General features: G+C 36.8%; 129 protein-coding genes and 2 riboswitches. Of the genes, 14 read left to right on the forward strand and 115 right to left on the reverse strand.

All coding sequences use genetic code 11. The annotated features are described in order from the left end of the window. Positions 1–32: 32 nt before the first annotated feature. The 3 genes from AC6CHV_RS11145 to AC6CHV_RS11155 form a co-directional block, all read right to left on the reverse strand. Positions 33–434 (reverse strand): YppG family protein, encoded by a 402-nt coding sequence (locus AC6CHV_RS11145; protein ID WP_121448944.1) that lies wholly within the window; start codon positions 432–434, stop codon positions 33–35. A gap of 105 nt (positions 435–539) precedes the next feature. After that, entirely contained in the window at positions 540–908 is a 369-nt protein-coding gene (locus AC6CHV_RS11150) for a YppE family protein (protein WP_341331073.1), read from the reverse strand. 29 nt (positions 909–937) lie between these two features. Beyond that, positions 938–1,198, reverse strand: a complete 261-nt coding sequence (locus tag AC6CHV_RS11155) for a hypothetical protein (RefSeq protein WP_341331072.1) — start codon at positions 1,196–1,198, stop codon at positions 938–940. Positions 1,199–1,401: 203 nt separating this feature from the next. Between AC6CHV_RS11155 and AC6CHV_RS11160 the strand changes: the two genes are divergently transcribed. Further along, complete coding sequence (locus AC6CHV_RS11160; RefSeq protein WP_494776435.1) at positions 1,402–1,506, forward strand: hypothetical protein; 105 nt, start codon at positions 1,402–1,404, stop codon at positions 1,504–1,506. A gap of 21 nt (positions 1,507–1,527) precedes the next feature. Here the strand turns inward: AC6CHV_RS11160 and AC6CHV_RS11165 are convergent, their stop codons facing one another. Continuing rightward, positions 1,528–2,559, reverse strand: a complete 1,032-nt coding sequence (locus AC6CHV_RS11165) for a DUF2515 family protein (protein WP_498078921.1) — start codon at positions 2,557–2,559, stop codon at positions 1,528–1,530. Between the two features lie 189 nt (positions 2,560–2,748). Between AC6CHV_RS11165 and recU the strand changes: the two genes are divergently transcribed. After that, positions 2,749–3,351, forward strand: coding sequence for a Holliday junction resolvase RecU (recU, locus tag AC6CHV_RS11170; protein WP_341331071.1), 603 nt, complete (start codon positions 2,749–2,751; stop codon positions 3,349–3,351). 77 nt (positions 3,352–3,428) lie between these two features. Then, entirely contained in the window at positions 3,429–5,960 is a 2,532-nt protein-coding gene (locus AC6CHV_RS11175) for a PBP1A family penicillin-binding protein (RefSeq protein ID WP_498078922.1), read from the forward strand. Between the two features lie 29 nt (positions 5,961–5,989). Here AC6CHV_RS11175 and AC6CHV_RS11180 read toward each other — a convergent pair whose 3' ends face one another. The 18 genes from AC6CHV_RS11180 to AC6CHV_RS11265 form a co-directional block, all read right to left on the reverse strand. Continuing rightward, positions 5,990–6,343, reverse strand: a complete 354-nt coding sequence (locus AC6CHV_RS11180; RefSeq protein ID WP_498078923.1) for a YpoC family protein — start codon at positions 6,341–6,343, stop codon at positions 5,990–5,992. Continuing rightward, the gene (gene nth / locus AC6CHV_RS11185) at positions 6,336–6,995 is read right to left on the reverse strand and encodes an endonuclease III (protein ID WP_099362757.1); all 660 of its coding nucleotides are present in this window, start codon (positions 6,993–6,995) and stop codon (positions 6,336–6,338) included. Before nth ends, AC6CHV_RS11180 begins: the two co-directional genes overlap by 8 nt. 23 nt (positions 6,996–7,018) lie before the next feature. Beyond that, on the reverse strand, positions 7,019–7,729 hold the full coding sequence (locus AC6CHV_RS11190) for a DnaD domain protein (protein WP_440274300.1): 711 nt from the start codon (positions 7,727–7,729) through the stop codon (positions 7,019–7,021). A 132-nt stretch (positions 7,730–7,861) separates the two neighbouring features. Further along, on the reverse strand, positions 7,862–9,154 hold the full coding sequence (gene asnS, locus AC6CHV_RS11195) for an asparagine--tRNA ligase (RefSeq protein WP_341331066.1): 1,293 nt from the start codon (positions 9,152–9,154) through the stop codon (positions 7,862–7,864). 165 nt (positions 9,155–9,319) lie between these two features. Then, positions 9,320–10,504 (reverse strand): pyridoxal phosphate-dependent aminotransferase, encoded by a 1,185-nt coding sequence (locus AC6CHV_RS11200; RefSeq protein WP_341331065.1) that lies wholly within the window; start codon positions 10,502–10,504, stop codon positions 9,320–9,322. Between the two features lie 17 nt (positions 10,505–10,521). Beyond that, the gene (locus AC6CHV_RS11205) at positions 10,522–10,995 is read right to left on the reverse strand and encodes a cell wall elongation regulator TseB-like domain-containing protein (RefSeq protein ID WP_341331064.1); all 474 of its coding nucleotides are present in this window, start codon (positions 10,993–10,995) and stop codon (positions 10,522–10,524) included. A 14-nt stretch (positions 10,996–11,009) separates the two neighbouring features. Next, complete coding sequence (locus AC6CHV_RS11210) at positions 11,010–11,180, reverse strand: DUF4264 family protein (RefSeq protein ID WP_121448954.1); 171 nt, start codon at positions 11,178–11,180, stop codon at positions 11,010–11,012. Positions 11,181–11,393: 213 nt separating this feature from the next. Beyond that, positions 11,394–12,248 (reverse strand): ComEC/Rec2 family competence protein, encoded by an 855-nt coding sequence (locus AC6CHV_RS11215; protein WP_498078924.1) that lies wholly within the window; start codon positions 12,246–12,248, stop codon positions 11,394–11,396. Between the two features lie 25 nt (positions 12,249–12,273). Continuing rightward, a complete protein-coding gene (gene dinG / locus AC6CHV_RS11220; RefSeq protein ID WP_498078925.1) occupies positions 12,274–15,042 on the reverse strand; it encodes an ATP-dependent DNA helicase DinG in 2,769 nt (922 codons plus the stop codon). 61 nt (positions 15,043–15,103) lie between these two features. Next, positions 15,104–15,487 (reverse strand): aspartate 1-decarboxylase, encoded by a 384-nt coding sequence (gene panD / locus AC6CHV_RS11225; RefSeq protein WP_498078926.1) that lies wholly within the window; start codon positions 15,485–15,487, stop codon positions 15,104–15,106. Between the two features lie 312 nt (positions 15,488–15,799). Then, entirely contained in the window at positions 15,800–16,645 is an 846-nt protein-coding gene (panC, locus tag AC6CHV_RS11230; RefSeq protein WP_440274305.1) for a pantoate--beta-alanine ligase, read from the reverse strand. Positions 16,646–16,647: 2 nt separating this feature from the next. Continuing rightward, on the reverse strand, positions 16,648–17,481 hold the full coding sequence (panB, locus tag AC6CHV_RS11235; protein ID WP_341331060.1) for a 3-methyl-2-oxobutanoate hydroxymethyltransferase: 834 nt from the start codon (positions 17,479–17,481) through the stop codon (positions 16,648–16,650). A gap of 435 nt (positions 17,482–17,916) precedes the next feature. Next, complete coding sequence (locus tag AC6CHV_RS11240) at positions 17,917–18,915, reverse strand: biotin--[acetyl-CoA-carboxylase] ligase (RefSeq protein WP_121448960.1); 999 nt, start codon at positions 18,913–18,915, stop codon at positions 17,917–17,919. After that, the gene (locus tag AC6CHV_RS11245; RefSeq protein ID WP_498078927.1) at positions 18,888–20,072 is read right to left on the reverse strand and encodes a CCA tRNA nucleotidyltransferase; all 1,185 of its coding nucleotides are present in this window, start codon (positions 20,070–20,072) and stop codon (positions 18,888–18,890) included. The genes AC6CHV_RS11240 and AC6CHV_RS11245 overlap by 28 nt, the downstream gene beginning before the upstream one ends. 15 nt (positions 20,073–20,087) lie before the next feature. After that, the gene (gene bshA, locus AC6CHV_RS11250) at positions 20,088–21,221 is read right to left on the reverse strand and encodes an N-acetyl-alpha-D-glucosaminyl L-malate synthase BshA (protein WP_440274307.1); all 1,134 of its coding nucleotides are present in this window, start codon (positions 21,219–21,221) and stop codon (positions 20,088–20,090) included. Positions 21,222–21,271: 50 nt separating this feature from the next. After that, positions 21,272–21,691 carry a methylglyoxal synthase gene (mgsA, locus tag AC6CHV_RS11255; RefSeq protein ID WP_099362743.1) on the reverse strand — a complete coding sequence of 140 codons (420 nt, stop codon included), beginning with the start codon at positions 21,689–21,691 and terminating at the stop codon, positions 21,272–21,274. A gap of 14 nt (positions 21,692–21,705) precedes the next feature. Next, positions 21,706–22,506, reverse strand: a complete 801-nt coding sequence (gene dapB, locus AC6CHV_RS11260; RefSeq protein WP_121448963.1) for a 4-hydroxy-tetrahydrodipicolinate reductase — start codon at positions 22,504–22,506, stop codon at positions 21,706–21,708. Between the two features lie 13 nt (positions 22,507–22,519). Then, positions 22,520–22,855, reverse strand: coding sequence for a MazG nucleotide pyrophosphohydrolase domain-containing protein (locus AC6CHV_RS11265; protein WP_121448964.1), 336 nt, complete (start codon positions 22,853–22,855; stop codon positions 22,520–22,522). A 149-nt stretch (positions 22,856–23,004) separates the two neighbouring features. Here AC6CHV_RS11265 and AC6CHV_RS11270 point away from each other — a divergent pair, with 149 nt between their 5' ends. Next, positions 23,005–23,871, forward strand: a complete 867-nt coding sequence (locus tag AC6CHV_RS11270) for a YitT family protein (protein ID WP_440272508.1) — start codon at positions 23,005–23,007, stop codon at positions 23,869–23,871. 40 nt (positions 23,872–23,911) lie between these two features. Here the strand turns inward: AC6CHV_RS11270 and AC6CHV_RS11275 are convergent, their stop codons facing one another. The 38 genes from AC6CHV_RS11275 to AC6CHV_RS11460 form a co-directional block, all read right to left on the reverse strand. Continuing rightward, positions 23,912–24,589 (reverse strand): zinc metallopeptidase, encoded by a 678-nt coding sequence (locus tag AC6CHV_RS11275; protein ID WP_121448966.1) that lies wholly within the window; start codon positions 24,587–24,589, stop codon positions 23,912–23,914. 118 nt (positions 24,590–24,707) lie between these two features. Continuing rightward, complete coding sequence (gene ypjB, locus AC6CHV_RS11280; protein WP_440272509.1) at positions 24,708–25,508, reverse strand: sporulation protein YpjB; 801 nt, start codon at positions 25,506–25,508, stop codon at positions 24,708–24,710. 144 nt (positions 25,509–25,652) lie between these two features. Next, entirely contained in the window at positions 25,653–26,243 is a 591-nt protein-coding gene (gene lhaT / locus AC6CHV_RS11285) for a lipoprotein heptaprenylglyceryl N-acetyltransferase LhaT (protein WP_341331056.1), read from the reverse strand. 120 nt (positions 26,244–26,363) lie between these two features. Next, positions 26,364–27,131 carry a c-type cytochrome gene (locus AC6CHV_RS11290; RefSeq protein WP_440272510.1) on the reverse strand — a complete coding sequence of 256 codons (768 nt, stop codon included), beginning with the start codon at positions 27,129–27,131 and terminating at the stop codon, positions 26,364–26,366. A 157-nt stretch (positions 27,132–27,288) separates the two neighbouring features. Beyond that, a complete protein-coding gene (gene qcrB / locus AC6CHV_RS11295; protein ID WP_099351676.1) occupies positions 27,289–27,963 on the reverse strand; it encodes a menaquinol-cytochrome c reductase cytochrome b subunit in 675 nt (224 codons plus the stop codon). A gap of 3 nt (positions 27,964–27,966) precedes the next feature. Further along, complete coding sequence (locus tag AC6CHV_RS11300; protein WP_121448970.1) at positions 27,967–28,482, reverse strand: Rieske 2Fe-2S domain-containing protein; 516 nt, start codon at positions 28,480–28,482, stop codon at positions 27,967–27,969. Between the two features lie 190 nt (positions 28,483–28,672). Then, positions 28,673–29,131 carry a YpiF family protein gene (locus AC6CHV_RS11305; protein ID WP_440272511.1) on the reverse strand — a complete coding sequence of 153 codons (459 nt, stop codon included), beginning with the start codon at positions 29,129–29,131 and terminating at the stop codon, positions 28,673–28,675. Positions 29,132–29,253: 122 nt separating this feature from the next. After that, positions 29,254–29,790 carry a ReoY family proteolytic degradation factor gene (locus AC6CHV_RS11310; protein WP_121448972.1) on the reverse strand — a complete coding sequence of 179 codons (537 nt, stop codon included), beginning with the start codon at positions 29,788–29,790 and terminating at the stop codon, positions 29,254–29,256. 106 nt (positions 29,791–29,896) lie between these two features. Next, the gene (locus AC6CHV_RS11315) at positions 29,897–31,150 is read right to left on the reverse strand and encodes a tetratricopeptide repeat protein (protein WP_440272512.1); all 1,254 of its coding nucleotides are present in this window, start codon (positions 31,148–31,150) and stop codon (positions 29,897–29,899) included. Positions 31,151–31,171: 21 nt separating this feature from the next. Continuing rightward, positions 31,172–32,110: a hypothetical protein gene (locus tag AC6CHV_RS11320; protein WP_440272513.1), complete on the reverse strand. Its 939-nt coding sequence runs from the start codon at positions 32,108–32,110 to the stop codon at positions 31,172–31,174. 127 nt (positions 32,111–32,237) lie between these two features. Next, positions 32,238–33,536 (reverse strand): 3-phosphoshikimate 1-carboxyvinyltransferase, encoded by a 1,299-nt coding sequence (gene aroA / locus AC6CHV_RS11325; RefSeq protein ID WP_440272514.1) that lies wholly within the window; start codon positions 33,534–33,536, stop codon positions 32,238–32,240. Positions 33,537–33,578: 42 nt separating this feature from the next. After that, positions 33,579–34,691 carry a prephenate dehydrogenase gene (locus AC6CHV_RS11330; protein ID WP_341331050.1) on the reverse strand — a complete coding sequence of 371 codons (1,113 nt, stop codon included), beginning with the start codon at positions 34,689–34,691 and terminating at the stop codon, positions 33,579–33,581. Between the two features lie 56 nt (positions 34,692–34,747). Further along, positions 34,748–35,845, reverse strand: coding sequence for a histidinol-phosphate transaminase (hisC, locus tag AC6CHV_RS11335; RefSeq protein ID WP_440272515.1), 1,098 nt, complete (start codon positions 35,843–35,845; stop codon positions 34,748–34,750). A 178-nt stretch (positions 35,846–36,023) separates the two neighbouring features. Beyond that, a complete protein-coding gene (gene trpA, locus AC6CHV_RS11340) occupies positions 36,024–36,851 on the reverse strand; it encodes a tryptophan synthase subunit alpha (RefSeq protein WP_440272516.1) in 828 nt (275 codons plus the stop codon). Beyond that, positions 36,814–38,046, reverse strand: coding sequence for a tryptophan synthase subunit beta (trpB, locus tag AC6CHV_RS11345; protein WP_440272517.1), 1,233 nt, complete (start codon positions 38,044–38,046; stop codon positions 36,814–36,816). The genes trpA and trpB overlap by 38 nt, the downstream gene beginning before the upstream one ends. Further along, positions 38,027–38,683 (reverse strand): phosphoribosylanthranilate isomerase, encoded by a 657-nt coding sequence (locus AC6CHV_RS11350; protein ID WP_341331046.1) that lies wholly within the window; start codon positions 38,681–38,683, stop codon positions 38,027–38,029. The genes trpB and AC6CHV_RS11350 overlap by 20 nt, the downstream gene beginning before the upstream one ends. Then, positions 38,664–39,443: an indole-3-glycerol phosphate synthase TrpC gene (gene trpC, locus AC6CHV_RS11355; protein WP_440272518.1), complete on the reverse strand. Its 780-nt coding sequence runs from the start codon at positions 39,441–39,443 to the stop codon at positions 38,664–38,666. Before trpC ends, AC6CHV_RS11350 begins: the two co-directional genes overlap by 20 nt. Beyond that, the gene (trpD, locus tag AC6CHV_RS11360) at positions 39,424–40,458 is read right to left on the reverse strand and encodes an anthranilate phosphoribosyltransferase (protein WP_341331044.1); all 1,035 of its coding nucleotides are present in this window, start codon (positions 40,456–40,458) and stop codon (positions 39,424–39,426) included. The genes trpC and trpD overlap by 20 nt, the downstream gene beginning before the upstream one ends. Then, entirely contained in the window at positions 40,451–41,968 is a 1,518-nt protein-coding gene (gene trpE, locus AC6CHV_RS11365; protein ID WP_440272519.1) for an anthranilate synthase component I, read from the reverse strand. Before trpE ends, trpD begins: the two co-directional genes overlap by 8 nt. A 286-nt stretch (positions 41,969–42,254) precedes the next feature. After that, the gene (gene aroH / locus AC6CHV_RS11370) at positions 42,255–42,629 is read right to left on the reverse strand and encodes a chorismate mutase (protein ID WP_440272520.1); all 375 of its coding nucleotides are present in this window, start codon (positions 42,627–42,629) and stop codon (positions 42,255–42,257) included. A gap of 34 nt (positions 42,630–42,663) precedes the next feature. Further along, on the reverse strand, positions 42,664–43,743 hold the full coding sequence (gene aroB, locus AC6CHV_RS11375) for a 3-dehydroquinate synthase (protein ID WP_440272521.1): 1,080 nt from the start codon (positions 43,741–43,743) through the stop codon (positions 42,664–42,666). Then, positions 43,743–44,915, reverse strand: a complete 1,173-nt coding sequence (gene aroC, locus AC6CHV_RS11380) for a chorismate synthase (protein WP_341331041.1) — start codon at positions 44,913–44,915, stop codon at positions 43,743–43,745. Before aroC ends, aroB begins: the two co-directional genes overlap by 1 nt. 234 nt (positions 44,916–45,149) lie before the next feature. Beyond that, entirely contained in the window at positions 45,150–45,923 is a 774-nt protein-coding gene (locus tag AC6CHV_RS11385) for a CheR family methyltransferase (RefSeq protein ID WP_341331040.1), read from the reverse strand. Positions 45,924–46,015: 92 nt separating this feature from the next. Beyond that, a complete protein-coding gene (ndk, locus tag AC6CHV_RS11390) occupies positions 46,016–46,462 on the reverse strand; it encodes a nucleoside-diphosphate kinase (protein ID WP_099351695.1) in 447 nt (148 codons plus the stop codon). A gap of 171 nt (positions 46,463–46,633) precedes the next feature. Next, positions 46,634–47,596, reverse strand: coding sequence for a heptaprenyl diphosphate synthase component II (hepT, locus tag AC6CHV_RS11395; protein WP_341331039.1), 963 nt, complete (start codon positions 47,594–47,596; stop codon positions 46,634–46,636). Between the two features lie 39 nt (positions 47,597–47,635). Continuing rightward, entirely contained in the window at positions 47,636–48,340 is a 705-nt protein-coding gene (locus tag AC6CHV_RS11400; protein WP_341331038.1) for a demethylmenaquinone methyltransferase, read from the reverse strand. A gap of 2 nt (positions 48,341–48,342) precedes the next feature. Then, positions 48,343–49,158 (reverse strand): heptaprenyl diphosphate synthase component 1, encoded by an 816-nt coding sequence (locus AC6CHV_RS11405; protein WP_341331037.1) that lies wholly within the window; start codon positions 49,156–49,158, stop codon positions 48,343–48,345. A 146-nt stretch (positions 49,159–49,304) separates the two neighbouring features. Next, positions 49,305–49,535 carry a trp RNA-binding attenuation protein MtrB gene (gene mtrB, locus AC6CHV_RS11410; protein WP_121448990.1) on the reverse strand — a complete coding sequence of 77 codons (231 nt, stop codon included), beginning with the start codon at positions 49,533–49,535 and terminating at the stop codon, positions 49,305–49,307. Positions 49,536–49,650: 115 nt separating this feature from the next. Beyond that, complete coding sequence (gene folE / locus AC6CHV_RS11415; RefSeq protein WP_341331036.1) at positions 49,651–50,217, reverse strand: GTP cyclohydrolase I FolE; 567 nt, start codon at positions 50,215–50,217, stop codon at positions 49,651–49,653. 151 nt (positions 50,218–50,368) lie between these two features. Further along, positions 50,369–50,641 (reverse strand): non-specific DNA-binding protein Hbs, encoded by a 273-nt coding sequence (hbs, locus tag AC6CHV_RS11420; RefSeq protein WP_077618610.1) that lies wholly within the window; start codon positions 50,639–50,641, stop codon positions 50,369–50,371. A gap of 289 nt (positions 50,642–50,930) precedes the next feature. Next, positions 50,931–52,409 (reverse strand): stage IV sporulation protein A, encoded by a 1,479-nt coding sequence (gene spoIVA, locus AC6CHV_RS11425; protein ID WP_121448992.1) that lies wholly within the window; start codon positions 52,407–52,409, stop codon positions 50,931–50,933. 267 nt (positions 52,410–52,676) lie between these two features. After that, positions 52,677–53,396 (reverse strand): YphF family lipoprotein, encoded by a 720-nt coding sequence (locus tag AC6CHV_RS11430; RefSeq protein WP_341331035.1) that lies wholly within the window; start codon positions 53,394–53,396, stop codon positions 52,677–52,679. Positions 53,397–53,423: 27 nt separating this feature from the next. Next, entirely contained in the window at positions 53,424–53,624 is a 201-nt protein-coding gene (locus AC6CHV_RS11435; protein ID WP_099351703.1) for a DUF2768 domain-containing protein, read from the reverse strand. Positions 53,625–54,245: 621 nt separating this feature from the next. Then, positions 54,246–55,280, reverse strand: coding sequence for an NAD(P)H-dependent glycerol-3-phosphate dehydrogenase (locus AC6CHV_RS11440; protein WP_440272522.1), 1,035 nt, complete (start codon positions 55,278–55,280; stop codon positions 54,246–54,248). A 15-nt stretch (positions 55,281–55,295) separates the two neighbouring features. Further along, complete coding sequence (der, locus tag AC6CHV_RS11445) at positions 55,296–56,606, reverse strand: ribosome biogenesis GTPase Der (protein WP_341331033.1); 1,311 nt, start codon at positions 56,604–56,606, stop codon at positions 55,296–55,298. 150 nt (positions 56,607–56,756) lie between these two features. Continuing rightward, positions 56,757–56,948, reverse strand: coding sequence for a capping complex subunit for YIEGIA (locus AC6CHV_RS11450; protein ID WP_099362708.1), 192 nt, complete (start codon positions 56,946–56,948; stop codon positions 56,757–56,759). Continuing rightward, a complete protein-coding gene (locus tag AC6CHV_RS11455) occupies positions 56,945–57,841 on the reverse strand; it encodes a YIEGIA family protein (RefSeq protein ID WP_440272523.1) in 897 nt (298 codons plus the stop codon). Before AC6CHV_RS11455 ends, AC6CHV_RS11450 begins: the two co-directional genes overlap by 4 nt. A gap of 1 nt (position 57,842) precedes the next feature. Continuing rightward, positions 57,843–58,442: a YphA family membrane protein gene (locus AC6CHV_RS11460; protein ID WP_341331031.1), complete on the reverse strand. Its 600-nt coding sequence runs from the start codon at positions 58,440–58,442 to the stop codon at positions 57,843–57,845. Positions 58,443–58,613: 171 nt separating this feature from the next. On the opposite strand from AC6CHV_RS11460, the gene AC6CHV_RS11465 reads away from it, so the two are divergent. Next, positions 58,614–58,757 carry a YpzI family protein gene (locus AC6CHV_RS11465; protein WP_341331030.1) on the forward strand — a complete coding sequence of 48 codons (144 nt, stop codon included), beginning with the start codon at positions 58,614–58,616 and terminating at the stop codon, positions 58,755–58,757. A gap of 42 nt (positions 58,758–58,799) precedes the next feature. On the opposite strand, the gene rpsA is transcribed toward AC6CHV_RS11465, so the two are convergent. From rpsA to prsW, 8 genes are all read right to left on the reverse strand, one after another. Then, on the reverse strand, positions 58,800–59,936 hold the full coding sequence (rpsA, locus tag AC6CHV_RS11470) for a 30S ribosomal protein S1 (RefSeq protein WP_341331029.1): 1,137 nt from the start codon (positions 59,934–59,936) through the stop codon (positions 58,800–58,802). Positions 59,937–60,184: 248 nt separating this feature from the next. Continuing rightward, positions 60,185–60,766 (reverse strand): lysophospholipid acyltransferase family protein, encoded by a 582-nt coding sequence (locus AC6CHV_RS11475; protein WP_341331028.1) that lies wholly within the window; start codon positions 60,764–60,766, stop codon positions 60,185–60,187. A 5-nt stretch (positions 60,767–60,771) separates the two neighbouring features. Next, positions 60,772–61,443, reverse strand: coding sequence for a (d)CMP kinase (cmk, locus tag AC6CHV_RS11480; protein ID WP_341331027.1), 672 nt, complete (start codon positions 61,441–61,443; stop codon positions 60,772–60,774). 148 nt (positions 61,444–61,591) lie between these two features. Then, positions 61,592–61,774, reverse strand: a complete 183-nt coding sequence (locus AC6CHV_RS11485; protein ID WP_099362699.1) for a YpfB family protein — start codon at positions 61,772–61,774, stop codon at positions 61,592–61,594. A 72-nt stretch (positions 61,775–61,846) separates the two neighbouring features. Next, positions 61,847–62,524: a flagellar brake protein gene (locus AC6CHV_RS11490; protein WP_341331026.1), complete on the reverse strand. Its 678-nt coding sequence runs from the start codon at positions 62,522–62,524 to the stop codon at positions 61,847–61,849. A 218-nt stretch (positions 62,525–62,742) separates the two neighbouring features. Then, positions 62,743–64,098 carry a germination protein YpeB gene (gene ypeB, locus AC6CHV_RS11495; RefSeq protein WP_341331025.1) on the reverse strand — a complete coding sequence of 452 codons (1,356 nt, stop codon included), beginning with the start codon at positions 64,096–64,098 and terminating at the stop codon, positions 62,743–62,745. 17 nt (positions 64,099–64,115) lie between these two features. Further along, positions 64,116–65,150, reverse strand: coding sequence for a spore cortex-lytic enzyme (gene sleB / locus AC6CHV_RS11500; protein ID WP_341333525.1), 1,035 nt, complete (start codon positions 65,148–65,150; stop codon positions 64,116–64,118). Between the two features lie 302 nt (positions 65,151–65,452). Further along, positions 65,453–66,088 carry a glutamic-type intramembrane protease PrsW gene (gene prsW / locus AC6CHV_RS11505; RefSeq protein WP_341331024.1) on the reverse strand — a complete coding sequence of 212 codons (636 nt, stop codon included), beginning with the start codon at positions 66,086–66,088 and terminating at the stop codon, positions 65,453–65,455. Positions 66,089–66,224: 136 nt separating this feature from the next. On the opposite strand from prsW, the gene AC6CHV_RS11510 reads away from it, so the two are divergent. Further along, entirely contained in the window at positions 66,225–67,196 is a 972-nt protein-coding gene (locus AC6CHV_RS11510; RefSeq protein WP_498078928.1) for an asparaginase domain-containing protein, read from the forward strand. A gap of 1,636 nt (positions 67,197–68,832) precedes the next feature. Here the strand turns inward: AC6CHV_RS11510 and AC6CHV_RS11515 are convergent. The 5 genes from AC6CHV_RS11515 to AC6CHV_RS11535 all read right to left on the reverse strand — a co-directional run bounded on the left by AC6CHV_RS11515 (position 68,833) and on the right by AC6CHV_RS11535 (position 73,372). Continuing rightward, positions 68,833–69,798, reverse strand: a complete 966-nt coding sequence (locus AC6CHV_RS11515) for a YpdA family putative bacillithiol disulfide reductase (protein ID WP_440272525.1) — start codon at positions 69,796–69,798, stop codon at positions 68,833–68,835. 133 nt (positions 69,799–69,931) lie between these two features. Continuing rightward, entirely contained in the window at positions 69,932–71,215 is a 1,284-nt protein-coding gene (locus AC6CHV_RS11520; RefSeq protein ID WP_341331021.1) for a Glu/Leu/Phe/Val family dehydrogenase, read from the reverse strand. A gap of 244 nt (positions 71,216–71,459) precedes the next feature. Beyond that, the gene (locus tag AC6CHV_RS11525) at positions 71,460–72,050 is read right to left on the reverse strand and encodes a genetic competence negative regulator (RefSeq protein WP_341331020.1); all 591 of its coding nucleotides are present in this window, start codon (positions 72,048–72,050) and stop codon (positions 71,460–71,462) included. Positions 72,051–72,158: 108 nt separating this feature from the next. Continuing rightward, positions 72,159–72,935 (reverse strand): metallophosphoesterase, encoded by a 777-nt coding sequence (locus tag AC6CHV_RS11530; RefSeq protein ID WP_498078966.1) that lies wholly within the window; start codon positions 72,933–72,935, stop codon positions 72,159–72,161. Positions 72,936–72,979: 44 nt separating this feature from the next. Then, positions 72,980–73,372: a hypothetical protein gene (locus tag AC6CHV_RS11535; protein WP_341331019.1), complete on the reverse strand. Its 393-nt coding sequence runs from the start codon at positions 73,370–73,372 to the stop codon at positions 72,980–72,982. A 158-nt stretch (positions 73,373–73,530) separates the two neighbouring features. On the opposite strand from AC6CHV_RS11535, the gene AC6CHV_RS11540 reads away from it, so the two are divergent. Genes AC6CHV_RS11540 through AC6CHV_RS11550 form a run of 3 tightly spaced genes read left to right on the forward strand, consistent with a single transcriptional unit; the run spans position 73,531 to position 74,635 of the window. Further along, entirely contained in the window at positions 73,531–73,761 is a 231-nt protein-coding gene (locus AC6CHV_RS11540; protein WP_498078929.1) for a spore coat associated protein CotJA, read from the forward strand. Further along, entirely contained in the window at positions 73,758–74,027 is a 270-nt protein-coding gene (locus tag AC6CHV_RS11545; RefSeq protein WP_341331017.1) for a spore coat protein CotJB, read from the forward strand. The genes AC6CHV_RS11540 and AC6CHV_RS11545 overlap by 4 nt, the downstream gene beginning before the upstream one ends. Before the next feature lie 38 nt (positions 74,028–74,065). Beyond that, positions 74,066–74,635 (forward strand): manganese catalase family protein, encoded by a 570-nt coding sequence (locus tag AC6CHV_RS11550; protein ID WP_498078930.1) that lies wholly within the window; start codon positions 74,066–74,068, stop codon positions 74,633–74,635. Positions 74,636–74,664: 29 nt separating this feature from the next. Here the strand turns inward: AC6CHV_RS11550 and AC6CHV_RS11555 are convergent, their stop codons facing one another. The 5 genes from AC6CHV_RS11555 to AC6CHV_RS11575 all read right to left on the reverse strand — a co-directional run bounded on the left by AC6CHV_RS11555 (position 74,665) and on the right by AC6CHV_RS11575 (position 79,082). Next, a complete protein-coding gene (locus AC6CHV_RS11555; RefSeq protein WP_341331015.1) occupies positions 74,665–75,129 on the reverse strand; it encodes a YpbF family protein in 465 nt (154 codons plus the stop codon). Between the two features lie 102 nt (positions 75,130–75,231). Continuing rightward, positions 75,232–75,900 carry a LysM peptidoglycan-binding domain-containing protein gene (locus AC6CHV_RS11560; RefSeq protein WP_498078931.1) on the reverse strand — a complete coding sequence of 223 codons (669 nt, stop codon included), beginning with the start codon at positions 75,898–75,900 and terminating at the stop codon, positions 75,232–75,234. Continuing rightward, complete coding sequence (locus tag AC6CHV_RS11565) at positions 75,897–76,499, reverse strand: CPBP family glutamic-type intramembrane protease (RefSeq protein ID WP_498078932.1); 603 nt, start codon at positions 76,497–76,499, stop codon at positions 75,897–75,899. The genes AC6CHV_RS11560 and AC6CHV_RS11565 overlap by 4 nt, the downstream gene beginning before the upstream one ends. 5 nt (positions 76,500–76,504) lie before the next feature. Next, a complete protein-coding gene (locus tag AC6CHV_RS11570) occupies positions 76,505–78,016 on the reverse strand; it encodes a RecQ family ATP-dependent DNA helicase (protein ID WP_498078933.1) in 1,512 nt (503 codons plus the stop codon). Beyond that, the gene (locus AC6CHV_RS11575) at positions 78,006–79,082 is read right to left on the reverse strand and encodes a helix-turn-helix domain-containing protein (protein WP_498078934.1); all 1,077 of its coding nucleotides are present in this window, start codon (positions 79,080–79,082) and stop codon (positions 78,006–78,008) included. Before AC6CHV_RS11575 ends, AC6CHV_RS11570 begins: the two co-directional genes overlap by 11 nt. Positions 79,083–79,384: 302 nt before the next feature. Between AC6CHV_RS11575 and AC6CHV_RS11580 the strand changes: the two genes are divergently transcribed. Further along, positions 79,385–79,633, forward strand: coding sequence for a 4Fe-4S domain-containing protein (locus AC6CHV_RS11580; protein ID WP_077618638.1), 249 nt, complete (start codon positions 79,385–79,387; stop codon positions 79,631–79,633). A gap of 88 nt (positions 79,634–79,721) precedes the next feature. On the opposite strand, the gene AC6CHV_RS11585 is transcribed toward AC6CHV_RS11580, so the two are convergent. From AC6CHV_RS11585 to AC6CHV_RS11660, 16 genes are all read right to left on the reverse strand, one after another. Beyond that, on the reverse strand, positions 79,722–80,534 hold the full coding sequence (locus tag AC6CHV_RS11585; protein WP_498078935.1) for a histidinol-phosphatase HisJ family protein: 813 nt from the start codon (positions 80,532–80,534) through the stop codon (positions 79,722–79,724). 74 nt (positions 80,535–80,608) lie between these two features. Then, on the reverse strand, positions 80,609–81,310 hold the full coding sequence (locus AC6CHV_RS11590; RefSeq protein WP_341331009.1) for a peptidoglycan DD-metalloendopeptidase family protein: 702 nt from the start codon (positions 81,308–81,310) through the stop codon (positions 80,609–80,611). Positions 81,311–81,565: 255 nt separating this feature from the next. Further along, positions 81,566–82,801, reverse strand: a complete 1,236-nt coding sequence (locus AC6CHV_RS11595) for an RsiX family anti-sigma factor (RefSeq protein WP_341331008.1) — start codon at positions 82,799–82,801, stop codon at positions 81,566–81,568. Continuing rightward, complete coding sequence (sigX, locus tag AC6CHV_RS11600; protein WP_341331007.1) at positions 82,776–83,324, reverse strand: RNA polymerase sigma factor SigX; 549 nt, start codon at positions 83,322–83,324, stop codon at positions 82,776–82,778. Before sigX ends, AC6CHV_RS11595 begins: the two co-directional genes overlap by 26 nt. A gap of 110 nt (positions 83,325–83,434) precedes the next feature. Next, positions 83,435–83,938 carry an ECF transporter S component gene (locus AC6CHV_RS11605; RefSeq protein ID WP_498078936.1) on the reverse strand — a complete coding sequence of 168 codons (504 nt, stop codon included), beginning with the start codon at positions 83,936–83,938 and terminating at the stop codon, positions 83,435–83,437. Next, positions 83,938–84,354, reverse strand: coding sequence for a DUF4430 domain-containing protein (locus AC6CHV_RS11610; RefSeq protein WP_498078937.1), 417 nt, complete (start codon positions 84,352–84,354; stop codon positions 83,938–83,940). The genes AC6CHV_RS11605 and AC6CHV_RS11610 overlap by 1 nt, the downstream gene beginning before the upstream one ends. Before the next feature lie 351 nt (positions 84,355–84,705). Continuing rightward, positions 84,706–84,930: riboswitch (cobalamin riboswitch) on the reverse strand. A gap of 101 nt (positions 84,931–85,031) precedes the next feature. Further along, a complete protein-coding gene (locus tag AC6CHV_RS11615; protein WP_341331004.1) occupies positions 85,032–86,819 on the reverse strand; it encodes an ATP-binding protein in 1,788 nt (595 codons plus the stop codon). After that, positions 86,816–87,532, reverse strand: coding sequence for a response regulator transcription factor (locus tag AC6CHV_RS11620; RefSeq protein WP_341331003.1), 717 nt, complete (start codon positions 87,530–87,532; stop codon positions 86,816–86,818). The genes AC6CHV_RS11615 and AC6CHV_RS11620 overlap by 4 nt, the downstream gene beginning before the upstream one ends. A gap of 180 nt (positions 87,533–87,712) precedes the next feature. Continuing rightward, positions 87,713–88,885: a c-type cytochrome biogenesis protein CcsB gene (gene ccsB, locus AC6CHV_RS11625; protein ID WP_341331002.1), complete on the reverse strand. Its 1,173-nt coding sequence runs from the start codon at positions 88,883–88,885 to the stop codon at positions 87,713–87,715. A gap of 2 nt (positions 88,886–88,887) precedes the next feature. Beyond that, positions 88,888–90,549, reverse strand: coding sequence for a cytochrome c biogenesis ResB family protein (locus tag AC6CHV_RS11630; RefSeq protein ID WP_341331001.1), 1,662 nt, complete (start codon positions 90,547–90,549; stop codon positions 88,888–88,890). Positions 90,550–90,561: 12 nt separating this feature from the next. Then, a complete protein-coding gene (gene resA / locus AC6CHV_RS11635) occupies positions 90,562–91,092 on the reverse strand; it encodes a thiol-disulfide oxidoreductase ResA (RefSeq protein WP_341331000.1) in 531 nt (176 codons plus the stop codon). Between the two features lie 249 nt (positions 91,093–91,341). Then, positions 91,342–92,076: a 23S rRNA pseudouridine(2605) synthase RluB gene (gene rluB, locus AC6CHV_RS11640; protein ID WP_341330999.1), complete on the reverse strand. Its 735-nt coding sequence runs from the start codon at positions 92,074–92,076 to the stop codon at positions 91,342–91,344. A gap of 124 nt (positions 92,077–92,200) precedes the next feature. Beyond that, a complete protein-coding gene (locus AC6CHV_RS11645; protein ID WP_341330998.1) occupies positions 92,201–92,734 on the reverse strand; it encodes a spore maturation protein in 534 nt (177 codons plus the stop codon). Further along, positions 92,731–93,330 (reverse strand): nucleoside recognition domain-containing protein, encoded by a 600-nt coding sequence (locus tag AC6CHV_RS11650; RefSeq protein WP_341330997.1) that lies wholly within the window; start codon positions 93,328–93,330, stop codon positions 92,731–92,733. Before AC6CHV_RS11650 ends, AC6CHV_RS11645 begins: the two co-directional genes overlap by 4 nt. 1 nt (position 93,331) lies before the next feature. Then, complete coding sequence (locus tag AC6CHV_RS11655) at positions 93,332–94,474, reverse strand: D-alanyl-D-alanine carboxypeptidase family protein (RefSeq protein WP_341330996.1); 1,143 nt, start codon at positions 94,472–94,474, stop codon at positions 93,332–93,334. 163 nt (positions 94,475–94,637) lie between these two features. Then, positions 94,638–95,510 (reverse strand): superoxide dismutase, encoded by an 873-nt coding sequence (locus tag AC6CHV_RS11660; protein WP_341330995.1) that lies wholly within the window; start codon positions 95,508–95,510, stop codon positions 94,638–94,640. 204 nt (positions 95,511–95,714) lie between these two features. Here AC6CHV_RS11660 and AC6CHV_RS11665 point away from each other — a divergent pair, with 204 nt between their 5' ends. Continuing rightward, a complete protein-coding gene (locus AC6CHV_RS11665; protein ID WP_341330994.1) occupies positions 95,715–96,527 on the forward strand; it encodes a DUF2935 domain-containing protein in 813 nt (270 codons plus the stop codon). 44 nt (positions 96,528–96,571) lie between these two features. Here AC6CHV_RS11665 and AC6CHV_RS11670 read toward each other — a convergent pair whose 3' ends face one another. From AC6CHV_RS11670 to AC6CHV_RS11680, 3 genes are all read right to left on the reverse strand, one after another. Further along, entirely contained in the window at positions 96,572–96,985 is a 414-nt protein-coding gene (locus AC6CHV_RS11670) for a hypothetical protein (protein WP_341330993.1), read from the reverse strand. Positions 96,986–97,060: 75 nt separating this feature from the next. After that, positions 97,061–97,651 (reverse strand): SMC-Scp complex subunit ScpB, encoded by a 591-nt coding sequence (scpB, locus tag AC6CHV_RS11675; protein WP_341330992.1) that lies wholly within the window; start codon positions 97,649–97,651, stop codon positions 97,061–97,063. Next, complete coding sequence (locus tag AC6CHV_RS11680) at positions 97,651–98,415, reverse strand: segregation/condensation protein A (RefSeq protein WP_099362702.1); 765 nt, start codon at positions 98,413–98,415, stop codon at positions 97,651–97,653. The genes scpB and AC6CHV_RS11680 overlap by 1 nt, the downstream gene beginning before the upstream one ends. Before the next feature lie 400 nt (positions 98,416–98,815). Between AC6CHV_RS11680 and AC6CHV_RS11685 the strand changes: the two genes are divergently transcribed. Continuing rightward, positions 98,816–98,905 carry a YjcZ family sporulation protein gene (locus tag AC6CHV_RS11685; RefSeq protein WP_077618657.1) on the forward strand — a complete coding sequence of 30 codons (90 nt, stop codon included), beginning with the start codon at positions 98,816–98,818 and terminating at the stop codon, positions 98,903–98,905. 124 nt (positions 98,906–99,029) lie between these two features. Beyond that, entirely contained in the window at positions 99,030–99,560 is a 531-nt protein-coding gene (locus AC6CHV_RS11690) for a DUF309 domain-containing protein (RefSeq protein ID WP_341333523.1), read from the forward strand. Between the two features lie 11 nt (positions 99,561–99,571). Here AC6CHV_RS11690 and AC6CHV_RS11695 read toward each other — a convergent pair whose 3' ends face one another. The 6 genes from AC6CHV_RS11695 to AC6CHV_RS11720 form a co-directional block, all read right to left on the reverse strand. Beyond that, positions 99,572–99,949 carry a GNAT family N-acetyltransferase gene (locus AC6CHV_RS11695; RefSeq protein WP_099351749.1) on the reverse strand — a complete coding sequence of 126 codons (378 nt, stop codon included), beginning with the start codon at positions 99,947–99,949 and terminating at the stop codon, positions 99,572–99,574. A gap of 189 nt (positions 99,950–100,138) precedes the next feature. After that, positions 100,139–100,606 carry a 6,7-dimethyl-8-ribityllumazine synthase gene (gene ribH / locus AC6CHV_RS11700; protein WP_099351750.1) on the reverse strand — a complete coding sequence of 156 codons (468 nt, stop codon included), beginning with the start codon at positions 100,604–100,606 and terminating at the stop codon, positions 100,139–100,141. Between the two features lie 39 nt (positions 100,607–100,645). Then, on the reverse strand, positions 100,646–101,815 hold the full coding sequence (locus tag AC6CHV_RS11705) for a bifunctional 3,4-dihydroxy-2-butanone-4-phosphate synthase/GTP cyclohydrolase II (protein WP_498078938.1): 1,170 nt from the start codon (positions 101,813–101,815) through the stop codon (positions 100,646–100,648). A gap of 17 nt (positions 101,816–101,832) precedes the next feature. Further along, positions 101,833–102,489: a riboflavin synthase gene (ribE, locus tag AC6CHV_RS11710; RefSeq protein ID WP_498078939.1), complete on the reverse strand. Its 657-nt coding sequence runs from the start codon at positions 102,487–102,489 to the stop codon at positions 101,833–101,835. A gap of 8 nt (positions 102,490–102,497) precedes the next feature. After that, the gene (gene ribD / locus AC6CHV_RS11715) at positions 102,498–103,589 is read right to left on the reverse strand and encodes a bifunctional diaminohydroxyphosphoribosylaminopyrimidine deaminase/5-amino-6-(5-phosphoribosylamino)uracil reductase RibD (RefSeq protein ID WP_498078940.1); all 1,092 of its coding nucleotides are present in this window, start codon (positions 103,587–103,589) and stop codon (positions 102,498–102,500) included. Between the two features lie 185 nt (positions 103,590–103,774). Continuing rightward, positions 103,775–103,974, reverse strand: a riboswitch (FMN riboswitch). Between the two features lie 287 nt (positions 103,975–104,261). After that, a complete protein-coding gene (locus AC6CHV_RS11720; RefSeq protein ID WP_341330988.1) occupies positions 104,262–104,696 on the reverse strand; it encodes a peptidylprolyl isomerase in 435 nt (144 codons plus the stop codon). Between the two features lie 192 nt (positions 104,697–104,888). Between AC6CHV_RS11720 and AC6CHV_RS11725 the strand changes: the two genes are divergently transcribed. Next, a complete protein-coding gene (locus AC6CHV_RS11725; RefSeq protein WP_498078941.1) occupies positions 104,889–105,758 on the forward strand; it encodes a DUF1002 domain-containing protein in 870 nt (289 codons plus the stop codon). 48 nt (positions 105,759–105,806) lie between these two features. Here the strand turns inward: AC6CHV_RS11725 and lysA are convergent, their stop codons facing one another. From lysA to AC6CHV_RS11785, 12 genes are all read right to left on the reverse strand, one after another. Then, complete coding sequence (gene lysA, locus AC6CHV_RS11730; RefSeq protein ID WP_498078942.1) at positions 105,807–107,126, reverse strand: diaminopimelate decarboxylase; 1,320 nt, start codon at positions 107,124–107,126, stop codon at positions 105,807–105,809. Between the two features lie 175 nt (positions 107,127–107,301). After that, positions 107,302–108,744, reverse strand: coding sequence for a spore germination protein (locus AC6CHV_RS11735; protein WP_498078967.1), 1,443 nt, complete (start codon positions 108,742–108,744; stop codon positions 107,302–107,304). Positions 108,745–108,751: 7 nt separating this feature from the next. Next, a complete protein-coding gene (gene spoVAEA, locus AC6CHV_RS11740; RefSeq protein ID WP_341330985.1) occupies positions 108,752–109,342 on the reverse strand; it encodes a stage V sporulation protein SpoVABEA in 591 nt (196 codons plus the stop codon). A 5-nt stretch (positions 109,343–109,347) separates the two neighbouring features. Further along, on the reverse strand, positions 109,348–109,698 hold the full coding sequence (spoVAE, locus tag AC6CHV_RS11745; RefSeq protein WP_341330984.1) for a stage V sporulation protein AE: 351 nt from the start codon (positions 109,696–109,698) through the stop codon (positions 109,348–109,350). Between the two features lie 3 nt (positions 109,699–109,701). Next, a complete protein-coding gene (gene spoVAD / locus AC6CHV_RS11750) occupies positions 109,702–110,718 on the reverse strand; it encodes a stage V sporulation protein AD (protein WP_498078943.1) in 1,017 nt (338 codons plus the stop codon). Between the two features lie 23 nt (positions 110,719–110,741). Continuing rightward, a complete protein-coding gene (gene spoVAC / locus AC6CHV_RS11755; protein WP_341330982.1) occupies positions 110,742–111,203 on the reverse strand; it encodes a stage V sporulation protein AC in 462 nt (153 codons plus the stop codon). A gap of 38 nt (positions 111,204–111,241) precedes the next feature. Continuing rightward, positions 111,242–111,661, reverse strand: coding sequence for a stage V sporulation protein AB (locus AC6CHV_RS11760; RefSeq protein WP_498078944.1), 420 nt, complete (start codon positions 111,659–111,661; stop codon positions 111,242–111,244). Then, positions 111,651–112,271 (reverse strand): stage V sporulation protein AA, encoded by a 621-nt coding sequence (locus AC6CHV_RS11765; protein WP_341330980.1) that lies wholly within the window; start codon positions 112,269–112,271, stop codon positions 111,651–111,653. Before AC6CHV_RS11765 ends, AC6CHV_RS11760 begins: the two co-directional genes overlap by 11 nt. Before the next feature lie 133 nt (positions 112,272–112,404). Continuing rightward, positions 112,405–113,163, reverse strand: a complete 759-nt coding sequence (gene sigF / locus AC6CHV_RS11770; protein WP_099351763.1) for an RNA polymerase sporulation sigma factor SigF — start codon at positions 113,161–113,163, stop codon at positions 112,405–112,407. A 12-nt stretch (positions 113,164–113,175) separates the two neighbouring features. Continuing rightward, positions 113,176–113,616 carry an anti-sigma F factor gene (gene spoIIAB, locus AC6CHV_RS11775; RefSeq protein ID WP_341330979.1) on the reverse strand — a complete coding sequence of 147 codons (441 nt, stop codon included), beginning with the start codon at positions 113,614–113,616 and terminating at the stop codon, positions 113,176–113,178. Continuing rightward, positions 113,616–113,966: an anti-sigma F factor antagonist gene (gene spoIIAA / locus AC6CHV_RS11780; protein WP_099360595.1), complete on the reverse strand. Its 351-nt coding sequence runs from the start codon at positions 113,964–113,966 to the stop codon at positions 113,616–113,618. Before spoIIAA ends, spoIIAB begins: the two co-directional genes overlap by 1 nt. 127 nt (positions 113,967–114,093) lie before the next feature. Then, positions 114,094–115,254, reverse strand: a complete 1,161-nt coding sequence (locus AC6CHV_RS11785; RefSeq protein ID WP_341330978.1) for a D-alanyl-D-alanine carboxypeptidase family protein — start codon at positions 115,252–115,254, stop codon at positions 114,094–114,096. Positions 115,255–115,343 lie beyond the last annotated feature (89 nt).

Here is a 115,343-nt window from a genome sequence, read left to right on the forward strand (position 1 = left end):
AATAGTGACAGCTTTCTTTTATTTGTTCAAATCTACACTTTAAATGTTTTCGTTAAGCCTTTCACAATTGAATTAACTTGGTTCACTGCCCCTACCATTTGCCCTGCTGTATCCATCATTTTATTGATATCATAGGTCCCATCCTTTTTCTTAAATTGATTTAGGATGCCCCCAGCCCCTTTCGCCTTTATTTGATCTGAACCAGTTAAGTTAGGGGTAGGATAAGGATTTAAATAAGGTGTCTGATATCCGTATGGAGAATAACCAGGATAATTGTTCATATTATAGTGCATATAGGTTGGAGGATTGTATTGATTCCAATTCGATTGGTACCCTCCTCCGTAAAATTGCTGATAAGTAGGTTGCCCCAAATAAGGCCACGAATTACCATAAGGTCTAGCAGCATATTTGTTCCTGCGAAAATTTTGATACATGTGGAACAAACCTCCTGTGATGTTCTTTTACTATAGATTATGTAAAAGTTGGGTTAGATGTTCAAAAAAAGATACCATGATATCAAGGTATCTTTAAAGGAGGGTTTATTGTTTTGGTTTTATAGCCCTTACAAGGATGTTATCTAGTACAAATTGAACCGATTCATACATATTTTTAAAACGTTTAACTTTTGTATCTTGATAAAAACTTTGGATGGAGATATGTTGGATATTTTCATGTGTAGCATCAATCTGATTAGGATGAAGATTTTTCGGAAACTCTTTATTAATCCATGCAGTCGCCAATTCTCTCCAACTATCTGCTATTTCCATTGTAGAATCTACAAAAGGTTTTACTTCTTTATAAAAATCCACTTCATAGGATTCACTTGTTTTAACATCCTCTAATCGTTTAATGGATTGGTCACAGAGATCCTTTAAAATATTCGTCTTCGCCAATAGTTCCGTGTACATTCTCTCACCTCAACATCTATCTTACCGTTTTAATAGCTTAATGTTAAGTGATAAGAATGTTCCTTTCCGGTTTGCGGTGATTGTTCTGATTTTTGATTAAGAAATGTCTTTTGTAAGGAAATGAGATCATTTTCAAGCCCTTTAATTTGAATCAATTTCAGATCTTTCCCTTCATCAATACACAAATCTACTTCTGCCTGAATTTGCTTATCAATCGTGTTTAATGAATTAAGCAATTGATCAATATCCCCAAGAACATGCGCTTTCGTCGTAAGTTCACCCTTCAACATATCCATCCTCCTATTCGGTCTTTTTTTAGTTAATTCGATGCCGAAATTGTTCCTCCTGCACACTTGACAAAACTAGTTTTTATTCGTCAAAGAAAGTGGTATTACTCCAACAACTTTCTCTATTTTCGACAATGGTTTCCTAACATTTTTAAGAATGTTATCTTTGAAAGATGCTCACACTACGAGTAGGAGGTGAAAATCCTATGGCAAAGCAAAATAAGAAGAAAAATAATCAAGAACGTAATGAAGAGAAAGCACCTGGTTATGGAGACAAAAAACTAGAAGGACCAGATAGACCATCAACATAATATACATACAAAGGCTGACTGTCAGCCTTTGTTTTTTAATAACAGTTCTTCTAGTATGATTCCTGCTTGTACTTGCTTCTGTTTCTTTAAGAACCATTTTGTAAGGTCAAATTGGTCTCCTAACTCAACTTCCGCAAACCATTTAGCTTTTCTCTCCCCTTTATACCAATCTAATGTCTTGCCTTTGTGGTGTTGGATAATCGGATAGGTAGTTCGTAAAAATGGTGTATTACGAAATCTTCGCTCATCTATATACCTTTCATAATCATATCTAGAGCCTGTATGCTCTACAACGTTAGAAAACTGTATAAAATATTTATAATAGTCCTTATGAAATAAAAGGGATGCAAGCTTTTTACCAAGTTCAATTCTATTATCTAGTTTTGTAAATTTATGAACGGAAAATCCAAATAATCTTCCATCCAATGTTGGATAAATGACTGAACTAAAGTGCAGAAAGTCCTGAAGATTATAAAAGAAACTTTGAAAAACCTTCCTTTTTAGTAATGGATGTTCTATTACAGGCTTTTGAATGATATTCTGTTCATTAATGATTTGGGCTGTTACCAAACGACCACGATTACCAAATCGCCAAAAAAACTCCCATTCTGCCTCGACAAATTTGGATACCGAAAACATTTTTAGCATGTGAAACAAAGGCTTCCCTATTTTTTTCGAATACTCGTAAATCAAGAGTTGTGGAAATGCATCTGAAAAAATGAGCCAGTTTGCGCGTTCATATGTATTAAATAAAGTTCTTCTCTCTTTTTCAGTTAGAATTCTCGGGATCCATTCCCCTTCTAAATCGGTCATATTCCAACCAGCATTCCGTGATACTTGACTTGCTAAAAATGACCATTGTATCTCTGTATTTTTTTTATAGTAAGTTGCATAACTTTTCGTCCGTGAAATATTATCAATATTCCCTTTTGCTGTTTTTGATTGAATATCCAGAAGTATTTCTCTTTCTTCTATCGTTAAATTATGTTCCTGGTTTCTTCGAATATCTACCATCGTTTCTATTTCTAGTATATCGGTTTGTTTTTTACTCATTCTTTTCACACCTCTTACCATAGTGTGTCCATCCTAGCGTACAACACGCCCCCAAAAGTATATTTTCAGGCGAATAGTATGGTATAGTGATATGTAATCCTTCTTGGCCTCACCCTAATTGTTAACAATTTCGTTAAACTATTTCTGAGAAGTTTTTGGTATAATAGGTGTCTTAAGGGGGATGGGAGTATGGAGTTTCGTTATCCAAATGGGAAAGTATATAAGCCCCAACAAGTAAAAAACAAACCACATCTCAAGCAAAAAATATACGGGAATCGTGGAATGACACTTGAAGAAGATCTCAACGAAACAAATCAATTTTATTTGGAGCAGGAAATTGCAGTTATTCATAAAAAACCAACACCTGTACAAATCGTAAATGTCGATTATCCGAAAAGAAGTGCAGCAGTCATAAAGGAAGCCTATTTTAAACAAGCATCAACCACGGACTATAATGGTATATACAAAGGCCGATATATTGATTTTGAAGCGAAGGAAACGAAAAATAAAACCTCTTTTCCGCTTCAAAACTTTCACGAGCACCAAATAAAGCATATGTCTGATTGTTTAAAACAAAATGGGATTTGCTTTGTAATTCTTCGATTTACAACAATAGATGAAATGTATTTACTTGAGGCAAAGCACTTACTAACCTTCTGGAATCGAAAAATGGCTGATGGAAGAAAATCAATAACAAAAAAAGAAGTAGAAACCTATGGCCATCCATTATCTATTGGATTTAGGCCAAGAATTGATTATATTAAAATTATTAATCAACTCTATTTTGAATAGTAAAAAGCTAGAAATGAAACATTTTGCAATTCAAAAACGTCAATATGTATGAATGCATTTGAAAGGCAGGAAATAGTATGTCTGAAAAATATAAAACACGTGAAGAACGTCGACATGCGAATCAAAAAAAGAAGACACCAAAAAAAGCAAAGGGTTCGTTATTTAAGCGAATTATACTTATTGTCCTATTAATAGGAATAATAGGAATGGTAGCCGGGGCTACGACATTCTTCGTAATGGCAAGTGGAGCTCCACCATTAGATGAATCCTTATTAAAGGATCCACTTTCATCAAAAGTTTATGATAAGGATGGCAACAAAATTTATGAATTTGGCGCAGAAAAACGGACCTACGTCCCTCTTAATCAAATACCAGAGGATCTAAAGAATGCGGTAATAGCAGTCGAGGATGCACGTTTCTATGAGCACCACGGCTTGGATGTGATTCGTCTTGGTGGCGCCGTTGTCGCAAATATTACTGATGGTTTTGGCTCTGAAGGAGCGAGTACCATTTCACAACAGGTAATAAAGAACTCCTTCTTCGAAGAAGGGCAAAAAAAGCTTACGAGAAAAGCACAGGAGCTATGGCTTGCATTTCAATTAGAACGAAAGTACTCAAAAGATGAAATACTTGAAATGTACCTTAACAAAATCTACTACGGGGTCGGTAACACATATGGTGTATCCAAGGCTGCTGAAAAATATTTTAATAAGTCACTAGATGAACTTGAGCTGCATGAATCAGCCTTTATTGCTGGATTAGGGCAAAACCCAGGGATCTATAACCCTTTTGTTCATCCAGAAGCAGCAGAAAAGCGCCGTAATATTGTATTAAACCTAATGGTTAGGCATGAATTTATTTCGAAAGATGAAGCAGAAGCTGCTAAAAAGGTTCCGATTGAATCATCTATAGTAGAATCAAACGAACAATCATCTCCAATCGATTCTTTCATGGACCAAGTAAAAATCGAGCTTAAAGAATATGATGATATCGATGTTTATAATGCAGGTGTAAAAATCTATACAACCTTTGACCCTAAAGCACAAGAACATGTCGATTCATTATTAGCAAATGAAGATCCTGATGTTCAATTTCCAAATGAAGAGTTCCAAGCTGGAATCGCGATAGTGGATACAAAAACAGGTGAAATTAGAGCATTAGGCGGCGGAAGAAACCAAGCCGAAAATAACCGCAGAAACTTTGCACTTGAATCCGAAAACCAACCGGGTTCAACGATTAAACCTATTTTAGACTATGGCCCTGCTATTGAATATTTAAAATGGTCAACCTATCAGCAAATTAAAGATGAACCGTACACCTATTCAGATGGTGTGCCAATCAATAACTTTGACAGAAAACATATGGGACAAATATCTGCAAGAGTTGCTTTAGCCCACTCAAGGAATATCCCAGCACTTAAGGCATTCCAAGAAGTAGGCGTAACCAAAGTTACCGAATTTGCAGAACGTCTTGGAATTACATTTGATGAGAGAATTAATGAGGCATATTCAATCGGTGGGATGTCAGGCGGTATCTCTCCTCTTGAAATGGCAGGTGCTTATGCAGCATTCGGAAATCAAGGAAACTTTATCAAACCACATGCGGTTGACAAGATTGTTTTTCCGGATGGAAGAGAAGTAACTCTTGCTCCAGAGCCTGAAGAAGCAATGTCGGAAGCAACAGCGTTTATGATTACGGACATGCTAAAATCTGTAATGGATTTTGGTTCCGGAAGTAGATATGATGTTTCTGGATTACAAATTGCTGGTAAAACAGGAACAACCAACTATTCCGCAGATGATATGAAAAAATATAATATTTCATCGGGTGTCCCAGATGTATGGTTCAGCGGCTACACACCTAGCCATACGGTAGCCATTTGGACGGGATATAAAAATAATCGTGAACCTATTAAACCGGCTGAACAGAACCTAGCATTAAAATTATTTAGAAACATCATTACTAATCTTTCTGAAGGAAAAGAAGCAGAGGATTTTGTAATGCCAAAATCAGTCGTTAAAGTCGGAGTTGAAAAAGGATCAAATCCTGCAAAACTTCCAAGTGATTTTACGCCAAAAGACCAAATTGTTTATGAATATTTCATAAAAGGAACTGAACCAACGCAAGTGTCTGAGAAATATGACAAACTTAACCCACCTTCTAACCTTGATGTGCAGTATGACCAAGTAACAAATCAAATCAATCTATCTTGGGCATATACTGAAGGTGAGCTTGATGGTAATAGCTTTGAGATTGGTGTTTCAATTGACGAAGGACCTGCTAAGGTTCTTACAACGACTAAGGAATTAAGCTATACAATTCCTGATGCTATTCCAGGAGCGATCTACAAATTTACAGTTACAGCTGTAAATGATGATAATCCTAAAAAACGCAGTGATCCTGCATCAAATACCATTAATGTTCCGGAACCAGAGGAAGAAGAAATTGAAATTCCACTCCCTCCTGTAACTCCACCAGGTAATGAAAATGGTGGAAACGAAGGTGATAATGGTGGCGATGGTGAAGGTCATGGCAACGGTGAAGGCGAAGGTATTGGTGAAGGAGCGATCTTCCCACCTCTCCCACCTGGTAACGAAGACCGAGAATAAGTATAAAAAAATAACGCACTAAATGTGCGTTATTTTTTTTGCGTTTTAATTTTCATGATTGCATGAAGCTTTAGAAGTTCATGGTAAAGTTCGTTTAATTGTACAAATGAATGGTATTGATGAGGCTTTTTTAAAATAAATGATATCCGCTCCTCAAAATTAATCGGCTTATAATCAAATTCCTTGGAGTATTCAAGTATGTTTTCTGCACTCGAAAATTGCTTTTCATTTATTAAACATAAAAAGGTTAAAAAATCATCTACTGCTTCTTTCATCGGCTCAATAACCGTAGCTTTATCTCGATTTCGATAGCAGTAAGTTAGATGTTCTTTTCTTGTATCCCATTTTTCAATAATATCAGAAATACTCTTTTCATTATCCAACTTTTTCTTTCCCCTTCATGCGCTTTTTCCCTTCCCTACAAACCTCTAATAGCGGACATATTTCACATTGTGGATTTTGGGCTTTGCAATGGTATCTTCCGAAAAAAATCATTCGGTGATGGGTCACAGACCATTCTTCTTTAGGAACCTTTTTCATTAATGTTTTTTCAACTTCTAATACAGAATCTTTCCATCTACAAAATCCTAGTCGCTTACTTACTCTTTCTACATGAGTATCGACTGCAATTGCTGGAATACCAAAGGCTACTGAGACAACAACATTAGCCGTTTTTCTACCGACCCCAGGTAATTTTGTTAATTCATCACGGTCTTGTGGAAGTATGCCTCCATATTCTTCAATTAGCATCTGGCATAATTTACGAATGTTTTTTGCCTTGTTTCGAAAAAGACCAATGGAACGAATATCATTTTGAAGCTCCTCAAGAGAAACAGCTAAGTAATCCTCTGGTGTTTTGTATTTTTCAAAAAGAGAAGCTGTTACTTTATTAACTAATGCATCTGTACATTGAGCAGATAATGAAACAGCAATTACCAGTTCAAATGGATTCTTATGATTCAGCTCACAATGAGCCTCCGGGAACATCTCCCCCATTGTGTCTAGACAAAATTGAATTTGTTGTTTGTTTAGCATTTTTTATCACCTATTTTTTATCTTTAGCTCTCTAACCAATTATAAAAAGGGATTGTCCGTTTGTAATTTCCCTGTTGAGGTTGCTCAGATTGTTTTTGTTTATGTTGGTGTTGCCGGAACTTTTGAGAATGGTTCTGAGCCTGTTCAATGGTACGAATACCGTTCTTTTTCCATTCAAAGAGGATTCGATCAATATATCGGAAATTGAGCTTTCCAGACATAACTGCTTCTCGTAATGCTGCTTTTATAATGGATGGATCATGATGGTCTTGATCTAACCACATTGCTAAGGACTCACATTCAAATGGTGAGAGAGGTCGTCCAAATTCTTGTTCAAAAATACTATATAAGTCCTTTTCGTGTTGTTTTTCGATTTCTTTCTCTTCATTCATATTTTGTTGAACAAGATGTTGGAGCATTTTCTCCCATAATGGTCGTAAAGAGTATTTTTCGTAGATGATACGATTTTCATCATTTCCTTCATTTATTTCTAAATAACCACGTTGAATGAGCTGACGTAGAATTTCCATACATTTTTCTTCTGTAATTGTCATGCGATTTGAGATTTCAATTGGTGTAGGAAAGAAATTTCCACCATCCATAAAAGTTAGGATATGGAAAAGGACCATCATTTCCTCTTCATTAAGCTGTAGATGTCGATACGAGGACATTAACATTTTCGGAATTGAAATACTGCCTTGTTCGAATAAATCAACTAATTTATCCATTTTCATGTATAAACACCTCTTCATACCCTAGTATAACATGAGATTACGATTAGCAATAAGAAAGAAATATTTGGGTTGGATTTGTTCAAAAAATAAAAAAGAAACCCTCTTATTAAAGAAGGTCCCTACTATTGTTAATTATGGATATAGACGGTTTAATAAGCGTGGGAATGGGATTGTTTCACGAACATGCTCAACACCGCTAATCCATGCTACTGTTCGCTCTAAGCCTAATCCGAAGCCCGAATGTGGTACTGAACCATATTTACGTAATTCAAGGTACCATTGGTACGCTTCACTTGTTAATCCATGTTTTTCAAGCTGTTGTTTCATAAGGTCATAATCGTGAATTCTCTCTGATCCACCAATGATTTCGCCATATCCTTCAGGAGCAATTAAGTCCGCACATAACACCACATCATCACGATCAGGTGCTGGTTGCATATAAAAAGGCTTAATTCCCTTAGGATAATTCGTAATAAACACAGGTTTTTCATAGCTTTCGGCAATTGCAGTTTCATGTGGAGCACCAAAGTCATCGCCCCACTGTATGTCGTTAAAGCCTTTTTCATGTAAAAACTCAATAGCCTCATCATAAGAGATACGTGGGAATGGTGCTTGTATTTTTTCAAGTTTCGATACATCACGGCCTAATGTTTTCAGCTCTAATTGACAGTTTTTCAAGACAGATTGAACAATATGTGCAACATATTCTTCTTGTACTTTTAAGCTATCTTCATGTTCATAGAAGGCCATTTCCGGCTCAATCATCCAAAATTCGATTAAATGGCGTCTTGTTTTCGATTTTTCCGCTCGGAATGTTGGGCCGAAGGAAAATACTTTTCCTAAAGCCATCGCTGCAGCTTCCATATATAGTTGTCCACTTTGTGATAAATATGCATCTTCATCAAAGTATTTTGTTTGGAAGAGTTCAGTTGTTCCTTCAGGTGCACTTCCAGTTAATATCGGTGGATCAACTTTTGTGAAACCATTGTCATTGAAAAATTCGTAAGTTGCACGAATAATTTCATTACGGATTTTCATGACAGCATGCTGCCTCTTTGATCGAAGCCACAAGTGACGATTATCCATTAAGAATTCTGTTCCATGTTCTTTTGGCGTAATTGGGTAATCGACTGCTTCATGTATGACTTGAATATTTGTAACCGTTAGTTCATAACCAAAAGGTGATCTTTCGTCTTCCCTAACAACACCGGTTACATATAAAGATGTTTCTTGTGTGATTGATTTCGCCGTTTTAAAAACGTCCTCATCCACTTCCGCCTTTACAACGACACCTTGTATGAAGCCTGTCCCATCACGAAGTTGTAAAAAGGCAATCTTTCCACTTGATCGTTTATTCGCTAACCAAGCACCGATTGTAACCTCTTCTCCAACAAATTTATTAACTTCTGAAATAGTTGTTTTCACAATTGTCCCTCCAAAAATCAATCAAATGCGCATTGGCGTTATTATCGCCACTTATGTATAAATTCCTACTTTATTATACATATCTTGTCATAATGAAGCAAGAAATACCATGGGGATGGTTCAAGAGTGAATAAACTCCAATTGAACCATCCCCATATAAATTTTTTATTTCATCTTTTCCTCAACAAATTTACGAATACGATCAATCGCATTTTCAAGCTGTTCTAATGATGTAGCATAAGATAGACGAATGTTGTTTGGTGCACCAAAGCCAGACCCAGGTACAACAGCAACAAGTGCTTCTTCTAATAGTGCTTTTGCAAAATCATCTACATTATCATATCCTGTCAGTTCCGCACATTTTTTTGCATTCGGAAATAGATAGAAAGCCCCTTGTGGCTTTTTGCATGAAATTCCAGGAATACTTACTAACTTATCATAAATAACATCTAATCTTTGTTCAAAAGCCTGTCTCATTGTTTCTACAGGTTCTTGTGAACCTTCATAAGCAGCAATCGATGCATATTGTGCAATCGAAGTTGGATTAGAAACACTATGACTTGAAAGGTCTGTCATGCTTTTAATGATATCAACTGGACCCGCTGCATATCCAATTCTCCAACCTGTCATTGAATGTGATTTAGAAAGTCCATTGATAAGAATAGTTTTTGCTTTCACTTCTTCGCTTACCTGAGCTATTGAATAGTGAGTAGCACCAAAATACACGAGTTTTTCATATATTTCATCGGACACAATTAAGATATTATGCTCCACACATAATTCACCAATTGCTTTTAATTCCTCTTTTGAGTAAAGCATACCAGTTGGATTGCTTGGTGAATTTAATACTAAAGCAACTGTTTTATTTGTAATGGCTGCTTCCAGCTGGTCTACTGTGACTTTAAAATTATTCTCTTCTTTGCCTTCAACATACACTGGTACACCATCTGCGAGCTTTACCTGCTCGGGATAGCTAACCCAGTAAGGAGTAGGAATAATAACTTCGTCGTCTTTATTTAGAAGTACTTGGAATAAAGCATATAATACAAACTTTGCACCAGTTCCAACAATCACTTCATTTGGCTTATATTCTAATTGTTGATCTTTTAGAAGCTTTTTACAAATTGCTTGTTTTAACGAAGGCAATCCAGCAGAAGGTGTATATTTTGTATGCCCCTCTTTCATTGCTTTGATTGCAGCCTCGATTATGTGTTCAGGTGTATTAAAATCCGGTTCACCTGCACCAAGTCCAATTACATCATGTCCCGCTGCCTTCAATTCTTTTGCTTTTGCAGTAATTGCAAGTGTAGATGAAGGTGTTAATGCTGCTACTCTGTTTGCTAATTTCATGGTTTTCCCCCCACGTATTATGGTTTGATTGAATTGCGATATTTGCCAGTTTCAAAATACAATTTATGGTAGGTTAATCGATTATCACTACCTATATAAATAATTTCCCAAATCGGAATATTATCTTCAATCCCTAGTTTGACGGAACGAATTTCTTGTGGATCCCGTTCCCTTTTTAGTATAGTAATTGCTTCTTTTTCTGTGATTCCATCACGTTCAAATCGCGTTACTATTTTACCTTTTTTTTCTGGAATCCAAGCAATCACTTTTTCACCCTCATCATTTTTACCGATGACGACTTGATACGCTTTCGTTCCAAAATATGTATAACTATCATCAATTGTCTCAATTACTGTCTTCTCGAGCGCAATTTCATTTCCCTTCGATTGAGCATTATTGTATGGCTTCAATGCCGATTGATAAATGCCGATTCCTGTCCAAATTATAATAATAAGGAGAAGGACGAGTATCCATATGATCCATTTTTTCATTTTAATCAACTTCTTTACGTTCGATAAATTGTAAAAACTGCTTTATTTTGATCATCTTTATCGAGTGCCAATCCAAACATAAGATCCTCATGTTTTAAACTTCGATTTAACAAATCAACAATTTTATATAAATCAGGAGTATTTTGAATCTTAACAGTCGATAGAATTTCTATCTTACTTTCCAAGCAAGAGCTCTCCCTTCATTCATCACAAATTTTTCTACTCATACGATATCTCTCTAACGGCAACAATAGAAGTACTACAACATTACAGTTGAAGTTGTCTACACTAAGTTGCCTTACATCATTATAACAGGTGTATAACCATTCACAATATAATTTTTTAATAAAAAATTAACTCCTAATCCCATGCCTTTACCTGTCTTTGACAGGTCTTTTTTATTCTTGGTCTCCCTTTGGTTTAACACTTTTTAACGAAATGGGAAAAACTTCGTAATCGGTCTGTGTACATTTGATGGTGACACTGCCAAACTGTTTTGTATAGTAAATGTCGATCCAACTACTATTTAGTCTTTCTAACACATCTGAACTAGGAAGTGATCCTTTTTTATGAAAAATAATCGCAATTTGGGGATTTACATGATTCACAAATTTTTCTCCTGAACCCTTTGCATGGCCAAATTCCGGAACCTTTAAAATATTTGTTATGGGCAGCACTTTATTTGACAGCATTTGATGCTCTAATTCTGAATTAGCACTGGTCATAAAAAGAACCTGATGATTACCAAATCGGAATAATACATCCATACCAAGAGACTTCTCGCTTATGTGGTCTTCATGAATGACTTCAGCAGCTAGTAAAGAGCTTAGTTTATAGGTCTTTTGATTTTCCCACTTAACGATATTATTTTTGGAGTACTCTTGCTTATTATGTGCTCCCTGGATGATTTGTACATCTGAGAATTGTTGTATTAGCCAGTCTAAATTTGAAGTATATAATATGTCTTGTTTTGTAATAATAATGCCTGTTAATTTTTTCACTTCATAGACTTCAAGGTACTCCTTTAGTTCCTCTTTGGTTCCGTTCCCACCGGTATTCACTAGGAAAAACTCTCCATTTGGTATATGGATCAAACTTGCTTCACCATTTGATAGGTCTAAAAATGTAATCGCAATCTCATCTTCGGATAATTTAACATTAATTTTCTCTATATTAGTCCGCACATTTTCGCTTGTCCAGCCTGAAGTAAATAATGTTAAAAAAATGAATAAGATCAGATTAATATATTTCACAAATCAGCCTCCAAAGAATTAATATCTATAACCATTTTTCAACATATTCCATAAGCTCATGAAGAGGTTTTTGAATCAATTTCATTTGTGGAATTGATGAAACGAACTTTTTTCCATACCATGCTGTTATAATCCGACGATCTAAAATAAAGATTACCCCTTTATCTTTTTCAGATCGAATTAACCTTCCAATACCTTGTTTAAATCGAAGGATTGCTTCAGGTAAAGATAGTTCCTTAAAAGAATCTCCACCCTTTCCTTCAATTTCCTTTGTGCGAACAGCGAAAATTGGATCGTTTGGAGGAGTAAACGGCAGCCTGACGATAACAAGTGCGGTTAAATCTTCACCTGGGATATCTACACCCTCCCAAAAACTGCTTGTACCTAAAAGAATTGCCTTATCAAACGCCTGAAAATTCTTTGTTAATTTTGCCCGACTACCGCCACTTATACTCTGGGCAATTAACACAAACTCTTCAAGTTGCTGCATTCTTTTTAAATTCATATATGTTTTTTGGAGCATATCATGAGAAGTGAAAAGAACAAGCATACGTCCATTTGTTTTTTTGGCAATTTCAGCTATATGAACTGAAATCGAATCAACAAATTCATCCTGTGATACAGAATTGATTAGTGGAACAGTTGATGGAACCATCATCACTGCTTGACGTTCGTAATCAAATGGTGATGGTATTGTCAATGTAATGGGTTGAAAATCTGTCAAGCCAAGCTTCTTAATAATATAGGAAAATGAATCATCCACTGTTAATGTTGCAGAAGTCATAATCACACTTTTCTTAAAAGTAAAAAAGTGGTCAGCGAGATATTCAGAAACATCTGTGGGTTCCACAAATAAGGTTGCCGAATTTACAGGCCCCTTTGGATCGATTTCAATCCAAACCATTTGATTTTCCAAACCGTCATAAAAACTCTCGATAATAGCACATTTTTCAAATAATAAATTGAAACATAATAGATAATCATTAAATAAACCTAATTGCAATGGTGTTAGCATTGACTTATTTTGAATAATTAGCTCGTTTTGGTATTGAATCATTGTAGAAAGTTCTTTCTTTGAAATACTCAACTTTGTCAGTTGTTCCATCGCTTCTTGCCAATACTCACCTGATTCATTATTTCGATCTACTACATATTGAATCCGATTCGTTTGGTTTTCATTCGATTGTTTTGATAATGCATGACTACGTATCATCCGGAAAAATTCATTAACGGATGCTCTCATGTCCTTTAAAAGTTGGTTCACTCGTTCAAATGAGTCTGAATTGTATCCAATCCGTTCCACTATTTTTGATGATTTCTTAAGTAAATCGTTTGTTTCGAATAGACCAATCCTTGTCAGAACAGAGTGAATCATTAAGTAATGAATATGAAATCCTACCTGCCGCTTTGCAAGGGTTTCAAAATGATGGGCTTCATCCATAATCAAATAGTCGTAAGAAGGGAGAATTTCAAAGTCATAGCTCAGATCCTGTAATAACAAAGCATGATTTGTAATCAATATATCCGCTTTTTCAGCAGATTCCCTTGCTTTTTTATAAAAACTTCTTGACTCCCAGATTGTATCTTCAAATCCGTGATTTTCATATGTGCTTTTCACACGATCCCATAAAAGCTTGCCACCTGAAGGCAAATTAATTTCGTCAATGTCTCCTGTTTCGGTCTCAGTTAACCATACTAATATTTGAGCCTTAGCTAAGACCTCATCATAGTTTTCACTGTCCTCATAAAGTATTTGTTCAAACCTTCTTAATGAGAGATAATTCCCTCTTCCTTTTAATAGTGCAACTTCGAAATCAAACGAAAGGATTTCACGCAATTTCGCGACATCCCTCTCAAATAATTGTTGCTGAAGTTGAAGGGTATTTGTACTAATCATACAACGTCCCTTCTTTTTTGAGATATAAACTGCTGGAAGCAAGTATGCTAATGATTTCCCAATACCTGTACCTGCTTCGATAATTGCGTGTTGGTTTGTTTCAAGTGCATGGTGAATTGTTTGCACCATTTCTAGCTGTCCCTGTCGAAATGGAAAATCGTGAATCACTGAATGAAAAACCTCAGTATATGTATTACTTTTTGGGTTTGCTTTACCCTTTTGTTTTTTCTTTTTACGCAGAGCAAGTCCACGATAGATGTCAAATTTCGATTCACTCTTTGCGTGTTTGGATCTATCATCTATAATCTCTCGCAAAATTTCACGGATATCGCTTTTAAAATAATTGGAAAGGGTATAAAGCTTTTGAATTGTTACCAACGGCAGTTGCTCAATTTTATGTACTATTTTTAAGAGTATTTCTGCTGTTACTTCAGCATCACTATCAGCCTGATGTGGATTTTCATGTGTTAATGAAAGAGATTCTGCAAGCTGTCCAAGTTTATAGCTATCTGCCAATGGAAGCATTACTCTAGAAAGTTCAACCGTATCAATAGTAAGACATTGAAATTTCGTAAAACCGCACTGGGCTAATTCCTCCTGTAAAAAAGAATAGTCAAAAGGAACATTATGAGCAACAAAATAGGAATCCTTAAACATCGAAATAATTTCGGGTGCCACAATTGAAAAATCAGGGGCATTCGCAACAACTTCATTTGAAATACCAGTAAATTGCTCGATAAAAACTGGGATGTCTTGTTTCGGGTTTACAAAAGTTGCAAATCTTTCAATAATCTCTCCATCTTCAATGACAACAGCTGCAAACTGTATAATCTTATCACCCTTCTTTGGAGAATTCCCCGTAGTTTCCAAGTCCACAACCACAAAGCGTTTTTTCATTTAGTCCCACCTCCTAACACAAACGCCCCCAATATGGGGGCGTTGTTCTTATAAAGTTTTTTTATATTACAGTTGCAGCTGGTTCTTGAAAAAGTAATTCTTTAATTTGATTCTCTTCGTTCATTATTGCTACCCTAGGCTTATGTTCAGACAGTTTCTCTTCAGGTACAATTGCATATGAAATCACAATAATGACATCTCCCTCTTGTACAAGACGAGCAGCAGCTCCATTTAAACAAAAAACTCCGCTTCCTCTCTCACCAGGGATAATATATGTTTCAAGTCGAGCCCCATTGTTATTATTTACAATTTGAACTTTTTCATTAGCAACCATTCCGACTGCGTCTAATATATCTTCATCAATAGTAATACTACCTACATAATTTAAGTTTGCTTCTGTGACACGTGCTCTGTGTATTTTTGCATTCATCATTGTACGGAACATGATGCTCCCCCTTGAATCAAAAGATTTCAAAATGTGGTTCAAAAAGTACGGTGAAAATGACACATCGGTATACGATCTTCGACTAACTACCGACACGTCCTGTGTCGAACGTCGAAGTCACTACATCCTGTAGAAGCTCGTTGGTTTGTTTTTCCGTTCCTTGGAAAAGAAAACCCGCTTTTCCGGCGTGCGAAGCGGAATCAATATAAGAAACATTCCTTGTGCTCACGTATACACAACATACGTTCCGCTACTCAAAACTTCACCGCCTCGAACTTCTTGGTCCTTTTCATCCTCCTTTTGAACTCGTTTTTATACATCAAAAGTTATATTATCAATAAGTCTGACTTTTGTAAACTTGACAGCGATCGCAATAATGATTTTTCCAGTTAGCTCCGAAAGCTCGTCAAGCTCTGGGTAACTGTATATTTCTACATAATCGATTTCACCAGATGTATGTTTTGTAAGATGGTTCATGATTAATTCTTCAACTACCCTTGGGTTGCGTTGGCCATTCTCGATAGCTGTTTTAGCCATTTGAAGACCTTCATATAATCTCGTAGCTTCTGCCCTCTCCTTGGCAGTTAAATTTACATTACGCGAGCTTTTTGCTAGCCCATCCTCTTCTCGGACAATTTCCACCGGAACAAGCGTAATCGGGAAATTAAGATCAGTAATTAATCCATCCACCACAGCTACCTGTTGAGCATCCTTTAACCCGAAATACGCTCGGTCTGGCTGAACAATATTAAATAATTTGATTAATACTGTTGCAACTCCGTCAAAATGTCCATTTCTTTTTCTACCACATAACACATCTATTCTAGATTGAACATTTGCAGTCAGTGACATTTTGGTTGGGTACATATCTTCTGTACTTGGGTGAAATAAAATATCAACACCATTGTTTTCTGCGAGTTTGCTATCTCTTTCAAAATCACGCGGATAGGATTCAAAATCTTCATTCGGACCAAATTGAAGAGGGTTTACAAATATACTTACTGCTAATACATCATTTTCGCTTCTTGCCTTATTCATTAATGTTAAATGACCTTCATGAAGGTACCCCATTGTTGGTACAAATCCAACCTTTTTTCCTTCCAGCTTTAAGGTCTTGATATGTTGCTGCATTTCCTTGATCGATGTTACAATTTTCATGTTCATTTTCCCCCATAAAGGCTTGCAAGCTCTTCTTCTTTCATTGTGTATGAATGTTTTTCATCAGGGAATGACTTGGTTTTAACCTCAGTAATGTAATCTTGGATTCCTTGTTTAATCTGGTTATTAACTGAAGCATATTGCTTCACGAATTTTGGAACACGATCGACGCCATATGAAACCACATCATGGAAAACAAGAACTTGACCATCTGTACCATTTCCAGCCCCAATTCCAATAGTAGGAATTGAAATGCTGTTTGTAATTTCTTCACCTAATTGTCTAGGAACACATTCTAAAACTAAAGCAATCGCACCTGCTTTTTCCACTTTTTTGGCATCCTCAATTAGCTGTCTAGCACTTTCTGCATCTTTTCCTTGTACCTTATAACCACCTAAGACACCAACAGCTTGTGGGGTTAATCCTAAATGCGCTACTACAGGAATTCCTGCTTCAGTTAATGCTGAAATCGTGTAAATGACATCATTTGACCCTTCGATTTTAACTGCATGTGCCCCCGATTCTTGAATAATTCGAGCAGCATTCTTCAAGGCATCAGATCGTGAGACATGATAAGACATGAATGGCATATCCGTTACAATATAAGTATCCTTTGCACCACGTTTTACGGCCTTCGTATGATGAATCATATCATCAACCGTTACTGGAATAGTAGAATCATAGCCTAATACAACCATACCTAATGAATCACCTACAAGGATCATGTCGACCCCTGCTTCCTCTGCAAGTTTTGCAGATGGATAATCATAAGCTGTTAGCATTACAATTGGCTCTTTCTTCTGCTTCATTTTTAAAAATTCTGTTGTTTGTTTCATCATTTTTCCTCCTTTTGGCTTTTAAAGCTCGCCTTGCTTAAGGCTGTCCTCGAGTCCTTAAAAAGAGGAGATGAAAAACCGATTCGTGGACGTTTTTTATTAACTTTATTCAGTAGAGACTGCATAAAGTTAATGCCTCCGGCGGATGCCACAATTTTTCAAAGGAAATTTTTCGAGACACCATCGAAAAAAATTGGGCACAAATACGCCAAGGCGTATTTGATTACGAAGTAAAAAATCCTTCTTTCAATAAAGAGAAAGAAGGATTAAACATGAATGTTTTCGGTAAATTTCATCCCTCTGTCCCAGTCCAATGGATCAAGGCAGAATATAATTGTAAATGACATTGGTAAAACTTAAGTCACTGGTGCAGTTCCGACAGGATACCACCCATTACTTTGAATTATATAAAAGATTCAATATTATTTCTACACTTTATTTTTCAGGAATCTCAATATCCGCTGAATAGATATGGTGCAATTTTCCGGACGCATCCTCTAGAAGTAATACACCTTCGTCATTGATTCCAATTGCTTTACCTTCAATTGAACCTGAAAGTGTTCTTGCAACAATTCTCTTGCCGATACTTGTTGCATAGCTCTCCCATAATAACTTCACAGCCTTGAAGCCATGTTGTAAATATTCCTTATACAGTTTTTCAATTTTAAATAAAATTACCTGAACGAGCTTCGCGCGATCAATTTTTTCTCCTTTTTCAATTGCAAGTGAGCTTGCAATTGAATGTAAGCTTTCAGGAAAATGATTCAATTCTTGATTTACATTAATGCCAATTCCAATAATAACTGAATTAATCCGGTCTGTCTCTGCCTGAAGTTCAGTTAGAATACCAACAATCTTTTTATGATTGATTAATATGTCATTTGGCCATTTTATATCAGGCTCTAACCCTGTTACTTCTTGGATCGCTTGGACTACACCTACTGCCGCCAAAAGTGTTAATTGCGGAGCTTGTGAAGGTGGAATTTGTGGTCTTAGTATCATGCTCATCCAGATTCCTGTATGCTTTGGTGAATACCAGGACCTGTCAAGTCTTCCTCGACCAGTTGTTTGTTCTTCAGCCACGACAAGTGTGCCCTCAACTACACCATCATACGATAGCCGGTGTGCTATTTTTTGCGTTGAGGTGAGTGATTCTTCAAAATGAATATTTCTTCCAAGAAACTCGGTTTCCAGACCCAATTGAATTTCGTTGCCGCTAATTTTATCTGGTTTCGTGATTATACGATAACCAAGTTTTCTAACTGCCTCTAATTCATACCCTTCGTTTCGTAAATCTTCAATATGCTTCCAAACGGCAGTACGTGAGCACCCAAGTTGCTCACTAATTTTTTGACCAGAAATAAATTCTCCGTTAGCATTAGAGAAGACCTCTAACAATCTTTTTCTTATTTCTGATTGCACGATAGAAGCCACTCCTTTATTTTTACCTTGTTATTTACCACTTCGTTTTCAAGTATTCCATCTTCTACTTTAATATAGAGATCTGAAATCCATTTACCTGGTTTTTGATTATACCAATTTAATAAATCCTCACCCGTAATATCTAATTCTGATCGCTGCTTAATAGGCAGCTTTTCATATTCTTTTGATGGTGATGTTTCTTGTCCAAATCCAAGCACATTTAAAATTCTCTCAACTTGTTGGACACATTTCGCTCCTGAATCATATAATAGCCGATTGTTCCAACCAGTTTGAAAGACATTTTGTATACAAGCTACATTTTTTACAACTTGATCCACAACTTTATTCGGAAGCTTCCATTGCCTTAAAAACGACTTAAGATCCTCTTTAGACAACAAATAACTAACAAGTGTCCAATACTCAGATCTGTCTTGCAATTGATTCCATTTATATGCAGGGAAGTTTTTCAACCCTTGTATTTCATCTTCTAATCCTGGTATGTACTGAAATAATCTTGTCTCAATTAAAATTGGAAATGCAGCCTGACAACTCAGACCAGAAAGTAATTTTTCAAATTCGATAGTAATCCGTTCAACTGAAATTTTTTTTAATAAATATGCATTTTCCATGATCGCAGATTGAGTTTTTTCACAAAGTAAAAAGGACAACTGACTTAAAAATCGAACGGCCCTCATCATCCTTAGCGCATCTTCACGAAAACGTTCAGTCGGATTACCAACTGTTTGGATTACTTTCTTTTCTATCGCTTTCCTTCCATCAAAAGGGTCGATAATATCTCCATTAATCGTCATCGCAATCGCGTTCATTGTAAAGTCTCTTCTTTTTAAATCTTCATGTAGGGAAGTAACAAATTCCACATGTGAAGGTCGACGGTAATCCTCATAACCTTCTTCCGTTCTAAATGTTGTCACCTCAAATTGTTCACCATCGTGTAAAACGATTACGGTGCCATGAACGGCTCCGACATCAATCGTTTTTGGAAATAAATCGATGATTTGCCCTGGTAATGCCGAGGTTGCAATATCGATATCACCGATTGGACGATGAAGGAGAAAATCACGAACAGAACCACCAACAAAATAAGCTTCGTAGCCATTATTATGTAATGTTGTAAGAATTGCTTTGGCTTTTACAAAAGATTCATCCATCGTCGTGAGCCCCTATCAACGTTTATTCGAAAGTATTGAATAATATAAATCCTCATAGTTACTGACAATTCGTTCAGAATTAAACTTTTGTTGGACAGATTTAATTGCCTGATTTGACATCTTTTGATGTAACTCAATATCAGATAGCAGGTTAATTGCCTTATTTGCAATATCTTTAATATCACCTAGTTCACAAATATAGCCATCTACACCATCTTCAATGACTTCTGGAATTCCACCAACATTTGTACCGATTGTCGGAACTCCACATGCCATTGCTTCAATGAGAACGAGTCCAAAGCTTTCTTTTTCAGATAATAGTAGCTTTAAGTCACTGATTGAATACAGTTCAGCAAGGTTCTCCTGTTTTCCTAGGAGAAGGACTTTATCATCAAGGCCTAATTCATCAATTAATTTGCAGGCTGTTGTTAGCTCCGGCCCATCGCCAACTAATAACAGCTTTGATTTAACTTCTTTTTGAACGAGGTCAAATGCGCGGATAACGTCGGGTACACGTTTCACCTTACGGAAGTTGGAAACATGGATAATGACTCGCTCATCCTCTTCAATCCCATATTGACTTCGCAAATCATTCACATCTCGTTTGTAATAAATTTTCTCGTCTACAAAATTATAAATCGTCTTAATCTCTTTTTTGGGCTCGATTAACTCATACGTTTGATCCACAAGTGATTGTGAAACAGCTGTCACCGCATCAGATTGTTCAATTCCAAAGCGTATAAGTTCTGTTAAAGATGGATCATACCCGAGAACAGTAATATCTGTACCGTGAAGGGTCGTTACAATCTTTACATCACCGCCCACCATTTGCTTAGCTAAAAATGCACATGCTGCATGTGGAATCGCATAGTGCACATGAAGAAGGTCAAGATTTTCCCTCTTTGTCACTTCTGCCATTTTACTAGCTAATGCAAGGTCATACGGCGGATATTTAAAAACTGAATATTGATTGACTTCCACCTCATGAAAGTAAATATTTGTATAAATTTTGTTGAGACGAAATGGAAGACTTGAAGAAATAAAATGAATTTCATGTCCTTTTTCTGCAAGTAGCTTCCCTAACTCTGTTGCTACAATACCTGAACCGCCAACAGACGGGTAACAGGTAATCCCAATTTTCAGTTTCATTTACGAATCTCCCACTTCTTCATTAAATACACGTATGTGTATCTACTAACTTACAAATTATTTCCTTCTTGTCTATCACGGATTATTTCACGCCATGAGAAAAATCCTTGTTCAAGGCCATGAATAAGCACCTCAGCCGTTCCCATGTTTGTCGCTAAAGGTACAGAATATACATCGCATAATCTTATAAGTGCTGTTACATCTGGCTCATGTGGCTGTGCAGTAAGTGGGTCTCTAAAAAAGATTACCATGTCCATTTGATTGTTTGCGATCATCGCACCAATCTCCTGATCGCCACCTAATGGTCCGGATTGGAATCTGTGGATTTTTAACCCTGTAGCTTCAGAAACACGTGAACCTGTTGTACCTGTGGCAAACAATTCATGATCCTCTAAAATAGATTTATAAGCTGTAGAAAATTGAACAAGATCATTTTTCTTTTTATCGTGAGCAATTAATGCAATTTTCATCGTTATGTATCCCCTTATTCGATAATATTTTCCAATCCATAAACCAGTACATCGAGGTTCATTACAGTGTCAACCGATAATTTAACACCTGACATGAAAGAAGCCCGGTTGAAAGAATCATGGCGAATGGAAAGCATTTGTCCATTTCCGCCGAACAGTACCTCTTGATGTGCGACAAGTCCAGGTAAGCGGACACTATGTATACGAATTCCGTCATATTCAGCACCTCGAGCACCTTGAATGGTTTCTTTTTCATCAGGGTGTCCTTGTTTCTTTGATTCTCTAACAGTTGTTAGTAGTTCTGCCGTTTTCGCAGCTGTTCCAGATGGAGCATCGAGTTTTTGGTCATGGTGAAGCTCGATAATTTCCACATCCTGAAAATACTTGGCTGCCATTTGTGAGAATTTCATCATTAAAACTGCACCAACCGCAAAATTTGGAGCAATAATTGCACCTAATTTACGTTCCTCTGCAAGCACTGACAATCTTTCTAATTCCTCTTTTGTGAACCCTGTAGTGCCAACGACTGGCCGTACTCCATGTTCAATAGCAATCTCTGTGTGATATTTACCCGTTTCAGGTGTCGTTAAATCAATCAAAACGTCAGGGTTTGTTTCTTTAAACGCTTCCTTAATATCAGTAAAGATAGGTACGTTAACATTTGAAAATCCATCAATCTCATTTAGGGACATTCCATTGTATTTATGATCGATTACCCCTACTAAAGAAAAATTCTCAGTTTCCTGTACAAGCGTTACCGCTTCTTTTCCCATTCTGCCTCTTGGTCCAGCAATTACGATTTTAATGGTTTCCATTCTTTTATCTCCCCTATTCGTTAGTGTCAATACGAGTCCATCTATCTTTATCTCTTGTATTAAATTTATTCATAACAGTATTATGTGCGTCTTCAAGGTCAATGTTCAAGGAATTTGCAAGACAAATCAAAACAAATAACATGTCTCCTGTTTCTTCTGCCATGCTTTTTTCAGTTTCTGTATCCTTTTTAGGCTTTTCACCGTAATAGTGATTAACTTCTCTAGCAAGTTCACCCAATTCTTCTGTCAATCTTGCTAGTAATGCAAGAGGGCTGAAATATCCTTCTTTAAATTGGCTTATGTACTCATCTACTTCTTCTTGTAGCTGTTTCATTGTTTTATCTGCCATCTCTATCACCTCATGAAGTTTCTCTTCCTATGTTAGCTTAAAATATAGAGTTTTGACAAACTTTTCTTTTATATAACATGATTTGTCAGATATTTACCCATACTTTATAATAAAGTGGCAAATTATTACTATCTCGGGGGTAAATCATTTTGAAGTTAACGATCAAAAGTATCTTTTTTATATTATTAGGCTCTGCCATCTTTTCGTTTGGAATTGTACATTTCAATATGCAAAATAATCTTGCAGAAGGTGGATTTACTGGAATCACTCTTTTGCTCTATTTTCTATTTGAATTCGATCCATCTTATACGAACCTAATCTTAAATATTCCACTATTTATAATCGGGTGGAAGCTACTAGGCCGTGTTGCATTTTACTATACAATGATCGGTACTATTAGTGTTTCAATATTTTTGTGGTTATTTCAACGCTATCAGTTTGATATTCCACTTGATGGGGATTTAATGCTTGCAGCTCTATTTGCGGGTGTTTTCATTGGGGTTGGACTAGGGATTATATTCCGCTATGGAGGAACCACTGGAGGGGTAGACATTATAGCCAGGCTAGTTCGCAAATACGTGGGTTGGCCAATGGGAAGGACAATGTTTTTATTTGATGCTGTTGTTATCACGATTTCGCTTATTTTTTATCTATCTCATCGAGAGGCAATGTATACGTTACTGGCTGTGTTTATTGGGGCAAGAGTGATAGATTTTATGCAGGAAGGTGCGTATGCTGCTAAAGGTGCGATGATTATTTCAGAGCAGAACGATAAAATTGCAGAAAAGATTCTAAATGAAATGGAACGTGGTGTAACGATATTGAAGGGGATGGGGTCGTATACGAAACAAGAGAAGCATATCTTATATTGTGTTGTGGGTAGTAGAGAGGTTGGTCGCTTAAAACAGGTAATCATCTCTGTTGATCCACATGCCTTTGTTTCAGTTAGTGATGTCCATGATGTACTCGGTGAAGGTTTTACGCTAGATGAGAATAAAAAGCCAATAGAGCGATGAATTTAAAAAACCAGTTATCAAATTGATAACTGGCTTTTTATTATTCTTCTGATCGAGTCATTCCTGTATACATTAGGATTAATCTCAATAGTTCTAATACCGCTACTGCAGCTGCTGCAACGTATGTTAATGCCGCTGCATTCAAAACCTTTTTAGTTTCACGCTCTTCATCGTTTCGGATAACTCCTGCTGATACAATTTCATTCATTGCTCTCGATGAAGCATTGAATTCAACTGGTAGAGTTACAAGCTGGAATAATACTGCTGCAGCCATAAAGATAATTCCGTATAGCATTAAGCTTGGTATAGTAAAAATCATACCTGCTATAATTAAAATCCATGAAAAGTTTGAGCCAATGTTCGCTACCGGTACTAGTGCATGGCGGAAGCGAAGGAAAGCGTAGTTTTGTTGATCTTGAATTGCGTGTCCAACCTCATGGGCTGCAACTGCCGCACCCGCAATTGAATTCCCATAGTAATTGTTTGTTGATAGTCGAACGACTTTGGATCTTGGGTCATAATGGTCTGATAGTACACCAGGTGTTTCTTCGATTCTCACATCATATAGTCCATTTTGATCGAGTATTCTTCTTGCTACGTCTGCACCTGTCATTCCAGATGACGATGGGATTTGTGAATACTTCTTATATGCGCTTTTTACTTTTATTTGCGCATAAATTGGAATGATAATGATTAAAGCAAAATAAACAAAAATCATTTTTTTTCCTCCATACTTATAGTATAGTTTAATTTTAATTTGAGTAGGACCCAAAGTCAATTGACTTGCTTACAAAATTTAATCTCCTAAAAAACAAACAGCGGGTTATCTCCCACTGTTATCGCTGATCATAATCTCTTTGTTTTTGTCGCTTTTGTTTATCACCTTTATATTTTTTCCAACCAACATAAATTAATGTGAGAATAATGGCACCACCTGTTGATATCATTACCCAGATAAGTGATGGATCGGCTTCGTCCTCTTTCATGCGTTCAAATAAATTCTTCAGATCCATTTCCATTTGTTCAAGTTGCTGGATTCTTGTAGACGACTTAAGTTCTTCATTTCGGTACGTATCTAAAAATGCGATATGAGAATCAATTTTTTGAACATCCTCTGGCGTAATATCAACCGTAATACTCGGATGGATCATATCATATTTTGATAGAAAAATTGTTAGTTGATGATTAAAGTTTTCAGTATCTCCTTCTTCAACAGTTTCCTTCATTTGCCCAAAGGTCGTCATAATGGAATCTTCCATTTCAGTCCACATCGGCTGATGCTCTGATCTCATTGCATCAATTACCAAGCGGAATTGTGTAACAAGATTAATCCTTTCCTCAAAACTGAGTGAAGTTGAATTTACAGCTTCAAATGCTGAATTATGGGTCATTGTAATAATTCGAAGGTCATCCATTGAAAATGATTGTTCACGCTGATTCATTCGTAAAAATTCATTTGAAAAATGTGTTAATAATTGCTTGGCATCCTTGTATCTTTCTTGCTTCACCATTTGCAGTGCCTGATCTGAGATTTGATCGAGCTTATCCCAATTTTCTTCGTTGGAGGTGGCGTTTATGGATATAGGATTAATCATAACTATAAAGCAAATAATACATATAATTCGAAAAATTTTCATACTTGTCCCTCCTCAAACATCTAGTAAAATGTATGATAGATTGGACAAGAGTAGACCACTAATTTTACTTTATTCATCAATAGTTACGAACTTCTGGTGAATAAAGTAAAAAGCCTCCGGCAAAATACACCAAGGTGTATTTGATTAGTTTAACTCTAATTGATAACGCTCTTTTTTTATACAAAGCATATAGGTAATTAAAATTGACACCATACTTAACCAAAATGTGAAGTAGCCGATTTGAGGGATATATTGATCCAACACACTATACCTTGGCATCATGAAGAAAACATAATCAATTACATCATTATGTAAGGTCCATATAGCTGCAATTACTAAATGAACCGGCTTTATTCGATAATACGGAGCATATAATAGCCCTTGAATTGCCATTCCTAGGTGAGAAAAAATAAGCATATACCCATATATATTTAGGCCGTCCACAAAATAAGTAAGAATATTCATGACTACTGCCCAGATTCCATATTTAAAAAGGGTAACAATTGCTAACGCTTCAATAAGCGGCCAATTCTTCCTCAGTAAAAACGCGATTAACACAAAACAAAAAAACAAACTTGCTGTAGGGCTATCTGGAACAAAAATTAAAAATTTTGGAGGTGTGATGTCTAGTTGACTCTCATACCAGATATACCCATAAATCGTACCGGGTATGTTTATAAGTAAAAGAATCCAAAGCACCCAGCGCTGCCCCATTAAATATGTAATCCACTTCATCTTTGTACCAACTTTCCTATTTACTTATCTCAAGATTCTCTTAAAAACAGTCTCTTTGTCAAGTTAAAAAAGGTTATTTTAGCATAAAAAAAAGCTGACTGTAAAAGTCAGCTTTTTTTATTATTTAGAAGTTACACCTGAAATAAATTCAGCTAGCTTCTGTAATTCTTCATCAGTTCCTTCAAAGATACCTGCAGGCATTGCACCTTGACCATTTTTCGCGATGTCTGCGATTTCTTCAGGAGATAATCCGTTATCAACTAACGCCTTACCTGCTGGTCCACCTTCAAGGTTACCACCGTGACATCCGATACAACCTTTGTCTTGGTATAGTAAGTACCCTTCAGATTCCTTATCTATCTCAGCCTCTGCTACAATTTTAGCAGATTCTGCTCTTGCCTCCCAGTCTACTTGAGAAGCTGATTCCCATGTTAAGTAAGCAGTTGCAGCAAATGCTAAAAGCATCATACCTGTAGCAATTGGGCGTTTAGATGGTCTACGTTCTGGACCACGATCTAAGAATGGAGCTAGTAAAAGTGCTCCAAACGCAAGTCCCGGAATAACGAGTGTACCAATAATGTTATAATCACCTGATGCATACGTGTACTTAATCAATTGATACATGAATAAGAAATACCAGTCTGGTAATGGAATATACCCTGCCGCAGTCGGGTCAGCGACTTTTTCCAATGGTGACGGGTGTGCTGCTGTTAAGCAAAGAAAAGCTACTAAGAAAACAGAACCAACTAACCATTCTTTTAATAGGAAGTTTGGCCAGAACGCTTCTGTTTTTCCTGGATACTCAGAGTAATCCTTAGGAATATGCTTTTTATTACTAACAGGAACACGTGAGTCCCCAACAAATTTCATTCCTTTTCCGCGATGCATAATCAGTCCCCCTCCTTTTTAGAGAATTTACATTACATTCAAAAGAGTTTGTCTTGTTTTCATAATACAATCGAGCAAGCTCGAAAAATTATTAGTTCATATCAATCCATTTTCATACTACACACTTTACACTTCAAGTATGAAGTTAAATTCAATCCTACAATGGACCAGAAATACCTTGACGACGAATCATGATAAAGTGAGCAGCTAATAAACCGAATAATGCTGCTGGTAAGAAGAATACATGAATAGCAAAGAAACGTGTCAAAGTCTGTGCCCCAACAATTTCAGGGTGTCCCGCAATTAGAGTCTTTAAGTAAGGCCCTATGAGTGGAACTGATTCAACAATTTGGATTGTAACTTTTGTTGCAAATAACGCTTTCATATCCCAAGGTAATAGGTAACCTGTTAAACCAAGTGCTAACATGACAAAGAAAATTAATACTCCCACGATCCAGTTAAGCTCACGAGGTTTTTTATAAGCACCTTGGAAAAATACACGAAGGGTATGTAGGAACATCATGACGATAACCAAACTAGCTCCCCAGTGATGCATTCCGCGAACGATCTGTCCAAATGCTACTTCGTTTTGTAAGTAATAAACAGAATTCCATGCATTAATGATATCTGGTACATAGTACATCGTTAAAAACATACCAGATAATACTTGGATGACGACGATAAAGAATGTTAGTCCTCCAAAGCAATAAACAAACGCACTAAAGTGATGCGCTGGGTTTACGTGCTCAGGAACTTCATGGTCTGCAATATCTGCCCATAGAGGAGTAATATCAAGTCGTTCGTCAACCCAATCAAAAATCTTATTTAACATTGATTACTTGCCTCCTCCAGGATTTGGTTTTGCTTTTCCTAAATATAGATAACCATCTTTTACTTCACTGTCAAATACATCTAATGGGCCCATTGGTGGTGTACCTGGCACGTTGATACCATCCTTTTCATATAAACCATAATGACAAGGACAGAAGAAACGGTCTGGGTTAGCTGGATCTTCACCCCAAGAAACCGCACACCCCAAGTGCTTACATACCGGTGACAATGCAATAATGTCGCCGTTATCTTTCTTATAAACCCATGCTGAATTTGGAACCTCTGATTCATACCATCCATCAACTTGATTAATTTTAAAATCAAATTTTTGAGGTTCAGTTGTAATCTTATCAACACTTACCACTTGTACCATGTCGTGTTCAGCTTCCGGCTGAAGTAATGGGTCAATTGCAAAGCGAACCATTGGCATTAACATCCCAGCTGCCATGAATCCACCTACACCTGTTAGAGTATAGTTTAGAAATTGACGTCTTGAAACCCGTTGTTTATTCTCGCTCATTTTTTTCCCCCCTCTATGCTAAGCTAAGTCCACTCCGGACATAATTGTACACATTTAAAACTAGGACATTCTCATGATATATCAATATTTGGTACAGGTCAATAATAGGATTTACCGAAACAATGGCAACTATGTGACTTTCTTAGGAAAAGTAAGGAATTTTTCAATATTATTGCTAAATAATGTTGAATTATTTTTGCCAGATGTTTGTAAATAATGTGACCAGTTGTTTCATTTGATCTTGAAGCATTGTTTGCTTATATTTTTCTTCAACATATTCAAGTGGTAAAGTAGGAAGCCAAATTAGGGATCCATTTAAATCGGATTCTACCTGTTTCCAGCTGCTATCAGACGTGATAAATATCGTATGCTTCATACCACTACTATTTAGATCGCTTGTCCATTGATTTAATCGAGCCTTTGCCATTTCAAGTTCTTCACCATTTGAATACGTGAACGCAGGAAATAAGATAATTCTTCCTTTAAATTGACGTTCCACTTCATTTGAAAGAATGGTAATAAACTCCCCCATTGAAACAGTGTTCTTTAAGTTTCCTTCAAGCGAGACAGGAATGAGTGGAATGACAGCTGTATCAACATATTCCTTTGCTTGAATATAGACATCCATATCCTTGGTTACCCATTTCATTATGTATGCTTCCTTTCTCAATTACGTTATGAAGTAATGGTAAACTCCTAAACTACCATACCATATTCTGGACAAATAAAAAAGACTGACACACTTTGTCAGCCCAAATGTTACACAACCCTCTATAATTGTTTTAGTTGTTCAGTTAGCCTTTTAAACTCTGTCTTATCCTGTTTGTCAAGTGCCTCATCAATCCTCTTTAACAGATGTTCTTTTTGAAACATATGAATGGATTCCTCAAGAAATTTTTTCGCCAGTTCTTTATCCTGTTCGTTCACTTGAAGATGTTTCGGCATATATGGATTCTCTTCAAGTACAGCCACATAATTCGGAGAATGGAAGGAGGATCTGAAATTTAATTGAATATAAATTTCTTCTTCCCTATTTAGTCGAATATCATGAAATGACTTTTCAGCATCCGTGGTCATGACATTTTCCTTATAAAAACGGAAGGGTACATCATCAACACAATGAGTCGACATAATGATTCCTCGAGGGCAGTATTGGGCTTGCTCGACAAAGTGGACATTTTTCATGAGTTGGTCATGGCTCATTAAATAATTTAAAATCCAAACACACTCTCTTCTCTTTAGCTGATAATTATTCAGAAACCAGCGAATGAAGTCTTTTTTCTCGTTGACAGATACAGGGGTAGTCATCGCATGCTTCCCTCCTCTGCTAGTATGGAGTAATTTTAATGTTATACTTCAACATTGACATCAAAATATCCTTCAAAAGGATGGTAAAAACAATAGAACTTTAAGCTTATTCCAGTTCGGATATTAATTCTTCAACCTCGTACTTCATTGGGTCAAGCTTAAGAAGTTCCTTAAATACTTCGATTGCCTCTTCCCGTTTTCCGTCCTCCAATAAAAAATATCCAAACTCTTCTAAAAACTCTGGAGTTTCTTTAAAAGAAGTATATGCATGACGGTAATGGTTTAATGCATCCGAATATTGTTCTAGTTTATTTTTTGCAAACCCGAGGTCCCACTCAAATTGTTCATCATATTCGCCATAACTCATGACATTATCGAGGCATTCCACAACATCCTCGAATCTTTCTTCGCGCAAGAGGAACTTTGAAAGTTGTAAAGTTGCTTCCACATATCCTGGATCAATTCCAACTGCAGCACGTAGGTACTTCTCTGTATTTTCTTTATCGCCAAGCAGCATAGATATTTTTCCTGCATAAAATGTAAGTTCTTTATTTAATGACTCCACTTCAAGGCCCTCTATGAGAATCTGAAAGCTTTCCGTGAAGCTCCCTTCTTCTTCATATGCTTTAGCAAGGTATAAATAAAGTGAACCATAGTCCGGGTCTAGCTCTTTTAGTCTAGAAAGAATCTGGATAGCCTTTTTATAGTATTTTGCCTGAAAAGCAGTAACGCCGAAACCAAATAAAGTATTACTGTCTTCTTGCTTTTTTATTGCTTCTTCATAATACGGAAGAGCTTCTTCAAACTTGCCTGTTGTACTATAGCTTTCCGCGATTCTTGCGTTAACATTTACACCAGCAATTTCGTCATTATTCTGTAAAACCTTCACATAATAAGGAATACTTTTGTTGTATTCGCCGTGAGTTAAATACAATTCAGCTAATGCAAAATCAATGATAGGCTCATCGTCTGATTTTTCCTTAGCTAACAATAGCTTTTGCTCACTCACTTCGTGTAAACCCTGCATTTGAAACAAGTCAGCCTGCAAAACAAGGGATTCCAAGTATACTGGATCATCTTCTGAAATTTGCTCGAGAATTTCAATTGATTCCTCTTCCATATCTAAATCAATCATGATTTCCGCTAAAAATACAAAGAGCTCACCTTCATCAGGATATCTTGCGATTAGTTCCTCAACGATTTCTTTGGCTTCTTCAACAAAACCCCATTTATAGTAACTTTGTGCAATAGTGTATTTATCATCATCATTTGAGTACTCTCTTAGCTTCTTTAAAGCTTTGAGGCCTTCTTCAACATTACCATCTTCAACTAACTGAATTGCATTCTCTAATTTATTCATGAAATCATTAACTCCTCTTACCTATCTCTCTTTCACCAATACATCTGTATCATACGAAGATGCAAAGAAGCCAGGTTTTTTTACTATACATTCATTACCATAGCCGGAACGAAAGTATACATTTGCATCTACTTTTGTAAAATTACCTTTATGCATGGTGAGTGTGGGTATAAGATTATGATAATCGAGAGTTGGCTTTTCATCAACTGAATAGCCTATTGAATCATGCTCATATAAATTATAATCAAGTTCTCCACCTACACGTATATCCCCTTTATCTGGGTAAATTCCAACTTTTTTTAACATATCAAAGGACAATGGTTCATTCTCAGTCGGACAATCCGGAATTGTTGGAATTCGATTTTCTTCAGTAATAACCCTCCAGATCTCTTCCTTTCGATTACTATTAAAAATCGTCTTCTCTTTCAAATTCCATTCAGGGATGATTGGAATTTGAAAGGAGTGGTACGATTCCCTAATCCATCCCCATGGTACCTTGTATAGATCGTCCGCTTTTTCAATAGTGACAATGATGACTGGAATTTTTTTTCGCCTGCAGGCTACAATGATAGATGGCGTTAAAGCTTCAAGGGGAATACGAATCCCTAAATAATAATCAATTGGACTATTCAACAGGAAATGCCTAGTATTCTTTAGAGAATTGGCCAGTTCGCGCTCGCTCTTTACGTCACTTATGACTAGTAATGTTGTACAACCTTTTCTTAAGTATTTTTCTGTCACTTCCATTTTAAAGGATTGAAATGAAAGCCCTTTCGAAAAGGAGTAGTTAATCATAACATGACCGGGTGTTAATAAGTATTGTGATAAATTTGTCTTCATGAAAGAGAGTCTTTTGAGGTTTTCATTCATATAATCAACGCGTTGATTTTTTATAAGAATTGAGCATGTTATAACCCTATTGTCTTTTAAAACATTCGCTTTTTCTAATATATATGGCATCAAACCTCCCCCTTCGCAAAACTTAGTCTTAAGACAAGCTATGCAAAAAGTGATGGATGTATGTTAATTTTAGTTCTTAATAAAACAGAAAACCCATGGAAATTTAGTTTTCCACGGGTTTTCATGCTTAACCTTCCTTTATTAATAAATCAAGATGTTCAAAAAAGCTTGGATACGAAACTTTAATGGAAGCATAATCTTCAAGAGTCACATCATCGCCCGCAATACATGCTGCAACAGCTAACATCATGCCAATTCTGTGGTCTCCATGACTATGAACTTGTCCACCCGTTAATTGTTTCTTCTCACCTGAAATAATCATTCCATCGTCTGTTGGTTCAATTGAAGCTCCAAGTTTGGAAAGTTCGCCGACAACTGTATCAATTCGGTTGGTTTCCTTTACCTTAAGCTCCTCGGCATCTTTAATAATTGTATTACCTTCAGCCTGTGTTGCCAAAAGCGCAATGACTGGTATCTCATCAATTAATCGTGGAATCAGGTCACCAGCTATTTCAATCCCTCTTAATTCAGATGTTTGAATTGTTAAATCAGCAATAGGTTCGTTATTTTCCACTCTCTCATTCTCGATTTCTAGACGCGCTCCCATTTTAATAAGCACATCTATTATTCCTGTCCTGGTTGGATTCATTCCAACATTTTTCAATGTAATTCGACTGTTAGGTACAATTGCCCCTGCAACCAGGAAAAATGCTGCAGACGAAATATCCCCAGGAACCTGAATAATTGTCCCTTTAAGCTTCTGTCCGCCTTTTACTTTAACAGTCAGACCTTCTTCTTCAACTTCGCAGCCATAGGCACGCAGCATACGTTCAGTATGGTCTCTTGATTTATGCGGCTCTGTAACAGATGTAGTCCCTTTTGCATTTAAACCCGCTAGAAGGATTGAGGATTTTACTTGTGCACTTGCAACAGGAGAAACATACTCAATTCCCTGTAATTCGCCACCTCGAATTGAGAGTGGAGTAAAATTCCCATCTTCTCTTCCATCAATTTTTGCTCCCATTTGCCTTAATGGTGCTGTTACCCGTTTCATTGGCCTTTTTGCAATTGACTCGTCCCCAATCACACATGTATGAATTGGTATACCGGAAAGAAGTCCGACCATTAGTCTTGTAGTTGTTCCAGAATTTCCTGTATCTAGTACTACATCTGGTTCACGTAACCCTTCAAAACCTACTCCTTCAATTTCTACATGGTCCTTATCCTGAGTAATTTTCACACCAAGTTTTTGAAAACAACTAATAGTACTTAAGCAGTCTTCCCCAAGTAAAAAATTATCCACAATTGTTTTCCCTTCTGCAATTGCCCCAAGCATAATAGAGCGATGGGAGATGGATTTATCACCGGGAATATTAATTGAACCATTAAGACCTTTAATATTTGTACGCAGTTTTATTGAATCCATATTACCACTCCTAATCAAATACCCCTCTGTATATTTTAAAAGCTATCCATTAAATGTTTCATAACTTGTCTTGCTTTCGATACATAACTTAGCTTTGGCACGATCCTCGTCACTTTGGAAGCTGATACGTAAAACACCGTAGATTTCTTCTCTTGTCTCAATAATTCTGATATTCGTGATACTAATTCTTTCTTGGGCAAGAAGACCTGTGATTTCCGAAACGACACCAGGATAATCCGGAATATCAACATATAAATCATAGAATGAAGGTATTGCACCTTTTGTACGAGTAGGAAGTCCATCGCGAAAGTTTTTGGCATCCATAAAATAATTATAAATATCATCGCCATTTCCACTTGCCACAAACTTTCGGATTTGTTCCATCTCATCAATCCAATTTTCAAACAAATCTAGTAATACATTTCGATTATGTAATAAAATATCACGCCACATGGACGGATTACTAGATGCGATTCTAGTAATATCTCGAAAACCCCCTGCTGCTAATGGTCGAACCAGTTCATTTTTCTGATCATATTTTAGAGCTTGATGTACAAGGCTGGCTGCAACAATATGTGGAAAATGACTGATTACACCCGCAACGCGGTCATGCTCCTCAGGACTCATAATAACAAAATTCGCTTTTGTTCCCTTTAATAATGCTTGAAGTTGCTCTACCCCAAGTTTACTAGAAGGCGATTCGTTGTGTGGTGTAAAAATATAAAAAGCATTCTCGAACAAATGTTCCTTCGCAGCAACCACACCACTTTTATGAGAACCAGCCATTGGATGGCCGCCGATAAAAGTTACACCAATTTCCCCAAATATGGAATCTGCTGTCTGAACAATTTCCTGTTTTGTACTCCCCACATCAGAAACGATCACTTCTTCTTTTAGCTCATATGAGCTGAGCTCATGAATAATGTCAATCGTCTGTTTTACTGGAACCGAAATAAAAATATAATCACATGTGTGTACAACATCCTCTAAATTAAATACAACTTCATCAATCACTTGTAACGTTTTTGCTAACAGTGATGATTCTGTATTGCTATCAAAACCATAAATTGTAGCATAAGGATGTTCCTTCTTTATTGCAAGAGCAATAGAACCCCCAATTAAACCAAGTCCAATTACTAATATATTTTTTCCCATCTCATCACCACCGATTATAGAAACACTAATGGGGGTTACATTGAACCCCCACAGTTTTACTTCTCTTGATTTGCTAGCATCTCTGAAAGTATCGCTATAAGTTCACTGTTTTGTTCCTCAGTGCCAACAGTAATTCGAAGGCTAGTTGGAAAGCCCAAAGCATTTCCTGAGCGAACAATGAAGCCTCGCTCCAATAAATAGCGAAACACATCATCACCAGGTTGCTTAAAATCAATCAAAATAAAATTACCAAACGATGGATAATAAGATAATTGATTTTCCTCACAGAAACTATAATACTGTTGCAAGCCTTGCTTATTTTTCTCAACATAGGAAGCGATGAAGTCTTGATCCTCTATTGCAGCGGCCGCTGCTATTTGAGCTACTCGGTTTGAATTGAACGGCTGACGGACAGGCTCAATTTTATTGATGAAATCACTATTTCCAATTGCATAGCCAACGCGTAGTCCACCAAGGCCATAAGCCTTTGAAAAAGTCCTTAAAACAAGTAGATTGGGATAATCATTTAGAAGCGCAACTGTATTTGGATAATCTATTTCATTTGCTGCAAATTCATAATAAGCTTCATCCATTACAATTAGGACATCCTTTGGAACTTCCTTCAAGAAATGATGAAGTTTTTCTGAGTTCACATACACTCCTGATGGGTTGTTTGGAGAGCAAACCCAGACAATTTCAGTATTCGCGTCGATTTGCTTGAGCATTCCATTAAGATCATGATGACCATCAATTAACTCAACCTCACGTACTTCTGCCCCTTCAATAATGGCATTATGCTTGTACTGCGAAAAGGACGGATTGGCCATAACTGTATTTTTGCCAGGTGCAAGCAATGCAGCTGAAATAATGTGAATGACATCGTCAGACCCATTTCCAAAAAGAAGTTGTGAACCATCAACACCTAAGTGCTTTGCAAGCTTTTCCCTTAGCTCCGTTGCATAGCCATCAGGGTAAATCGCAAATGAGTCCAAACTGTTTTTAACTGCTTCTTTTACTTTTGCTGAGCATCCATAAGGATTTTCATTTGAAGCTAATTTCACAATCTTTTCTAAACCGTATTCTCTTTTTACCTCTTCAATTGGTTTTCCTGGTTGATATGGTTTTAAATCTAATAACTGTTCCTTGATATTCATCTGAAGCTACACCTCTTATCATATTCAAATGCGCTCTTGGCGTATTTTGCGCCAGATTTTTAGGCCCACAGGAAGTGGGTCATGAAGACGTTGCCACAGGATGTGGCGTTCTTAGTCTTTGATCTAGGATCGAAAAATTTCCTTTGAAAAATCGTGGCATCCGCCGGAGGCTTTAACTTTATTCAGTCTTCTGCTGAATAAAGTTAATGGGATGCAATACATCATCTACAAAAATTTTAAAATGGGATAAGGCGGTAGCTCTTGTTTCTTCATTCACTAATTCTGGTAGATACTCTTCAATCTTTTGGATAAGGGCACTTCCCATGATCACCCCATCACAATGATCTTTAAGTGCTTCTACTTGAGAAGAATTAGAAATACCAAACCCAACTGCTACAGGAATATTGCTATAGCGTTTTACCTCTTGTAAAAATGAGTATACCTCATTATTAAGCGAATTTCGAACACCTGTTACACCAAGGGATGAAACACAATATAAAAATCCTTGTGCATTTGTAGCGATCTTTTCAATTCGACTTGAAGAAGTTGGCGCAACTAAAGAGATAAATTTTAACCCTTCACTTTCACATTTTCTTCTGAGGTCTTCACTTTCTTCAAAAGGAAGGTCGGGAACAAGTAGTCCGTCAATACCATTTTGTTGCGCTAAAGCAAAAAAGCTTTCTTCTCCTAATTGTAGCACAGGATTGTAATAGGTAAAGATAATTACTGGAATTTTTAGACCTTTTTTTCTCATAACCGAAACAAGTTTCATTGAGTTTTCTAATGTAACACCATTTTTAAGTGCACGCCCAGATGCTCTTTGAATAACAGGACCATCTGCTAATGGATCTGAATATGGTATCCCTAATTCTATGATTGAAGCACCAGACTCCTGTAATGTAAGTGCAATTTCAACTGTCACATCGGGATGAGGATCCCCTGCCACGATAAATGGGATAAATAATTTTTCAGCCTTGGGTAACCGGTTCGTAAAGGTTGTGTTCATTTTTAGCTCCCCTTTCTTCTAAATATGTCATTAGTGAGTGAACATCTTTGTCTCCTCGTCCGGATAAACAAACTAAGATCGATTCTTCTGGTGACATTTCTTTTGCCAACTGGATTGCTTTGGCCATTGCATGTGCGGATTCAATAGCTGGGATAATTCCTTCAACACGAGTAAGTAATTGCAATGCATCGAGAGCTTCTTGATCGGTTACACTTTCATATTTCACTCTTCCACTGCTTGCAAGATATGCATGTTCAGGGCCAACACCAGGGTAATCCAACCCAGCAGATATAGAATATGGTTCTGTAATTTGACCGTTCTCGTCTTGAAGAAGGTACGTTAGCGACCCGTGAATGATACCTTTTGTTCCTTTCGTAATTGTGGCTGCATGTAACATTGTATCGACACCTTTTCCAGCTGCTTCAGCACCGACCAAACGCACATCATCATTTAGAAACGGATAGAACATCCCGATCGCATTACTTCCGCCACCTACACAGGCAACGACTGTTGAAGGCAATTGATTTTCGCGTTTTAAAAACTGTTCTCTTGCTTCGTCACCGATAATTCGTTGGAAATCACGGACCATTTTTGGATAAGGATGTGGACCTACTACTGAGCCAATCATATAGTAGTGATCATCACAATTTTGTACCCAATAACGGATTGCTTCATTCGTTGCATCCTTTAATGTTTGATTCCCACTTGTGGCTGGAATGACCTCAGCACCTAAAAGTCTCATTCGAAACACATTTAGCTTTTGCCTTTCAATATCCTCTACACCCATAAAAACCTTACATTCTAATCCAAATTTAGCGGCTACTGTAGCAGCTGCTACACCATGTTGGCCAGCTCCTGTTTCAGCTATTATTTTTTTCTTCCCCATTCTTTTTGCTAATAGCGCTTGACCAATCGCATTGTTGATTTTGTGTGCGCCAGTATGATTTAAATCCTCACGCTTTAAATAGATTTTCGCCCCACCTAGTTCTTTCGTTAACTGATCAGCATATGTAAGTGCTGTAGGTCGACCTGAATATTCTTTTAAAATACGAATATATTCGTTACGAAATTCTTCATCTTGAAATGCCTCGTCTAATGCCCTTTCGATTTCTTCTAATGGCATCATTAATGTTTCAGGTACAAATTTTCCACCAAAGTCTCCGAATCTACCATTTTCATTTGGTACGTTCTTCAAATTTATCCACCCATTTCTCAATAGTTTGTATGATAGTTTGATCTTTCTTACCTGCATATTCAATCCCGCTCGAGATATCAAACCCGTCGATCTTATAGGTTAGTAGGCTTTCAATATTTTCAGGGCCTATTCCACCTGCGATGAAACAAGGAACCCTTTGTCGACTTGCTTCTTGTTGATAGATAGGAATTGACTGCCAATCAAATGAGATACCAGAGCCACCCCAAACATTTGCAATCTTTGTATCAACAACATAACCATCGGCTACATCAGCAAACTCCTCCATCGTTCTAAGAGCTTGTTCATCATGATGGATTACCTTCCATACATTAATCCCTGTCTTCTTTTTTAGTTGTTTAATAAAATCAACTGACTCTGAACCATGACATTGGATAACGGATAAAGGTACATTTTCCAATACAGTCTCTATCTCTTCCAAGTCTGCATTAACAAAGATCCCAACGGTTTGTTTATCCTGCAGATCAATTTCTTGTAACCATTGTTCCACTTCAATAGGATTTACTTTTCGCTTACTGGATGCGAAAATAAAGCCGATAAAATCGGCATTGCTTTTAGCAACCACTTGTAAGTCCTCAAATGATTTATTTCCACAATATTTAATAAGCGGACGTTGCATGAGGGACCTCTCCAAACATTTGCTTAATCCCAATTCCTGGGGACTCTGCTCGCATAAATGCTTCTCCGATAAGTGCTGCCTTTGCTCCATATTTCATAATGGACTTAATATCCTGTGGAGTGTGGATTCCACTTTCACTGACAATAAGACTATCTACTGGAGCATCTTTTGCGATTTCCTCTGTGTGTGTAATCGAAGTTTCAAATACTTTCAAATTCCGATTATTAATACCAAGGATTTTAGGTGTAAAAATGCTACAAACCTGCTCTAGCGTTTCCCTAGAATGGACTTCAACAAGACACTCTAAGCCTTTTTCATATGCCTCACAATAGTATTCATGTAATTGATTGGGCTCCAGTGCTTCGCCAATTAATAAAATAGCATCTGCACCGATTTTTTCACTTTGTTTTATCTGCTTTGCATCAACGATAAAATCCTTTCGAAGAACAGGAATATTTACATTTTTCTTAATATCCATTAAATATTCAATTGAACCCTGAAAAAATGGTTCATCTGTTAATACTGAAATAGCATCCGCTTTTGCTGCTTCATATTCTGTTCCAATCTTGACTGGATGAAAATCTTCTCGGATCACGCCCTTTGAAGGTGATGCTTTTTTCACCTCAGCAATGATACCAAGGGATCGATTAGGATTAGAGAGTGCTTCATATAGAGAAATTCGTTTAACAGCACTGTCAATCTCAGGATATTTAATGTTTTTAACTTCTATTTTTTTCTGTTCAAGAATTTTGTTTAGCAAAATACTCCACCTCACGATTTCTTAGCTGTTCAAATTGGTTCCTTGCTATTCCCATTACAAGAGCCTCTCTTGCCATTTCAACACCTTCACGAATACTGTTCGCTTTTCCTGAGATGTAAATAGCTGCACCAGCATTTAATAAAACAATATTCGTTGCACTTTGATTGGCTCTTCCATACAAAACATCCCGCAGAAGGTTTGCGCTCTCAACCACGGAAGATACTTGAATGTCCTTCATATTTCCACGGGGAAGGTCGACATCTTCAGGTGAGAGAACAAATCTTGTAATCTCTCCGTCTTTAAGTTCCACAATATCTGTTTCAGTTGTAATACTGCATTCATCAAGTCCATCACGTCCTGAAACAAATAAAATATGCTCAGAACCGAGTTTCTGAAGGGCATATGCCATTTTTTCAGCGTACTCTGTTGAGTACACACCTAGCACTTGCCTTTTACATCTGGCTGGGTTTGCCATCGGCCCTAATAGGTTAAAAATTGTTCGAAATCCAATTTCCTGTCTTGGAGTGACGGCATGCTTCATCGCAGCATGATAGATAGGTGCAAATAAAAAGCTCATATTTCGTTTATTTAATGCATCTTTCGCTTCTTCTTTGGTTGATTGAATCTCAACACCTAAATATTCTAAAACATCCGCACTACCACTTTTTGATGACACTGCTCGATTTCCGTGCTTTGCAACTTTTATTCCTATGGAAGATACAATAATTGCAGCTGCAGTTGAAATATTAAATGTAGAAGCACCATCCCCACCTGTCCCACAAGTGTCTATTACTTGATCACTTTCATAATCGAGCTGCATCATATGCTCCCTCATCGCTCTTGCAAAGCCAGTAATTTCATCGACTGTTTCGCCACGAAAACGAAGGATTGAAAGTAAACTCGCAATTTGGCTTGCAGTTGCATCACCAGACATAATCACGTCCATCACTCGATAGCTTTCTTCTTCTGTTAATACCTCGCCAGTAATACATTTATTTAAAAGTTGTTTAAACATGAATATCCTCCTTATCGAATGCTTCTTCTGCTAATTGGATTGTTTGAATTAAGGCACTTGCTTTATTTACAGTTTCCATCCATTCGTGTTCTGGAACTGAATCGGCAACGATTCCTGCTCCCGCCTGAACGTAAGCAATACCATCTTTTATAATCGCCGTCCGAATTGTAATACAGGAATCTATATTTCCATCAAAGCCTATATAAGCAATTGTGCCAGCATATAAGTTTCGAGCCATAGGTTCCAGCTCTGAGATAATTTGCATTGCTCGAATTTTAGGTGCTCCAGATACAGTACCTGCTGGGAAAGCTGCTTGTAACGCATCTAATGGATCAATTTTCTCATCTAATTCACCTGTGACCTTTGAGATAATGTGCATCACATGTGAAAATCGACCAATTTCCATTAATACAGGAGTTTTAACAGAACCAAATGTAGATACCCTGCCAATATCATTACGTGCTAAATCGACTAGCATATAATGCTCTGCCATCTCTTTTTCATCCTGAAGCAATTCCGATGCAAGTGCTTCATCTTCTTCTTTCGTCTTCCCTCTACGTCTTGTACCTGCAATTGGATGAATCTCAAGATGTTTATTATGAACTTTGATTAAACGCTCTGGTGAGCTTCCTACGATTTCAATATCATTAATCTTGATATAAAACAAATATGGTGAGGGGTTTACCATTCGTAAGATTCGGTATAGCTGAAATCCACTTACTGAGACCGGAATTTCAAAGCGTTGTGATAAAACCGCCTGAAAAATATCTCCATCCGTGATATAGTCCTTTATTTTAACAACAGCATCTAGAAAATCCTGTTTTTCGAAGTTCGTTTTTATATCTCTTACATTCGGTATTTCATGTAATTTTGGTAGTAATAACATTTCACTTTGTTCTTTGTTTTGAACAATACGGGACAAATACATGTTGATTTTTGAGCGAGCATGTTCGAAAACAGCTTTTTGAATCCGCTCATCTTCACCACCATTTAATCGAACAAAATGAACGACAATTAACTCGCGTGAATGATGGTCTAACGCTAAAATCGTTTCACAAAAGAAAAATTGATAGCGTTCCATGTTTAAATCATTGTTTGAGTGCTCATCTACCTTTTCAAAAGTAGAAATTGCATCATACCCAATATACCCAACTGCCCCTCCATAAAAGGGGATTTCGATATCCAGCGGCTTTAAGGCAAGGTAATCCTTAATCCAGTTGAATGCATCCTTCATCGTTGGTTTCTTCACTAAGCTTTGCTGGTTTTCATTTTTCACGTAATAGTGACCTTTATTTTCATCCATAAACAGGAATGGCTTTAAGCCAATAAATGAATACCTAGACCACTCGGATTCGTGATCCTTACTTTCAAGCAGAAAAGATGCTTCATTTTCTAGGTTTTGAAAAATTTGAATGGGTGTCAACGTATCCACTAAGAAACGTTTGACAATCGGAATTGTCCGATATTGTTTTGCATCGGACGCAAACGAGGAAAAATCATACGTATTCATTCAGCTCACTCCTCCATAAAATATGGAGAATGAGGATTTAGGAGGTATTTGAAGATTGGAATCGCTTTTTTATAAAAAAAACGATAAAAATAAACAACCCAAAGACACATTGGTATCTTTGGGTAGAAGTAACATAACTAAACTCTGCTAACCTCGGCTAAACTCTCTCATTCTCATCTACCCTAAACTCAACTCTAAACTTCTCAGAAAACTTACTAAACTCTAACTTTATCAAATATTGTAACTAAACTTATCATATACATCTTCAATTTGTCAATGTATAGTTTTATTTACCTTGTACGGTTGAAAGGTCTGGTCTTAAGACAATCGCTCCATTTTGGTATACATGATTGATTTCTTCTTGTTTTGCAGTTGTATTCACAGTCATTAATATGCGTATACACAATGGCAATGAACCCGGTACAGGGATTTCTCTCATACTCATTACTGGAACAAATGTCCATCCATCAATTTGTCTTGCCGCTGCAGCAGGAAAAGCTGCATCAATATCATCGGTGACTGAAAATACAATTTGTGCCACATCTGCAGCTTCAATGTGGTTTTCAATGATCATGTCACGCAGTAGCTGTTCAGTAGCTGTTAATATTTCTTGTCTATTATTTTCTTTTATAGTGGTGGCGCCACGTATTCCCCTTATCATTTACACTCCTCCTTTTTGCATAAGACATCTTATCTTAAATAAAATCCTTTAAGAAACGGAGTAGATGCTCATCTTCTATATCTTGAATAACAGTTTCCCCAATATTTTTTAACAAGACCATTTTTACTTTTCCTGAGGTAGCTTTTTTATCATGCTTCATTCGTTCAAGTAATTTATCAACTTCTAAATGTTCAGGAATGCTGGTTGGGAACCCAAATAAGCTAAACCATTCCTTTATTTTTTCAGATGATAGATTACTATTAAAGATTTTTTCGCTTACCTTTAATGCAAAAATCATCCCAATTGCAACGCCATCTCCATGGGTAATCTTTCCATAACCAGATTCAGCTTCAATAGCATGACCTAAGGTATGCCCAAAGTTTAAGATGGCACGCAGTCCTTTTTCTTGTTCGTCCTCCGAAACAACTTTTGCCTTTACGGCTACACCTTTTAATACAGCGTATTGAAGCTTTTCACCCTTTAAATCGTCTAAAGATGTAATGTTTTCAGTTAACCACTCATAAAACTCCGGATCCCAAATTAATCCATGCTTAATGACCTCTGCAAAGCCTGAACGAAGCTCGATTTTTGGCAATGTTTTCATTAAATCAATATCATATAATACCGCATTCGGTTGATGAAAAGCACCAATCATATTTTTTCCTAGTTCATGATTAATGGCAACCTTCCCTCCAACTGCACTGTCATGTGCAAGCAATGTAGTTGGAATTTGGATAAATGGGATGCCACGCATGAATGTTGCCGCGACAAAACCTGCTAAATCGCCAACGACACCTCCTCCTAATGCAAGAATTACCGATGAACGGTCTAACCCATTTTCCAACGCAAAAGTCTGACATTGATAATACATTTCAAATGATTTTGCACTTTCGCCAGCGGGAATAACAAACGATAACGGCTCGTCGAATTGGGCATGAAGGATATCTTTTACTTCCTCTAAATATAGTGAAGCAACCGATTCATCACTTATAACAAGTACCTTTGATACCGATTTACAGGTATCCTTTATAACTTGTGGCAAAAGATTGATAATATCAGTTCCAATGTACATTGGATAGGATTTCGATTTTGTTGCTATGGTTAACTGGTCCATTAGAATTCCCTCGAATACTCACGCATTTTCGCTACATTTTCTTGAATTAAATCGATTCTATCTTGTCCGAATTGTTCAACAATTGCGTTTGCAACTTCCCACGCCACAACTGCCTCAGCGACTACGGATGCGGCAGGTACTGCACAGCTATCAGACCGTTCAATACTTGCTTCAAATACTTCTTTTGTTTCAATATCAACGCTTTTTAATGGCTTATAAAGAGTTGGAATTGGCTTCATTACACCTCGTACTACAATAGGCATACCGTTTGTCATACCGCCTTCAAAGCCGCCCAAATTATTGGTTCTTCGCTTATATCCAGCTTCTTTATCCCAAATGATCTCATCATGAACCTGACTTCCAGGAATTCTAGCTGCCTCAAATCCAATACCAAACTCAACACCTTTAAAGGCATTGATACTTACCATTGCTGCCGCAATTTTCGAATCCAGTTTACGGTCATAATGAACATAGCTTCCTACGCCTGCAGGTACACCTTCAACGATGACTTCAACAATCCCACCGATGGAGTCACCATTTTTCTTTGCTTCATCAATGGCATTCATCATTTGAACGCCCGCTTCCTCATCCATACATCTAACTGAAGATTCTTCGGTCTTTGTTTTCAATTCTTCTAGGGTTGAATAGGTAATATTCTTCGCACGTACTCCCCCAATTTCTAATACATGGCCAGCAACCTGAATCCCTAGAGATGCCAAGAATTTTTTAGCTACTGCTCCAGCTGCAACTCGTACTGTCGTTTCACGAGCTGAAGATCTTTCAAGAACATTTCTCATATCGCGATGTCCGTATTTGATTGCTCCATTGAGGTCTGCATGTCCAGGGCGTGGACGTGTAATTTTACGCTTAATATCTTCTGCCTCATCATCAGTAATAGGTTCGATACCCATAATTTTCGTCCAGTGTTTCCAGTCATTGTTTTCAACGACTAATGCAATTGGAGAACCTAATGTTTTACCGTGCCTAATGCCACTTGCAATTTTCACTTGGTCCTTTTCAATTTGCATTCTTCTGCCTCGTCCGTGTCCTTTTTGACGTCTAGCAAGTTCAAAGTTTATATCTTCTGCAGTAAGTTCAAGACCAGCAGGTACACCTTCAAGTATGGTTGTAAGCTGTGGCCCATGTGATTCACCAGCTGTTAAGTATCTCATGTGTGTTTCCCCCTTATATGTAATCGTGAAAAAGAATTTCACTTTCGTAATTTAAAGCGATTATGTACCAATATATCATAATCTCTATAATTCCGGATAGATTTTTTCAAAAATTTCTATGATTTATATACATTATGATAAAGAAAAAGAATTCACCCAGAGGCAAATTCGATTACTATATCGTAGCAAACATTATTAGATTTGTCATTTTTCTGACGCTTTATTTTACATGCTTTATTTTTTTCGATAAAAAAATGTATCTTCGGTTTCTAAATGATATGAACCAGGATTAAAAATTTGTTCAGTACTTCCAACAAACAATATCCCGTCACTTTTCAATGCATTACTAAACTTCTTGTATACCATATCTTTAGCCTCTTCTGTAAAATAAATCAAGACATTACGACAGACGATTAGATCAAAATCAGCATCGAATGAGTCTGATAGCAAATTTTGCTTTCTAAAGGTCACCGACTTTTTAATCTCAGAATTAATATGATAGAAAGTATCCTTTTGCGTGAAAAAATGATTTTTCATATGATTTGGGAGCTCCTGAAGTGCACGCTCAGAGTACACACCAAGCTTTGCTCTTGCTAGTATATTTTCATCAATATCTGTAGCTAGAATCGATACTTTGTGTAAAGGTAAAAACTTCGAAAGTATCATTGCTAGGGTGTAAGGCTCCTCACCTGCAGAACACGCGGCACTCCATACTTTAAGATTTCGATTTTTTTCTATAAGTTTTGGGAGAATCTTTCTCTCTAGTATTTCCCATCTTTTTGCATTTCGATAAAATTCCGATACATTTATTGTCATACGATCCAAAAATTCGTGAAATAGTTCATTGTCCTTTTCAATACCCTTATAGTAATCAACAAAACTCGTAAATCCTCTTTTTTCATATAACGATGTAAGTCTTCTTAGCATTTGAGCTTCCTTATATAAACGCAAATCGATACCTGTTTTTCTTTTTATTTGGTGGGTAAAAGTGATGTAATCTGTGTTCATAGCGATCTCCTAAAAACTATACATAGTTTTGGTGTTGATAATGAAAGGTTCCTTAAGAAAAACCAGCCCTATTAGAGCTGGTTTTTGATGGATTAATAAATCCAGTTATTAATAAGCTTTTCGTATGCCGCTACTTCTTCTTCTTTGAAGAAAAGTGCGATTTCACGCTCAGCACTTGCCGGTGAATCAGAACCGTGAATTACATTCTTTCCAACAGTTAATCCAAAATCACCACGAATTGTTCCTGGAAGGGCATCCTTCGGATTTGTTGCACCCATCATTTGACGTGCAGTTGCAATTACATTCTCACCTTGCCAGACCATTGCAAATACAGGACCAGAAGTGATGAAATCTACAAGCTCTCCAAAGAATGGACGCTCTTTGTGCTCACCATAATGTTCTCCAGCAAGTTCTTCAGAAATTACCATTAGTTTTGCCCCTACTAATTGAAAGCCCTTTCTTTCGAAGCGTGATACAATCTCACCTATTAATTGACGTTGGACTCCATCAGGTTTAACCATTAAAAACGTTTTTTCCATAATTCTCTCCACCCCACCAAAATATGTATAATAGTCATTTTTTAGCGACCAATCAAAATAGTAACACTATTTCGATTGGTTTGCAACTGTATTCATTAAATACACTTTTGCGTTTAAGCGCTCAGTTTTTTAATGACAACACGAGGTAAGTTACAAAGAGGCCAAGTAACTTTAAAATTTTCTTTTTCCGATATATTTTGCAATATTATATAGTGTATTTCTAGCACGACCAGAAGGTAATTCCTCTAATACCTTATACGCTTTATCTAAATAACGGTTACTTATAGCCTCAGATTGTTTGATTGCATTTGATTGTTTAATCAACGTGATTAATGGTTTAATTTCGTCAGATGTTGTATGTTCTGAAACTTGAGTAATAAGGTCTTTAAGTTTCGCATCATTCATCGCATAAAGAACTGGCAATGTAATATTCCCTTGCATCAAGTCACTACCAGCAGGTTTGCCTAGTTGTTGATCAGTGCCTGTAAAATCAAGAATATCATCTGTAATTTGAAAGGCCATTCCAACATAATAGCCAAATAAATAAAGTTTTTTATGAATATCAGAAGGAACACCCGCCGCAACTGCTCCTAGTTGGCAGCTACTTGCGATTAATAGGGCCGTTTTCCGTTTTATACGACGCAAATAACATCGTAAGTCTTGATCAAACCGGTATTTATCTTTAATTTGCTCAATCTCACCTAAACACACCTCGACGATTGTATGAGCAAGAAGTTTATGTAATAAAGGATTATCAAGTTTCGTGATGATCTCTAGAGAACTTCCTAGTATATAATCTCCTGCATACATTGCAATTTTATTGTCCCATTTGGCTTTAATGGTAGGCTTGCCACGACGTAGGTCCGCGTCATCAATCACATCATCATGGACAAGCGATGCTGTATGAATAAGCTCAAGTGTTACGGCTACGTTTTTAATCACATTAATATCATACTTACCGAATTTGCCACCTAATAGGACAAAAACAGGTCGTAATCGTTTTCCACCTGATTGCAATAAATGCAATCCAGCTTGCTGAAGAACAGGATGCTCCCCTTTGATGGAAGCCTCCAGTTCCTTTTCTATAATAGCTAAATCTGTATTCAAATACGAATACATCAAAGATAATTTCATGAGTTTCACCTTAGTTTACAAAAATATGACGCGAAAATATTATTTCTTATACCCTAAATGCATAGCAGCTACACCCAAAGTGTACGGTTTAACTTCAATGTCCTTTAAGCCTGCTTCTCGGAACATATTTGCTAGTTCTTTCATGCCTGGAAAATCACGTGCAGATTCTTGTAACCATGAATATTCCTGATAGCTTTTCGCAAAAAGTTTTCCGAAAACTGGCATAATAAAACGAAAATAGAAAAAGTATAATTGACGAAATCCAATCATTGTTGGTTGTGAAGTTTCTAAACAAACAACCTTGCCACCAGGTTTTACTACCCTTTGCATTTCTTTTAAAACGGTCATATAGTCTGGTACATTTCTTAAACCAAAGCCAATTGTTACATAGTCAAAGGAATTATCCTCAAACGGCAGTTCCATCGCGTTTCCATGTACCAATTTAACCTGATCTAATTGCAGATTAACAACCTTCTCTTGGCCAATTTTTAACATATTTTTACTGAAATCTAGACCAACTACTTTCCCATTAGGACCCACTGCTTCTGCAAGCGCAATCGTCCAATCTGCAGTTCCACAACATAGATCTAATGCGGATGAGCCTTTTTGGACATCCATTCTTTTCATTGTATCCTTACGCCAGGCTTTATGTTGTTGGAAGCTAATCACGGAATTCATTTGGTCATAATTTTTATATATTTTTTCAAACACATGGTGTACACGCTGTTCTTTAGATTGCTCCATAATTACCCTTCTTCCACAATCTTATTCATTGATATTGAAGCACCTTCAAATCGTAACTCATTAATTCGATTTAATAAGATACTGTTCATTTTTGGGTTCTTTGCTAAAATCTGATCCAGCTTATTTGTTACAACAGAAAGCTGCCTGTTAAAAACGATCATTACTTGTGTCTCATGATCATGTTTTTCATGCTGAAAAACGATTTTCTTTAGCGTCTTGAAGAGAATTGAATTCCCGTTTTCCAGATACTGTTCGCGTTCGCGCAGTAGTCTTTTTAATAATAAAAAATTCAAAATGAGTTCTTCCCATTTTATTATTTGAAAGCTTTTTATAATTTTTTGAAAAATGGCCGACTCCACAGTAGTTACACAATTAAAAAGCTTGTCTATATTTTCATTGTCCATTTGGTACAAATAAATTTTTGCTTCATTTACTTCTTTAATTCCTTCTGCAAGTACTCGAATGAAGTTTATATCGGAGACCTGAGCCAGAAGTTTATAATATAATCCGCTAAAATAATCTCCCGCCAATACAGCCAACTGTTGACTGCGCATGCGTTCATCTGAATAGGATAATCGATTGGGGACTGATTCATGGGTATCCAATGCCTGTTGAACAAGCATAGTTGTTACTATATAGTTTTCCAATTGCTCTTTTGGCAAAAGTAAATCCTCGCATATCGAATTCAATAATAAAATCTTATCTTCATCTATGCTAGGTGTTTCCATATATCTTTGAAGGTATGAATGTCTTGTTTTAACCTCAATACGCTCCTTAAGATTGGCAACTATTTCCTTGATGTCATGCAAATCAATCACCCTTGTTTCCCCAATTTAAATAATAGATTTTCTATTTTGAAGGTCTTTATATTAGTCTCTTTAAAACAACGTTAATTATAACATATATCCCATAGTTTTTCCCTTAGTTTTATGCAATCCAAAAGAAAAAGCAGGAATAACCTGCTTTATTTTTTGGAATCAGATTCAGTTTCTCCATGGCTAGTTTGAATAATTGCATGGCCACGAACCTTAATTGCTGAAGTATGTTCAGTAAATTGGGCAATCATTACTTCGCCTCTATCTAATTTCTCCGAATGATGGAAGCGTGTATCAGATCCTCTCGTTAAACCGATTACATTGACTCCATCTTCCACTGCTTTAATTACAATAAATTCTGAGTTTGAATTATTACTCATCCTTCTTCACTCCTATGAATGCTATGTAAAGGAAATTTTTTCAACTCATTCCACATTTAATGGAAAATGAGTGAAATCCACATTATTTTTACTATCTCGTAATTCATTACGTATGTCAATTCTTAATTAAAGATAATACCTCACTTCGCGCAGCTGGGTCTTTTTGTAATATTCCACGAACAGCAGAAGTTACTGTTTTTGCTCCTGGTTTTTTTACTCCCCGCATTGTCATACACATATGTTCTGCTTCAATTACTACCATTACCCCATGAGGATGTAAGGTTTCAACAATAGAGTCTGCAATTGTTGAGGTAATTCTCTCTTGCAATTGAGGTCTTTTAGCGACTGCTTCTACGGCTCGTGCAAGCTTACTTAAGCCAGTTACTTTACCACCTTTAGGAATGTAGGCAACATGTGCGTGACCATAAAACGGGACAAGATGGTGCTCACACATTGAGTAAAATGGGATGTCTTTGACAAGCACTAACTCTTCATGTTCCTCACCGAAAATGGTCTGAAAATATTCTTTCGGGTCATCTTGTAGACCAGAGAATACCTCCGCATACATTTTAGAAACTCTTTTTGGCGTATCGACTAGTCCTTCTCTCTCTGGATCTTCACCGATTGCTTCTAAAATCATGGTTACTGCCTGCTCTATTTTTTTATAGTCAATGGAAGTCATTTTAGCCAACCCCTCTTCATTTTACATTACATACTACTAGTCAATTGATTCTAGCATAATTATGTACAGAAAACAAAAATAAAAAGAGCCGTAAGAAACGACTCTTTTTTGTAATTCAATTTTATATCTTTCACATAGTTTCTATGTAAAATTATTTTACTGCATCCTTAAGCGCCTTTCCTGGTTTAAATGCAGGAACCTTGCTAGCAGCAATTTCGATTTCTTCACCAGTTTGAGGATTACGACCTTTACGTGCAGCACGCTCACGCACCTCAAAGTTACCAAATCCGATTAACTGAACTTTGTCTCCACCTTTAAGGGCTTCAAGAATTGAATCAAAAACTGCATCAACAGCTTTTGTAGCATCCTTCTTAGATAGTTCAGCACTTTCAGCCACCGCATTAACTAAATCTGTTTTGTTCATGACATTCACCTCCTCCCAAATATGCTATTCATTCAATATGAGTGATTATTCATTGTTCTGCGAGTCTTGTGTCATCAAGTGTCTTCAACGTTAGTCTGATACTAACATGCCTTATAATAAACGATTATTAGACATAATTCAATATATTTCAACAGAAATTTTACCTTTTTATGTATTTTTCACCAATTCGGCTCTATTTTTTTGTAAAAAGCTTATCATATAAGTGTTTCGTAAGCAAATCCTCCTCTTTATTGCATAAAAAAAGACTCCCTTGTGAGGAGCCATTATCCTATAATATGATAGCAATTAATCCGCCCGAACCTTCGTTAATGATTCTTTCAAGAGTTTCTTTAAGCTTGTAGCGCGCATTTTCAGGCATTAATGATAATTTCGCTTGAATACCTTCGCGTACAATGGAGCTTAATGATCTTCCAAATATGTCTGAATTCCAGATAGAAAGTGGATCATCTTCAAAGTCTTGCATTAAATATCGGACCAATTCTTCACTTTGTTTTTCTGTACCTATAATCGGAGCAAATTCAGATTCTACATCAACCTTAATCATGTGAATAGAAGGCGCAACAGCCTTTAAGCGAACCCCAAATCGGGAACCTTGTCGAATAATTTCAGGCTCATCAAGACTCATGTCAGATAACGCTGGTGCTGCAATTCCATAACCCGTTTGTTTCACCATTTTTAGTGCATCTGCCACTTGATCATACTCTGCTTTTGCATGTGCAAAGTCCTGCATTAACTGTAAGAGATGATCTTTTCCGCGGATTTCAACACCCACCACTTCTTTAAGGATTTGATCATATAGATCATCTGGAGCATATAAATCAATTTCAGCTACACCCTGCCCCATTTCGATACCAGCCAAGCTTGCTTGGTCAATAAAGTCATATTCACTAAATTGCCCTACAACTCGATCAACATCTCGTAACCGCTTGATATCCTGAACAGTATCCTTCACAGCATCTTGATAGCTTTCCCTTAACCAATGATCTTCTCTTAAGACCATTACCCAGCTAGGTAGATTAACATTTACCTCTAATACCGGGAACTCATAAAGTGCTTCGCGTAGAACATTGAAAACATCTGCTTCACGCATACTTTCAACACTCATCGCTAAAACTGGAATATCGTACTTTTCATTTAACTCTTGACGAAGCGCATCTGTCTCTGGGTGATGAGGATGAACTGTGTTAATAACCATAATAAATGGTTTTCCTACCTCTTTAAGTTCCTCAATAACCCTCTCTTCTGCTTCAATATAATCTCTTCTAGGAATCTCCCCAATTGAGCCGTCTGTTGTTACTACTACCCCAATTGTAGAATGCTCCTGAATTACTTTTCTCGTGCCAATTTCAGCTGCTTCATGAAAAGGAATCGGCTCTTCATACCAAGGAGTGTTTATCATACGAGGCCCATTTTCATCCTCATAGCCCTTTGCACCCGGAACCGTGTATCCCACACAATCCACAAGGCGAATGTTAACATTAAGTCCTTCTTCAACATGTACAGAAACAGCTTGGTTTGGAACAAATTTTGGTTCTGTTGTCATAATTGTTCTTCCTGCAGCACTTTGTGGCAGCTCATCCTGTGCACGTGCCTTATCTGCCTCACTACCGATATTTGGTAAAACTACTAATTCCATGAACTTCTTTATGAAAGTGGATTTGCCAGTTCTAACTGCACCAACGACTCCTAAATATATATCGCCACCGGTGCGCTCAGCGATATCTTTAAAAATATCTACCTTTTCCAAGTGTGATCCCTCCCGATTTTACAATTCTTGGGATAATTATATCCGTTTACTACATATTCTAGGACATTATATTTGTATGACGTTGTCCTAATTAAATATGACTATTTCTAGAAAAAAATTCCCCCCATAATATGTAGCAGCAAAGTTGAGTTCAAAAAGATGAATGAAAACTACACTAGTAAGCTATTTTTCTTACACTTTTTGAACATAATTTACAAAATAAAAACCCTTCTCTTAGAGTTTATGTCTAAAAGAAGGGTTCATGACTTATTTATTTAAAAATATTGGTTCATTATTATCATCAATCGTAGTGGGGTGGGAATTTACAGGAACAAACATTGAATGTTCAACTAAAATATCCCGAATATCATCACCTGATTGGTAGGTATGCTCATGTTTTGTTAAATACTCATATAAATCCATACGATAGTCTACAATAATCTCATTTGTGTTTGTTATCAAGAGTGGTAAGTTTTTCCCTGAAAAAGGACTTACCACAAACGGTTCTTCTTTCAATCCTAGCTTGCTATAATCCAAAGTAAATATACCTGTTTGAAGTTGTTCTTTAAATGGTGCATACCCATTTGATGAACGATACATTTCTACTCGTAAATTTAGTTCACTAATTTCTTCTGAAATTCGTACATCTAGAAGTTTAACAGTTGGATTTGTTTCTACATTTACTAAAACATATAAATAAACTCCACCAGTTTCATATGCATTACCAGGAGGTTCAGCTATGTACTTGGGTGAAAGCCGAGTAAAATCAATCGGATATTTTTGATATAAAGGAGTCTCCATGTCTCTTGTTTTGATTGGTAAGAGCCCACCATTATCCTCTTTGAATTTGTCAACTGCTTTCTGAACATCCGCAACCTGGTCTTCATATGGAATTTGGTTTTCAGTAAGCTTTTCTTTTGGATACAAGCATCCCGTAAGTAATGATAAAGAAAAAACAATTACCATCAGTTGTAACGTAACTTTCATAATAATACCATCCTTAAGTTTGTATCTTTATTCACTAACAGGTCCGCTGAACACGACAAAGAAGATAATGATTCCTGCTAGAATCATAAAAATATATGCTATCGTGGCTACTAATCCTTTTAAGAAGCCCTTCAATTTAAAACGGCTAAGATAAATGGATATTACTGCGATAAACATAAATGCAATACCCGCAAATGATATCCACATTTTTAGTAATCCTGGTGTCACCTTTTTCACTCCCTTGTCCAACATCTAGGTGTATTCAAAAAGGAGGATGAAAAGGACCTCGCCGGCTAAAAACGCCACGTCCTATGGCGCGCCGCCGGCACTAGCACATCCTGTGCGTCGAAAGTTCAAGGCGGCGAAGCTTTGAGCACCGGAACGTATGTAATTTAATACGTGAGGGTCTTAAACAGCAAGCCAACAAAGAAATTCGAATGTCATTTTCACCGGACTTTTTGAACATCCTCTTAACATTCCGTCAAATATTATATCATAATACGCATCTATAAACTAAGACAATGTTGTTAATTGTGAACATGAAACCTTTTTTCGAAATAAAACAAAAAAACTGAAGTAAAGAGGGGCGTCTTTACCTCAGCAAAACTTGAACAACTAAATATTCCCTTTATCCAATCGCTCAACCCACACAGTATACTACGCTGCATTTTATGCGAAAAAGGCATGAAATGTATCGTCTAATGCCTATTTTTAGCAAGAAAAGTGCAAACGTTTTACTCAGTAGAAAATCCTTGCTATGCGAAATTATTGGAAAATCCCGCTAATATGGTATTCTCCTTGACATACTATGCACGCTAAAAGCGGTAGGTGTGCTAAATATTGCCACATTTAACCTTTTTCTTCTAAATAGTTGAAAAGATCAGCCATTTCGTTTGTCCTTCCTCTGGACATGAGTTTATCTACAGCCTCTTTAGGTGACTGATCATTGAAAAGAACATCATATAAAGCAAATGTAATCGGCATGGAAACATCCATTTTTTTGGCTAACTGGTAGGCAGCTTTCGTTGTCCTAACACCTTCGACCACCATTCCCATATTATCTAGAACTTCCTGAAGACTTTGACCTTTTCCAAGCAAATTTCCTGCACGCCAGTTCCGTGAGTGTACACTTGTACAAGTGACGATTAAATCTCCAATCCCAGTTAATCCAGCGAATGTTAGGGGATTTGCCCCCATTTTGCTGCCCAAACGTGAAATTTCGGCTAAACCGCGTGTAATTAACGCAGCTTTGGCATTATCACCATAACCAAGTCCGTCCGTAATACCTGCAGCCAATGCAATAATATTTTTTAACGCCCCACCAATTTCTACACCCACAATATCAGGGTTAGTGTAGACACGGAAATGCTGATTAATAAATAAGTCTTGCACATATTCAGCACTTTCCATATTTTTGGATGACACTGTAACAGTTGTTGGATGGCGAAGTACCACTTCCTCGGCATGACTTGGCCCAGAAAGTACAACAACATCTTTCAGTAAGTTTGAAGGCATTTCATCCTCAATCAATTCAGAAATCCGCTTTAATGTATCCGGTTCAATCCCTTTACTAACATGAATAATCGTTAAAGGGATTGAAATGAACTGAGTTATTTTCTGAAGTACTTCACGAATTGCTTTCGTCGGAACTGCAAGTACAACTGTTTTGACGTCCTCTAAGGATTTGTCTAAATCCGAATACCCAATAATGGTTTCTGGAAGCTCAATTGAGGGCACGTATTTTGAATTTGTATGTTTCGAATTGATTTCATCCGCTTGTTCCTTACGATGTGACCAAAGCCTCACTTCATGATCATTGTCTGCAAGAACGAGTGCTAGTGCAGTACCCCAACTGCCAGCTCCAACAACCGTTATTTTCTCCATTACTTCCTCCCCTTTCTATTTTCGAGCTCTCGCGATTATTTTAATTGGCGTACCTTCAAAGCCAAAAGCATCTCTGATTCGATTCTCTAAGAAACGTTCATAAGAAAAATGCATCAATTCAGGTTCATTTACAAATACAACAAAAGTCGGTGGCTTAACAGCAACCTGTGCGACATAATAGATTTTTAATCGTTTTCCCTTGTCCGTTGGTGTCGGATTCATTGCAACAGCATCCATGATGACATCATTTAACACATTCGTTTGGACACGCATTGTATGATTATCACTGGCCATATCAATCATCGGTAACAACGTATGGACTCTTCTTTTTGTTTTTGCAGATAAAAATACAATCGGTGCGTAATCAAGAAATAGGAAATGATCACGTACTTTTTGTTCAAATTCCTTCATGGTTTTATCATCTTTTTCGATGGCATCCCATTTATTAACAACAATCACCACTGCTCTACCCGCTTCATGAGCATAACCGGCTATTTTTTTATCTTGTTCAATAATACCTTCCTCAGCATTTAAGACGACAAGGACGACGTCAGAGCGTTCAATTGCTTTCAGCGCTCTTAATACACTGTACTTCTCAGTGCTTTCATAGACTTTTCCTTTTTTCCTCATACCAGCTGTATCGATGATGACATATTCCTTACCATCAACAGTGTATTTTGTATCTATAGCGTCCCTAGTGGTTCCCGCTATGTCACTTACAATTACTCTTTCCTCGCCTAACAAAGAATTAACAAGAGATGACTTCCCTACATTAGGTCGACCAATTAGAGAGAACTTAATGACGTCTTCATCATATTCTTCATCTGCACCCTTTGGAAAATGCCTTACAACTTCATCTAGTAAATCTCCAAGGCCAATTCCGTGGGAGCCTGAGATTGGTACAGGTTCACCAAATCCCAATGCATAAAAGTCATAAATATCTGCTCTCATTTCGGGATTGTCCACTTTATTAACAGCTAAAACAACTGGCGTTTTGGAGCGATATAATATTTTAGCAACCTCTTCGTCCGCACTTGTCACGCCTTCGCGACCGCTTGTCATAAAAATAATTACATCTGCTTCATCGATAGCGATTTCAGCTTGATGTCTAATTTGAGCAAGAAAAGGTTCATCACCAATATCAATACCACCGGTATCAATAATACTAAAATCTTGATTCAACCACTCACCTGAACTATAGATTCGATCCCTTGTCACTCCAGGTACATCTTCTACGATTGAAACTCTTTCTCCTACTATACGATTAAAAATTGTTGATTTCCCAACGTTAGGACGACCAACAATAGCTACTACTGGTTTTGCCACATGCGTTCTTCCCTTCTCAACTATCTATTACTACATATATCACATAAAATATGATTAATATCAACGTTATGTATAAAATAAACCCTTCTACGTTAGAAGGGTCATGCTTTTACATTCTATCAAAAATAAATGGTAACAACAATCAATTGTTTAGTGTTTTACGATTATGTATAAATTCTCACTGATTTCGTGAGCAATTCCATCTAAGATTGCTTCCAAATTTGCAGCTACTGTCTCCATTTCCTCTTTTGTAGGACATGAAAATACAGGTGTTCCCCCTGAAACGTTAACCTTAGATGTATCCATCTTAATCGCTGCTAAAACAAATTTTTCGATATTCATTTAAGTGGACGCCCCTTTTCGTTTGCGTTCCTCTCTGTTGGCATTCGGATTGCATTTTCTAATGTTGGTACACGACCTATTATTTCAATTGCTTTCTCAACATCTTTTTCCTGTGGCAAAACAAAAACTCCGACACGTCCATCATTCAAATCTCGCTTTGCCAAAGGGGTGAGAGCAGGGGTCCCCGAATCTCTGAATATCCCCAAAGCGGTAGATACATCATGTAAAATGGCTTGTCTTTGCCCTAAATTTGCAATGGTAGCTCTTGCATTAAACGTTTTAGGCTTTAAAATAAACCCCATCCCATATTCTAATATTTCTTCCTGTCTCGCAGGAAGTCCAATATTCATAATGTATATATTATCAACATACAAGCCTGCATCCTTAAAATACGGCTTAACAAACTCGATATCAACAATATCTTTAAGTCTACTACCAGCCATTAGCTTTTTGCAAATTAACAGACAAATGATACCCACAAGTATTCCAGCCCACATATTAATTGCTAAATAGGCAAAAGTAGATAAAAAGGAAGTAAAAATAACTAAGTAATTTCGACTTTCAAAGGCCACCGCGATTCCTTCAATATATGTCTTTCCTCTTGGAACAAGTTCATACGAATCAAGTTCAGTAAGCGTGTTTCGCTCCATATTTCGCACATCCCGAAATTGCGAAGCCGCAATCGTTAAAAAGGTGATTGCGGTAAAATCCTCTTCCATAATTGAAGGTACTGCAACGGTTCCTAATCCTGCAGCAATAAATCCTAAAGCAATATGAATGATTTTACCATGTAAATAAGTTGGATACTGACGATAATCTGTACGCAGCATGTAAAGGCGTACAGCAACTCCAAAAATGACCCCAAATAAAATTGGGTATGTATATTCATTCATGCTAGCCGTGTTTCTCCTTTGTGTTTTTTTGGACCAGAACATCCACATGATGAAGAAGATGTTCTAAGGATGACCAAACAAAAATAAAACAAAAACTAATTGCAATAACATCTAAAAAGACAAATGAACCAATTTCATAAGAAAAATTGACATTATTTATTATAATTCCATAAAGAATATCCCCCTGAATGGCACCAACTAAAAGCCCAACCAGTCGTAAACGGAAATCCTTTAATAACATTAATGTTACGTATATTAATGCAGCACCAAGCATCAAATTACGATTAAAAAAAAGCCAAACAGGATCATATAATTCGAACATTAAGAAACTACAATATGCTAATGAAATGGTAAGTATACAAATCAGCATATAAAATACTTGTCTTTTCGGTCGTTTTGAGATTTCCTTTATGCAAAAAAACAAAATTGGAATGATACTGTTATTTATTTTAATATCACCTACTTCAACGTAGTATGGTGATAATATGATAGTTACTAGAAACAAAATTGATAGGTAAAGCCTTTCATTGTTTTTCTTCATCAAAAAAGTACTACTCACCCATGCCATCCAAGTAATCCAATAAAATAAGACACCATCCATATCTCCACCTCCCATTATTTCCATTATGGCTAGAAATTATGAATTTTAACCTTATACGAATACCAAAATTCCTTTTATGAAACAATAAAATGGAATCAGTAATAGCCATTACCCCTATATACAATTCCCCAAAAAAGGATAGTTATGTAGGAAGAAAGAGGTGGAAATGAAGTGGGAAAAGATAGACAGGAAAGAAAGCATAAAGAGGCGCGATTAACGGAATCTGACCGTGATCAATCTCTTGATTATCCCGGAGCAACGAGATTGGATACTCCTGATGAAGCTAGGGAAATGAACCGTATGAATCCAAAATAAAAAGCTCTCACCCATATGGGTGAGAGCTTTTTTCGATAAAGATTACTTTAATTTATTTAATTGGTCACCAATTACTTCTCCAAGTTGAAAACCAGTTGTTTCTTCTTGTTGTTGGTATTTGCTGTAGTCTTCTTCAACGTTTTCTTCTAATTCTTTCATGCTTAATGAAATACGTTTCTCAGATTGATTTAGTTCAAGAATCTTCACTTTTACTTCTTGGCCTTCTTTTAATACTTCATGAGGAGTACCGATATGCTTAGAAGAAATTTGTGAAATATGAACTAGCCCTTCAACTCCAGGCAACACTTCAACAAACGCACCAAAGGATACAAGTCTTCTTACTGTTCCTTCAACTACGTCACCGATCGATAATTTTTCAGTGATGCTCTCCCATGGTCCAGGTAATGTTTCCTTCAACGATAACGAAATTCTTTCGTTATCACGATCAACAGATAATACCTTAACCTTGATTACTTGACCCTCTGAAACAACATCGGAAGGCTTTGATACATGCTCATGCGAAAGCTGAGAAATGTGTACAAGTCCATCAATACCACCGATATCAACAAATGCGCCGAAATCAGTCAATCGTTGAACAGTACCTTCAAGAACAGCCCCAACTTGTAAAGAGTCTAAAACCTGTTGTTTTTTGTTTTTTTGCTCTTCTTCAACTACAGCACGATGTGATAAAATTACTCTATTTTTCTCACGGTCAAGCTCAACAACTTTAACAGTTAATGATTTGTCCTTGTAATCAGAGAAATCCTCAACATAATAATTTTCAACTAAAGATGCTGGAATAAATCCTCTTACACCTAGGTCAACAACAAGTCCACCTTTTACAACATCTTTTACAATCGCTTCGAATACTTCACCTGAATTATACTTTTGCTCTAAATCATCCCACGCTTTAGAAGCAAGTACAGCTTTTTTGGATAAAATTAAAGCTTCTTCCTCTACTTTTGTAACTGAAAGCTCTAATTCTTCTCCTTCTGAAACAACATCACTAGCTTTTTCAACATGTAGGCTAGATAGCTCACTGATTGGGATAATTCCATCTAACTTACTGTTCTCAACTGACACAAAAACTTGTTTCTCTTCAACCTTTGTAATCTTGCCAGTGATAACATCACCGACTTGTAACTCTTTGTACTCAACTTGGTTCATGTCCTCTGCCATTCCAATTACCTCCTTAAAAGTCAAACACGAAAAACAATGTATGTATAAATAATATTATCAAATGCGCCTTGGCGTATTTGCGCCCGATTTTTTTCGAGCAAGCTCGAAAAATTTCCCTTGAAAAATCGTGGCATCCGCCGGAGGCTAACTTTATTAAGTAGAGGTATACCTCTACTTAATAAAGTTAAAAATATTCTTTTAATTAACTTCTAATAAATAGAGATATTTGTCAAGTATAAACTCTTAATCTATTGATATTTTTCCTGTAATTCTCTTATAGAATCCATAATTTTATTAGTTACTTCTTCAGGTGATGCTTTTTCAATTCTAAACTTTTCCATCTCAACTGGCTCACCGTATACCACTCTTAATTTCCCAAACAGTTTATAAGGTCCCAAAATTGCACACGGAACAACTACACAATCTGTTCGTAGTGCAAAAAAGCCGACTCCCGTTAAACCTTTTCCAAGCTTTCCATCCCTACTCCTTGTTCCTTCAGGGAAGATACCTAACACATTGCCTTCTTTTAGCACTTTTAATGCTGTTCTTAATGCTTCACGATCACTCATTCCACGCTTTACAGGGAAGGCATTTATTTTTGGTAAAATCGCACCTAATACAGGTACGTTAAACAGTTCCTCTTTTGCCATAAAATGTATATGTCTTGGAGATGTTACTCCAACTACAGGTGGGTCTAAATTGTCGATATGATTCGAACAAATCAAGACTCCACCTTCCTTTGGTATATTCTCCTTACCTATAACTTCAATACGGTAAAGAGGTTTGATGATTGCTCCAACTAATCCTCTTGCAAAGGGGTAAAGATTCATACCAATCAAATCCTTTCCTTCACAATATCCATAATCTTCACAACAACCTCTTCGATGCCTAACGATGTAGTATCAATTTCGATTGCATCTTCTGCCTTACGTAGTGGAGCAACCTCTCGTTCTGAATCTAATTTGTCCCTTTGGGCAATTTCCAACTTTAATTGCTCTAAATCCGACTGATATCCTTTTGAAAGGTTTTCTTGGTGTCGACGTTCTGCTCTTTCATCAACAGAAGCAAGAAGGAATATTTTCACTTCTGCATTTGGTAGTACATGAGTCCCAATGTCCCTTCCATCCATCACTACTCCACCGGACTTTGCAAAGCTTTGTTGACGTCTTACCATATCTTCCCTAACCTTACGATGCTTAGATACAATTGAAACTGAATTTGTTACATCATGATCACGAATTTTTTCGGTTACATCATTGTTATCAATAAAAACAAGCTGACCATTTTCGCTAGGTCTTAATTCTATATTTGCGTTTTGAAGAGCATCAAGAACCTGTTCTTCATTTTCTAGATCTAAGGATAATTGCAATGCTTTATAGGTTAATGCACGGTACATTGCACCTGTATCAACATATATGTAAGATAATTCTTTTGCAATAATTTTTGCAACAGTACTTTTTCCAGCAGCCGCTGGTCCGTCTATTGCTATTGAAATCTTCTTGTCCATAAACTAAGTATGCCTCCTGTTTGTAACGCTCTAAAAAGGTCTTTACCTCGATAAACAAATAAGCTTTTTCTCTAAGGCTTATTATATTTATTCATTAGAACAGTATTCCTACTTACGAAAAAATGCAGGGAATCCCTGCATTTATATTTTAATTGTTATTTAATAATGTTTCAATGGTTTTAGTCGTGTCTGATTTGTCGACACCTTCATATTCAATCATTCTCGTGATATACGGAGTCAACGGGCTATATAAAATAATAGCCTGTGCAACAAGCAGAAAGATAAATTGAATAATAGCAAGCTTGATTAAAATACGTTCAAAATTTTTCATTCCATACCAGCCCTAAACCAAGTTTTACTACTAGTATGCTAATGTAATTCTTTTTTTATTCTATAAAAGCTGCTATTCTTTTAATTCGCTAGAATGTATGCCTTTTTTCTTTAACAATAATTGTCTTTGAAAACAAAACTTAATTAACAGTTGTCGAGCAGACTCTGTAACGTCCACAAATGTTATTGATGCTTTTGTTCTTTCTCCATTTTTCCCCTCAACAATACGGATTACTTTACTCTTAAAGGATATATATTGATATTCGTCAGAAAGAGTCGGGAAGACAAAATATGTGATTATATCTACTCCAGGATTAAGGCTTTTCGAAGAAGGTAGAATGATCGAGGCACCACCAGCACTAATATCATGTGTAATTGTAACAAATGGCGGAAACTCCCCGTTCATGCTGTGGATTGCGACATCTACCGGTGTTTCTATACGTACATATTCTCGTCTTTGAATCTTAAACATATGATCGTCACCTGGGAAGGAAAGAACAATCATAGGGATATTTTGTTTAACTCTGCCAAGCACTGAAGTATCAAAAAAATAAGCCGAAGTACTGTCTGCGGCTACAAAAGCCTTTAACATTGTTCCATTTATTAAATAAACTGTTTTCCCTGTTTTCGTATTAACAGGATAGTCAATATAGATCTTTTGTTCTTTTGTTTCAACAACCCTGCATCTATATTTTTCACCATTTGGATTTGTGGTTGGTTCAAGGTTTATCATATCCCCAATTTTCAACACGGACGTTCACTCTTTCTAAAACATTCTGTATATTAATTAAACCACGAATAAACTGAAAAGTACAAGTACCTTGTTCTACCCCGACAAGCATATGAAAAGGCGGCGAGAAGGGATGCCTTTTATCCTTGTTTGACGGATTGGCTTATGACCTCGAGGTGCTAGGTGCTTGTGCTAGCCAGTAAAAAAAGGAAAGCAAATTTGCTTTCCTTTTTTGAACACTATGATTTGTTTATCCCTTTATAGACTGGCTCAGCATTCTTAAGCTTTTCTACCTTTTCCTCAAATCCATTTTCAGCATTAATAAAGATTCGGTACGTATCATTATTTATTGTTCCTAAGAACTCATAGCAAAGGACATCTTGGTCTAGATCATTTGTTATGATCGCTAGACGATCTTCCATGATTTCAAGATTCGGGTTAATATGTTTCTTTGCTTCTTCTTTTGAAATTTTGGGTTTACCAGCTGTTTTTATCTTGCCAGCCATTAAATAATCTCTTGCTGTAAAACCGATAATGTTTCCATCATCAAGTGCTACTTTCATTTTAATGGAATCTGAATATACTCTGACTCCATTAATAGATGATACGAAATTAAATACACCTATGTTATCATATTGAGCACTTTCAAATAGCTCTAAGTTTTCAAATTTATTGTCTTTTAAAAATTTCTGAGCCCGGTTATATGCATCATTAAGACTGATTGCACTTTTTGCAACTTCACGGTTACGAATGACCCAAATTGGAGTTCCACCCTTTTTCGTAATATCCATGAACGTATTTACTTTTGATTTTGGATCATTAATTTCTAGACTATAAAACCCGTTTTGTGACCCCTCACCATTTTCGGTAACTTTCATTTCAATGTTCCCTTTTAACCCAAGGAACTTTTTTGCGAGTTCTTTTGCTTGTTGTTCATTTATTTCTGGGCCTTCTAAATTAGGAAATTTATTACCATCTTTCTTCGTAGTTGTAAGCGTGACACCAAACTCACTCTCAGAATAAGCAGCTACATTTTTTTCAACAGTTTTAAGACCATCAATGATGGTGTTATCAGCCTGTTTGTCACCTGAAGCTAGCGCTAATTCAACGTCCATCCAGCGAAGGTTATTCTCCATTACTAGATGTTGAACAGTCCTTAGTTCCTTTTGGATATCCTCTGAATTTTTATAGAGCTGTTGAAGCGTATTGTATTCCTTATCAGACAAAGGCTCTTTTGATAGGTCACGTACTGCTGTACGGTAACTAAAATCCCCGATATTACTTAGAAACTCTTCCGTTTTATTAAAAGGCATAAGAGACAATGGTAACTGTCCTACATCTGAATGTGCCTCGGACGTAAGTCTCCACACATCTGCAAGTGTTGGAGATAATGAACTTTGAGAATTCATTGCAAGTGTTGTTCCAATTTTGTCATGTAAAAGGTCTATATGATAGGTTAAATTATGAAACGCTCGTTGGTAGTTATTTTCTGCTTGTATTAGAATGGCATTTTTCTCTTGGTGCTCTTTATAGCCCCAATAGCCTGTTCCAATAACCCCTATAGTAAGTACTGTAATTAATATTCCTCTTAGCAATTGTCTCACCTTCCATTCTAATTACAGAATATGTGCTTTCCAATTCTCTTAATTTGTGGTCTACCCCAAATCCACTTACTTGTCGCTGTAGCTGGATTAAAGTAATAGGTCGCACCACCTGTAGGATCCCAACCATTTATCGCATCAATTACTGCTTTTTTTGCCTGTTCATTCGGCGTCAACCAAATTTGTCCATCCGCTACCGCTGTAAACGCAAGTGGTTCAAAAATAACACCAGATACTGTATCAGGAAAGGTCGGGCTATCCAGACGATTTAAAATTACTGCTGCAATTGCTACTTGTCCAACATAGGGCTCTCCACGAGCTTCTCCATAAACAGCATTCGCAAGGAGCTGAATATCATTTTGCGAAAATCCACCCGGCATATTTACTGCTGTAGGTCCTTGGGATTGAACCTCTTCCTGTTGTTGCACCTTTGCTTGTTGTTTTGCTGGTTGTTTCGCCGGTTGTTTCGGTTGAGCTTTAGGCTGTTGAGGCTGTCCAGCTTGTCCCTGCTTACTTTGTGGTTGTTTCGGCTGAGCTTGAGGCTGCTGTTGTGCTGGCGCTTTTGCCTTTGGTTGCGGTGCTTTGCCCTGGCCCGCCTGTGGGTTCTTTTGCTCCACTATAAATTGTTTTTCTATATCAGTACGCCTTGTTTCTGCCGCTGTTTTTGCTTTTTGGATACTCGCTTCAGATGGGGCGGATTGGATGCTCCATGGAACGCCTCCATAGTGAGTAAACTGATTCCCTTTACGCAAATTATCATATACAAATTGCTTATTATATTTTGTAAAGCGGTTTATCATGGCTTTCGTTTTGTCACCAACGAGCCCATCCACCTCTTCTAGCCCGAAAGCCTTTTGGAAGTTACGAACTGCCCAATACGTACTCCATCCATATACTCCATCAATCGTTCCGTGGTAATAACCGTTATACTGAAGTCTTGATTGCAATTCAATTACATCGTCACCTGTTGCACCTCGTTGAATAATCTGTTCTGAAAAAGCATGAACATTATAGTTAGTCCCACCAATGAACACACTGACAAACATGATAAGGACGATGGGGAACATCAAATATCTTTTGAAGCTCATGATCAATTACCTCCCTAACCATTTTCTATATATACTTACAAGTATTTTCTGTAGAGATTGGTATTTTATTCAGATTTTATATTTGATTAAAAATGAACATAAAAAAACCTGTCTAAGCGACAGGTTGTCTATAACCAAATACGCCTTGGCATATTTGCGCCAGATCTTTTCGAGCAAGTTCGAGCAACTTCCATTGAAAAATCGTGGCATCCGCCAGAGGCTATAAATTTATTCAGCAAAAGGGCTGACTTTTTATAAATTTATGGTTTTGCTATTTTTACTTTTCGTAATCCGAACCACCATAAAAACAACATAAATGGGATCATCATATAAATCCATTTTTTTAATGATAAAAGTATGTAATCGTATATCCCATGTAAGAGAAATGGAAATAAGAAGGATATCAAAATCCATTTTCTTTTTTCACTAGGAGTAAATTTAGCTTTTCCAAGATAAAACCCCATAATCACACCAAACAGAGCGTGACTTGATACTGGTAAAAGGGCTCGACCTACAGCTAAATGAACCCCATTCGCTAATAGGTAAAGAATATTTTCTAAAGTTGCAAATCCTAACGACAGCGCCGCACCATAGACTATTCCGTCATATTGTTCATCAAATTCAATATGCTGGTAAACGGTATAAAAAAGGATAAACCATTTAAAAAACTCTTCTAATAAAGCTACTTTTAAGAACGCCTGTGAAAAGCTGTGATTAAATACCTCTTCAACCCCTAAGACATATTGGATAAACATGATAGGAAATACCAATAAAGCGCCAAAAATGAAGATTCGAAAAACCATTAAAATGGGTTCTGCTTCATACTTATCTTTTAAATAAAAATAACTTAATAACGCAAGTCCAGGTGCTAGTCCTGCGGTTATGACCGCCACCATATAATTCCTCTTCTCCCTAATAATCAATTAATGTTTGAGTAACAGATACTTTTATCGTAACATGTAAATTGGTAAATGAAAATATGAACTATCCTGTTTATGGATAATTTTCCTATATAGAATTGAGGGAGTAACATTGAAAAAAATACTGATTATACACACAGGCGGAACAATCGCAATGACGGAGGACAAAAACACCGGTGCTGTACAGCAAAATCAACAAAACCCATTGCTACTTCAGACTGATGCATTGTCATCCATTGCTGATGTTAAGGTAGAGGATTTATTTCAATTGCCTTCTCCACATATTACTGAAAAGATTATGTTGAAACTAAAAGAAAAAATTGAAAAAAGTATCAAGGAAGATAGGATTGAGGGTGTGGTTATTACACATGGAACTGACACACTAGAGGAAACGGCTTATTTCCTTGATTTGACCGTTCAATCCGATATACCAATTGTTGTTACCGGAGCCATGAGATCAAGCAATGAAATTGGAGCAGATGGTCCTTACAATTTGATCTCAGCCGTACGGGTAGCAGCTTCCGATAGTGCAGTTGGGAAAGGAGTTCTAGTTGTCCTAAATGATGAAATACATTCAGCAAAGAACGTAACAAAAACTCATACAAGTAATATTGCTACATTCCAAAGCCCACAGTATGGTCCATTAGGAATTGTGAGTAAACGAGAGATAACATTTCACCATGTACCAACTGTTCGAGAAACATATGATATAGAAAATATCACAAAAAATGTTATCTTACTAAAAGCATACGCGGGGATGGACGGGTCAATCATTCAAGCCATTCGCTCGTTACATCCAGATGGCTTAGTTATAGAAGCTCTCGGACAAGGTAATCTTCCTCCAACAATGGTACCAGAGTTAAAGAAGCTTATGGATAGCGGAATCCCTATTGTCTTAGTTTCCCGCTGTTTTAATGGGTATGTACAGGAGGTATACAACTATGAAGGCGGCGGACGCCAATTAAAAGATTTTGGTGTAATTTTCTCAAATGGTTTAAATGGCCAAAAGGCAAGACTCAAGCTTCTAGTCACTTTAGAAATCACAAATGATCATGATGAACTCCAAGAAATGTTTTACAAATAAGAAAAGGGCGCCAGTATGGTCGCTGGTGTATCCGAAGTCCAGCTATCTTCAGACTTGCGGTGGCTAATTCAACAGGGGTGTCCGAAGTTTACGCATCTTCAGACTTGAGTTGGCTAATTCAACGCAGGGGTGTCCGAAGTTTAAGCATCTTCAGACTTGCGGTGGCCAAATTAACGCGATTGTGTCCGAAGTTTAGGTTTCTTCAGACTAACGGTGGCTTATTCAGCGAGATTGTGTCCGAAGTTCAGGTAGCTTCAGACTTGCGGTGGGTAAATCAGCGCGGGAGTGTCCGAAGTTTAGGTAGCTTCAGACTTGCGGTGGCTAAATTAACGCGATTGTGTCCGAAGTTTAGGCTTCTTCAGACAAACGGTGGCTTATTCAGCGAGATTGTGTCCGAAGTTCAGGTAGCTTCAGACTTGCGGTGGCTAAATTAACGCGATTGTGTCCGAAGTTTAGGCAGCTTCAGACTAGCCGTGGCTAAATTAACGCGATTGTGTCCGAAGTTTAAGCATCTTCAGAATTGCGGTGGCTTATTCAGCGAGATTGTGTCCGAAGTTCAGGTAGCTTCAGACTTGCGGTGGGTAAATCAGCGCAAGGTTGTCCGAAGTTTAAGCATCTTCAGACTAACGGTGGCTTATTCAGCGAGATTGTGTCCGAAGTTCAGGTAGCTTCAGACTAGCGGGGGGTAAATCAGCGCGGGGGTGTCCGAAGTTTAGGCATCTTCAGACTTGCGCTGGCTTATTCAGCGAGATTGTGTCCGAAGTTTAGGCTTCTTCAGACTAACGTTGGGTAAATCAGCGCAAGGTTGTCCGAAGTTTAAGCATCTTCAGACTTGCGCTGGCTTATTCACAACAGGTGTGGCCGAAGTTTAGGTAGCTTCAGACTTGCGCTGGCTAAATTAACGCGATTGTTTCCGAAGTTTAGGCTTCTTCAGACAAACGTTGGGTAAATCAGCGCAGGGGTGTCCGAAGTTTACGCATCTTCAGACTTGAGTTGGCTAATTCAACGCAGGGGTGTCCGAAGTTCAGGTAGCTTCAGACTTGCGGTGGCTAAATTAACGCGATTGTTTCCGAAGTTTAGGCTTCTTCAGACTAGCTCTGGCTAATTATCCACGGGGGTGCCCGAAGTTTAGTCATCTTCAGACTTGCCGTGGCTAAATTAACGCGATTATGTCCGAAGTTTAGGCATCTTCAGACTAGCATTGGCTAAACTATCACGAATATGTCCGAAGTTTAGGTTTCTTCAGACACACATTACCTAAATCGCCAAGGATTTGGCTGAAGTTTAGGTTTCTTCAGACTAGCGCTGGCTAATTCACCACGGGGGTGTCTGAAGTTCAGTAAATTCCTTTATATAGTAGGTTTACGTATTCAACAACACGCTGTTGGATCTCCAACAGCGTGTTAAAGTATATTTGAGGCAATTTTCAAGCATTTTAAGTGGCACATTTTGTTAAAACGGAACCAGATAACATCATACCTTTTTTCGCACACATGCTCACAGTATTACCTGCATCCCCACACCAAAATTACGAACTTCACCCAAAGATAATTTAAAAGCGTGAACTCGTATATGAATTCACGCTAAAAATGTATTGTATTTTATTGTTTTGTCCTAATTCGTAACCTTGTCGCCCCTAATTTCTTTCTACTATTGTTTTTGCAATTAAGTCTCCATGGAAACGTCCATTTTCGATGAATATTTCATTGGCATTATTACCTGCTGCAATGACACCGGAAATGAAAATTCCCTCCACATTTGTTTCCATCGAATCTGGGTTAAACAAAGGTCTGCCAGTTTCTTTATCAATTTCAACGTTCATTTTTTGCAGAAAACTGTGATCCGGATGGTAACCAGTCATTGCAAATACATAATCATTCTTAACTGTTTTTTTCTCATTCAAAACCTCATAAATAACGGCATCTGGGGTAATTTCAACGACATCTGAATTAAACTCCATGGTAATAATTCCATTTCGTACTAAGGCTTCAAATTCTGGTAAGATCCAAGGTTTAATGCTTGGAGAATATTCGGAACCACGATATAAGACTGTTACTCTTGCATCCGCATTTGCAAGTTCTAATGCTGCGTCCACGCTCGAGTTTTTTCCACCGATAACAACGACATCCTTATCAAAATATGGGTGCGGTTCTTTAAAATAATGAAACACCTTAGCTAGATCCTCACCTGGAACATTCATATAGTTTGGATTGTCATAATATCCAGTCGCTATAATGACGTATTTTGTTTGATATTTACCCTTTGAACTAGTGATCAGGAACTCTCCATTTTCTTGCTTCTGGACTTCTGCCACTTTTTCAAACGCATTGACTCTTATTTTCTTTCGTTTCGCTACTTCACGATAATAGGCCAAGGCCTGGTTTCTTTTTGGCTTTCGACCTTCAATAATAAATGGTACATCTCCAATTTCTAATTTCTCACTTGAACTAAAAAAAGTTTGATGTGTTGGATAATGGTATATTGCATTTACAATATTCCCCTTTTCAATCACTAATGGATCGATTCCAATATTTTGCAAGGCAATTGCTGCTGCCAGTCCACAAGGACCCCCACCAACTATGACGACTTCTTCCAATTGCATGTTTGTCACTCCTACTAGTCAAAAAAAAATCTCCTACCAGAATGATAGGAGTTTTTCCTTGTCTTTGCAAATAAAATGAATCAAATTCTGTGCAATTCCTGTGCAGTCTTTTAAGCCCGTCTCAAAATAGTTGTTAAATCCAGCCTCTGAAGCGAGAAGCTTCCGCCATTTTTCTTACCCCTACCATGTAGGCTGCAAGTCTCATGTCAACACGTCTATTCTGAGCAGTTGTATAAATGTTTTCAAAGGATTTGACCATTACTTTTTCAAGTTTTTCTTCCACTTCTTCTTCTGACCAGTAATAGCCTTGGTTATTTTGAACCCATTCAAAATAAGAAACGGTAACACCACCAGCACTTGCTAAAACATCAGGTACTAGCAGAATTCCTCTTTCAGTTAAAATTTGTGTTGCTTCAAGTGTAGTAGGTCCGTTTGCAGCTTCTACTACTATGCTCGCCTTTATATTATGGGCATTCTCTTCAGTAATCTGGTTTTCGATTGCAGCCGGAACAAGAATATCACAATCAAGCTCCAACAATTCCTTGTTGGTGATTGTATCATTAAATAACTTTGTAACAGTTCCGAAACTGTCTCGACGGTCTAATAGATAATCAATATCTAAACCATTTGGATCATATAAACCACCATATGCATCTGAAATACCAATTACCTTAGCACCGGCATCATGCATAAATTTTGATAAAAAGCTTCCTGCATTTCCGAAACCTTGTACAACAACGCGGGCACCTTCCAAATCAATGCCACGCTTTTTCGCCGCTTCACGAATACAAATTGTAACTCCTTTTGCAGTTGCAGACTCACGACCATGTGATCCACCTAACACAAGCGGTTTACCTGTAATAAATCCTGGTGAGTTAAATTCGTCTATGCGACTATACTCGTCCATCATCCAGGCCATGATTTGTGAATTGGTAAATACATCCGGCGCTGGAATATCCTTTGTAGGACCTACGATTTGACTGATTGCACGAACATATCCACGACTTAATCGTTCAAGCTCGCGGAATGACATATCTCTAGGATCACAAATGATTCCACCTTTTCCTCCACCATATGGTAAGTCAACGATACCACATTTCAAACTCATCCAAATCGAAAGCGCTTTAACTTCCTTTTCTGTAACATTAGGATGAAATCGAATCCCACCTTTTGTAGGGCCTACTGCATCGTTATGCTGTGCACGATAGCCTGTGAAAATCTTAACAGATCCATCATCCATTCTTACAGGAATTTTTACGGTCATCATTCGAATCGGCTCTTTTAATAGTTCATAAACTTCCTCAGGGTACCCTAATTTTTCTAATGCCTTATGTATAACTGTTTGTGTAGATTTGAGGACATCCATCTTTTCTTCATTATTCTGCCCTGAAATGTCCTTTTTGTTTTCGGCTACCATTTGTAAACCTCCCAAGATTTTTCCAATTCCATTAGAGGATGTTCAAAAAGCGCGGTGAACATGGCGAATCAAATTTCTCTTATTGTCCACCTTTCCAGTCACTAGTATACACCTTCCATATGTTTATGCAAGATGAAAAATGAAGAATCTTCATTTTTCTTTCAAAATTGTAAATGAGTTTACAATTTGAGATTTTATAGCTAACCATAAAAGAAAAACCCCTAATCTAGGTTAGAGGTCTTCCCTATTTTTTTATAAAATACTTGTAAATTTCTTTCATTGCATTTTCTTTAAAAAGTATTTTCCCATATTCATGTACCCGATATTTTGTAATAGTTGCAGGATTGCCAAACTCAGCTAAAATAGCAATGACGTTCTCAGTTTGGAGTGTCAAATTATCTTCAAGCAGTAAATAAAAATATCCTTTAAATGAATATAATCTTCCACCATCTATTGATAAACTTTTTAATCTGGTTGAAAGTTGGATTACATCTTCAAATGAGTGAAACTCATAAAATATGTCTTTACTTTCATCAAGCGTAACCTGCATTTCAATATAATCTTCATCCATAAATTCTTCGTCTTCAAGGTCACCTACTGAATTAGTAACGATGATCACCATACCTTGAGCTTGTAAAGAATACACTTCTACAGCAATAGGACCATCGGCTTCAAAGCCTAATTCGATACTTGCTTCTTCGATCATATCTCGGAATAATTGGTGGACCTTAAGCGAATCCGACAAAAGATCATCTTTAGTGAGGCCACGATCAACCAGATCATCGAATGTTAGAAAAATCTTGATTTTATTATAAGTTAAGCGTTCGAGACGCATTAAAAACCCTCCCTCACCATCACACCTACAGCAACCGTTTCTTTATTTTATGAAAGAATATAAATTATGTTCTAGGAATTAGCGTTGTTAGGACTTTTTTTGTAACGTCTATTCACTTTGTGATGATTGTAGGATAAGTAAATGTGTTTCAGGTGGTGCACCGAGCCTGAGTGGAACACCGGATGTTCCATATCCATTACTTACGAAAATGGTCGTTTCATTTTTGTGTTCTACCCCGCCTTTAGGATAAAGTCCAAATTTCCAAAACCGGATTTGTCCACCATGGGTGTGTCCAGATAATAGAAGACTTATCCCTTGTTCAGGTTGAAGTTCACTTTTAATTTCCGGATTATGGCTAACCAAAATTTTAAAATCCAAGTCATCCCCTGCGTCTAGAAGAGCAAGGTCCAAACGACTTCTGCCTTCCCTCAAATCATCTATTCCTAAAAGAGCGAGCTTTTCTCCCTCACCCGTTTCAAAAAACATAGCTGTGTTATCAAGAATTTTAATTCCCATACTTAAAAGAAGAGAATCGAGTTCATGGTAATCAACTTCATAGTCGTTATTTCCCCATACAAAGTAAGTCGGCCCAACCATTTTTATTAATTGAAGGTTTTTCTCCACTCTTTCAAACGGTACTCCCTTTTCAGTTAAATCTCCTCCAATTATAACAATGTCTGCTTTCCCTTTTACCTCATTGATTATATTTTCTGAAACCTCTCTTCTGTGAATATCTGAAATGAAGAATATGGTAATCTTTCCAAAGCTTTTTGGAAAGTTCGTAAATGTAAGTGTATTCGTTATAACACGGTCCTTTCTTGCTTCACGCCACATATAGAAAAGGAGTATTATTCCAATTAAAAGTATACCGTAAAAAAATAGTATGGTCACGATTTTGCCCTACCTATCTAACAGCTTTTTACTTTAATTCATTCGGAGTTTGAACTTTGTCTGTATAAAGGTAAATCTACAGTAATGATACCATAAATAATGGAAAAGGCTATCAATAAAAAGGTTTGCCAAGGCCCAAATATAAATAAAATGAAATAGCCTCCTACTAAAGTTACAGGGTAGATTAATTGCATAAATGAAAAACGATTACCTTTAACCATGTGATAAAAGTTTTCAATGACACCCTTAATTAACACTGAATGAGCTAAAAACCCAATAAAAAAACAAATCATTAAGATGACAAACAGGAACGGGTTTATGATAAAACTTGTCAACAATTGTGGTATTTCAATGATGGAAGTTCCTGATGTTAAAAAGATGATCATAAACCCGCAAAAAAATCCAATCACTTCATATAAAAATTTATACATACCCCCATCTCCTTCATATTAAGATTATGAAGAGAGCATGGAATAGATACAAATTTTCCTATTCCATGTTTAAAATAATTTCCTAGTCATTTTTTTATTTCTCCAGCCATAAAGTAAACTGATATCGTTTTGTATTTCGACATCAAGGAGGTTGTTTCATGTTTACTACTAGGAAGGTCTATTACCCCTATATAAGCCCTTTTGACCCTTGCAAACCAATCACATGTAAAACCTACGTTACCCCTCCAAATCTATATATACCATTTCAACCAGCAAACCTACCACAATTCTCACCCAGGGAAGCATTATTTGCGGGTACGCTTTGGAAAGCCTTTTACGATCCGTATTTTGGGCCATATGAACCGAAAAGGGAGGCTGAGAGTCAATGAATCCTAAACAGATGCCCCCAGAGTATTATGCGTTATTAGAGGATTTACAGGCATTGGATTTTGTCTTAGTAGAACTCACCTTGTATCTAGATACCCATCCAAATGATTTTGAAGCGATCCAACAATTTAATACTGTTTCTCAGCAACGAAGAAAGATTGCAAAGGTTTATGAAGAAAGGTTTGGGCCATTAACTCAGTTTGGACGTTATAGCTATTCCAAATATCCCTGGAACTGGGACGACGAACCTTGGCCATGGCAGGTTTAACAAAATAATCTTTTGTTTAACAAGGGGAGGATTAACGTATGTGGATATATGAAAAAAAGCTACAGTATCCTGTCAAAGTAAGTACGTGTAACCCAGCTTTAGCTAAATTATTGATTGAACAATATGGCGGTGCTGACGGTGAGCTAGCCGCTGCATTACGTTATTTAAATCAACGTTACACCATACCAGGTAAAGTGATTGGATTGTTGAATGATATTGGAACTGAAGAGTTTGCTCATTTAGAAATGATTGCGACAATGGTGTATAAACTTACAAAAGACGCAACCCCAGATCAGTTAAAAGCAGCTGGTCTTGCACCACACTACGTGAACCATGATTCCGCACTATTTTACAATAATGCTGCAGGCGTACCATTTACAGCATCATATATCCAAGCAAAAGGAGACCCAATTGCTGATTTATATGAAGATATTGCAGCTGAAGAAAAAGCAAGAGCCACCTATCAATGGATTATTAATATGAGTGATGATCCGGATTTAAATGATAGTCTTCGATTCCTTCGAGAACGTGAAATCATACATGCTCAACGATTTAGAGAAGCGGTTGAAATTCTTAAAGATGAAAGAGACAAAAAGAATTTTTTCTAAATGAGTAAATAGCTGAATGCTAAATTCAGCTATTTACTTTCATGATATAAATTCACATCATATTCTTTTTTCATCATTTCAAAAACCCTCTGGCGCTCACGCCATTGTACCGGTTCTTTCCACAAGTCCTTACTCTTATCAACAATTTCACATCGAATTGCATGATATTTATCTTCAGCTTCATCTTTCTTTTTATCAACATAGCGAATTCCACCATAAAGTCCACCGATGATAAATACAAACATAAAATATATGGAACCGTCGAGAAATATACTAATCATCAATTCGGTTGAATGGCTATAAGGAAGGACTATGGTTTTATACACATATACTAAAAAAACCGACGATAAAAAAAGTGCAATAAGCTTCATATAATAGGCTCTTGCCTTTAATTTTTCAAATTTTCTCTTTTTCTCAACCGAATGTTGAAGCATTTGCTTTGTTACATCATCCGTATATTCATTTAATTCCTTAATTTTTTCTTCTATTTTCAATCCCCCCAAACCATATACTTCTAGAATGACCTATTATAAAATATGTGCTTGTACATCTGGATATGTCTGCACAAAAAAAATAACGCGAAAACCTCGCGTTATTCAATCGTTTATTTTAATTGGAATTTCTAAGACTTGACCTTCAATAACGGTTTCACCATTTAAATTATTCCATCTTTTTATTAACTCTTCACCAGAGCGACTATTATAATATTTCATCGATATCCGGAATAATGTTTCATCGGCTTTTACAGTATGATATTTCACATTATAACGGTCCTTAGGTTGTTCTTGAACCGGTTGCTTTACCTCGTCTGTATTTGATTTATTTGCTTCAACCTTTTGAACCGCTTCTTCTTTAGTTTCCTCTTGGTTGTTGACTTCTGATTGTTTTGCTTCGTTTGGTTCAACCGTTTTTTGTTCTTGTTCAGCTGGTTCTTGTTCTGTCTCTATTTCTTCAGTTGGTGTTTCTTCCTCATCATTTTCAGGATTACGAAAGGTATCTTCTTTATCTTCATAGCTGATACTTTCAAAATTTGCACTCTTTTTTAGCGGACTTGCCTCCAGTTTTTCAGGATTCGTATTAAATTTATAGCTGAGTATTGCAATAGGAAGTAAAATAAATAATAGAGCTAATAAACGAATAATCGGATATTTAATCTTAAATTTTGTTTTCTTTTTCTTTTTATTATGAATTTCACTTCGAGATGGTAAAGTCGAAGTTCTTCTTCGTTTATTAACTGACGTTTCTTCTCCTTCAGGATGCTTCATGACGATACCCCCTTTTTTTGATCACGCAAATAATCTTTTCTAAGCTTTACTGCTAAAATAAAATCAATCCAAAAATGAGCATAAACGGTAATCCAAAGATTTGCATAGACCTCATAGATATATCCTAATAGAAAGCTTAAAAGAACTACAGATGTCAATAGAACCCACTTATGTAAATAACGGACATGTAATAAAGCAAATATCATACTAGCTATAACCAGTCCAAAATGGGTTTGAATGACACCTCTAAATAAAATCTCTTCTGCAAAGGAAATCAATAGGCATAAAATAAAAATATGTGGAATACTTCTTGTTTGAAAGATTCTCTCATTAATACCGCCATCATCGTACATTGCCTCCGGAAGCCATTTTACAAGCAAAAAATCTATAATTACAACAAATAATGCAAATCCAGAACCAACAAGGAGAATATTCCAATCCTTCCAATTCCAAAGTTCCATAAATGATGACCAATGATCAAATAGGAAAAACCCAAGCACTAGAGACAAAATTAAAAGAATTGCTTGTGTTAGATAAAGGTGAAAAACTATTTCTTTATCTGGTAAGTTTTTGATAATATCAGCTTGGCGCCTACTCATAATTTTCACCCATTTCTATGGAAGATACGATGCAATTCTTGTCTCCAAGATGGTAGCTCCCACCCACTTACTTCTTTACCGCTTCGTTTGTACAGTTCTAAGTCAATTCCGCATAAATCACAGCAAGATGATGGTCTCTCTTTTAGGCTTTCATCGAAGTAAGATAAAATAGCTTCCCTTCGACATCCCTGAGTCTCTAACCATCTCTCCATCAGTTTAAGTTTGCTGTACTTGTATGAATATCGTTTATTTGCAGCTTCCTCTATAATTTCAACTTTCTGCTGAGTGTTGAGTTCGTACTCCATACCATCATCTATTTCCAGGTAAAATTGAATAAATCGCCATTGAACTTCAGACACACCGAATGTTGAATAAAAATAGTCTTCAACCGATTTTGTATTTGTAAATTTCCCTTTTGATTGTATCTCATTATTAATGTATTCGATTATTTGATGAGTTTGTTCTTTCGTTGGAAACTCATATTTAAGTAAGACTTCAGGTATTTCTCTGTCAAGTTCACTATGAAGTAGTATTGCAATACTTGATTTTCCGTCCCTGCCAGCACGCCCCATTTCCTGTAAATATGCCTCTACTTGTGAAGGGTAATGGAAGTGAATGACAAATCGGATATCAGACTTATTCACACCCATCCCAAATGCATTTGTGCAACAAATAATGGATAGTTGATTATTTAAAAATTGCTCCTGGATCAACATTCTTTTTTCCTGTTCCATTCCACCATGATAATAAGCAACTCGGTCAAAGCCTTCATCTTTTAAAAATTGGGCAATATTTTCGGCCCATAGTCGACTTGAAAAATAAATAATTCCTGGCCCTTGCAAATCTTTTAGATAATTCAAGAGCAAATCTTTCTTTTCCTCTATCGAATTAACCTTTTTCACCATTATTGCAATATTTGGTCGATCGATCGAGTGGATGTGCATTTTCGGGTCATTCAATTGTAATGTCCTGCTAATATCCCCTAGAACCTCTTTTGTAGCTGTAGCGGTTAACGCTAAACAAGGTGGGGAACCGATTTCACGGCGAATCTCGCCCAATCGGGAATAGTCTGGACGAAAATCATGTCCCCATTGCGAGATACAATGTGCTTCATCCACCACAAACATAGAAAAACGAATTTCTTTTAATCGATTTAATATAAATTTTGACTGGAGAATTTCTGGGGAGGCAAAAATATATTTATAGTTGTGCAAACTCGAAATAACCTTACGTTTTCTTTCGATCGATAAAAAACTGTTAAGGGCAATTACCCTTTTTTCACCCATTTTTCTTATTTGAAGAACCTGATCTTCCATAAGTGCAACAAGTGGTGAAATGATAAGTACACTACCATCGAGAATTTGAGCAGGAAGCTGATAACACAGTGATTTTCCTCCACCAGTTGGTAAGAGGGCCATGACGTCATGTTCAGCTAAAATATCTTCTATAATTTCCTTTTGCCCTTCTCGGAACGTAGAATGATTAAATTTTTCTTTTAAAACTAAATTAAGATCCATGTTTACCACCAAATCTTGCAAGGACTAGCCTAATTTCAAAATACGAGATGTCATTTGACAATTTTTCCTTTAAAGGTCGTAATTGCTTTACATTTAATGTCTTATATACAGATAAAATCTGCTGCTGATGCTCGTGAGTAACGAAACGGTCAATTGAAAAATCAGGTTTTTGATGTGTAACTTCTACAATATGATCTTCAATTGTATTCCGTTTTAGATTTCGAATGATTCCAATTTCATCGATTGTTTTACCCTGTAATAGCAATTGATACGTTTTCTTTGTTGAAACTGTTAGCAATACTTCCTCTTGATGATTAGCCTCGATCATAGAACCTAGAAGAGGGAAACTGTGCCTATTCATTTCAAGATGATGAATGATTGTATGTAAGGTATGTAAAAAGAGAACCTGGCACCATATTTCATCCTCACCTAGTAAAGAACTAATCTGATCGATAGTATAGCCAATTCTCGCTGAACTGGTCAGCCTCATGACAAAAATAGTTGATTCAAGCTCTGTGACCATTTCAAGGACCGACAAAACCTCATTGTAAATGGCTTCTGATAATGTAAATCGAGTATGTCCATACTTAATTAAGAATCCTTTTACCCAGTCAACAATTGAATCCTCTTGTTGGATAGGAGTATACTGTTTTTTCCCATTTACTAAATTCGACAATACCTGCGTTAACAATGAAAGCCTACGCCATAGTAAGATGGATTGTTCATTGTGCTTCCAGCCATTTAAATGGGGAGGAATCGGTTTGTTTTCAAATTCCTTTTTTAATACACGTTCACCAAGAGATGTAATGGTAAATTTATTACTTGAAGCTGTTATTTCTTCAATTAGAGCATGTTCACGAAGGATTTGTATTTCCTTCTCAACCTGTTCCCTTCCGATCGGCCTTAGAATACCGAATAAAGGAGTGAGACCAAATAAATTCGCATCCCCAATCGTTTGGGAGGATTTTTTACCGTTCAACAAGTGATGAATCCCATAAACAGTGCGTTCACCATCTAGTTTATGCAAACTATACAAGATTAAGATTGAACGATAAGTAATGTTCACGGTTTCTCCCCCCCCTTTAAACGACGAAATAGATGGAAAATTGTCGAACGAATGTTACTATTATTTTATCAAATAATAACGAAAAGTGGGATGTTTTCGTGTGGAATTATGAACATGCTTGTCAAACGTGAAAAACCCCTTTAGAATAAGCAATCTCACTATATATTTTTATTGAAAAGTTTTGTGAACAGCTATACAATGAGTATGAGGAAGCTGTTTCCATGCTATGAGGAAGTAGGATGGGGAACTACTATAAATATACATTTTATACATGTAACGATTTTTTGGGAGGTAAAGTAAACATGGCAAAGTATACCATTGTTGACAAAGAAACTTGTATCGCATGTGGTGCATGTGGTGCAGCTGCACCTGACATCTACGATTACGATGATGACGGAATCGCATTTGTAACACTTGATGATAACCAAGGAATTGTAGAAATTCCAGAAATATTAGAGGAAGACATGATCGATGCTTTTGAAGGTTGCCCAACGGATTCCATTAAGGTAGCCGACGAGCCATTCGACGGTGATCCACTAAAATTTGAATAGTCCTTATATTAAAAGAAGAACCCTTTCGTTTTAGGGTTCTTTTTTTAAAATGGTAAAAAGCAGGCAATGCCTGCTTTTTGTCGTTCGTTTATCCGAGTGGAACTTCAATGCGTTCCCCTTTTTCAAATGTCATTAAGGTTTTGTAGCCTACACTCTTAGCTAGTTCAATTGCTTGATCAAAATCTGCTCCTACATCCTGTGGTCGATGTGCGTCTGATGACAAGACGATAGGAATGTTTTTGTTAAAGCACATTTGCAGTAGTCGAGGATCTGGATAAAGCTTTCCAATAGGCTTTCGTAATCCAGCTGTACTAATTTCAACGCATGTTTTTGAGTTTGCTAATGCGGTAGTTGCACGATCAAATTGATGCAGGAGAAACTCCTCATCTTCAGGAATATATTTAAAAATCTTGACTAGATCAATATGGCCGATAATATCAAATAGGTTTGATTCTGCCAATGTAATCACCTGATCATAATACTTTGTATATGTATCATGTAGATCCCTTTTATCCCATTCTTCACGGAACTCCGCAAGGTCAATTCCAAAATCGCCAACCCAATGAATGGAGCCAATTACATAATCAAAATCATAAGAAGAAATGAATTTTTCCATTTCTGCATGCTTTCCAGGTGTATAATCCATTTCAATTGACATCTTTACATCAATATTATTTTTCCAGGCAAGCTTAAATAAATCTACATAATCCTTCATGTCATAATATCTTCTTGCATCAACCCAAGGATTACTCAGAATATCTTTTGTCTGATAAAAATGATATGCGTGTTCAGAAATCCCAAAATGGTCAATTTTTTTTGCCTTTGCTTCGTCAATAAACTTCATTAAATAGTCTAATTCAAGCGTTCCAAGCTCTAAATGATTGTGATAATCAGTTCGCATAACGAATCCCCCCAAAGTTTTTCTTATTATACATGAACTTGTCACTATAGGGGAATAGAAAAGCTCAAAATTATTTAGGATTTTTCGACAATTAAAATTTGATTTGGAAAAATTAAATCATCTGTTAACTGATTTAACATTTTGATTTCTTCAACTGATAAACCTACCCTATTCGCAATTACTGATAATGAATCCCCAGCCCTCACTGTATAGGTTTCAAGCTTTTTTGAAACTTCAACGCCCTCTTTTTCCAATTCCATTAATGTAGGAACTAGAATTTGTTCATCGGTTAGCATATAAAGAGGGTCAATCGCATTATTTCTAGAAGCATTCCATTCTCCATTATGTACTTCAAAATGTAAATGTGGACCTGTTGAATTGCCCGTACTACCGATATGACCAATTAATTGACCTTTTACGACCTTTTCTCCTTCTTGAACATTTCGCTTACTTAAATGTGCATACACTGTCTCATATCCATTAGGATGCTCAATAAAAACGACATGCCCATATGAACCCTTGTAATATGATTTTTTCACGATTCCTTCCTCAACCGTATATATGTGATCACCAAGTGGAGCAGCGATATCTAAACCCTTGTGATTCCCCTGTCTCGTTCCGAATGTATCAGTGATTCTCCCTATGACTGGCCATGCCCATTCCTCTGTTGCGGTGTTACTAGGTAGTTCATGTGCGATGACATTACGTCCTCCCATAAAGAGTAATCCTGTACAAACTGCTAAAATAGCAACAATTGCAAATCGTTTACCAAACATTTTGATCCTCCTCAAAATATTGAACAAAGATACTATGAAAATGTGAACCCGTTATGTTTAGATTCAAGGACACCCCCTATCTAACATTTTCTCTATTTACTAAGCAAATAAGGGACACCCTTACATTATTTGAAAAATTTTCTTAAATTATGTAAATAAAGTAATACTTTTCATAACCAAGAAGGTCATACTGCCTAGTTACACCCTATAAAAATCATATATTTAAAGCAAAAAAAAGAGACAACTTAGTGTCTCTTATTGCAATTGAATTAGATTTGGTGCGAGTGGTACAGGTACCTGTTCCCCTATTCTCACATCACCAATTTGGTCAATATTTCCGTAAAAAGTAACAGTCTCAAAATTAAACTCTTTAGCGGTTAGCATAATTGCATCTAGCATAAGGATATAATTATCTGTATTCTCTAAGTCCGAGTCATCACTAAAATGAATTTCTAAATTAGAACCATCTGCTTTAATTTGTTTAATTTCAGATATAATTGGTGGATGTAGGTTATAATCGCCTTGTTTAGCCTCCACTTTCATAGCTTCCAGTGCTTGTTCAATCGTATTAAAATCCTCATAAGTTAAAGCTAATATTTTGCGGTCTGAACTATCATTTATATAATACAGGTATGCCTTTTTGGTATCTTTTTCAACATCAATATAATTCTCAATGATACCTGTTTGCCCGATAGTAATTCCTTGTTGATTATTTTGGAAAAGTTCAACATGTTGATAGTCTTCTAACAAATAACGGAACGAACTAATTGTATGTGAAAATTCTGCAGCTTCAGCAGTAGCAAAAGACTCAGTATTAATTGAGTTATTTACGTCCACCCTTACAGCTTTTGAATTGTCTTTCGTTACAACTTCTGAAAAATCCTCAAAATATGAATTTGATATTTCGTCAATGCCCCATTCCTTGTTTTTACGAATAACTTCATTTACTCTTGGAACTGTCTTTTGCCATTGTTCAACAACATTTTCCCCGTTAGAATCGACGATTACCGAAACGACAGAAGGAAACATTACACCGCCCAAATACACACCATATGTTAGAAGGACTTCATTTTCCCCTACAGTTTTTACAGCGTAACTATTGCTTGGCTGTCCCTCAAATGAATATATTCCAGCCTCTTCATCTTGTTGTGGTTCCTCTTCTTTTTGCAATGTGCTAAATGATTCGTCCTTTGATGATGCTTCTCTATTCTCTGAATCCATAGTAATATTTGTATTTTCTCTTGCCATTTGTGCTGAGTCGAAGCTTGAACTGTTCATATTATTAATGAAAGAAGGAGCTAAGATGAATAATAGAAGCGCTGCTGCTGCAGATGCAAGGGTAGGGACAAGCCACATTTTTCTCTTTTTCTTATTCATTTTAAGGGTTATATTTTGATAAATCTCTTGTGGCTTCCGTTTGTCTTTTACACCTGGCATTTGCGTAAGCATCTGCTCGAGTTGTTCATCACTCCACTTTGATTTTTTCATCATCTATCCCCTCCTTTACGCCTGATTCCTCCATATACTTCTTTAATACCTTTAGACCTCTGTGCTGAGTTGTCTTGACTTTACTCTCCGTCCACCCTAAAGCTTCAGCAGTCTCTGCAATCGAAAGTGATTGGATATATCGTAATATCAGTACCATACGCTGATCTGTTGTACAGTTTTCCAAGCAACGGTACATCATTTGAACCTGTTCATTTTGCAATGCTATTTCTTCCGGAAGTGGTGCAAAATCTTTTACCTCTTGACGACTCCAATCAAAGGAATCCATTATTCGCTGTTTCCACCCTTTTTGTTTCCGGAACGAATCAATCGCGACATGTCTTGCAATTGAAAACAACCATGTTTTTTCACTACTTTTTCCTTCGAATCTATCATATGATTTTAAAACTCTTATATAAACTTCCTGAACGAGATCTTCAGCTTGTTCACGATTTTTTACCATATAAAATAAGAAGGAGAAGACATCGTGATGATACTTTTCATATAGTTCCTCAAACAAGGAATCCATTTGCAAATCCTCCCGTTCATTTCATTAGTCGAATGTTTTAAAAAAAAGTTACACTCCCAATATAGTATGAATTAATAAAAAAAGGAAGAATATTTTGGTAATATTCTTCCTTACTTTGCAATTGTTACATTTTTTAAAAATAGTAATCTCAAGATTGGATATAGTATGAGAAAAAATACTCCGTTTCCAATTGCATGACTCATATCAAATGGTAATCCAGCTAAGTAATAGGCAAAGAACTTACCCGAGAATAAATAAAGAGGAATTGAGATGACAAAGCCATATAAGAAACCACAGAATACTGCATATATGGCTAATAATATGACAGGAATTCGATCTCGATACCTTCGTAATGCACCGCTGATTAACCCAATTATCCCCCATGCTATGATTTGGCCAATAGTCCATAAACCCATTCCCATTACAAGATTCGTTAATATAGAACCAAAAACAGCAACAATCACACCATAGATGGGACCCAAAAATAAGCTAGTTATCACGATAATCGCTGTCATAGGCTGAACATTCGGAAGGAATGTAAATGTAATACGACCTACAACGGACAATGCGATTAGCATCGATAAGAGCGTTAAGTTTTTTACGGATAAATTCATTATTCCCACTTATGGAGATCGAATTCGATCTTATCTTCAGGCTCTAATTTGTATTCATTAGCTCCTACCATAGCTTCTTCACCATTAACAGAATAAAACCATGATGTCTTTTCTTCTTCACTTCCTGCAACGCCATTAATGCTGGCAACAAAAGCACCATCGAATTGTGTTTCGACGTCAAAGTTTGCTTCCATGATGTCCATAACTGTAACTTCTTTTCCTGATTCAATTTTAATTTCTTTTTCTACAATGATTTCTTCACCATTGTTTTTGGATATAACGACTGTAACAATCTCTGCTGCTTCTTCTTTATCTACAGTTTCAGCTTTGTTGTTGGAAGATTCATTTGTAGATGGGGCATTGCTGCATCCAAATAAAATTCCCAATGATAGTAAAGAAACTAATAGTTTTTTCATGTTTCTAGCTCCCCTTTTGTTAAAATATGTGTATGAATAAGTGTGTTATACACCTAACATCGAATCAAATGAGCCTTGGCGTATTTGCGCCCGATTTTAAGGCCCGCAGGAAGTGGGTCATAAAGACGTTGCCACAGGATGTGGCGTTCTTAGTCTTTGATCTTACAGATCGAAAATTTCCTTTGAAAAATCGTGTTATCCGCCGGAGGCATTATTTTATTTCGCAGAAGTGTCTTGCTTCTGCGGAATAAAATAATAAAAGCTCACCCTTGGGGTGAGCTTTGAAGATATTACAGAAAAACAACAAAAAAGCATGGTGTTTAAACGCAAATTCCCGCACCCCGGAGAATTAAAAAAGGAATGAATTAGGCAGGTCTACTGACTTAAGCTTCTTCCTACTTTGAGTCCTTCCCATATGTTGAACAGCATTTGCCATCCAGTCATACAGTGGTTTTTCTCATTTCGTCCACTTTTACAGTTGCGGGGGCAGTTCTGGATTTACACCAGATTCCCTTTTAAGTCTTAGAGAGAATAAAGAAATATCTACATTCTCTGACACCTAAGATTCAATAAATATTTAATTTTCTATTTAACAATCCCTATATTACAAGAAGAGTTTTTATTTTACAAGGAAATTGTTTCTTATGGAACAAGAATCTTCGCCACGTTCTTTCAAATTATTCACTTTTTCGAGGGATTACGAATGTAAATGTCGTTCCTTCACCAAGCTTACTATGGACTGATATATTCCCGTTGTGTGCACTAACAATGTTTTTTACAATCGCAAGCCCTAAACCAGTACCAGATTTCCCTCTTGTTCTAGCCTTGTCCGCTTTATAGAAACGTTCAAATACAAAAGGTAAATCTTCTTCTGGAATACCAGAACCTGTATCTTTAATATCAACTTTTATTGAGGTTTCTTGACCAGTAACATGTACTTCAACCTGACCATTTTCATCGGTATGTCTAATCGCATTATCAATTAAGTTTGTAAAAACTTGCTCAATGCGATCAGAGTCTATATAAATTTCACCAATTTCGTCTACCTTTTTTGCAGTTAGAGTTATTTGATTATCCTTAGCTAAACCTTGAAATTTCCGAATCACACGATTAATAAGGGTATCGAAATCAACTTTTTCTTTATTTAAGGTAATATTCCCTGATTGCATTCTAGCTAAATCTAATAATTCGTTGACAAGTCGACCCATTCTTAATGACTCATCATAGATGACTTTGGTAATTTCCTTTCGCTCCTCCTCGGAGCTCGCTATGTCATCCATAATTGCTTCACTATAGCCCTGGAGCATTGCGATCGGAGTTCGCAGTTCGTGAGAAACATTTGCAATAAAATCTTCACGTAGCTTGTCCAAACGTCTTTCCTCCGTCATATCGCGAAGTACTGCAACGGCACCCCTTATATACGTCTGATTGTAAAGCGGACTCATTAAAATAACCCATGTTCTACCTTGAAGACTAATTTCAATAAATTGCTCCTTTTCAAATGTAACGGAACGTTGAAATAAATCCTTGACCTCTGGTGGAAGCTCCTGACCAACGTCCTGATACATACCTTGTTGGTAATACCAAGCTTGCAAAAAGCGTTCTGCAGGAGGGTTTGTTACCAATATCGTGCCATCACGATTTAAAGTGATAACTCCGTCCGCCATACTATTTAATATGCTTGCAAGTTGCTCTTTCTCCTGATTAAGGGCATTTATGTTATATTTCAACTGCCTCCCCATTTGGTTTAGTGCCATTCCTAAAGCGCCAATTTCGTCATGAGTTAGTATAGGAACCTTTGTATCAAATTTCCCTTTAGCTACTTCAGTAGCGGCTTCCCGCATTTTCCGTAACGGAGCTGTAATACGAGTTAATAGGAAGAAGGCAAAAACTGTGGTTAGGACAATTCCGATACCAGCAGCCAATATTATGAATTGAGTTGTATCCCTGGTAGTCTTTTGAACTACATCTAAGGATTGATAGAGAAAAACTGCACCCATCTGATCATTTTCGATGTGAAGTGGGGCACCAACCACAAATAGTTCTTGTCTTTGCTCTTGTGAAGTTTTTTCATTCTCTGTTAGTTTTATCTTTTTGCTTGCGTTTTGATCGTTTGTAATAACACGTTTAAGATCTGGGTCTTCTGTAATAACTGTAACGGGAATGTTGGGTACAGCCGCTCGATCTGGAGATACCCATAACGTGTTTTCGTCTGCTGCTATAATAACCTTTGTTTCATCATTCACAAGCTCCCACGCAAGGGTCCTAGCTACATTTTTATCCTCATGCTGCTCCATAATAACAGCAATATTAGCAGCAAGTTGAGTTAAACTTCTTTCAGCTTCTTGGATATGGTAATTCTCAAAATACTCCATGAAGAGTATTGTTAAAACAAATAACACAAAGGAAAACAGTAAAAGAATGGTTGCCCATAGTTTTCCTACTACACTTCTCCAAAATTTCATTCTTGGCCGACCTCAAATTTATAACCTACGCCCCATACAGTTACTATCATTTTTGCTGCATCCTGAGACACTTTATTTAACTTTTCACGCAAGCGTTTCACATGTGTATCTACAGTACGCAAATCACCAAAGAATTCGTAATGCCATACTTCTTTTAATAGTTGTTCACGGTCAAATACTTTGTCAGGTGATTTTGCTAAAAAGCATAAGAGTTCGTATTCCTTCGGTGTTAAGCCTACTTCCTTGCCATCTGCAAGCACACGGTGTGCATCATTATCAATTGTTAGATGAGGAAACACGATTACATCTTTAGCAGTTGTTTCAGTTTGAAGATAGGTTGTAAGTGAGGCCCTTCTTAGCAAAGCTTTTACTCGAAGAACAACTTCTCTTGGACTAAATGGCTTCACTATATAATCATCAGTACCGACTTCAAAGCCTTGCACGCGGTTTACTTCTTCTCCTTTTGCAGTAAGCATAATAATTGGAGTTGATTTTTTCTCACGCAAATCGCGGCATACCTCAATTCCGTCTTTTTCTGGCATCATGAGGTCTAATAGAATAAGGTCATAATCATTTTTCAAAGCCTTTTCTAAGGCAATATTTCCATTCTCCGCTTCTTCAATTACATAATTTTCTCTTTCTAAATACATTTTAAGTAAACGACGAATTCTTTCTTCATCATCGACAACTAAAATTTTCGCTTCATTTTCCATTTTCTTATTCCTCCATTTTCTTTCCGAAAGAATATTTCTCTACAACACTATCGTACATAAAAATTTCATAATTTGCTATAACATATATCACACTAGTTTATCCAATGAGAGAAAAGTCGATAATTCGCCACAATAAATGTTAGATAAAAAACCTTCATCACATGATGAAGGCTTCTTTTCTTATGCGTATGAGTGTAATCCAGCGATAACTAAATTTACAAATATAGTATTAAACATAATAATGAAGAATCCAACGACCGCAAGCCATGCAGATTTTTTACCATGCCAGCCTTTTGAAAGCCTCAAGTGTAAAAATGCTGCATAGAAGAGCCAAGTAATAAGTGCCCATACTTCTTTGGGATCCCAGCCCCAGAAGCGAGTCCATGCAATTTGCGCCCAAATCATTGCAAAAATTAACGCGCCTAACGTGAAAACTGGAAACCCAATTGCTACTGAACGGTAACCAATTTCATCCGTTAAGTCTAGGTTTAATTTTCTTGTTAAAGGCTGTAGAGCTGCACCTACTCGTTTACGTAAAATCAAACGAAGTAATCCATATAGTATAGATCCTGAAATTATTGACCAAAGTAATGTATTTACTTTTCTAGCACTTAATAAGGCAGGTAATTCAATCCCGCTAGAAAACTTGCCATCTGTTAGTAATTCGCCTTCATTAGGTACTACCAAAGCAGGTAATTTATATACCATCTCAGCTTCAACGCCGTCTTTATCGACCCATGAAAACACAGATTCATATTTCATAGCTCCAAATGCAGTTGAAATGGCTACAAATCCAACAACAACAACTAATGTATACATAACAAATTCTAACCAGAATGTTTCCTTGCTTTTAACAGACTGATCTACACCTTTTAAAAGATAAAGGATTCCTGCGACAAAACTTATTGAAAGAATTGCTTGCCCTAATGCCGCTGTTGTAACGTGAATGTGGAGCCAGTCACTTTGTAAAGCTGGAATTAATGGAGAGATTTCTCTTGAAAACATACTTCCATAAGCAATAACTAATAATGCAATCGGTAAAGTAAACAGTCCTAAAATACTTGTTTTATATATAAAGTAAATAATGATAAACGCTAGGACTAGCATCATACCGAAAAATGTAATAAATTCAAATAGGTTACTTACTGGTGCATGTCCTGCTGCAATCCATCTTGTAAAAAAATAGCCTAACTGTGCAGCAAATCCAATGATTGTAATAGAAATTCCGACATGGGACCAGCGGTTAAATCCATTTGAACTTTTTTTATCTCGAATCGCTCCACCAAATACAAATGTTGCCACAAGATAGAGAATAAAAGCAGCATATAGTAAATTTGAACTTAATTCAGCCATTTTTATCCCTCCTTACTTTCCTTATTTTTCGCATCAACTTGATCGATAGGTTCGGCGATTCCGGTATCGGCCAAAACATAACGAATTTCATTTTTCAAACCAAACCAGTTTTTATTTGTATGTCCTGCAACAATAACTTCATTATTTTTTCGCTGAATCCAGATCCGACGATGATGCCAGTATGATCCTTGAATAACACCAATCATAAAGATTGCACCACCCACAGCAAGTAACCATAAAGTAAAGTCTCTTCTAACTGTTAATCCAGATACATTCTTCATATCAATACCAGAAAAAGCCATTTTATACTTATTCTCACCCACAGGTTCGATATTTTGCTGAATAGCTACGAAACTGATTTCACCTTCTGGTTTATCCGGAGCATACATTTTAAATACGAATGCTGGGTTATTTGGAATCTTTGTTTTTGTGGCAGGCTCCCCTTCATCATTAAAATAGAAATCAGGGAAATAGCTTGCTAACTCGATTGAATATCCATTACCTAAATCATATTTATCTTGCGGATCTGTTAAGTTAATTGTAATTGAACCAAATTCCTGGTTCGTCTCTTTATCTACCATTGTAAAGGACATCGTGCTAAATTCATTTAATTTATAATCAACTTGGTAGACTGCATAATGGTCATGCTTTAATGGTTCATTTACTCGAATTTCATGAGATTTAACTTCTTTTAATTCTGGTTCCACCCCAGGAATAATTTCATCTGTTCGTTCGAATAAAGTAACATCTGTTTGATAGTTTTTAACTACCATTGCATTTCCGGCAAGTTCAATCGCTTCATCAAATACTTCTTTTTCTTTGCCCTTCTCGTAAACTTCTACAAGAAATCGTTCACTCTTTAAGTAATATTTCCCATCTGTTCCTGGAACACTTGCTGTTTCTCCCTCACGAAGCCAGAGTACTTCATCAATGTACATTCCAGGTACAAAACGGAGCATTGCACCAATAAGAAAAAGAATAAGTCCACAATGGTTTACATATGGCCCCCATCGAGAAAAACGACCCTTTTCGGCTAAAATATTCCCATTTTCTTCACGGACAGAATAATGTTTCTTCCTTAATTTATCCTTAACATTTTCAAAGTCCTTATCAATATTTTCAACAGTGTTTTTTCCATATACACGTTGTCTTTTTAGGAAGCTTTCATGACGTGTAACCCCCTGTTTTTTTAATGCTTTATACAGTGGTACTACACGGTCTATGCTACAAATAATTAAGGAAATACCAAGCATTGCAATTAGAATCATATACCACCAAGAACCATAAAGGTTGTGGAAACCTAACTGATAATATAATCTTCCAGTGATACCATACTCTTGTTCATAGAAATCTGCTGGATTCATCGCAGGAGGTATGTATAATTCTTGCGGATAAATTGTCCCTAATGCAGAAGCAATTAGAAGCACAACGATGATCCAAATCCCCACTTTTACAGAGGAAAAGAAATTCCATATTTTATCAACGATTGTTTTATTATAAGTTTGAGAGCGCCTTGCACTACCCTCATACCTCATATCAAGCAATGGCTTTTTCTCTTTTTCACCCTGTTTTTCTTCTTCGTTTTGGACAGGTTTACCACAAGCCTCACAAAAAATTGTACCATGTGGATTTACATGCCCACATTCGCATTTAACGTTTTCCATAAAAATAACTCCCTATGGCTTAATTTGCTCCATATAATCTCGTACCATCTTATTTGTCATCTCGCCCGTGATTATTTTCACAACTTCTCCATCTTTATCAATTAATAAAGTTGTTGGCAAGGGGTCAATTCCATAGGCATTTAACAACTGGTTTCCTTTATCGATTACAACAGGAAATGATAAGTCATACTTTTCAATAAAATTATTAACACTAAACTTCGGCTCACCAACATTGATTGCGATGACTTCAATACCTTGATTCTTATATTCCTGATAATGTGTATCAATATATGGGAATTCACGTTGACACGGTTCACACCAAGTACCCCAGAAGTTTAAGAACACACCTTTTTCCCCTCTATACTCCGACAAATGGTGTTCTTTCCCGTTCAAATCTGTTACGACAAAATCTGGTGCCTTATCCCCTACTGCAACTTTTTCCTTACTAGTAAAGAAATTGATATACAATGTATAAACGAGTGCAGCGCCGAGAAGTAATAATATGACGGTCCGCATAACTAATCGTCGCCTTTTCTTGTCCATTGAAATCTCCCTTTATGTTTGTTTTGATGTGTACTTCCTTTGCCATTATAGCACTTATTAATATAGCAACATTGCATACATTTTGAAGGTTATGTGACAATTGAGAACCATTATCGCCAATCAACGTTGCGCTAAATTTCATGAGATTTAAGAGAAAGCTAATTTTCCAAAAAAATTCATGTAATTTAGTCATGCTTTGTCTTATAAAATAGGCGAGTAAAGCTTCTTTGACCTGAACAAATCCATTCCCTACAAACGATTATTTTTCGTACTTGCTAAAGCTCTTAATTGTTTAACTTCATGTGGAAGCAGTTCTCTGAACTCACCAGTAGTTAAGCCGTTTAGTGTAAGGAAGCCAAACTTTTCTCTCTTAAGCTTCATTACTTGATGTCCAATCGCCTCAAACATTCTTTTAACCTGTCTGTTTCTTCCTTCATGAATGCTAATTTCGACAATTGAAGTTTGTTTACGCTTATCCATTGAAATAAGCTTCACTCTAGCAGGAGCCGTCTTACCATCTTCTAGCTTTATTCCTCTTTCTAATTGACGAAGCTTTTCTTTTGCTGGAATACCCTTAAGTTTCGCCACATAAACCTTCTCAATCTCATACTTAGGATGCATTAAAAGATTTGCAAACTCACCGTCATTCGTTAGTAAAAGCAATCCGGACGTATCATAATCGAGTCTTCCAACTGGATAAATACGTTCTTTTGTCTCTGGGAAAAAGTCCGTTACAACTTTTCTACCCTTATCATCACTTACACTAGATATCACAGAACGCGGTTTATAAAATAAAAAATAAACAGGCTCTTCTCTTTCAAGTGGAATGCCGCTTACCTCAATTTTATCGTTTGAGCCTACTTTAATCCCTAGCTCCTTTACAACCTTACCATTCACCTTAACATGTCCGGCAGCAATAAGTTCCTCAGCTTTTCTTCTTGATGCTACACCTGCATGTGCTATTACTTTCTGTAAACGTTCCATCTATGCTCACCCCTTAAACATCTTACTTGTTTCTTTGTGTTTTCACAAGATAAAAACATTCTCTAGTATGCCCAACCCAGAAGTTTCCTAAAAAAAAGAAAAACACGCTATTTTTACGTGTTTTTTAAGAACCAAATATTAAAGTAACTGCTATGATACTTACAATTATTCCTAATAAATCAGCTAGTAGACCAACTTTCAGCGCATCTCCCATTTTTTTAATTCCAACTGCTCCGAAATAGACTGTTAATACATAAAGGGTAGTATCCGTACTTCCTTGCATAATTGATGCAAGTCTACCAATAAAAGAATCCGGACCATATGTAGCAATAAGATCCGTTGTCATACCTAAAGCAGCTGTACCAGACATTGTCCTTATTAAAGCTAGTGGAGCAATTTCTGCTGGGAAGCCAACGAATTCTAGTGCAGGGCGAATTAAATTAATGAAAAAGTCCATTGCGCCTGAAGCTCTAAATATCGAAATTGCAACTAACATTCCAACTAAATACGGGATAATAGAAAAGGCAATTTTTATTCCTTCCTTACCACCCTCTACAAAAGTTTCATAGGTAGGGATTCTTTTTGCAGTTCCGTACAATAGTATGAATCCAATTATGCCAGGTATAAGCCAGAGTGACAAGGTGTTTATCATATTCATTTTTCAACGCCACCCTTCTTCACTCTTCGGTAATAAAAATAACGATCAATCAATATGGCACCTATAGCAGAAATAATAGTTACAACAAGAGTAGGCCCTACTATTTCAGTTGGATTTTCAGAATTATAGGTCATTCTAATTGCAATAACTGTTGTAGGTATGAGGGTTACACTCGCTGTATTAATTGCTAGAAAAGTTATCATTGAGCGGCTTGCTGACGTTTTTCCGCCATTTAGCTCCTTCAACTGCTCCATCGCTTTAATTCCCATGGGTGTTGCGGCATTGCCGAGTCCAAACATATTAGCAATCATATTTGAAAGCATATACCCCATTGCTGGATGTTGGACAGGAACCTCTGGGAATATTCGACTAACGAGAGGGCGGAATAATTTTGAAAGTTTTTCTAATAACCCTGCCTCTTGTGCAATTCTCATAAGTCCTAACCAAAAAACCAGGACACTAATTAGACCGATGCAAATAGTAACTGCTTCGGATGCTCCCTTAAAGATCGCTTCGTTTACCTCACTAATTGTTCCATTCACAATCGCAAAGATAATACCGATAATTGTCATCGCAACCCAAATGATATTAACCATGTCATCTAACCCCTAAAATTACTAGAAAAATACTTTTCAGTGTTTCCCAGAATGTTTCCTTGGACCTTTTCACATTGCCGTTATCAAAATAGATAGGCATCTCTTCAATTGTCTCATCACCAAGGTTCACCGTAATAGTCCCTACAATATCAGGAACTGTTTCTGGTTTACGCCACTCTTTTTCAGGTTCTAACAATGAAATATCGAGTTTAACATTTTTTCTCTCTTCCTCACTAAGAGGGTACATAAAGTCATGATCCACAAATACTTTCCCTTTATAAAAACGATTATCTGTTTGAACATCGCCTTCTTTGATGAGCTTCACTAAATCATACGTTTCAAAAGCTCTGTTAAACATATTCATGTGATCATTCCAGTCATCAGATGCATTAATCGTTACCGCTATTAAATCAATACCATCCTTTGTTGCAGTTGATACCAAGGTCCGTTTTGCACGCTTGGTATAGCCTGTTTTTCCACCTGTGCTATACGGGTAAAGCTTCGTAAGTAACTTGTTTTTATTTCTCCAAACACGATCCCATTTCTCAGTAGGATTAGGTGCACGGTGTACCTTTGTACCGGCAATCTCCCGATATTTTTCGTTCATCATCGCATATCTTGTTAATATGGCCATATCATAAGCAGATGAATAGTGATTCTCGTGGTCATCCAAGCCATGAGGATTTGCAAACTCTGTATTTTGCATACCAATTTCAGCAGCTTTTTGGTTCATCATAAAAACAAAGCCTTCCAAGCTACCACCCACATGCTCGGCGATAGCAACTGCAGAGTCATTTCCAGATCGTAACATCAATCCATAAACTAGATCCTCAAGCTTTATTTGTTCGTTTGGCTTTAAATATAATGAGGAGCCTTCTGTTCGTACAGCTTTATTACTCACCTTTACCATCTCGTCAAGTTTCCCTGATTCAATGGCTAAAATAGCTGTCATGATTTTTGTAATACTTGCGATTCTCATACGTTGATGAGCATTTTTTTCAAACAATATTCTACCAGACTCTTGCTCTATTAAGATCGCACCTTTTGCACTAACAGAAAGCGCGCTCGTTTTTTGAGGAACTAAGCCTAAGAGAACCATAACAGTGATGGTAAGTATAAAAATTCTTCTGCGAATTAATGTCATTCGATCCCCGTCCCTTTTGCTGTTTTGTAAAAGTGTATGCAGAACATGTCCAACTATATGAATAAAATATGTAAAACTAGAAAAACGGAGGGCACCTGGAGTTAGATAGTAAAATAGACACAAAAAAACTGACCAGCACAGGGTCAGCTTAGCAAATAAGTAACTAATACTGTTTCCATTGAAGTTTTGAAGCTTCCTTAAACCGATGTTCAACTTGATTCCAGTTGACGATATTCCACCAATTTTTCACATAATCTGCACGAACGTTTTTATATTGTAGATAATAAGCGTGCTCCCAAACGTCTAATACGAGTAAAGGAATCGTATCCCATTGTGTCATGAACTGATGACGTTCTGCTTGAAGGATTTCTAAGCGTCCTGCCCTTGGCGACCATACTAGAATCGCCCAACCGACTCCTTCGACCTTATTCGCAGCTTCACTGAAATGTCTCTTAAACACCTCAAAACTCCCAAAATCCCTATTAATCTGCCGAAGCAATTCTCGCCCTGGCATTCCTCCACCTTTTGGCTTCATCACTTCCCAAAATATCGTATGCAAATAGTGACCAGAACCATTAAAAGCAGCTTCTCTTTCCCAATGTTTTAATAAATCGTAATCACCTGTGTCGCGTGCTTTTTCCATCATTTTCTCCGCCTTATTTAAACCATCAACATAGCTTTTATGGTGTTTATCATGATGCAGTCTCATGATCTCTTTTGAAATATATGGCTCGAGCGCATCATAGTCATATGGGAGAGGTGGTAATGTATGTTGACCAATACCTACCCTTCTTACCTCTCCAAGCTCATCTTTTGACTGGTCGGTAAATCTTAATCCAGCATTATAAAGTTTCTCCACTTGCTCCTGCAACTCAAGCAAACTAGTAGGTGTTAAATTCTCTTCTATTGAATCTAAGAAAGATGAAAAATTTGATAAACAAGATTGCAGGTCTTCATTCCGTTCATTATCGAATTGACCTTTCAGCTTCAAAAACCATTGTTTCACTTCTTCTACATACTTTTCAGGGGTGCTCATCTTAATCCTCCCTAGGGTTTAATCGTCACTATCGTATGCGTGTAACCCAATTTCGTGACTTTAAGGGAGAAAATGTCTGTTTATGATTCACCACTTTTATCGTTTCTACATACAGATACATATAGAAATCAAGACAAACGCCTAATCAATAAAAATGACTTTCATTTAATTACATGGATATACATTATTAGGAGGTATAACGAATTGAACCATTCTTTTCAAGAGCAAGCTATATTTGAAACCCAATTTTGGATGCAAATTTTAGGTGACCACAGTCGATTTTTACACGATTCATTAGCACCTAGTGAAGAAGCGAAAATTTCCCAAACCAAACAATTTAAAAACAAATTTGACTATTTGTTAAATGCTGCACGTCAGCCTCTCTCTACAGTTCAACTAATTGCTATTATTAAAGAAGGTAGAATTGCAGGAGAACAGCTTCGCATTTTAAAGTTAGATATTATCAAAGAACAATTGGTTGGAAATGTAAAAATTAGCCTTACTCCTTCTTTTATCAATCATATGGTCAACGAATTAGATGAATGGCTTCGGGTATCCAGCTTCCTAGTAGAAGGAAAAAATGTACCACCAACTCATGCGCTTCATCACCACCTCATTTGGCTATTAGATGCTGCAGGTCACGCGGGTGGAATATCTTCAAATGTTGACCGAGTTGAAAAAGAATTACTCAAAAAAAGCGAGAAATTTGTTAAGGAATGGGAGGATTTTTACTTGAAAGCAGTAGAAATGGTTGGATTCTTACGTACCAATCAGTATGAATTTCCTGCCCTTTCCCGTTTTAACAATGATGTAGAATTAGAGATGAAAATTTTCAAAGGGTTTCTTGAAGAGTTAGAGGAGATGCAATTAAATAAAGAAATCCTAGGCGTCCTTACCCCACTAATGGCAGACCATATGGCAAGAGAAGAATGTTATTACTTAATTAAATTAGCCCAATCCGCAAAGGAAATCGATCAACCAAATTGTGATCCCACAAAGCCGCGCGTTCAAGAATAAAGAAAACCCCAATTGCTCGAAAGACTAGCAATTGGGGTCTGTTTTTATGGTTGTAAAAATTCCAGTGGTGATTTTACTTCATAGCTGTTTTTATGATGGAGATGTGTAAAAATTTCTTTCAATCTCTCAAATTGTATCTCTTTAAAATGTTCTTCAAATTGTTTTTGTTCATTGAGGTATACCCGTTTACGGTGACGGTACCCTGGGTTTTTAAGTAAACAAACTAATGCTACGAGATCCTTGAAATAAACTTCATTCGAATCAATTGTAAAAACTGGGTCTTCAGCAAAAGGAGTAAATGATGTAAATTGTTCATCAAAATAACGTAAATATAGGACTTGTAAAGTTTTTTCTTCTCCATCTTCAACGAATGTGACTTCAGATTGATTAAAGAAGTCTTCAAAAGTATTTTTTAACGTTTTCTCAAGCTCAAATCCACTACATTTTTTAATTATCACAATTTCACCTCATCAGCCAGCATTTTCCACTTAGATATATCTTCATATTACCATAGTTAACTTATTTAAGGTGAATTAATTTGAATCTTCTATTGTTTCTTGAAATCTTTCAAAAAACAGGTCTGCTTCCTCTTGAACATATTCCTCATCTACTTTTTCAGGAAGTGGAGGTAGTTCTTTTAAAGTTTTTAATCCAAAATACTCTAAAAACTCCTTCGTTGTGCCATACAAAATAGCCCTCCCTGTTCCTTCAACACGTCCAACTTCCTTAATCAATGCCTTTGCCATTAAGGTTTGAATCGGTCTTTCCGTCTTCACTCCACGGATTTCTTCGACTTCTGCACGTGTAATCGGCTGACGATAAGCAATAATTGCTAGTGTTTCTAAGGCAGCCTGTGATAATGAAGAGGATGAAGGTGATTCTACTAGTTTTTTTAGATACACGGCATGTTCCTTTTTTGTTGTGAGTTGGTAGGTTCCAGCTACTTCAACTAGATTAATACCTCTGCCAGCTTGCTGATAATCATTTATTAATTCATTGATGATATCTAGAGCCGTACTCTCATTAATCTCTAAAACAAGTGCCATTTGTTTTAATGTCAAACCCTCATCACCGGCAGCAAAAAGAAGCCCTTCGATAACGGCTTTCCAATCTATTAATTTCATTACATAAAATCCCTTTCCATACTCGATATATAAATCTCTGAAAAATTGTTCTGTTGTTCAATTAACACAGCATTCTTTTTCATTAATTCAAGAAGCGCAAGGAATGTGACAACCATATGATTTTTATCATGGTATGGAAAAAGCTCTGTGAATTTCTTTTTTCCACGATACCCTTTTAATTCATGAATAATCTCTTCCATCCTTTTCTCGATGGGTATTTCTTGCCTTGTGATTCTTGTCGCTAATGGTCTCTGCAGTTTTTTACGTCGCATTAGCTTTTGAAAGGCTCCTAGCATGTCATAGATATTGACATCTAATGAATGATCGATTGTAACATCCTTCGTAAACTCACTTAAGTCACTTGGAGGTTTTGTAAATAACTGAGACCGTTCTTCTTCTAAATGTTTTAAGTCATCAGCAGCATTTTTATATTTGCGGTATTCAATCAAGCGATTCATTAAATCTTCACGTGGGTCTTCTTCAAATTCAAATTCTGAATTTTCGTCAATAAGCTCTTCTTCCTGCTTTGGAAGCAGCATTTTACTTTTAATTGCTAAAAGCGTAGCAGCCATGACAAGATATTCGCTTGCTATATCTAATTGTAATACTTTCATAGCATGTATATAAATTAAGTATTGTTCAGTAATTTCCGCTACTGGTATATCATAAATATCAATTTCTAATCGATTGATTAAATGTAAAAGAAGGTCTAACGGACCTTCAAAGGAGTCTATTTTTACGCTGTAATGTAATTCCTCGCTCATCTCACCAAAAAAACCCTTCATCACAATTTCAATTTAATTATTACGCCTAAGTGTATTTGCACCCAGAATTTTGGCCTACAGGAAGTGTGTCAAAAAGACGTAACCACATGAAGTGGCATTCTTTTTCTTTGAACTTTCTGGCCATAAAGCTTCCATTGAAACTCACATGTCTCCGCCTGAGGCTTTATCATTAACCAGCAGGAACCTCTGCTGATTCAAGTTAATTTTAACACAATAATTAGTATAGAACATAATTTGCATTCAAGCCATATCAGGTTTGTGGATATTTGTTCCAAATTTTTTCAAAAAAAATAGTGTTAATATGGACAATCGCCCACACATGAAGAAGTAAAAACCATACTATAACTGTGTAACCAAGAAAATTAAGGAGGTATTTTACATGGGTGACGGATATAACTTCGGAGGCGGATTTGCCTTAATCGTAGTATTATTTATTCTTTTAATTATTGTTGGTGCAGCTTGGTTCTAAGAAAAACTAAAATTTGACAATAAGGTGTTCGGCATTTTGCTGAGCACCTTATTTAGTCCATGTTATGGATGTGAAAATATGATAAACTACATATACATATTGATAAAGGAGTGTGTTAAGCCACTTGTACCCTCAAGCTTATATTGAATATCTAATTCACTTCCATTGTGACCGGGACTATTTTGAATGTCATGAAATATTAGAGGATCATTGGAAAAAAGACCCTGTTGCAGAAAGAAAGCAATATTGGGTCGGTTTAATTCAAATTGCAGTTTCCCTTTATCATCAACGGCGTGGAAATCATGCAGGTGCTTTACGAATGATGAAAAGTGCATTAACGATATGTAAAGCCCAAAAAACTGCCTTATCTCAGTTAGGCATACAAGTTGATAAGTTGATTGAAATATTACAAAAGAAATATCATGAAGTTGAAATCGGCGCACCCTATGAAAGTATTAACTTACCACTTAATGATCAAGTCCTTATAGAAACTTGTGGTTCCCAAGCTTTACAAATTGGGATACCTTGGGGGACCAAGAGTGACTTATCAAATATAGAATTGATCCATAAACATAGATTACGTGATAGAAGTGAAGTAATTGCTGAGAGACAAAAACAATTCATCAAAAAGCAAAAATTAAGGAACGAAAAATAAGAAGGACAGTCTTAGGACTGTCCTTCTTCGCATTTTTCATTCTCCGAGAAATCACATTTCTCAAAAAAGGCTGCGGTATGTTCATTTGGTCGTAACTCACGTTCTGGAAAATGCTCTTTAAGTGCCTTCACCATCTTTTTCCCAATGCCTTGGTATCGATGGGATGGATTGACACAGATATGTTGAATTTCTACAAGATTCCCGTCATGGATTGTTGTTCCGATAATTCCTACAATATCTTCTTCTTTCCACAAGAATAACTGCTGAGTGTCATCTTCATCATATTGCTTCATCGTTGCTTGCAGGTTCTTTAAGTCCTTTTCAGTCGGCATAAATGAAAGAAGCCCCATTGCGATTTTCTCATAATTCTTTTTATAACGAATTAACATATAAATCCCTCATTATCGAAAAAACTTTCCGAGTAGTATATTTTTTCAAACTGTCTACTACTTTTGGACTAACCTTATCACATTAATTAAGAGTACCATTTTCTATTCTTTTTTTCCATAGTCTTTTTGGAATACCCTTAAATTTAAATTATTACCAATATCTTGTAATTCTATACAAAAACTTATATATTATTCAAAAGAACGGGATAGATTCGCCATTTCAATTGCAGTTACCGCAGAATCCCATCCTTTATTTCCTGCTTTTGTTCCTGCTCTCTCGATTGCTTGTTCAATTGTATCTGTTGTTAAAACACCAAACATAACAGGTTTTCCAGTCGATAGGGCAGTTGCAGCCAATCCTTTCGCTACTTCGTTACAAACATAATCATAGTGAGAAGTTGAACCTCTAATTACAGTACCTAACGCAATAACTGCATCATATTTGTTCGATTCAGCCATCTTTTTAGCGATTAACGGAAGTTCAAACGCTCCTGGAACCCATGCTATTTCAACATCTTCATCTGCAACTCCATGTCTTTTCAATGCATCAAGTGATCCGCTTAGTAGCTTCGCTGTAATAAATTCATTAAAACGTGCAACTACTATCCCAACTCTTAAACCTGTACCAACTAAATGTCCTTCATAAATTTTATTCATCATGATCCTCCAATGTTATAAGTTATTTGTTCTATTTTATTAAAAATGAAGTATTTGCCCTAAATTTTCAGTACCTTTTGTTTCATCTATTTGAATGGGAATACGATCAACAATCTCTAAATTATATCCCTCAAGGCCAGCAATTTTTCTTGGGTTATTCGTTAAAAGCTTCATTTTCTTAATGCCAAGATCTTTAAGGATTTGTGCACCAATCCCATAATCCCTTAATTCCGGTAATCCACCTAGTTTTTTGGAAATTTCAGCAGAGTCATGTCCTTCTTCTTGGAGTTTATAAGCACGCATTTTATTAATTAAACCAGGTCCTCTACCCTCTTGACGCATATATAGGAGGATTCCGGAACCCACTTGCTCGATTTGGCGCAATGCGGCATGAAGCTGTGGTCCACATGCGCATTGTTTTGAGCCGAATACATCCCCAGCTATGCATTCCGAATGTACTCTAACTAATATCGGTTCAGTTTCACTAATCTCACCTTTTACAAGTGCAATATGTTCCTTATTATCAATAAGACTGGTGTATCCAATCGCTTTAAAGTCTCCATATTCTGTTGGAATGGTTACTTCAACTTCTCTTTTAACCAATTTTTCTTTACGATTTCGATATCGAATTAAGTCTTCAATCGTAATCATTTTTAAGTTAAATTCATCTGCGATCTTACGTAAATCAGAAACTCTAGCCATTGTTCCGTCTTCTTTGACAATTTCACAAATCACTCCCGCAGGCTCTGCACCTGAAAGCGCGGCTAAGTCAACAGCCGCTTCGGTATGACCGGCTCTTCGAAGTACTCCACCTTCCTTAGCAATCAAAGGAAAGACATGACCTGGTCTTTTGAAGTCGGACGCTTTAGACTCCGGATTAAGTAACTCCATTATTGTTGTTGAACGTTCGATTGCACTAATACCAGTTGTAGTTGTTTTATGGTCGATACTCACTGTAAATGCAGTTCCATGTGGATCTGTATTATGCGCCACCATTGGCTCAAGATTTAGTTTTTTCGCTAAAGCCTCTGTAATGGGAGTACATACGAGTCCACGTCCATGTGTGATCATAAAATTAATAACCTCTGGGGTTGCTTTATCAGCAATCGCGATAAAATCTCCTTCATTTTCACGATCTTCATCATCACATACAATGATTACTTTTCCTTGTTTTAGTTCTTCAAGTGCTTCTTCGATTGGATCAAACATTGAATTCCCCCCTTTTGTTATTTAAAGCCATGTTCTTCTAAAAAGCTTGCTGTAATCTTTGTTTCAGTTGAGTTTCCTTTTGCAAAGGTCCTTTGCATAAACTGACTGACATATTTGCCAAGCATGTCACACTCAATGTTTACAATGTCTCCTACTCCTTTTTTTCGCAAAATTGTTTCTGTTAGAGTATGAGGTATTAGCGAGAGAGTAAATGTATTTTTCGTCAACCCAAATATCGTTAAACTCGTTCCATCAACGGTTACTGACCCTTTATAAATCATGAACGCGATAAGTTCTTCAGGAATTTCGATTTCATAGTACACCGCATTCCCTTTGGGCTCTTTTCGAACAATTTTTCCGATACCATCCACATGTCCTGAAACGAGATGTCCTCCAAAACGCCCATTTGCAGACATTGCTCTTTCGAGGTTGACATCATCATTGCGTTGCAATTCACGTAACGAGGTTGATTTAACCGTCTCAGGCATCACATCAACTGTGAATCCATCTGATGTAAATTCGGTCACCGTTAGACAAACCCCATTAACGGAAATACTATCTCCAAGATTCACATCATCAAGTATTTTTCTAGCTTTAATAACCATTTCAACCGAATCCTGTGATCCATTTATCGCCTTAATTTTCCCGATTTCTTCTACAATTCCTGTAAACATTCTTTCACCTACAATACCGGTTCGGCTATGATTTTTACATCTTCTCCAAGCTGTTCGACCGATTTAATTGTTAATTGTAATGAATCATCAATCGATTCAATTCCAGAGCCACCAATTGCCGTTGGTGCTTGCTTGCCACCAAATAGTTTTGGTGCTAAATAAACGATAACCTGGTTAATCGCTTTTTCCTTTAAAAAGCTACCATTTACTTCAGCTCCACCTTCCACAAAAATTGAGGTGATACCTTCTTCACCTAACCTTGTTAACATGGTACTGATAGCTAAATTAGCCTCTTGTAATTGAATAATTCGAACACCTTTTTTTCCGGAAAACTCGTTTATTTTCTCCTGGTTTACTTGGTTGGAGGTAATAATCCATGTCTCTGCTTTGCCGTCATTTACAATTTGTGAATCCAGTGGAGTTCGTAATTTTGAATCCAAAATGACACGAATAGGATTTTTCCCCGTACCATTTGGAAGTCTAGTTGTTAAGCTTGGGTTGTCCGCAAGTACTGTGTTAACACCAACAAGAATGGCATCATGTATACTACGATATAAATGAACGTCTTGTCTTGCATCCTCACCTGTTATCCACTTGCTCTCACCAGTAACGGTCGCTATTTTTCCATCAAGAGTGGTAGCAGACTTTAGTGTTATATATGGTCGCTTTTTTTCTAAATAGTGAAAAAAGACTGAGTTTAATGCATCAGCTTGTTCCTTACAAACCCCAACCTCTACTTCAATTCCTGCTGCTTTTAGTTTGGCAATGCCTTTTCCAGCGACGAGTGGATTAGGGTCTGTGGTTGCAACTACAACTCTTTTTACCTTACTTGTTATTAACAAATCTGCACAAGGTGGGGTTTTCCCATGGTGACTGCATGGCTCCAATGTGACATAAGCAGTTGCATTTTGAGCCTTTTCTCCTGCCATCCTAATAGCATGTACCTCTGCATGAGGTTCTCCCGCTTTCAGATGTGCTCCGATTCCTACAACTCGTCCTTCATTTACAATAATTGCACCCACAACAGGGTTTGGAGTGGTTTGTCCGACCCCCGCTTTTGCTACATTTATCGCTAAATTCATATAATCCTGATCTCTCATTTTACTACGCTCCTTTCTTTTATCTTTTACTTATTCGGGAGTTTCTATCTTAGTTACCAAAATAAAAAAGACCTCGGAATACAATCCGGGGTCTGATAGATGTAATCAAGTAACACAATATGTACTTTTGCCCAACACAAATAAGGGTATAATGAGCAAATTTTTTCACATACCTGTACGTACCTAACATCCTTCTCCCATCCAGACTTTAACTGTCGGCCTTGGATTCTCACCAAGTCCACCATTTTAAATAAGAAACCAAAACCTTGTTTCTTATGGCGAAAGGGCCAACCAACATAAAATGCGGCATTAAAATGGGTCACGGGCTTAGAACAAATTGTTCATTACCGTCGGTAAGGAATTTCACCTAACCCCGAAGGAAAATATTTAATTAATAAAAATTTTTAGCGATTTAAAACAGTATAACATAAAGTATTATTATTTTGTCGAATTATACGCTTCTGCATTCAAAATTATCACTTATTCATAATATTTAACCAAAATTAGACAATAAACAACCAATAAATGACTCCCCAAGCCAAAGATAATAATAGTAGAACAAAAAAAACTGTCCATTTTCCTTTTCCCATGTAGTTTCACCTCAAGCAATATTATAGGACAATAAAAGAAAAAGACACAACAAGTTTCACTTGTTGTGTCAAATCTACTTTTTTATTCTTCCCAAACTTTAACTTCTTTCATAATATCGCCTTGTTTAATGCGATAAACAGACTCTAAGCCTTCAATCACCTGACCAAATACTGTATGTACTCCATCTAAATGAGGTTGTGGCTCATGTACGATGAAAAATTGGCTTCCACCAGTATCTTTTCCAGCATGCGCCATTGATAACGCTCCAGCCACATGTTTATGTGGATTTCCTTCAGTTTCACACTTTATAGAATAACCTGGTCCACCAGTTCCGTTTCCGCGTGGGCAACCACCTTGTGCAACAAAGCCTGGAATTACACGATGGAATGTAAGGCCATTGTAGAAACCTTCGTTCGCAAGTTTTTCAAAGTTTGCTACTGTTCCAGGTGCTTCATTTGGATATAACTCAATTACAATTTTTTCTCCATTTTCGAATTCAATGCTTGCTTTTTTCATTTGAAACCTCCGCTCATTTTCTTTCGTCCATATGTATTGAACGAGTTCATTTTACTATAAATGGTTCTAATAATCCAATACGAAAGAGGGGAGATTTCCTAAATACCAGTCAATAAGATATTTATAATTGAGAATAATGTATAATAAGTACGATGGATACCTTGTTTTTCTACAAATAAAGGAGGAACTAGTTTGAAAAATAAACGTATACTCTCATTTTTACTTGTATTTTCACTCATTTTTCCATCACTTAGCTTCGCTGACGCTGTACCTGGAGATGTGATTATTACACTTGGTCAAGACTTAACAGAAACTCAAAAAGAAACAATTTTAAACGAAATGAACGCACCTGAGAACCCACAAATTGTGGTTGTTACAAATGAAGAAGAACACCAATACCTTGGTCAATACATTCCAAAGGCTAGAATTGGCAACAAGGCCTTATCCTCCGCTTCCATTACCATTGGAGAAAAAGGATCTGGATTAGATGTAACGATAACGGAGCATATCACCTTAATTACAGAGGAAATGTATGCAAATGCATTAATTACAGCTGGTGTAAAAGATGCAAAAATCTTTGTAACCGGTCCAGGTAATGTTTCTGGAACCGCTGCACTAACTGGAATTATTAAAGCATATGAAGTTTCTTCAGATAAAGCTATTCCAGAAGAAGTGAAGCAGATCGCAAATGAAGAGATGGTAGAAACAACAAAATTAAGTGAAAAAATTGGAGCGGAAGACGCTGCGGCATTAATGGCAAAAATAAAAGATGAGATTGCAAAAAATACTCCCAAAAACGATGAAGAACTTAGGACTATTATCGTTAATGCAGCCAATGACCTAGGAATCACACTAACTGATGCTGACATAACAAGATTAATGGCGTTGTTCAATAAGTTATTAGAACTCAATATTGACTGGAATCAAGTTGGAGAACAACTAAATCTAGCTAAAGAAAAGCTAACAAATTTTCTTGAGTCTGAAGAAGGGCAAAGCTTTTTAGATAAACTAAAAGAATTCTTTGTCAATCTCATAGACGCTATTAAAGGTTTGTTTAAATAATTGGCTATAATAAAAACCCACGAAAATCGTGGGTTTTTTGTATACTATTTATTCAACTACTTTTGATTTTAATGGAACATCTAATCTTACAAGATCCTCATAGCTTTCACGTTGAACTACTAACTGTGCTTCTCCATTCTCAACAAACACAACTGCAGGTCTTGGAATACGATTATAATTATTAGCCATTGCGTATCCATATGCCCCTGTACAGAACACCGCTAGCATATCATCTGAACTTACTTTTGGTAATGGTAAATCCCAAATTAGCATATCGCCGGACTCACAGCATTTTCCAGCAATTGATACAGTTTCCTCTACTGGATCCTGTACACGATTAGCTAAGACAGCCTCATATTTAGCCTGATATAATGCAGGTCTAATATTATCTGTCATGCCTCCGTCAACAGCAAGGTATTGTCGAATATTTGGAACTTCTTTTCGAGAGCCTACAGAATAGATAGTTGTCCCCGCGTCCCCTACAATCGATCTACCTGGCTCAATCCAAATTTCTGGTATATCGATGGAAAGGTCATCTGCATGTTTCTTTACTTCCCCAATGATTGCTTCTACGTACTGTGATGGCGGTAGTGGTTTATCTTCTTCGGTGTAGCGAATTCCAAAACCACCGCCTAAATTTAATACTTTAGGTGTAAAATCGAAGCGATCTTTCCATTCCTTGAGTTTACCAAACATTTTGCCTGCAGCAACCAAAAACCCTGTTGTCTCGAAGATTTGTGAACCAATATGAGAATGAATACCTAATAAATTTAAAGATTCTGACTGAAGAGCAAGCTCTACGGCCTTGTCTGCCTGTCCATTTTCTAGTCCAAATCCAAATTTCGAATCATCCTGACCAGTTGTAATATAATCATGAGTGTGTGCTTCCACTCCAGGTGTTACACGTAATAAAATCTTTACCGTTGTTTTATTTTCAATACAAACTTGCTCTAATAATGAAAGTTCATAAAAGTTGTCAACAACAATACAGCCAATCTTATTTTTTATCGCCATATCTAGTTCTTCATAGCTTTTATTATTTCCATGGAAGTGGATTCGTTCTACTGGGAATCCTGCTTGTAACGCAGTAAATAATTCTCCGCCAGAAACGACATCTAGGGAAAGCCCTTCTTCTTCAGCTAGCTGAAACATCGCAATTGTTGAAAAGGCTTTACTCGCATACGCAACCTGTGCAGGAATACCTAATCGGTTGAATGTTTCAAAGAAACCTCTTGCTCGCTCTCTGATAAGTGCTACGTCATACACATATAAAGGTGTTCCGTATTGTTTTGCTAATTCTACTGTGTCAACGCCACCAATTTCTAAGTGGTTTTTTTCATTTACCTTGCTTGTTCCATGTAGATACATCTAATTCCCCTCGTTTCTGTAAAGTACTCATCAGAGCCTTTTTCGTTAAGCACACTTTCGTGCCACACCATCATTAAAGAAGAAAAGACAGCTGATATAGTCATCAGCTGTCTATCCCTTCTTTAACGCTGTGCTATATGAAAATTAGATTAACACAACGTATAATATGGTGCAACTATTGTTTGAAAGGTTTTTGAGGATGTACAATACTCGGTCTTAGTTTTGCCCCAGGAACTGATGTTCGAATGAAGATTTGTAATAAAGCTTTTGCATTAAATGGTAAAAATGGCCATAAATATGGTGTGTTAAGAGAACGAATATTCGCTAAGAACAAGAAATAGAGTGTACAACCTATGACAAAACCTGGTGTTTTAAATATGGCTACGAGTATTAATAAGAACAATCTTGCTATCTTATTCGCAGCACTTAATTCATAGCTTGGTGTTGCAAATGTTCCAATCGCAGCAATCGCGACATATAGAATAACCTCTGGAACAAACAAGCCAACATCAATTGCAATTTGACCAATTAAAGCAGCTGCAATTAATCCCATTGCGGTAGATAATGGGGTTGGCGTATGTATGGCCGCCATCCTTAAGAATTCAATTCCCATATCAGCGAGAAATATTTGAACTACGATCGGTATATTCGATTTCTCATTTGGACCAATATAATCAATTGCTTTTGGAATCATGTCAGGTTCTAATACTAATAAAAACCATAGCGGCAATAGAAAGATTGATGCTAAAATTCCAATAAATCTTGTCCACCTTAACAATGTACCAACGGCGGGTGCTTGGCGGTATTCCTCCGCATGCTGCACATGATGAAACATTGTAGTTGGAGTAATAATAACACTTGGAGAAGTGTCCACCATAATCACAACATGCCCTTCAAGTAAGTGAGTTGCCGCTACATCTGGACGTTCCGTATATCGAACTAATGGATAGGGATTATATCCTTGATTAACGATAAATTCTTCAATCGTCTTATCTGCCATTGTTAATCCATCAATGTTAATGCTTTTTAGTTCTTTTCGAATAATGTCCACTAAGTCTGGGTCCGCTACATCTTTAATATAAGAGATGCATATATCCGTTTTCGATCTTTCTCCAACTTGCATAATCTCATGGCGAAGTCTCTCATCTCTTATCCTTCTTCTCGTTAATGCACAATTGACAATAATGTTTTCTACATAGCCATCACGTGAACCTCGAATTACTTTTTCAGTATCGGGCTCCTGCGGTGTTCTTCCTGGGTAACTTCTTACATCTACGGCTAATCCAGAGTCTTCCCCTTCGACTAAAATAAGAATGAGCCCTGAAAGTAATTGATCTACTCCCTCGTCTAAGTTCTTAATTGTACTTACCTGTTGATGTACAAGCCGGTTTTCAATTACGTTGAAAGCTTGATTTACGTTCGTTTCTTTATCATTAACATTAACTAGTTCCTTTAAGAGTTGAACGATAAATTGAGTGTCGCAAAGTCCATTTAAATAATAAAGATGAACATCTTTCTTTAAAATTTTTATTTTTCTAACTCCGATATCAAAGCTTCCCGTACCCATGCCTATATGTGTTTTAAAAAAATGATCATTTTTTACTATATCAGGAGAGATTGGAGTTTTAGTTGTCGTTGTTTCCTTTCCGATCGTAACCACTCCTTTCGAGTATTAGATCCACTGCCTTTCTTGTAATTGGGGCACCAATTTTAATATCATCCTTACGTGCCATTTTTCCAATATCTCCAATACCCACAATTATTGGAACATCCAGTTCGTCTAGACAATATACGGTATCTCCGTTTATTCGACCAATGTCAAATTCAGTTAACCCGCTCTTGTCTACACCGTATTCCGTTAGATTACCGTCCCGGTCAATACATATATCAACCTTTGCCCATTCTGTTTGATGCGTTTTCGATGCTACTGCAATAATGCCTAATACTTCAATTTTCGGATGCGTTGCGACAAACTTTAATGCATGCTCGCCAGCACCTTCACCCAAATACCCACTATCATCAAACATCACAAAAACAGGGTCATGGGGGGATTGAAGGATGTATTCCACCATTTCATTTCCTGTTAAGGTGGTTGGATTTCCTTGTGAATTAGAAATACACCGTCCTCCCACCTCTTTTGCAATATATTCTAATGTTTTTTGTGCATATTCATCGCCATCTGTTACTAGAATGACTCTTCTTCTAGTTTCGTCCATATATGCTATCCTTTCGCTCTGAAGATCAATGCAACTAAGAAAGAGAACAATATTGCGGAGGATATACCAGCAGACGTCAATTCAAAGATTCCCATAGCGATTCCTATAAAACCATGATCCTCTGCACTTTGCATGGCACCATGTAAAAGGGAATGACCAAAGCTCGTAATTGGAACAGTTGCACCAGCGCCTGCAAATCTTATTAAATTGTCGTATAAATCAAATCCATCTAAGATTGACCCAAGTACGACAAAAATACTCATTACATGAGCAGGTGTTAATTTTGCAAAATCAAGTAAGAGTTGTCCTACAATACATATTGCTCCTCCGACTAAAAAAGCATATAAATATTCCATATCTTACTCACCACCCTGTACTCTTTCCAAAACAACACCATGTGCGATTGTAGGAATTGTTTCTTTTTGTTGTATCATGGTTGGGCTAAGGAGTGCACCCGTTGCAACAATGAAAACTTTATTTAAATTGCCGCTAATTAATTCTTTGACAATATGTCCATAGGTTACAATTGCTGAACACGCACAACCACTTCCACCCGCAAAAACTTCCTGGTCTGAATGATACAACATAAGCCCACAATCATTATATTTATTACCTAAATCATAGCCTTCTTCTTTAACCATTTCCTTCAAAATAGGGCTTCCTACACCTGATAAGTCACCAGTGACAATCAAATCATATTCATCTTGATTGATTTTTAAATCCTTAAAATGTCGAATGATGGTATCTGCAGCAGCTGGTGCCATTGCAGAACCCATATCAAATGGATTTGTTATTCCTAAATCCATGACCCTTCCAATTGTTGCAGATGTAATTCGGATTGGACCTTTCTCTTTACTTACAAGAGCTGTTCCCCCACCGGTAGCTGTAAATGTTGCAGAATCAGGCTTTTGTCCACCATATTCAGTTGGATATCGGAATTGCCTTTCTGCTGTCGCATTATGACTGCTAGTAGATGCTAGTATACGGTTTGCAAATCCGGCATCGACTAATGCTGATCCAACAGCCAGTGTCTCCATAGATGTGGAACAAGCACCAAACATACATATTAGAGGGATTTGGTGGTGTCTCGCTGTATAGTTTGTCGTCACGTTTTGATTTAACAAATCACCTGCTAAAAAGAAATCTATATCATCATTTGTTAAGTTTACTTTTTGCAGACAAGAATCAACAGATTCAACCATTAGTCTTCTTTCAGCTAATTCCCAAGAATCTTCACCACAATGCAAATCATCATATTTTATATCAAAACTAGCGCCTAAAGGACCTTGACCTTCTTTTGGTCCAACCGCCGTACCCGTTGAATTTAAATAGATTTGGTTTTTATATACCCATGTTTGTTTTCCAACTAGCCTCATTAAAGTCCACTCCTTGCAATCATTCAAGAAATTGTGAGCCTAAAGAAGTATCGAATAATCCCCACAATATACGCAGAAACAGCTCCAAATACGATAACACTTCCTGCTAGCTTAAACATATTTGTGGCGATCCCTAATACGATACCTTCACTTTTATATTCCATTGCGGCACTCGTCATCGAATTTGCGAAACCTGTTACAGGAACTGCAGACCCCGCTCCTGCAAACTGACCAAGTTTATCGTATAGACCAAAGCCAGTTAGCAAGGCAGAAATTAATATAAGGGTTGCTACAGTTGGATTTCCAACATCCTTTTCTGAAAAGTGAAAGACCGTCATATAGAAATTTTGGATTCCTTGTCCGACACAGCATATCGCTCCACCTACAAGAAATGCTTTAAGACAATTAATAAAGTATCGTGGCTTTGGCTGGTACTTCTTAATACTATTTTTATAATCGTCTTTGATCTTTTTCTTAGTAGCCACTTTATGTTCACTCCTCGCGTGCAAAATATAAGAATATGTTATTTTACAAAATAGATCCATTGGAACAAGGACCCAACAATTTTTCCGAAAACAATCGCCATGACCAATATTACGATTTTATTTTCAATCCCAATTCTTTTAGCTAATATCGGAAAAACATTCAATACCTCAGTAAGAGCAGCAGCCAACATACCAACGAATATCCCACTCGCTAATCCCACTGGAACTACTACCAGATCCCATAAATAAAAGATCTGATCATTCAGAGTAAACCAGCTACCGAATACAGCACCGAGCATTACACCCCATTCATAAAAACGAATGAATTTCATCGTTTTCGTTAATTGTGTAAGCCTTGGGATGATCCCTAATACTGCCAAAAAGGCAACAAAACCTCCACCAACCGCTAGTCCACTTCCTAATCCAAGAAAGATAATAAGAAGGACCTTAATTGTCATCGACGTGCTTCATACTTTCTTTATTTTCTGTAATAATGAGATAGTTATCTAAATCCTGTTGGTAATTAAACATTTCTACTTCAAGTGGACTTGGTTCTTCGTTAAGACGTTTGCGGAAGAAGTGATTAAAAAATAAAATCATCCCTAGACCTAAACCTATTGAATACGGTATTTGAAAAAGCAATGGTTTTAGAACCTCATCACCAGTAATCATAGTATAGATGCGAATATGAACCTCCCTCATCGATACATCTTCATGGAAATTCATCATGGTAAGTGCAGCTCCAACAAATAATAAAAACCAAACGGCCACAAATAGTGCAGGTGTAAACCTTCTTTTCTTTATGGCAATTTCAATGATTGTTTGTGCAGGCCCTACCGTTTGAACATCAATTTGGGGAAATTGTCTTCTAATCTGATCGATCACCTTCATTACATCAATGACAACAATGTTTTTGTCTTTTTTACTTACTTGATGAATGACGATATTTTTAATTTCCTGTGCAACCTTTTCTTCCGCACTAATCTGTACGATTTGTCCTATTTTTATTGTTGCATTGGGTTGTACTAGTACGCGATGGCGCATTCGGAGATAAATTGATTTTTCCATCTCTTTCACACCCTACACATTGTTTTCCTTATATATGTAGTATGTTAAATCTTTATCTTCTAATGCGATTAGACAGCAAACTCCAAGAATTACCACGTCTTTATTAAATGAGAAAAACAAAAAACCGAATGGATTAAACGTCCATTCGGTCTTTCATTTGCTGCAATATTTTTTTCTCTAGTCGGGATACTTGAACTTGGGATATACCAAGCCTCGTCGCGACTTCGGATTGGGTTTGATCCTTATAATAGCGAAGGAAAACGATTAGTCTCTCACGCTCGTCTAACTCGCGAATTGCTTCTTTTAAAGCAATCTTATCAAACCATTTTGTTTCATTATTATCTGCTATTTGATCAAGTAATGTAATTGGATCACCATCATTTTCATATACAGTTTCATGTATAGATGAAGGTGCTCGACTTGCCTCTTGTGCTAAAACAACATCTTCGGGAGTAATTTCCAAGTACTCGGCTATCTCTGCAATCGTAGGAACCCTACCAAACTGCTTTGACAATTCATCCTTGGCTTTTCGGATTTTATTTCCGGTCTCCTTTAAGGAACGACTCACCTTTACCGTTCCATCATCTCGTATAAAACGTTGGATTTCACCGATAATCATTGGTACAGCATAGGTTGAAAATTTCACGTCATATGATAAATCAAATTTATCAACTGACTTCAAAAGTCCAATGCAGCCTATTTGAAACAAATCATCTGGTTCATAGCCTCGATTTAAAAACCTTTGTACAACAGACCAAACTAACCTCATATTCTTTTGGACGATTAAATCACGTGCTTCCTGTCGTCCTTCTTGACTGAGTTTGATTAGATTCTTAACTTCATTATCTTTTAAATACGTTTCACTTTTGGTGTTCTTGACCTCCACATCCATTGGCAAGTCTCCTTAATTGCATAACGCTTTACTCTTTGATAAATGCTTTGTTAGCCGTAATGTTGTACCTCTAGCTGAACCTGTTTCTACATCAAACTCATCCATGAAATTTTCCATGATTGTAAAGCCCATACCCGAGCGTTCGAGTTCTGGCTTTGTTGTAAACAATGGCTGCCTTGCTTCCTCGAGATTATTAATTCCAATTCCTTCATCTCTTATGGTGATATATACAGTACTGTCTTCAATTTTGCATGAAATATAAACAATCCCGCTTGGGTCACTTTCATATCCATGAATAATTGAGTTTGTTACGGCCTCAGACACAACTGTCTTAATTTCTGTGAGTTCGTCTAAGGTTGGATCGAGTTGTGTAATAAATGCTGCTACTGCAACACGAGCAAATGATTCGTTTTGGCTTAGTGCAGAAAACTGAAGGTGCATTTCGTTTTTCATTACGCCACCCCCAATGACTGAAGCGCAAACGACTCACTACGCTCTAATCGAATGATTTTGAAAAGTCCTGACATTTCAAATAAACGTTCGACCTGCGGAGAAATTGAACAAACAACCATTTCTCCACCTAAATTTTTTATTTGTTTGTATCTTCCTAAAATGACACCTAATCCTGAGCTATCCATAAAAGTAAGCTTTTCAAGATTCAATAAGATGTGATTAATTTGATTACTTTCAATCGTATCTGTCACCTTTAATCGTAATTCTTCAGCTGTATGATGGTCTAGCTCACCTGTAAGCCGAATACATAACACATTGTGTTTTACCTCAAGTTCAATACCAAGACTCACTTTACAATGCCTCCTTAAAATCGTATAGTGAGTCTTTTCGCTATTTACATGGTAGAATCCTTCTAGATGACAAAACTAGTGTTCATTCGGCAAAAAAAGTAGGTATTTATTAAAAGAAAAGGATTCCTTATGGAGTTCTATTAAACGACCCCATTGTACGCTTAAATAATTTCCACCAACTAGCAGCATCAATATCTTTGTCCGCAACAAGAGGGCTTTCACTTAATACTTTTCCATCTTTTTTAATTACCAATTTTCCAATATCGTCACCTTTTTTAATCGGCGCATTTAGCTTTTCAGCGACAACCACTTCTTTTTGTACATCATCAACTTTTTCACCTTTTTTCGTTAATAGTGAAATTGGTTCTGACGTAACAAGCTTTATCCTTTTTTCACTACCCTTACTTACCTTTGCTTCAGCAACTTCCTGATTGCGTTCATATAAAGGATGTGTCTTGTACTGACTAAATCCAAAATCAAGCATTTTTGTTACTTGTGCATTACGATCTTTTGGTGTTGGGGCTCCAAAGATAACCGAGATCAGACGCATATTTTCCTTTTCGGCAGTAGCTGTTAAGCAATATTTTGCCTCTGTTGTAAAGCCAGTTTTTAAGCCATCCACACCTGGATAGAATCGGACAAGGCGATTGGTATTAACTAGCCAAAACTTATTTTCAGTGTTTTGACGTAAATAATCCTCGTATTGACCCGTGAATTTAGTAATATCCTCGTATTTTAGCAATTCCTTTGCCATGATTGCCATGTCGTGGGCAGAGCTATAATGATTTTCCGCAGGAAGGCCAGTTGGATTTTGAAATAAAGTATTTTTAAGGCCTAATTCCTCCACTTTTTTATTCATCATTTCAACGAAAGCTTCTTCAGAGCCTGCTATCTTTTCTGCCATGGCTACTGATGCATCATTTCCTGAACCGATTGCAATTCCTTTTAACATTTCTTCAACCGTCATTTCTTCTCCTGGCTCAAGGAAGATTTGTGATCCACCCATAGATGCGGCGTGTTCACTTGTTCTAACTTTCTCAGAATAGGTGATACTACCTTTATCAAGAGCTTCCATGATTAACAGCATTGTCATGATTTTTGTCATGCTCGCAGGGGAAAGCTTTTCATCACTATTTTTCTCGTAAAGTACCTTCCCTGTATCACGTTCAATAAGAATTGCAGATTTTGCATTATTCGCTAAATCAACAGTTGATTCCTGTGCGGAAGCGAAAGGGCTAAAAGTAAAAATTATCAGTGTTGAAATTAACAGACTAAATACGCGTTTCATCTCCAAACCCTCCATTCTTTATACCTTCCCATTTTTTCCAAGAAATTAAAAAATATACAAAAAATAAAAAAACCGAGGATTTTATCCTC

Source organism: Ferdinandcohnia sp. GQ5 (assembly GCF_059759275.1).

What these genes read in the sequence shown, in the direction of transcription:
- AC6CHV_RS11275 (WP_121448966.1), bottom strand. Translation starts at nt 24,589, where the DNA reads ATGATTTTTGTTTATTTTGCTTTAATCATTATCATTCCAATTTATGCG.
- AC6CHV_RS11525 (WP_341331020.1), bottom strand. Translation starts at nt 72,050, where the DNA reads ATGCGTCTCGAACGCTTAACTTATAATAAAATCAAGATTTTTCTAACA.
- AC6CHV_RS11245 (WP_498078927.1), bottom strand. Translation starts at nt 20,072, where the DNA reads ATGGATGAATCTTTTGTAAAAGCCAAAGCAATTCTTACAACATTACAT.
- AC6CHV_RS11785 (WP_341330978.1), bottom strand. Translation starts at nt 115,254, where the DNA reads ATGAAACGCGTATTTAGTCTGTTAATTTCAACACTGATAATTTTTACT.
- aroH (WP_440272520.1), bottom strand. Translation starts at nt 42,629, where the DNA reads ATGATAAGGGGAATACGTGGCGCCACCACTATAAAAGAAAATAATAGA.
- AC6CHV_RS11650 (WP_341330997.1), bottom strand. Translation starts at nt 93,330, where the DNA reads ATGGTTAATATCATTTGGGTTGCGATGACAATTATCGGTATTATCTTT.
- nth (WP_099362757.1), bottom strand. Translation starts at nt 6,995, where the DNA reads ATGCTAAACAAACAACAAATTCAATTTTGTCTAGACACAATGGGGGAG.
- trpD (WP_341331044.1), bottom strand. Translation starts at nt 40,458, where the DNA reads ATGTTTAAACAACTTTTAAATAAATGTATTACTGGCGAGGTATTAACA.
- aroA (WP_440272514.1), bottom strand. Translation starts at nt 33,536, where the DNA reads ATGGATTCAATAAAACTGCGTACAAATATTAAAGGTCTTAATGGTTCA.
- ccsB (WP_341331002.1), bottom strand. Translation starts at nt 88,885, where the DNA reads ATGGCTGAATTAAGTTCAAATTTACTATATGCTGCTTTTATTCTCTAT.
- AC6CHV_RS11545 (WP_341331017.1), top strand. Translation starts at nt 73,758, where the DNA reads ATGAATCCTAAACAGATGCCCCCAGAGTATTATGCGTTATTAGAGGAT.
- AC6CHV_RS11305 (WP_440272511.1), bottom strand. Translation starts at nt 29,131, where the DNA reads ATGAAATGGGTAACCAAGGATATGGATGTCTATATTCAAGCAAAGGAA.
- panB (WP_341331060.1), bottom strand. Translation starts at nt 17,481, where the DNA reads ATGAAACAAACAACAGAATTTTTAAAAATGAAGCAGAAGAAAGAGCCA.
- AC6CHV_RS11655 (WP_341330996.1), bottom strand. Translation starts at nt 94,474, where the DNA reads ATGACATTAATTCGCAGAAGAATTTTTATACTTACCATCACTGTTATG.
- lhaT (WP_341331056.1), bottom strand. Translation starts at nt 26,243, where the DNA reads ATGAAGTGGATTACATATTTAATGGGGCAGCGCTGGGTGCTTTGGATT.
- AC6CHV_RS11430 (WP_341331035.1), bottom strand. Translation starts at nt 53,396, where the DNA reads ATGAAAGTTACGTTACAACTGATGGTAATTGTTTTTTCTTTATCATTA.
- AC6CHV_RS11155 (WP_341331072.1), bottom strand. Translation starts at nt 1,198, where the DNA reads ATGTTGAAGGGTGAACTTACGACGAAAGCGCATGTTCTTGGGGATATT.
- ndk (WP_099351695.1), bottom strand. Translation starts at nt 46,462, where the DNA reads ATGGAAAAAACGTTTTTAATGGTTAAACCTGATGGAGTCCAACGTCAA.
- panD (WP_498078926.1), bottom strand. Translation starts at nt 15,487, where the DNA reads ATGTTCCGTACAATGATGAATGCAAAAATACACAGAGCACGTGTCACA.
- spoIIAB (WP_341330979.1), bottom strand. Translation starts at nt 113,616, where the DNA reads ATGAAAAACGAAATGCACCTTCAGTTTTCTGCACTAAGCCAAAACGAA.
- bshA (WP_440274307.1), bottom strand. Translation starts at nt 21,221, where the DNA reads ATGAAACTGAAAATTGGGATTACCTGTTACCCGTCTGTTGGCGGTTCA.
- aroB (WP_440272521.1), bottom strand. Translation starts at nt 43,743, where the DNA reads ATGGACCAGTTAACCATAGCAACAAAATCGAAATCCTATCCAATGTAC.
- rluB (WP_341330999.1), bottom strand. Translation starts at nt 92,076, where the DNA reads ATGGAACGTTTACAGAAAGTAATAGCACATGCAGGTGTAGCATCAAGA.
- spoVAEA (WP_341330985.1), bottom strand. Translation starts at nt 109,342, where the DNA reads ATGGACGAAACTAGAAGAAGAGTCATTCTAGTAACAGATGGCGATGAA.
- lysA (WP_498078942.1), bottom strand. Translation starts at nt 107,126, where the DNA reads ATGTATCTACATGGAACAAGCAAGGTAAATGAAAAAAACCACTTAGAA.
- AC6CHV_RS11205 (WP_341331064.1), bottom strand. Translation starts at nt 10,995, where the DNA reads ATGAAAAAATGGATCATATGGATACTCGTCCTTCTCCTTATTATTATA.
- AC6CHV_RS11560 (WP_498078931.1), bottom strand. Translation starts at nt 75,900, where the DNA reads ATGAAGCATCCTGAAGGAGAAGAAACGTCAGTTAATAAACGAAGAAGA.
- qcrB (WP_099351676.1), bottom strand. Translation starts at nt 27,963, where the DNA reads ATGTTAAATAAGATTTTTGATTGGGTTGACGAACGACTTGATATTACT.
- AC6CHV_RS11310 (WP_121448972.1), bottom strand. Translation starts at nt 29,790, where the DNA reads ATGACTACCCCTGTATCTGTCAACGAGAAAAAAGACTTCATTCGCTGG.
- AC6CHV_RS11160 (WP_494776435.1), top strand. Translation starts at nt 1,402, where the DNA reads ATGGCAAAGCAAAATAAGAAGAAAAATAATCAAGAACGTAATGAAGAG.
- AC6CHV_RS11485 (WP_099362699.1), bottom strand. Translation starts at nt 61,774, where the DNA reads ATGAAAAATTTTGAACGTATTTTAATCAAGCTTGCTATTATTCAATTT.
- ypjB (WP_440272509.1), bottom strand. Translation starts at nt 25,508, where the DNA reads ATGAAAATTTTTCGAATTATATGTATTATTTGCTTTATAGTTATGATT.
- AC6CHV_RS11460 (WP_341331031.1), bottom strand. Translation starts at nt 58,442, where the DNA reads ATGGATGGTGTCTTATTTTATTGGATTACTTGGATGGCATGGGTGAGT.
- AC6CHV_RS11630 (WP_341331001.1), bottom strand. Translation starts at nt 90,549, where the DNA reads ATGGAAAACGTTAAATGCGAATGTGGGCATGTAAATCCACATGGTACA.
- AC6CHV_RS11550 (WP_498078930.1), top strand. Translation starts at nt 74,066, where the DNA reads ATGTGGATATATGAAAAAAAGCTACAGTATCCTGTCAAAGTAAGTACG.
- mtrB (WP_121448990.1), bottom strand. Translation starts at nt 49,535, where the DNA reads ATGAGTAATAATTCAAACTCAGAATTTATTGTAATTAAAGCAGTGGAA.
- AC6CHV_RS11145 (WP_121448944.1), bottom strand. Translation starts at nt 434, where the DNA reads ATGTATCAAAATTTTCGCAGGAACAAATATGCTGCTAGACCTTATGGT.
- trpE (WP_440272519.1), bottom strand. Translation starts at nt 41,968, where the DNA reads ATGAATACGTATGATTTTTCCTCGTTTGCGTCCGATGCAAAACAATAT.
- spoVAE (WP_341330984.1), bottom strand. Translation starts at nt 109,698, where the DNA reads ATGGAATATTTATATGCTTTTTTAGTCGGAGGAGCAATATGTATTGTA.
- AC6CHV_RS11350 (WP_341331046.1), bottom strand. Translation starts at nt 38,683, where the DNA reads ATGCAACGTCCGCTTATTAAATATTGTGGAAATAAATCATTTGAGGAC.
- AC6CHV_RS11535 (WP_341331019.1), bottom strand. Translation starts at nt 73,372, where the DNA reads ATGTATAAATTTTTATATGAAGTGATTGGATTTTTTTGCGGGTTTATG.
- AC6CHV_RS11330 (WP_341331050.1), bottom strand. Translation starts at nt 34,691, where the DNA reads ATGGGAAAAAATATATTAGTAATTGGACTTGGTTTAATTGGGGGTTCT.
- AC6CHV_RS11760 (WP_498078944.1), bottom strand. Translation starts at nt 111,661, where the DNA reads ATGACAATTAAGGTCCTTCTTATTATCTTTCTTGGATTAGGAAGTGGA.
- mgsA (WP_099362743.1), bottom strand. Translation starts at nt 21,691, where the DNA reads ATGAAAATTGCATTAATTGCTCACGATAAAAAGAAAAATGATCTTGTT.
- AC6CHV_RS11580 (WP_077618638.1), top strand. Translation starts at nt 79,385, where the DNA reads ATGGCAAAGTATACCATTGTTGACAAAGAAACTTGTATCGCATGTGGT.
- sigF (WP_099351763.1), bottom strand. Translation starts at nt 113,163, where the DNA reads ATGGATGTGGAGGTCAAGAACACCAAAAGTGAAACGTATTTAAAAGAT.
- AC6CHV_RS11265 (WP_121448964.1), bottom strand. Translation starts at nt 22,855, where the DNA reads ATGGCAGATAAAACAATGAAACAGCTACAAGAAGAAGTAGATGAGTAC.
- rpsA (WP_341331029.1), bottom strand. Translation starts at nt 59,936, where the DNA reads ATGGCAGAGGACATGAACCAAGTTGAGTACAAAGAGTTACAAGTCGGT.
- AC6CHV_RS11400 (WP_341331038.1), bottom strand. Translation starts at nt 48,340, where the DNA reads ATGGAGCAATCTAAAGAACAGCGTGTACACCATGTGTTTGAAAAAATA.
- hepT (WP_341331039.1), bottom strand. Translation starts at nt 47,596, where the DNA reads ATGAAATTATCTTTGATGTATTCGTATTTGAATACAGATTTAGCTATT.
- AC6CHV_RS11685 (WP_077618657.1), top strand. Translation starts at nt 98,816, where the DNA reads ATGGGTGACGGATATAACTTCGGAGGCGGATTTGCCTTAATCGTAGTA.
- AC6CHV_RS11175 (WP_498078922.1), top strand. Translation starts at nt 3,429, where the DNA reads ATGTCTGAAAAATATAAAACACGTGAAGAACGTCGACATGCGAATCAA.
- AC6CHV_RS11605 (WP_498078936.1), bottom strand. Translation starts at nt 83,938, where the DNA reads ATGAATTTATCCGTAAAAAACTTAACGCTCTTATCGATGCTAATCGCA.
- dinG (WP_498078925.1), bottom strand. Translation starts at nt 15,042, where the DNA reads ATGAAAAAACGCTTTGTGGTTGTGGACTTGGAAACTACGGGGAATTCT.
- AC6CHV_RS11475 (WP_341331028.1), bottom strand. Translation starts at nt 60,766, where the DNA reads ATGAATCTTTACCCCTTTGCAAGAGGATTAGTTGGAGCAATCATCAAA.
- sigX (WP_341331007.1), bottom strand. Translation starts at nt 83,324, where the DNA reads ATGGATTCCTTGTTTGAGGAACTATATGAAAAGTATCATCACGATGTC.
- AC6CHV_RS11645 (WP_341330998.1), bottom strand. Translation starts at nt 92,734, where the DNA reads ATGAATATGATAAACACCTTGTCACTCTGGCTTATACCTGGCATAATT.
- AC6CHV_RS11720 (WP_341330988.1), bottom strand. Translation starts at nt 104,696, where the DNA reads ATGAAAAAAGCAAGCATTGAATTCGAAAATGGAGAAAAAATTGTAATT.
- AC6CHV_RS11585 (WP_498078935.1), bottom strand. Translation starts at nt 80,534, where the DNA reads ATGCGAACTGATTATCACAATCATTTAGAGCTTGGAACGCTTGAATTA.
- AC6CHV_RS11300 (WP_121448970.1), bottom strand. Translation starts at nt 28,482, where the DNA reads ATGAGCGAGAATAAACAACGGGTTTCAAGACGTCAATTTCTAAACTAT.
- hbs (WP_077618610.1), bottom strand. Translation starts at nt 50,641, where the DNA reads ATGAACAAAACAGATTTAGTTAATGCGGTGGCTGAAAGTGCTGAACTA.
- AC6CHV_RS11590 (WP_341331009.1), bottom strand. Translation starts at nt 81,310, where the DNA reads ATGTTTGGTAAACGATTTGCAATTGTTGCTATTTTAGCAGTTTGTACA.
- AC6CHV_RS11315 (WP_440272512.1), bottom strand. Translation starts at nt 31,150, where the DNA reads ATGAATAAATTAGAGAATGCAATTCAGTTAGTTGAAGATGGTAATGTT.
- AC6CHV_RS11190 (WP_440274300.1), bottom strand. Translation starts at nt 7,729, where the DNA reads ATGAAAATGGATAAATTAGTTGATTTATTCGAACAAGGCAGTATTTCA.
- dapB (WP_121448963.1), bottom strand. Translation starts at nt 22,506, where the DNA reads ATGGAAACCATTAAAATCGTAATTGCTGGACCAAGAGGCAGAATGGGA.
- scpB (WP_341330992.1), bottom strand. Translation starts at nt 97,651, where the DNA reads ATGAAATTAATAGATTGGAAAGCCGTTATCGAAGGGCTTCTTTTTGCT.
- AC6CHV_RS11540 (WP_498078929.1), top strand. Translation starts at nt 73,531, where the DNA reads ATGTTTACTACTAGGAAGGTCTATTACCCCTATATAAGCCCTTTTGAC.
- panC (WP_440274305.1), bottom strand. Translation starts at nt 16,645, where the DNA reads ATGAAAATTGTAACATCGATCAAGGAAATGCAGCAACATATCAAGACC.
- AC6CHV_RS11660 (WP_341330995.1), bottom strand. Translation starts at nt 95,510, where the DNA reads ATGAGCACCCCTGAAAAGTATGTAGAAGAAGTGAAACAATGGTTTTTG.
- folE (WP_341331036.1), bottom strand. Translation starts at nt 50,217, where the DNA reads ATGACTTCCATTGACTATAAAAAAATAGAGCAGGCAGTAACCATGATT.
- AC6CHV_RS11450 (WP_099362708.1), bottom strand. Translation starts at nt 56,948, where the DNA reads ATGAATATCGAAAAATTTGTTTTAGCAGCGATTAAGATGGATACATCT.
- AC6CHV_RS11320 (WP_440272513.1), bottom strand. Translation starts at nt 32,110, where the DNA reads ATGCCATATATATTAGAAAAAGCGAATGTTTTAAAAGACAATAGGGTT.
- AC6CHV_RS11200 (WP_341331065.1), bottom strand. Translation starts at nt 10,504, where the DNA reads ATGAAATTAGCAAACAGAGTAGCAGCATTAACACCTTCATCTACACTT.
- trpA (WP_440272516.1), bottom strand. Translation starts at nt 36,851, where the DNA reads ATGAACACAACCTTTACGAACCGGTTACCCAAGGCTGAAAAATTATTT.
- AC6CHV_RS11290 (WP_440272510.1), bottom strand. Translation starts at nt 27,131, where the DNA reads ATGCATCGCGGAAAAGGAATGAAATTTGTTGGGGACTCACGTGTTCCT.
- AC6CHV_RS11705 (WP_498078938.1), bottom strand. Translation starts at nt 101,815, where the DNA reads ATGTTTGATCCAATCGAAGAAGCACTTGAAGAACTAAAACAAGGAAAA.
- AC6CHV_RS11620 (WP_341331003.1), bottom strand. Translation starts at nt 87,532, where the DNA reads ATGGAAAATGAAGCGAAAATTTTAGTTGTCGATGATGAAGAAAGAATT.
- AC6CHV_RS11615 (WP_341331004.1), bottom strand. Translation starts at nt 86,819, where the DNA reads ATGAAATTTTGGAGAAGTGTAGTAGGAAAACTATGGGCAACCATTCTT.
- AC6CHV_RS11440 (WP_440272522.1), bottom strand. Translation starts at nt 55,280, where the DNA reads ATGGAGAAAATAACGGTTGTTGGAGCTGGCAGTTGGGGTACTGCACTA.
- spoVAD (WP_498078943.1), bottom strand. Translation starts at nt 110,718, where the DNA reads ATGAGGCTAGTTGGAAAACAAACATGGGTATATAAAAACCAAATCTAT.
- cmk (WP_341331027.1), bottom strand. Translation starts at nt 61,443, where the DNA reads ATGGACAAGAAGATTTCAATAGCAATAGACGGACCAGCGGCTGCTGGA.
- AC6CHV_RS11570 (WP_498078933.1), bottom strand. Translation starts at nt 78,016, where the DNA reads ATGGATCTTAATTTAGTTTTAAAAGAAAAATTTAATCATTCTACGTTC.
- recU (WP_341331071.1), top strand. Translation starts at nt 2,749, where the DNA reads ATGGAGTTTCGTTATCCAAATGGGAAAGTATATAAGCCCCAACAAGTA.
- AC6CHV_RS11765 (WP_341330980.1), bottom strand. Translation starts at nt 112,271, where the DNA reads ATGGAAAAATCAATTTATCTCCGAATGCGCCATCGCGTACTAGTACAA.
- aroC (WP_341331041.1), bottom strand. Translation starts at nt 44,915, where the DNA reads ATGAGATACTTAACAGCTGGTGAATCACATGGGCCACAGCTTACAACC.
- ribE (WP_498078939.1), bottom strand. Translation starts at nt 102,489, where the DNA reads ATGTTTACAGGAATTGTAGAAGAAATCGGGAAAATTAAGGCGATAAAT.
- AC6CHV_RS11565 (WP_498078932.1), bottom strand. Translation starts at nt 76,499, where the DNA reads ATGAGTAGGCGCCAAGCTGATATTATCAAAAACTTACCAGATAAAGAA.
- AC6CHV_RS11385 (WP_341331040.1), bottom strand. Translation starts at nt 45,923, where the DNA reads ATGAACACAGATTACATCACTTTTACCCACCAAATAAAAAGAAAAACA.
- sleB (WP_341333525.1), bottom strand. Translation starts at nt 65,150, where the DNA reads ATGTTTGTCAGTGTGTTCATTGGTGGGACTAACTATAATGTTCATGCT.
- ribD (WP_498078940.1), bottom strand. Translation starts at nt 103,589, where the DNA reads ATGAGAGATCAGGATTATATGAATTTAGCGATAAATGTAGCAAAAGCG.
- AC6CHV_RS11610 (WP_498078937.1), bottom strand. Translation starts at nt 84,354, where the DNA reads ATGAAAAAACTATTAGTTTCTTTACTATCATTGGGAATTTTATTTGGA.
- AC6CHV_RS11695 (WP_099351749.1), bottom strand. Translation starts at nt 99,949, where the DNA reads ATGTTAATTCGTTATAAAAAGAATTATGAGAAAATCGCAATGGGGCTT.
- AC6CHV_RS11455 (WP_440272523.1), bottom strand. Translation starts at nt 57,841, where the DNA reads ATGAATGAATATACATACCCAATTTTATTTGGGGTCATTTTTGGAGTT.
- AC6CHV_RS11165 (WP_498078921.1), bottom strand. Translation starts at nt 2,559, where the DNA reads ATGAGTAAAAAACAAACCGATATACTAGAAATAGAAACGATGGTAGAT.
- prsW (WP_341331024.1), bottom strand. Translation starts at nt 66,088, where the DNA reads ATGGTGGCGGTCATAACCGCAGGACTAGCACCTGGACTTGCGTTATTA.
- AC6CHV_RS11680 (WP_099362702.1), bottom strand. Translation starts at nt 98,415, where the DNA reads ATGAGCGAGGAATTACATTACAGCGTAAAAATAGACTCCTTTGAAGGT.
- AC6CHV_RS11150 (WP_341331073.1), bottom strand. Translation starts at nt 908, where the DNA reads ATGTACACGGAACTATTGGCGAAGACGAATATTTTAAAGGATCTCTGT.
- hisC (WP_440272515.1), bottom strand. Translation starts at nt 35,845, where the DNA reads ATGAATATCAAGGAACAGTTATTAGATTTAAAACCATATCAACCAGGA.
- ribH (WP_099351750.1), bottom strand. Translation starts at nt 100,606, where the DNA reads ATGAATAAAATTTATGAAGGACATTTAGTTGGTACAGGTTTAAGAGTT.
- resA (WP_341331000.1), bottom strand. Translation starts at nt 91,092, where the DNA reads ATGGACAAGAAAAGGCGACGATTAGTTATGCGGACCGTCATATTATTA.
- AC6CHV_RS11515 (WP_440272525.1), bottom strand. Translation starts at nt 69,798, where the DNA reads ATGCAATTGGAAGAAGTCGTCATAGTTGGTGGGGGTCCTTGTGGACTG.
- AC6CHV_RS11595 (WP_341331008.1), bottom strand. Translation starts at nt 82,801, where the DNA reads ATGATGAAAAAATCAAAGTGGAGTGATGAACAACTCGAGCAGATGCTT.
- AC6CHV_RS11520 (WP_341331021.1), bottom strand. Translation starts at nt 71,215, where the DNA reads ATGGTAGCCGAAAACAAAAAGGACATTTCAGGGCAGAATAATGAAGAA.